At 37.4% G+C, this 115,343-nt stretch carries 118 protein-coding genes, 1 other RNA gene and 1 pseudogene (2 of these 120 only partly in view); 70 read left to right on the top strand and 50 right to left on the bottom strand.

The genetic code is table 11. The features are described 5' to 3' along the window. The 4 genes in view from EHQ24_RS12275 to purF are tightly spaced (at most 16 nt apart) and all read right to left on the bottom strand, a layout consistent with a single transcriptional unit that may run on beyond the window. A protein-coding gene (locus EHQ24_RS12275) for an SBBP repeat-containing protein (RefSeq protein WP_244310410.1) crosses the window boundary here: on the bottom strand, positions 1-319 show its 5' end (the start). 1,097 nt of this gene lie to the left of the window's left edge; 319 of the gene's 1,416 nt are visible here — the first part of the coding sequence; its start codon is at positions 317-319; the stop codon falls past the left edge of the window. Positions 320-335: 16 nt separating this feature from the next. Next, complete coding sequence (gene queC / locus EHQ24_RS12270) at positions 336-1,091, bottom strand: 7-cyano-7-deazaguanine synthase QueC (RefSeq protein WP_135601886.1); 756 nt, start codon at positions 1,089-1,091, stop codon at positions 336-338. 3 nt (positions 1,092-1,094) lie between these two features. Continuing rightward, positions 1,095-1,466, bottom strand: coding sequence for a 6-carboxytetrahydropterin synthase QueD (gene queD, locus EHQ24_RS12265; RefSeq protein WP_135601885.1), 372 nt, complete (start codon positions 1,464-1,466; stop codon positions 1,095-1,097). Further along, a complete protein-coding gene (gene purF, locus EHQ24_RS12260; protein ID WP_135601884.1) occupies positions 1,466-2,893 on the bottom strand; it encodes an amidophosphoribosyltransferase in 1,428 nt (475 codons plus the stop codon). The genes queD and purF overlap by 1 nt, the downstream gene beginning before the upstream one ends. Positions 2,894-2,934: 41 nt before the next feature. Here purF and EHQ24_RS12255 point away from each other — a divergent pair, with 41 nt between their 5' ends. The 7 genes from EHQ24_RS12255 (at position 2,935) to EHQ24_RS12225 (ending at position 9,587) form a co-directional block, all read left to right on the top strand. Next, a complete protein-coding gene (locus tag EHQ24_RS12255; RefSeq protein ID WP_135601883.1) occupies positions 2,935-4,155 on the top strand; it encodes a ribonuclease D in 1,221 nt (406 codons plus the stop codon). Next, the gene (locus EHQ24_RS12250; RefSeq protein WP_135601882.1) at positions 4,155-4,775 is read left to right on the top strand and encodes an NUDIX hydrolase; all 621 of its coding nucleotides are present in this window, start codon (positions 4,155-4,157) and stop codon (positions 4,773-4,775) included. Before EHQ24_RS12255 ends, EHQ24_RS12250 begins: the two co-directional genes overlap by 1 nt. 83 nt (positions 4,776-4,858) lie before the next feature. Beyond that, a complete protein-coding gene (locus tag EHQ24_RS12245) occupies positions 4,859-5,896 on the top strand; it encodes a vWA domain-containing protein (protein WP_244310455.1) in 1,038 nt (345 codons plus the stop codon). A gap of 23 nt (positions 5,897-5,919) precedes the next feature. Beyond that, entirely contained in the window at positions 5,920-6,450 is a 531-nt protein-coding gene (locus EHQ24_RS12240; RefSeq protein WP_135601880.1) for a tetratricopeptide repeat protein, read from the top strand. A gap of 78 nt (positions 6,451-6,528) precedes the next feature. Next, on the top strand, positions 6,529-7,740 hold the full coding sequence (locus EHQ24_RS12235) for a Crp/Fnr family transcriptional regulator (RefSeq protein ID WP_135601879.1): 1,212 nt from the start codon (positions 6,529-6,531) through the stop codon (positions 7,738-7,740). Between the two features lie 47 nt (positions 7,741-7,787). Beyond that, positions 7,788-8,093, top strand: a complete 306-nt coding sequence (locus EHQ24_RS12230) for an STAS domain-containing protein (RefSeq protein WP_135601878.1) — start codon at positions 7,788-7,790, stop codon at positions 8,091-8,093. Between the two features lie 153 nt (positions 8,094-8,246). Continuing rightward, positions 8,247-9,587: an adenylate/guanylate cyclase domain-containing protein gene (locus EHQ24_RS12225; RefSeq protein WP_135601877.1), complete on the top strand. Its 1,341-nt coding sequence runs from the start codon at positions 8,247-8,249 to the stop codon at positions 9,585-9,587. 42 nt (positions 9,588-9,629) lie between these two features. Here EHQ24_RS12225 and gmd read toward each other — a convergent pair whose 3' ends face one another. Further along, positions 9,630-10,646, bottom strand: a complete 1,017-nt coding sequence (gene gmd, locus EHQ24_RS12220; RefSeq protein ID WP_135601876.1) for a GDP-mannose 4,6-dehydratase — start codon at positions 10,644-10,646, stop codon at positions 9,630-9,632. Positions 10,647-10,793: 147 nt separating this feature from the next. Between gmd and EHQ24_RS12215 the strand changes: the two genes are divergently transcribed. Continuing rightward, positions 10,794-12,122, top strand: coding sequence for a porin (locus EHQ24_RS12215; RefSeq protein ID WP_135601875.1), 1,329 nt, complete (start codon positions 10,794-10,796; stop codon positions 12,120-12,122). Position 12,123: 1 nt separating this feature from the next. Beyond that, positions 12,124-12,651 (top strand): hypothetical protein, encoded by a 528-nt coding sequence (locus EHQ24_RS12210; protein ID WP_135601874.1) that lies wholly within the window; start codon positions 12,124-12,126, stop codon positions 12,649-12,651. Here the strand turns inward: EHQ24_RS12210 and EHQ24_RS12205 are convergent. Continuing rightward, positions 12,648-13,934, bottom strand: a complete 1,287-nt coding sequence (locus EHQ24_RS12205) for a DUF1501 domain-containing protein (protein ID WP_135601873.1) — start codon at positions 13,932-13,934, stop codon at positions 12,648-12,650. The genes EHQ24_RS12210 and EHQ24_RS12205 overlap by 4 nt on opposite strands. Positions 13,935-13,943: 9 nt before the next feature. Beyond that, complete coding sequence (locus EHQ24_RS12200) at positions 13,944-15,782, bottom strand: DUF1553 domain-containing protein (protein ID WP_135601872.1); 1,839 nt, start codon at positions 15,780-15,782, stop codon at positions 13,944-13,946. Between the two features lie 85 nt (positions 15,783-15,867). Here EHQ24_RS12200 and EHQ24_RS12195 point away from each other — a divergent pair, with 85 nt between their 5' ends. The 5 genes from EHQ24_RS12195 (at position 15,868) to EHQ24_RS12175 (ending at position 19,330) form a co-directional block, all read left to right on the top strand. Then, positions 15,868-16,929 (top strand): zinc ribbon domain-containing protein, encoded by a 1,062-nt coding sequence (locus EHQ24_RS12195; protein ID WP_135601871.1) that lies wholly within the window; start codon positions 15,868-15,870, stop codon positions 16,927-16,929. A gap of 1 nt (position 16,930) precedes the next feature. Next, positions 16,931-17,458: an LIMLP_15305 family protein gene (locus tag EHQ24_RS12190; protein WP_135601870.1), complete on the top strand. Its 528-nt coding sequence runs from the start codon at positions 16,931-16,933 to the stop codon at positions 17,456-17,458. 19 nt (positions 17,459-17,477) lie between these two features. Further along, positions 17,478-18,473, top strand: a complete 996-nt coding sequence (locus EHQ24_RS12185) for an SPFH domain-containing protein (protein ID WP_135601869.1) — start codon at positions 17,478-17,480, stop codon at positions 18,471-18,473. 193 nt (positions 18,474-18,666) lie between these two features. Continuing rightward, positions 18,667-18,885, top strand: coding sequence for a hypothetical protein (locus EHQ24_RS12180; protein WP_004787168.1), 219 nt, complete (start codon positions 18,667-18,669; stop codon positions 18,883-18,885). Continuing rightward, positions 18,875-19,330, top strand: a complete 456-nt coding sequence (locus EHQ24_RS12175; protein WP_135601868.1) for a PIN domain-containing protein — start codon at positions 18,875-18,877, stop codon at positions 19,328-19,330. The genes EHQ24_RS12180 and EHQ24_RS12175 overlap by 11 nt, the downstream gene beginning before the upstream one ends. Positions 19,331-19,347: 17 nt before the next feature. On the opposite strand, the gene EHQ24_RS12170 is transcribed toward EHQ24_RS12175, so the two are convergent. Beyond that, the gene (locus EHQ24_RS12170) at positions 19,348-21,099 is read right to left on the bottom strand and encodes a patatin-like phospholipase family protein (RefSeq protein ID WP_135601867.1); all 1,752 of its coding nucleotides are present in this window, start codon (positions 21,097-21,099) and stop codon (positions 19,348-19,350) included. Between the two features lie 15 nt (positions 21,100-21,114). After that, positions 21,115-22,431, bottom strand: coding sequence for an MATE family efflux transporter (locus tag EHQ24_RS12165; protein WP_244310409.1), 1,317 nt, complete (start codon positions 22,429-22,431; stop codon positions 21,115-21,117). Positions 22,432-22,487: 56 nt separating this feature from the next. On the opposite strand from EHQ24_RS12165, the gene EHQ24_RS12160 reads away from it, so the two are divergent. From EHQ24_RS12160 to EHQ24_RS12120, 9 genes are all read left to right on the top strand, one after another. Next, a complete protein-coding gene (locus EHQ24_RS12160; RefSeq protein ID WP_135601865.1) occupies positions 22,488-23,798 on the top strand; it encodes an amidohydrolase family protein in 1,311 nt (436 codons plus the stop codon). Positions 23,799-23,828: 30 nt separating this feature from the next. Then, positions 23,829-24,515, top strand: coding sequence for a hypothetical protein (locus EHQ24_RS12155; RefSeq protein ID WP_135601864.1), 687 nt, complete (start codon positions 23,829-23,831; stop codon positions 24,513-24,515). Further along, positions 24,512-26,329, top strand: coding sequence for a TrkH family potassium uptake protein (locus EHQ24_RS12150; protein WP_135601863.1), 1,818 nt, complete (start codon positions 24,512-24,514; stop codon positions 26,327-26,329). Before EHQ24_RS12155 ends, EHQ24_RS12150 begins: the two co-directional genes overlap by 4 nt. An 8-nt stretch (positions 26,330-26,337) precedes the next feature. After that, positions 26,338-27,033, top strand: coding sequence for a potassium channel family protein (locus EHQ24_RS12145; RefSeq protein ID WP_135601862.1), 696 nt, complete (start codon positions 26,338-26,340; stop codon positions 27,031-27,033). Between the two features lie 3 nt (positions 27,034-27,036). Then, entirely contained in the window at positions 27,037-27,813 is a 777-nt protein-coding gene (locus tag EHQ24_RS12140) for a cobalamin-binding protein (RefSeq protein WP_135601861.1), read from the top strand. 85 nt (positions 27,814-27,898) lie between these two features. Beyond that, the gene (locus EHQ24_RS12135; protein WP_135601860.1) at positions 27,899-28,738 is read left to right on the top strand and encodes a MotA/TolQ/ExbB proton channel family protein; all 840 of its coding nucleotides are present in this window, start codon (positions 27,899-27,901) and stop codon (positions 28,736-28,738) included. Between the two features lie 20 nt (positions 28,739-28,758). Further along, complete coding sequence (locus EHQ24_RS12130; protein WP_100743556.1) at positions 28,759-29,178, top strand: ExbD/TolR family protein; 420 nt, start codon at positions 28,759-28,761, stop codon at positions 29,176-29,178. A 1-nt stretch (position 29,179) separates the two neighbouring features. Further along, positions 29,180-29,602, top strand: a complete 423-nt coding sequence (locus EHQ24_RS12125; protein ID WP_135601859.1) for an ExbD/TolR family protein — start codon at positions 29,180-29,182, stop codon at positions 29,600-29,602. A gap of 1 nt (position 29,603) precedes the next feature. Then, positions 29,604-30,200: an energy transducer TonB gene (locus EHQ24_RS12120; protein WP_135601858.1), complete on the top strand. Its 597-nt coding sequence runs from the start codon at positions 29,604-29,606 to the stop codon at positions 30,198-30,200. A gap of 132 nt (positions 30,201-30,332) precedes the next feature. Here EHQ24_RS12120 and EHQ24_RS12115 read toward each other — a convergent pair whose 3' ends face one another. The 4 genes from EHQ24_RS12115 to EHQ24_RS12100 form a co-directional block, all read right to left on the bottom strand. After that, positions 30,333-30,743, bottom strand: a complete 411-nt coding sequence (locus tag EHQ24_RS12115) for a type II toxin-antitoxin system death-on-curing family toxin (protein WP_135601857.1) — start codon at positions 30,741-30,743, stop codon at positions 30,333-30,335. Then, positions 30,740-30,979, bottom strand: coding sequence for an AbrB/MazE/SpoVT family DNA-binding domain-containing protein (locus tag EHQ24_RS12110; RefSeq protein ID WP_100719865.1), 240 nt, complete (start codon positions 30,977-30,979; stop codon positions 30,740-30,742). Before EHQ24_RS12110 ends, EHQ24_RS12115 begins: the two co-directional genes overlap by 4 nt. Before the next feature lie 125 nt (positions 30,980-31,104). Continuing rightward, positions 31,105-31,941: an LBF_0142 family lipoprotein gene (locus EHQ24_RS12105; protein ID WP_135601856.1), complete on the bottom strand. Its 837-nt coding sequence runs from the start codon at positions 31,939-31,941 to the stop codon at positions 31,105-31,107. 175 nt (positions 31,942-32,116) lie between these two features. Then, the gene (locus EHQ24_RS12100) at positions 32,117-32,488 is read right to left on the bottom strand and encodes a phasin-related domain-containing protein (RefSeq protein ID WP_135587735.1); all 372 of its coding nucleotides are present in this window, start codon (positions 32,486-32,488) and stop codon (positions 32,117-32,119) included. Between the two features lie 244 nt (positions 32,489-32,732). On the opposite strand from EHQ24_RS12100, the gene EHQ24_RS12095 reads away from it, so the two are divergent. Both EHQ24_RS12095 and EHQ24_RS12090 read left to right on the top strand, forming a co-directional pair. Then, a complete protein-coding gene (locus EHQ24_RS12095; RefSeq protein WP_135601855.1) occupies positions 32,733-33,632 on the top strand; it encodes an AraC family transcriptional regulator in 900 nt (299 codons plus the stop codon). Positions 33,633-33,707: 75 nt separating this feature from the next. Next, positions 33,708-34,157 carry a DoxX family protein gene (locus EHQ24_RS12090; protein ID WP_135601854.1) on the top strand — a complete coding sequence of 150 codons (450 nt, stop codon included), beginning with the start codon at positions 33,708-33,710 and terminating at the stop codon, positions 34,155-34,157. Between the two features lie 127 nt (positions 34,158-34,284). On the opposite strand, the gene EHQ24_RS12085 is transcribed toward EHQ24_RS12090, so the two are convergent. Next, entirely contained in the window at positions 34,285-35,577 is a 1,293-nt protein-coding gene (locus EHQ24_RS12085; RefSeq protein WP_135601853.1) for a malic enzyme-like NAD(P)-binding protein, read from the bottom strand. A gap of 135 nt (positions 35,578-35,712) precedes the next feature. On the opposite strand from EHQ24_RS12085, the gene EHQ24_RS12080 reads away from it, so the two are divergent. The 6 genes from EHQ24_RS12080 (at position 35,713) to EHQ24_RS12055 (ending at position 42,663) form a co-directional block, all read left to right on the top strand. Further along, complete coding sequence (locus EHQ24_RS12080; protein WP_135601852.1) at positions 35,713-36,429, top strand: MIP/aquaporin family protein; 717 nt, start codon at positions 35,713-35,715, stop codon at positions 36,427-36,429. Positions 36,430-36,601: 172 nt separating this feature from the next. Further along, positions 36,602-37,852, top strand: coding sequence for an SIR2 family protein (locus EHQ24_RS12075; protein ID WP_135601851.1), 1,251 nt, complete (start codon positions 36,602-36,604; stop codon positions 37,850-37,852). Further along, the gene (locus tag EHQ24_RS12070; RefSeq protein WP_135601850.1) at positions 37,845-39,917 is read left to right on the top strand and encodes an ATP-binding protein; all 2,073 of its coding nucleotides are present in this window, start codon (positions 37,845-37,847) and stop codon (positions 39,915-39,917) included. Before EHQ24_RS12075 ends, EHQ24_RS12070 begins: the two co-directional genes overlap by 8 nt. 641 nt (positions 39,918-40,558) lie before the next feature. Beyond that, the gene (locus tag EHQ24_RS12065) at positions 40,559-41,152 is read left to right on the top strand and encodes a hypothetical protein (RefSeq protein WP_135601849.1); all 594 of its coding nucleotides are present in this window, start codon (positions 40,559-40,561) and stop codon (positions 41,150-41,152) included. A gap of 22 nt (positions 41,153-41,174) precedes the next feature. Further along, on the top strand, positions 41,175-41,645 hold the full coding sequence (locus EHQ24_RS12060; protein ID WP_135601848.1) for a hypothetical protein: 471 nt from the start codon (positions 41,175-41,177) through the stop codon (positions 41,643-41,645). A 151-nt stretch (positions 41,646-41,796) separates the two neighbouring features. Then, entirely contained in the window at positions 41,797-42,663 is an 867-nt protein-coding gene (locus tag EHQ24_RS12055; RefSeq protein ID WP_135601847.1) for a DUF2167 domain-containing protein, read from the top strand. A gap of 83 nt (positions 42,664-42,746) precedes the next feature. Here EHQ24_RS12055 and EHQ24_RS12050 read toward each other — a convergent pair whose 3' ends face one another. The 7 genes from EHQ24_RS12050 to EHQ24_RS12020 form a co-directional block, all read right to left on the bottom strand. Continuing rightward, positions 42,747-43,469, bottom strand: a complete 723-nt coding sequence (locus EHQ24_RS12050; RefSeq protein WP_135601846.1) for a glycoside hydrolase family 25 protein — start codon at positions 43,467-43,469, stop codon at positions 42,747-42,749. A gap of 143 nt (positions 43,470-43,612) precedes the next feature. After that, entirely contained in the window at positions 43,613-44,137 is a 525-nt protein-coding gene (locus EHQ24_RS12045) for a hypothetical protein (protein ID WP_135601845.1), read from the bottom strand. Positions 44,138-44,310: 173 nt separating this feature from the next. Beyond that, positions 44,311-45,258 (bottom strand): hypothetical protein, encoded by a 948-nt coding sequence (locus tag EHQ24_RS12040; protein WP_135601844.1) that lies wholly within the window; start codon positions 45,256-45,258, stop codon positions 44,311-44,313. A gap of 294 nt (positions 45,259-45,552) precedes the next feature. Beyond that, positions 45,553-45,993 carry an LA_2478/LA_2722/LA_4182 family protein gene (locus EHQ24_RS12035; protein WP_167483074.1) on the bottom strand — a complete coding sequence of 147 codons (441 nt, stop codon included), beginning with the start codon at positions 45,991-45,993 and terminating at the stop codon, positions 45,553-45,555. 22 nt (positions 45,994-46,015) lie between these two features. Next, entirely contained in the window at positions 46,016-46,753 is a 738-nt protein-coding gene (locus tag EHQ24_RS12030; RefSeq protein WP_135601843.1) for a flagellar motor protein MotB, read from the bottom strand. Then, positions 46,750-47,403, bottom strand: a complete 654-nt coding sequence (locus EHQ24_RS12025) for an FFLEELY motif protein (protein ID WP_135601842.1) — start codon at positions 47,401-47,403, stop codon at positions 46,750-46,752. Before EHQ24_RS12025 ends, EHQ24_RS12030 begins: the two co-directional genes overlap by 4 nt. Positions 47,404-47,409: 6 nt before the next feature. After that, the gene (locus EHQ24_RS12020; RefSeq protein ID WP_135601841.1) at positions 47,410-48,552 is read right to left on the bottom strand and encodes an LIC13341 family surface-exposed protein; all 1,143 of its coding nucleotides are present in this window, start codon (positions 48,550-48,552) and stop codon (positions 47,410-47,412) included. Positions 48,553-48,649: 97 nt separating this feature from the next. On the opposite strand from EHQ24_RS12020, the gene ssrA reads away from it, so the two are divergent. Both ssrA and EHQ24_RS12010 read left to right on the top strand, forming a co-directional pair. Further along, positions 48,650-49,001: a transfer-messenger RNA gene (gene ssrA / locus EHQ24_RS12015) on the top strand. A gap of 366 nt (positions 49,002-49,367) precedes the next feature. Beyond that, a complete protein-coding gene (locus tag EHQ24_RS12010) occupies positions 49,368-49,751 on the top strand; it encodes an MliC family protein (protein WP_135601840.1) in 384 nt (127 codons plus the stop codon). 15 nt (positions 49,752-49,766) lie between these two features. Here EHQ24_RS12010 and EHQ24_RS12005 read toward each other — a convergent pair whose 3' ends face one another. From EHQ24_RS12005 to EHQ24_RS11995, 3 genes are all read right to left on the bottom strand, one after another. Then, positions 49,767-50,132 carry a hypothetical protein gene (locus EHQ24_RS12005; protein WP_135601839.1) on the bottom strand — a complete coding sequence of 122 codons (366 nt, stop codon included), beginning with the start codon at positions 50,130-50,132 and terminating at the stop codon, positions 49,767-49,769. A 101-nt stretch (positions 50,133-50,233) separates the two neighbouring features. Beyond that, positions 50,234-50,866 carry an NrsF family protein gene (locus EHQ24_RS12000; protein WP_135601838.1) on the bottom strand — a complete coding sequence of 211 codons (633 nt, stop codon included), beginning with the start codon at positions 50,864-50,866 and terminating at the stop codon, positions 50,234-50,236. Next, positions 50,863-51,420: a sigma-70 family RNA polymerase sigma factor gene (locus tag EHQ24_RS11995; RefSeq protein WP_244310408.1), complete on the bottom strand. Its 558-nt coding sequence runs from the start codon at positions 51,418-51,420 to the stop codon at positions 50,863-50,865. Before EHQ24_RS11995 ends, EHQ24_RS12000 begins: the two co-directional genes overlap by 4 nt. A gap of 128 nt (positions 51,421-51,548) precedes the next feature. On the opposite strand from EHQ24_RS11995, the gene bufA2 reads away from it, so the two are divergent. The 4 genes from bufA2 (at position 51,549) to EHQ24_RS11975 (ending at position 54,984) form a co-directional block, all read left to right on the top strand. Next, positions 51,549-51,803, top strand: a complete 255-nt coding sequence (gene bufA2, locus EHQ24_RS11990) for a BufA2 family periplasmic bufferin-type metallophore (RefSeq protein WP_135601837.1) — start codon at positions 51,549-51,551, stop codon at positions 51,801-51,803. Positions 51,804-51,808: 5 nt separating this feature from the next. Further along, positions 51,809-52,669: an MNIO family bufferin maturase gene (bufB, locus tag EHQ24_RS11985; protein WP_135601836.1), complete on the top strand. Its 861-nt coding sequence runs from the start codon at positions 51,809-51,811 to the stop codon at positions 52,667-52,669. Continuing rightward, the gene (locus EHQ24_RS11980; RefSeq protein ID WP_135601835.1) at positions 52,635-53,402 is read left to right on the top strand and encodes an HvfC/BufC family peptide modification chaperone; all 768 of its coding nucleotides are present in this window, start codon (positions 52,635-52,637) and stop codon (positions 53,400-53,402) included. Before bufB ends, EHQ24_RS11980 begins: the two co-directional genes overlap by 35 nt. Positions 53,403-53,814: 412 nt before the next feature. Further along, complete coding sequence (locus EHQ24_RS11975) at positions 53,815-54,984, top strand: hypothetical protein (RefSeq protein WP_244310407.1); 1,170 nt, start codon at positions 53,815-53,817, stop codon at positions 54,982-54,984. Between the two features lie 43 nt (positions 54,985-55,027). Here EHQ24_RS11975 and EHQ24_RS11970 read toward each other — a convergent pair. Continuing rightward, positions 55,028-55,509: pseudogene (locus tag EHQ24_RS11970) on the bottom strand (helix-turn-helix domain-containing protein); the annotation flags it as partial. Positions 55,510-55,755: 246 nt separating this feature from the next. Here EHQ24_RS11970 and EHQ24_RS11965 point away from each other — a divergent pair. Next, a complete protein-coding gene (locus EHQ24_RS11965; protein WP_135601834.1) occupies positions 55,756-59,160 on the top strand; it encodes a fibronectin type III domain-containing protein in 3,405 nt (1,134 codons plus the stop codon). 212 nt (positions 59,161-59,372) lie between these two features. On the opposite strand, the gene EHQ24_RS11960 is transcribed toward EHQ24_RS11965, so the two are convergent. Both EHQ24_RS11960 and EHQ24_RS11955 read right to left on the bottom strand, forming a co-directional pair. Then, positions 59,373-60,791, bottom strand: coding sequence for an OmpP1/FadL family transporter (locus EHQ24_RS11960; protein ID WP_135601833.1), 1,419 nt, complete (start codon positions 60,789-60,791; stop codon positions 59,373-59,375). Positions 60,792-61,007: 216 nt separating this feature from the next. Continuing rightward, positions 61,008-61,892: an AraC family transcriptional regulator gene (locus tag EHQ24_RS11955; protein WP_135601832.1), complete on the bottom strand. Its 885-nt coding sequence runs from the start codon at positions 61,890-61,892 to the stop codon at positions 61,008-61,010. A 188-nt stretch (positions 61,893-62,080) separates the two neighbouring features. Between EHQ24_RS11955 and EHQ24_RS11950 the strand changes: the two genes are divergently transcribed. After that, the gene (locus EHQ24_RS11950; RefSeq protein ID WP_135601831.1) at positions 62,081-62,836 is read left to right on the top strand and encodes an SDR family NAD(P)-dependent oxidoreductase; all 756 of its coding nucleotides are present in this window, start codon (positions 62,081-62,083) and stop codon (positions 62,834-62,836) included. A gap of 86 nt (positions 62,837-62,922) precedes the next feature. On the opposite strand, the gene EHQ24_RS11945 is transcribed toward EHQ24_RS11950, so the two are convergent. The 3 genes from EHQ24_RS11945 to EHQ24_RS11935 form a co-directional block, all read right to left on the bottom strand. Continuing rightward, on the bottom strand, positions 62,923-63,594 hold the full coding sequence (locus EHQ24_RS11945; protein ID WP_135601830.1) for a DUF1554 domain-containing protein: 672 nt from the start codon (positions 63,592-63,594) through the stop codon (positions 62,923-62,925). Positions 63,595-63,923: 329 nt separating this feature from the next. Further along, positions 63,924-65,402 (bottom strand): ParA family protein, encoded by a 1,479-nt coding sequence (locus EHQ24_RS11940; protein WP_135601829.1) that lies wholly within the window; start codon positions 65,400-65,402, stop codon positions 63,924-63,926. 29 nt (positions 65,403-65,431) lie between these two features. Next, positions 65,432-65,812 carry a hypothetical protein gene (locus EHQ24_RS11935; protein ID WP_244310406.1) on the bottom strand — a complete coding sequence of 127 codons (381 nt, stop codon included), beginning with the start codon at positions 65,810-65,812 and terminating at the stop codon, positions 65,432-65,434. A gap of 67 nt (positions 65,813-65,879) precedes the next feature. On the opposite strand from EHQ24_RS11935, the gene EHQ24_RS11930 reads away from it, so the two are divergent. Next, the gene (locus EHQ24_RS11930; RefSeq protein WP_244310405.1) at positions 65,880-66,200 is read left to right on the top strand and encodes a hypothetical protein; all 321 of its coding nucleotides are present in this window, start codon (positions 65,880-65,882) and stop codon (positions 66,198-66,200) included. A gap of 165 nt (positions 66,201-66,365) precedes the next feature. Here EHQ24_RS11930 and EHQ24_RS11925 read toward each other — a convergent pair whose 3' ends face one another. Beyond that, positions 66,366-66,845 carry a GyrI-like domain-containing protein gene (locus EHQ24_RS11925; RefSeq protein ID WP_135601828.1) on the bottom strand — a complete coding sequence of 160 codons (480 nt, stop codon included), beginning with the start codon at positions 66,843-66,845 and terminating at the stop codon, positions 66,366-66,368. Positions 66,846-66,926: 81 nt separating this feature from the next. Here EHQ24_RS11925 and EHQ24_RS11920 point away from each other — a divergent pair, with 81 nt between their 5' ends. Together EHQ24_RS11920 and EHQ24_RS11915 are read left to right on the top strand one after the other, a co-directional pair. Beyond that, a complete protein-coding gene (locus tag EHQ24_RS11920) occupies positions 66,927-67,205 on the top strand; it encodes a YiaA/YiaB family inner membrane protein (RefSeq protein ID WP_244310404.1) in 279 nt (92 codons plus the stop codon). Positions 67,206-67,252: 47 nt separating this feature from the next. Next, the gene (locus EHQ24_RS11915; RefSeq protein ID WP_135601827.1) at positions 67,253-67,753 is read left to right on the top strand and encodes a DUF1579 domain-containing protein; all 501 of its coding nucleotides are present in this window, start codon (positions 67,253-67,255) and stop codon (positions 67,751-67,753) included. Between the two features lie 82 nt (positions 67,754-67,835). On the opposite strand, the gene EHQ24_RS11910 is transcribed toward EHQ24_RS11915, so the two are convergent. The 3 genes from EHQ24_RS11910 to EHQ24_RS11900 all read right to left on the bottom strand — a co-directional run bounded on the left by EHQ24_RS11910 (position 67,836) and on the right by EHQ24_RS11900 (position 70,613). Beyond that, positions 67,836-68,216, bottom strand: coding sequence for an ASCH domain-containing protein (locus tag EHQ24_RS11910; protein ID WP_135601826.1), 381 nt, complete (start codon positions 68,214-68,216; stop codon positions 67,836-67,838). Next, on the bottom strand, positions 68,194-69,678 hold the full coding sequence (locus EHQ24_RS11905) for a PIN domain-containing protein (RefSeq protein ID WP_135601825.1): 1,485 nt from the start codon (positions 69,676-69,678) through the stop codon (positions 68,194-68,196). The genes EHQ24_RS11910 and EHQ24_RS11905 overlap by 23 nt, the downstream gene beginning before the upstream one ends. 356 nt (positions 69,679-70,034) lie before the next feature. After that, positions 70,035-70,613, bottom strand: a complete 579-nt coding sequence (locus EHQ24_RS11900) for an LURP-one-related family protein (RefSeq protein ID WP_135601824.1) — start codon at positions 70,611-70,613, stop codon at positions 70,035-70,037. A gap of 125 nt (positions 70,614-70,738) precedes the next feature. On the opposite strand from EHQ24_RS11900, the gene EHQ24_RS11895 reads away from it, so the two are divergent. Then, on the top strand, positions 70,739-71,335 hold the full coding sequence (locus EHQ24_RS11895; protein ID WP_135601823.1) for a TetR/AcrR family transcriptional regulator: 597 nt from the start codon (positions 70,739-70,741) through the stop codon (positions 71,333-71,335). A gap of 43 nt (positions 71,336-71,378) precedes the next feature. Next, a complete protein-coding gene (locus EHQ24_RS11890) occupies positions 71,379-72,239 on the top strand; it encodes an alpha/beta hydrolase (protein WP_135601822.1) in 861 nt (286 codons plus the stop codon). Here the strand turns inward: EHQ24_RS11890 and EHQ24_RS11885 are convergent. Continuing rightward, a complete protein-coding gene (locus EHQ24_RS11885) occupies positions 72,236-73,819 on the bottom strand; it encodes a methyl-accepting chemotaxis protein (protein ID WP_244310403.1) in 1,584 nt (527 codons plus the stop codon). The genes EHQ24_RS11890 and EHQ24_RS11885 overlap by 4 nt on opposite strands. A gap of 302 nt (positions 73,820-74,121) precedes the next feature. Beyond that, a complete protein-coding gene (locus EHQ24_RS11880; RefSeq protein WP_135601821.1) occupies positions 74,122-74,928 on the bottom strand; it encodes a hypothetical protein in 807 nt (268 codons plus the stop codon). Positions 74,929-75,021: 93 nt separating this feature from the next. Here EHQ24_RS11880 and EHQ24_RS11875 point away from each other — a divergent pair, with 93 nt between their 5' ends. From EHQ24_RS11875 to EHQ24_RS11855, 5 genes are all read left to right on the top strand, one after another. Further along, positions 75,022-75,597 carry a hypothetical protein gene (locus tag EHQ24_RS11875; RefSeq protein WP_135601820.1) on the top strand — a complete coding sequence of 192 codons (576 nt, stop codon included), beginning with the start codon at positions 75,022-75,024 and terminating at the stop codon, positions 75,595-75,597. Between the two features lie 74 nt (positions 75,598-75,671). Further along, positions 75,672-76,082 carry a DUF3052 family protein gene (locus tag EHQ24_RS11870; RefSeq protein WP_135601819.1) on the top strand — a complete coding sequence of 137 codons (411 nt, stop codon included), beginning with the start codon at positions 75,672-75,674 and terminating at the stop codon, positions 76,080-76,082. Positions 76,083-76,223: 141 nt separating this feature from the next. Next, positions 76,224-78,215, top strand: coding sequence for a methyl-accepting chemotaxis protein (locus EHQ24_RS11865; RefSeq protein ID WP_135601818.1), 1,992 nt, complete (start codon positions 76,224-76,226; stop codon positions 78,213-78,215). 379 nt (positions 78,216-78,594) lie between these two features. Next, complete coding sequence (locus EHQ24_RS11860; RefSeq protein ID WP_135601817.1) at positions 78,595-80,298, top strand: hypothetical protein; 1,704 nt, start codon at positions 78,595-78,597, stop codon at positions 80,296-80,298. Between the two features lie 31 nt (positions 80,299-80,329). Next, positions 80,330-80,788 (top strand): LA_3150 family lipoprotein, encoded by a 459-nt coding sequence (locus EHQ24_RS11855; RefSeq protein ID WP_244310402.1) that lies wholly within the window; start codon positions 80,330-80,332, stop codon positions 80,786-80,788. 161 nt (positions 80,789-80,949) lie between these two features. Here EHQ24_RS11855 and EHQ24_RS11850 read toward each other — a convergent pair whose 3' ends face one another. From EHQ24_RS11850 to EHQ24_RS11835, 4 genes are all read right to left on the bottom strand, one after another. Next, the gene (locus EHQ24_RS11850) at positions 80,950-81,324 is read right to left on the bottom strand and encodes a PIN domain-containing protein (RefSeq protein WP_135601815.1); all 375 of its coding nucleotides are present in this window, start codon (positions 81,322-81,324) and stop codon (positions 80,950-80,952) included. Further along, positions 81,321-81,536, bottom strand: coding sequence for a hypothetical protein (locus tag EHQ24_RS11845; RefSeq protein ID WP_135601814.1), 216 nt, complete (start codon positions 81,534-81,536; stop codon positions 81,321-81,323). The genes EHQ24_RS11850 and EHQ24_RS11845 overlap by 4 nt, the downstream gene beginning before the upstream one ends. Positions 81,537-82,208: 672 nt before the next feature. Further along, entirely contained in the window at positions 82,209-83,441 is a 1,233-nt protein-coding gene (locus EHQ24_RS11840) for a DUF2804 domain-containing protein (protein ID WP_135601813.1), read from the bottom strand. A 185-nt stretch (positions 83,442-83,626) separates the two neighbouring features. Then, the gene (locus EHQ24_RS11835) at positions 83,627-84,796 is read right to left on the bottom strand and encodes an EAL domain-containing protein (protein ID WP_341867246.1); all 1,170 of its coding nucleotides are present in this window, start codon (positions 84,794-84,796) and stop codon (positions 83,627-83,629) included. A gap of 132 nt (positions 84,797-84,928) precedes the next feature. Between EHQ24_RS11835 and EHQ24_RS11830 the strand changes: the two genes are divergently transcribed. The 3 genes from EHQ24_RS11830 to EHQ24_RS11820 all read left to right on the top strand — a co-directional run bounded on the left by EHQ24_RS11830 (position 84,929) and on the right by EHQ24_RS11820 (position 86,819). Then, complete coding sequence (locus EHQ24_RS11830) at positions 84,929-85,381, top strand: hypothetical protein (protein ID WP_244310401.1); 453 nt, start codon at positions 84,929-84,931, stop codon at positions 85,379-85,381. A gap of 93 nt (positions 85,382-85,474) precedes the next feature. Further along, positions 85,475-86,188, top strand: a complete 714-nt coding sequence (locus tag EHQ24_RS11825) for an RluA family pseudouridine synthase (protein ID WP_135601811.1) — start codon at positions 85,475-85,477, stop codon at positions 86,186-86,188. After that, entirely contained in the window at positions 86,178-86,819 is a 642-nt protein-coding gene (locus EHQ24_RS11820; RefSeq protein ID WP_135601810.1) for an HAD family hydrolase, read from the top strand. Before EHQ24_RS11825 ends, EHQ24_RS11820 begins: the two co-directional genes overlap by 11 nt. Before the next feature lie 6 nt (positions 86,820-86,825). Here the strand turns inward: EHQ24_RS11820 and EHQ24_RS11815 are convergent, their stop codons facing one another. Both EHQ24_RS11815 and EHQ24_RS11810 read right to left on the bottom strand, forming a co-directional pair. Further along, on the bottom strand, positions 86,826-87,755 hold the full coding sequence (locus EHQ24_RS11815) for a response regulator (RefSeq protein ID WP_135601809.1): 930 nt from the start codon (positions 87,753-87,755) through the stop codon (positions 86,826-86,828). Further along, positions 87,752-89,368, bottom strand: coding sequence for a sensor histidine kinase (locus EHQ24_RS11810; protein ID WP_135601808.1), 1,617 nt, complete (start codon positions 89,366-89,368; stop codon positions 87,752-87,754). Before EHQ24_RS11810 ends, EHQ24_RS11815 begins: the two co-directional genes overlap by 4 nt. A 100-nt stretch (positions 89,369-89,468) precedes the next feature. Here EHQ24_RS11810 and EHQ24_RS11805 point away from each other — a divergent pair, with 100 nt between their 5' ends. Both EHQ24_RS11805 and rlmD read left to right on the top strand, forming a co-directional pair. Next, positions 89,469-90,542 carry a quinone-dependent dihydroorotate dehydrogenase gene (locus EHQ24_RS11805; RefSeq protein WP_135601807.1) on the top strand — a complete coding sequence of 358 codons (1,074 nt, stop codon included), beginning with the start codon at positions 89,469-89,471 and terminating at the stop codon, positions 90,540-90,542. Further along, a complete protein-coding gene (rlmD, locus tag EHQ24_RS11800; protein WP_135601806.1) occupies positions 90,539-91,738 on the top strand; it encodes a 23S rRNA (uracil(1939)-C(5))-methyltransferase RlmD in 1,200 nt (399 codons plus the stop codon). The genes EHQ24_RS11805 and rlmD overlap by 4 nt, the downstream gene beginning before the upstream one ends. On the opposite strand, the gene EHQ24_RS11795 is transcribed toward rlmD, so the two are convergent. The 3 genes from EHQ24_RS11795 to EHQ24_RS11785 are packed head-to-tail and all read right to left on the bottom strand — an operon-like array spanning position 91,731 to position 94,945. Beyond that, on the bottom strand, positions 91,731-93,284 hold the full coding sequence (locus EHQ24_RS11795) for an FAD-dependent oxidoreductase (RefSeq protein WP_135601805.1): 1,554 nt from the start codon (positions 93,282-93,284) through the stop codon (positions 91,731-91,733). The two genes, rlmD and EHQ24_RS11795, sit on opposite strands and share 8 nt — an antisense overlap. A gap of 1 nt (position 93,285) precedes the next feature. Further along, complete coding sequence (locus tag EHQ24_RS11790) at positions 93,286-93,813, bottom strand: hypothetical protein (RefSeq protein ID WP_135601804.1); 528 nt, start codon at positions 93,811-93,813, stop codon at positions 93,286-93,288. Next, the gene (locus EHQ24_RS11785) at positions 93,797-94,945 is read right to left on the bottom strand and encodes a nitrilase-related carbon-nitrogen hydrolase (RefSeq protein ID WP_135601803.1); all 1,149 of its coding nucleotides are present in this window, start codon (positions 94,943-94,945) and stop codon (positions 93,797-93,799) included. Before EHQ24_RS11785 ends, EHQ24_RS11790 begins: the two co-directional genes overlap by 17 nt. Positions 94,946-95,026: 81 nt before the next feature. On the opposite strand from EHQ24_RS11785, the gene EHQ24_RS11780 reads away from it, so the two are divergent. Genes EHQ24_RS11780 through EHQ24_RS11755 form a run of 6 tightly spaced genes read left to right on the top strand, consistent with a single transcriptional unit; the run spans position 95,027 to position 101,025 of the window. Further along, positions 95,027-96,235: an argininosuccinate synthase gene (locus EHQ24_RS11780; protein ID WP_135601802.1), complete on the top strand. Its 1,209-nt coding sequence runs from the start codon at positions 95,027-95,029 to the stop codon at positions 96,233-96,235. 1 nt (position 96,236) lies between these two features. Further along, positions 96,237-96,719 carry a pantetheine-phosphate adenylyltransferase gene (coaD, locus tag EHQ24_RS11775; RefSeq protein ID WP_135601801.1) on the top strand — a complete coding sequence of 161 codons (483 nt, stop codon included), beginning with the start codon at positions 96,237-96,239 and terminating at the stop codon, positions 96,717-96,719. Positions 96,720-96,737: 18 nt separating this feature from the next. Further along, positions 96,738-98,846 carry a cation:proton antiporter domain-containing protein gene (locus tag EHQ24_RS11770; RefSeq protein ID WP_135601800.1) on the top strand — a complete coding sequence of 703 codons (2,109 nt, stop codon included), beginning with the start codon at positions 96,738-96,740 and terminating at the stop codon, positions 98,844-98,846. A 42-nt stretch (positions 98,847-98,888) separates the two neighbouring features. After that, entirely contained in the window at positions 98,889-99,302 is a 414-nt protein-coding gene (locus EHQ24_RS11765) for a nucleoside-diphosphate kinase (RefSeq protein WP_012387121.1), read from the top strand. Between the two features lie 51 nt (positions 99,303-99,353). Then, positions 99,354-100,277 carry a polyprenyl synthetase family protein gene (locus EHQ24_RS11760; RefSeq protein ID WP_135601799.1) on the top strand — a complete coding sequence of 308 codons (924 nt, stop codon included), beginning with the start codon at positions 99,354-99,356 and terminating at the stop codon, positions 100,275-100,277. Then, entirely contained in the window at positions 100,258-101,025 is a 768-nt protein-coding gene (locus EHQ24_RS11755; protein WP_135601798.1) for a TlyA family RNA methyltransferase, read from the top strand. Before EHQ24_RS11760 ends, EHQ24_RS11755 begins: the two co-directional genes overlap by 20 nt. Before the next feature lie 10 nt (positions 101,026-101,035). Here the strand turns inward: EHQ24_RS11755 and EHQ24_RS11750 are convergent, their stop codons facing one another. Next, positions 101,036-101,401, bottom strand: a complete 366-nt coding sequence (locus tag EHQ24_RS11750; RefSeq protein WP_135587819.1) for a response regulator — start codon at positions 101,399-101,401, stop codon at positions 101,036-101,038. 49 nt (positions 101,402-101,450) lie between these two features. Between EHQ24_RS11750 and EHQ24_RS11745 the strand changes: the two genes are divergently transcribed. Next, positions 101,451-101,684 (top strand): ferredoxin, encoded by a 234-nt coding sequence (locus EHQ24_RS11745; protein WP_135601797.1) that lies wholly within the window; start codon positions 101,451-101,453, stop codon positions 101,682-101,684. Here the strand turns inward: EHQ24_RS11745 and EHQ24_RS11740 are convergent, their stop codons facing one another. Next, a complete protein-coding gene (locus tag EHQ24_RS11740) occupies positions 101,685-102,494 on the bottom strand; it encodes an alpha/beta fold hydrolase (protein WP_135601796.1) in 810 nt (269 codons plus the stop codon). Positions 102,495-102,555: 61 nt separating this feature from the next. Between EHQ24_RS11740 and EHQ24_RS11735 the strand changes: the two genes are divergently transcribed. The 4 genes from EHQ24_RS11735 to EHQ24_RS11720 are packed head-to-tail and all read left to right on the top strand — an operon-like array spanning position 102,556 to position 107,561. After that, positions 102,556-104,346, top strand: a complete 1,791-nt coding sequence (locus EHQ24_RS11735) for an ATP-binding protein (protein ID WP_135601795.1) — start codon at positions 102,556-102,558, stop codon at positions 104,344-104,346. Beyond that, on the top strand, positions 104,339-105,850 hold the full coding sequence (locus tag EHQ24_RS11730) for a hybrid sensor histidine kinase/response regulator (RefSeq protein WP_135601794.1): 1,512 nt from the start codon (positions 104,339-104,341) through the stop codon (positions 105,848-105,850). The genes EHQ24_RS11735 and EHQ24_RS11730 overlap by 8 nt, the downstream gene beginning before the upstream one ends. 8 nt (positions 105,851-105,858) lie before the next feature. After that, complete coding sequence (locus tag EHQ24_RS11725) at positions 105,859-106,842, top strand: phosphotransferase (RefSeq protein ID WP_135601793.1); 984 nt, start codon at positions 105,859-105,861, stop codon at positions 106,840-106,842. Further along, positions 106,839-107,561: an NTP transferase domain-containing protein gene (locus EHQ24_RS11720; protein WP_135601792.1), complete on the top strand. Its 723-nt coding sequence runs from the start codon at positions 106,839-106,841 to the stop codon at positions 107,559-107,561. Before EHQ24_RS11725 ends, EHQ24_RS11720 begins: the two co-directional genes overlap by 4 nt. Here the strand turns inward: EHQ24_RS11720 and EHQ24_RS11715 are convergent. Beyond that, the gene (locus tag EHQ24_RS11715; protein ID WP_135601791.1) at positions 107,547-108,890 is read right to left on the bottom strand and encodes a glucose-6-phosphate isomerase; all 1,344 of its coding nucleotides are present in this window, start codon (positions 108,888-108,890) and stop codon (positions 107,547-107,549) included. The two genes, EHQ24_RS11720 and EHQ24_RS11715, sit on opposite strands and share 15 nt — an antisense overlap. Before the next feature lie 44 nt (positions 108,891-108,934). On the opposite strand from EHQ24_RS11715, the gene galK reads away from it, so the two are divergent. Next, positions 108,935-110,104: a galactokinase gene (galK, locus tag EHQ24_RS11710; protein WP_135601790.1), complete on the top strand. Its 1,170-nt coding sequence runs from the start codon at positions 108,935-108,937 to the stop codon at positions 110,102-110,104. After that, positions 110,101-110,493 carry an STAS domain-containing protein gene (locus tag EHQ24_RS11705; RefSeq protein WP_135601789.1) on the top strand — a complete coding sequence of 131 codons (393 nt, stop codon included), beginning with the start codon at positions 110,101-110,103 and terminating at the stop codon, positions 110,491-110,493. The genes galK and EHQ24_RS11705 overlap by 4 nt, the downstream gene beginning before the upstream one ends. On the opposite strand, the gene mtnP is transcribed toward EHQ24_RS11705, so the two are convergent. After that, entirely contained in the window at positions 110,490-111,353 is an 864-nt protein-coding gene (gene mtnP / locus EHQ24_RS11700) for an S-methyl-5'-thioadenosine phosphorylase (protein WP_135601788.1), read from the bottom strand. The two genes, EHQ24_RS11705 and mtnP, sit on opposite strands and share 4 nt — an antisense overlap. A gap of 92 nt (positions 111,354-111,445) precedes the next feature. Here mtnP and EHQ24_RS11695 point away from each other — a divergent pair, with 92 nt between their 5' ends. Genes EHQ24_RS11695 through EHQ24_RS11685 form a run of 3 tightly spaced genes read left to right on the top strand, consistent with a single transcriptional unit; the run spans position 111,446 to position 114,964 of the window. Then, on the top strand, positions 111,446-112,879 hold the full coding sequence (locus EHQ24_RS11695; protein ID WP_135601787.1) for a DUF4139 domain-containing protein: 1,434 nt from the start codon (positions 111,446-111,448) through the stop codon (positions 112,877-112,879). Continuing rightward, positions 112,879-114,465, top strand: coding sequence for a phytoene desaturase family protein (locus EHQ24_RS11690; RefSeq protein ID WP_135601786.1), 1,587 nt, complete (start codon positions 112,879-112,881; stop codon positions 114,463-114,465). Before EHQ24_RS11695 ends, EHQ24_RS11690 begins: the two co-directional genes overlap by 1 nt. A gap of 37 nt (positions 114,466-114,502) precedes the next feature. Continuing rightward, positions 114,503-114,964, top strand: a complete 462-nt coding sequence (locus EHQ24_RS11685; protein ID WP_135575933.1) for a MarR family winged helix-turn-helix transcriptional regulator — start codon at positions 114,503-114,505, stop codon at positions 114,962-114,964. Between the two features lies 1 nt (position 114,965). Here the strand turns inward: EHQ24_RS11685 and EHQ24_RS11680 are convergent, their stop codons facing one another. Continuing rightward, a protein-coding gene (locus tag EHQ24_RS11680) for a formylglycine-generating enzyme family protein (RefSeq protein ID WP_135601785.1) crosses the window boundary here: on the bottom strand, positions 114,966-115,343 show its 3' end. 891 nt of this gene lie beyond the right edge of the window; only the last 378 of its 1,269 coding nucleotides appear in the window; the start codon falls outside the window, past its right edge; the stop codon is at positions 114,966-114,968.

Genomic DNA, 115,343 nt, shown 5'->3' with positions numbered 1-115,343 from the left:
ATCCATTAGCCATTTTTGTTTGCCCAGGAAGGGCTCCGGTTACTTTGCCAGCGATATAATTATTACCTTCGAAATCGGTAGCCGATGCAAAGGAATTCGTTGTTATTCCGGAAGTACCACCTAACAGTCTTGTCCATTGTTTGATACCTTGGTTTTGTTGTTTGATCTCAAAACAAGGAACAAGTTGGTTCAAACAAGTCCATATAGCAGTTTCTAAATATGCTTTTGAATTTGAATCTGATGGATTATTGAGATTACTTTGTTTACATTGAAAAGTAAGAAGAAGTATAATTAAAAATAAAAGTATTCGAATTCTCATGGAACCCTTCTAAGTTTTATTGGCTTTGTATGGCCGGATCTAAAATCCCAGCCTCTAAAAATCCTTTCGCCCTTAAAATACATGAATCACACTTACCACAAGGTTTTCCACGCACAGGATCATAACAAGAATGAGTTAGGTGGAGCGGAGCGTCTACCTGGATTCCCAGTTCAATAATTTCTTTTTTGCCCAAATGCAAAAGTGGAGTTTTGATTTGGATGGAATCACCATCGCCGCTCACACCTTTTTTTGTCCCTAAATTTGCCATCTTTTGGAAGGATTCGATAAACTCCGGACGGCAATCCGGGTATCCTGAATAATCCAATGCATTCACTCCAATATAAATAGAATCATAGCCTTGGCCTTCTGCGAGTGACAATGCAAACGATAGAAATAAAATATTACGCCCTGGGACATAAGTATTCGGAATTTCTTTTTCATTACCACTAAACAAGAATTTTGCGTTCTTTCTCACTTTGATTTTTTTTTCGGTGAGAGAACTTCCTAAAAAAAATCCAGGATCCAATTTTTGGATCACATGTTTGATTCCGAGAGTTTTTGCGATTTTTTTACTTTTGATCAGTTCAATTTTATGTTTTTGGGAATAATCGAAAGATAAAGCGAGTATTGGTAATTTTTTGTTTTTGGGATAACCAAATTCTTTGGCTGCAACATAAAGACAAGTCGTTGAATCGAGTCCGCCTGACAGAAGTACAACGGCGCCTTTTTTTTCAGATTTGGATTTAGGAGAGGAATCCTTAACGGAAACCATTTATTATTTCGGCCCTCTGTACACACAAGAGCTAGTGCAAGTTTCGTAGAGAGTGATTTTATCGAGCAGTGGCAATTTTGGTTTGAGTTGGTTCCAAAGCCAAACGGCAATGTTTTCGCTCGTAGGATTTTCTAAACCTGGAACATCATTCAAAACATAATGATCCAAATGTTCGTCTAAGATTGGTTTTACGATAGATTTTAATTCACCGAAATCCATGATCCAACCTGTATGCGGATCAATTTCTCCTTTGAGATACACAGCAAAACGAAAGCTATGGCCATGCATTCTTTTGCATTTATGGCCTTCGGGAACATTTGGTAAAAAATGTGCGGCTTCAAAACCAAAGGTTTTGGAAAGTTCAAGTTCTTCCATTACTCTTCCGTCGCGTATTCCGTAAAGAGTGACTTTTGGTTTCCCGCATGGTCTTGGAATTCCACCGGGTAATTGGATGTGAAACAAGCATCACAAAATCCACCACCCTTATGGCCTTCCACTGCTTTGTGCATTGTATCCAATGTTAAATAAGCAAGGGAATCCACACGTAGATACTTTTGGATTTCATCAATGCTATGAGTGGATGCAATCAATTCTTTGTGAGTAGGAATATCGATTCCGTAGTAACATGGTGAAACCGTTGGTGGTGCGGAAACTCTAAAGTGGATTTCTTTGGCACCAGCGTTACGAATCATTTTGATGATTTTACGGCTTGTCGTTCCCCGCATCACCGAGTCGTCAATGATGACCACGCGTTTTCCGTTCACTACTTCTTTCACTACATTGTATTTGATTTTGGCTCCAAAGTCCCGAATCTTTTGGTCCGGTTCAATGAAGGTTCGACCAATATAATGAGAACGCACTAGACCACTTTGGTAAGGAATCCCCGACTCTTCACTGTAACCAAGGGCCGCAATGTTTGCGGAATCCGGTACAGGGATGATCACGTCGGCTTCGACTGGCATAACACGCGCCAGCTGGCGACCGAGGGATTTTCTTACTTTGTAAACTGATTCTTCAAAAATATAAGAATCAGGTCTTGCGAAGTAGATATATTCAAAAATACAAAGGCTTGGTTTAGCTTTTGGGAATGGATAAAGAGAACGCATTCCGGTATGATCGATGACAACCATCTCTCCCGGTTCCACATCTCTTACATATTCTGTTTCTGTGATATCAAAAGCACAGGTTTCCGAAGCAAATACAATGGCTCCATCCGAACGTTTCCCCATCACCAGTGGTCGGAAACCGTTGGGATCACGCACCGCAATTAAGTATCTCGGAGTTAAAACTAACAGAGAGTAGGCACCGCGAACTTGTGCTAAAGATTCACAGAGTGCTTCTAACAAATCTGTTTTATGGCTTTTCGCCATTAAGTGGACAATGACTTCGGAATCGATGGTGGTTTGGAAGATCGATCCGTCTCTTTCGAGCTTATTTCGAATGTCCCAGGAGTTCACTAGGTTTCCATTATGGGCAAGAGCCACCGGACCTAAGTGGGATTCCACGCGGATGGGCTGAGCATTTCTAAGAAAACTCGCTCCCGTTGTGGAATACCGGTTGTGACCAATGGCCGCATCCCCAATGAGCTCTTTGATCTTCGGTTGAGTGAAGATATTTGCCACGAGACCCATGTTGGCATACCGGTATAAGTGAGATCCATCGGTTGTGACGATCCCACTGGACTCCTGGCCTCGGTGTTGCATTGAGTACAAACCTAGGTAGGTAAAATTAGCAGCTTCCTTGCTATTGTAGATGCCGAAAATGGCACATTCTTCTTTTGGTTTGTCAGATTGGAGAATCATTGTTAGAATGACAATTGCAGTATTTCCAAAATCCCAATTAGATGCAAATCAATTCCAACTATATTCTCGTTGATACAGCAAAAGCTTTGGATTTAGCTCTGATCAATCTCAGACAGTCCAAAATCATGTCAATCGACACCGAGTCCTCCGGTTATTACACGTACTATCCCAAAGTTTGCCTCATCCAGATCAATTCTAATGGCAAAAATTACCTGATTGACCCACTAAAGATCACAAATTTGTCAGCTTTGGGTCCTTTATTCGAAGATGAGAACATTCTCAAAATCTTCCACTCGGCACAAGACGACATCAAAGCCTTAAAAAGAGACTTTGGGTTTAAATTTGTGAACACGGCAGATACAATGATCAGTTCTCGTTTGTTGTCATTAGAACAAAGTTCATTGTCACACGTTGTGGAACATTATCATAAAGTCACACTTTCCAAAGTAGAACAAAAGTCTAATTGGGAAATTCGTCCTCTTCAAAAACAACAACTCAAATATGCAGCACTTGATACTGCTTATTTAGAATCCATTTGGTTGAAAATGGAAGAAGAACTCAAACGTAGATCTCTCTACGATGAGGCAAAATCAGAATTTGAATTCATTGCATCCGAAGAGTATGTAGCCAAAGAAGGAGAAGGATTTTCTCTTGGAAAATTTCCTGACATTCTCAATTTCACTCCACTCGAAAGAAGAAAGATTTTAGAACTACTTCGTTATCGTGACGAAAAAGCAAAACGAATCAACAAAGCAAGTTTCCGCGTTTTTAATAATGATCGTTTGTCACAAGCAGTCAAAGGTCATCCGAACGAAGAAAAATGTGTGGAATGGTTTGGCAAAAAAGACGGAACCGAAATTTTCAAACTTTTGACTGCGGAATACAATGATCCGATTGATACTTCTGAACTTTCTAAACGTCATGGCGAAGACCTAAACGAAGACGAAAATCATAAATTCGAAAACGCTAAAAAATGGCGACTCCGTATTATGCGCGCTAGACGAATGGAACATTCCCTTCTTCCTTCGAACAAACAACTCATTGTTATTTTGCGAGCTGCACCAAAAACATTAGAAGAACTAAAAGCCCTCCATGTGTTTTCAGATTGGAAAGTACAAAACTATGGCCCAAGTTTACTTGCTGCCATCCAAGGACTTCCTTTTGATTCGATGATCAACCGTTTGGTGGCGATTCGTTCCAAGGAAGCATTTGTTGCCAAACGTAGGAAAAAACAAAACCAAAACTCGAAAGACGAAGGTTGATGTTACCTTACCAGTCCTTTGTAGATAAACTTTCAAGGGACTTCGATGAGATTCCAGACACAACAGAAGTCAAATCAGGTGTGATCTTTCCACTTTTTGGATCCAAAGAATTTGCGGAAGGGATCATCCTAACGGAACGAGCCAAACATCTAAAATCACACCCCGGCCAAATTTCTTTTCCGGGTGGAGTCAAAGAAAAAGAAGATTCCAATCTTTTGGTCACGGCCCTTCGGGAATGGGAAGAAGAGATGGGTGTCCAAAGTTCTACTTTAAATGTTCTTGGAAAACTAGAAGGGCTCCATACAAGAACTGGTTTTCATATCACCCCGTTTTTAGCCACTTATGAAGGTGATTTTACCTTCCCACACAACAAAGAAGAAGTCGACCGAGTCCTCCTCGTTCGTTTTTCTGATCTTTGGACAAAACCGTTTTACGCCATCCAAATCCCTGGCCGGGAACATTTTGCTTATTATTTTGATTTAGGGGATGGCCTGCTTTGGGGAGCCACCTGCGAAATGATTTTGCGATTCCTACGGGCGCATTCTTCTTTTGACAGAACTCCCCTTCTCGTGAAACCAAACCTAGTGGTTCCGCCGTTTTTAGATCCCAAATCCCTCTAAGGTCAATTCCCGTTTTCGCCGATGGTGTACAGGTGCGGAAAGAAAATAAAATCCTAGGTTGGCGATTTGGCAAATTTTGTAGAATCGTATATTGTGGTTTGTTTTTATTTTCCTTTCTTCCTCTTTCCATACAATCACAACCTAACAAAAGATATGTGTTCATACTCGATGCCAGTGGTTCCATGTCAGAAAAATGGGATGGAAAAACAAGGATGGCGGTTGCCAAAGAAAAACTTTTACAAGTCCTCGGCGGAATGCCAAAAGATGTGAGTGTGGGCCTTGTGGCTTACGGGAACCGAATCGCAGGTTGTTCTTCCGCAAGATTGTATCACCCCATCCAACGTGGGGCAGCCTCCGTCGTGAGTCAAAAAATTTCATCCATTGTTCCTGCGGGATCCACTCCCATCGCACAGACCTTAAGTGTGGTTGGTGAGTTTCTATTGAATGATGTACAAGAAACGGAAATTATCTTTATCTCTGATGGAGTGGAAAGTTGCGATGGAGATCCGAAAGCCGTTCTTTACCAACTGAAACAATCGGGAAAAAAATTTCGATTGCAGGTGCTAGGAATCGACATTGATCCCAAAGGAGAAGAAGATCTCAAAAGGCTATCCATCCTTGGAGATGGAAACTATTATCCTTTGAAACGTCCGGAAGATTATGATTCATCTTTCAAACGAATCTTTTTCGCACAAGAACCAGAATCGGTAATTCTCTCAAATTCCGAATCAAAACCTTTGCAAACTCAAGATACAACCACAACCTACCAAAACCAAATCAAAATTCTAAACATCCTTCCTTACGAAGATGGATCCGAATCCGGCTATATTCTCAACTACGAATACTCAGGAAAAACCAATACTTCTTATATGGTTCAGTTGAATCTCTATCCTGCAGAAGAAAAATTACGAAGTTTTCCCGTCCCACCCTTGAGAGAAAGAAGGATGGGAGATCTTTCCAAACACCAAATTGAATTGAAGGTGGGACCAGAAGGGAAAGGACGATTTGTGTTTCCACTTCCTAAAGGAAAACGAATGAAAGCCTCAGCTGAACTCTGGGATCTGACAGGAATTCCTAAAATTCTTGCTCTTTCGGAAGAAAAACCCGTTCACGAGAATTAAGATTCCGACCGAAACTGATAGTAATGAGACAGAATTCTATCATCAGGCAGTTGGGAAATAAGGTCTTTTTTACGCTAGGAATCCTTATTTCTGCGGGAATAGTTCCCCTCGCTGCTGACCGTTCGGTAAGCCAAATTTTTGCAGAAGAACGAACGAAACAAGGGGATCTCCTCTTCAAAAAGGCAAAAGAATTTTTGGAAGACCGAAACCACTACCAATCAGTAGAATCCTGTAAAAGTTTTTTAATCCTCTATCCAGGCCATCCGAGAACACGAGAGGTAAGAAAGGCCCTAAGTTCCAATTACCGAATGACTGGTGATATTTTAGCTCTAGCAGAGAATGAGCTTAAAATATATAAAGAATATCCTAATACAGAAGAAGGGCTAGAATCCTACTTAATTTCAGGAAAGGCCTATGTGCGGATGGGCAGAGAAGACAAAGCCTATCAGATTTTTCAGGACATTATCAAAAATACGTATTCCAGCAAAATTGCCCAAGAAGCGGAATTAGAACTGACTCAGATGGAAATTTTAGGAGAGAGTAAAAATAAGTAATTTTTACGAAAATATTGCCCTAGGGATCTCCGATAATAAACTAGGCACGTTGAGCAAAAAGGGTTCAGAGATTTAAGAATGTCGTTTTTTCAAATGGTTACTTTCCCAGCGAACTCCTACATCATTGTAGAGGGGAAAAAGGATGCGAACAATTTCTATATCATCCGTGAGGGGAAGGTACGTGTCACTCGCGAGACAGCTGTAGTCGGTGAAGATCCTAACCAAGTATTAGGACCTGGTGATTTTTTTGGCGTAGTTGCTGCTATGAGCCAACACCCACAAATTGAATCGGCCACATCCCTTACCAATGTATCTTTAATCTCTGTTAGTTATGACCAATTTGGAACTTTAATCCAAAAGTCTACTGCCGTTGCAATGAATATCATTCGTTTCTTCTCCATGAAGTTACGTCAATTTGATACCACAATCACAAGATTGTCTTTTAGAAATGCTGTTGAAGAAGATCCAAACGAACTCTTTAAGATCGGTGAATACTACTTCCAACAACAGAATACGTCCCATGCAACCTTTGCTTACCAAAGTTATTTAAAACACCTTCCCAATGGGCAGTTTGTTCCGCAGGCAAAACTACGTTTGCAGACAATCAACCAGCCATTCCAATCACCTCCCATTGATTACAATAAATTCAATCGAAACTACAAAGATAGTGAGATGATCTTTTGTGAACACGAACCAGGTAAGGAATTGTTCATCTTACAAAGTGGAAAAGTAAAAATTTCCAAAATTGTAAACCAAAACGAAGTGATGCTCGCGGTTCTCCAAGCGGGAGATATCTTCGGCGAGATGGCCATCCTAGACAATAAACCTCGCTCTGCTTCTGCTGTGGCAGCGGGCGATGTCGAACTACTTGCCATCAACAAAGCCAACTTTGAAGGAATGGTGAAAGCCCAACCACAACTCGCCACTCGCCTCATCACTCTTTTGTCTGAACGGATTTGGATTGCCTACAAACAACTTGCGAACCTACTCCTAAAAGACCCACAAGGCCGTATCGTAGATACCCTAATGACTTTGGCTGAAAAAAATCGGATCAAAGTAGCTCCCAAACAAGCATATAATTTTGAAATTGGAACCAAAGACCTTCTCAAGATGGTTGGTCTCACCGATCCAAAAGACGAACTGATCATCTCCGATATCATGAAGAATAATAAATTTATTCGATTAGATATGGGAAAAATTGTTTGTTCTGACATGGCAGAGCTAGAAAAACTCGTCCAATTCTATCATAAAAAGGCTAACATGGAGAATAAGCTCAAGAAACTGAAATAACTTCTTGCCAACTTTGTCTCCTGACTTACGTTAGAGGCAAACAAAATATGAGTGATAAGATACTAGTCGAAGAAAAAGGAAATGCGATCCGTGTTCGTTTTATGGATCAAATTCTGGATGGGAATGCACCAGAACTCCGTGAAATTTTGGCAGAAATTTTAGAAAAGAACGTTCAAGAGATTTATTTAGACTTAGAGAAAGTGGTGATCGTGAGTTCCCTTGGGATTTCTCGTCTCCTCTCTTTCAAAAACAAAGCCGATGAAAAGAAAATGACAGTGAAGATTGTCAACATCCAAGACAAACTAAAAGAAACTTTGAAGAAGTTGATGTTGGATCAGTTTTTCGGCCTGTAACCAATCTAATTTTTTTTAAACACCTACCTAGCCCAATCTGGGAGAAGATTCCGATTGGGTTATTTATTTACCCCTAACATTCTAGATTAAACTAAATTCGAGTCAAAACAATTTGAATTGATTTTCAATTCTATCAATTTTTAATTTCCCGTTATGTCCAAACGCATTCAAAAAATCCTAAACCGGTTACAACTTGCCCATCTAACGAAAGGGCTAAGTGATGAAAGTGCTCGTGCTTTGCGAGTGAATGCCACTTTTCAAACAATTATGTTTTTTATTCCCACGTTATTACTGCCGGTGATTTATTTTACGGAACCTCCCGAAACTCATTTAATCTCTTTTGCTTCTTATTTGATTTTTGTTTTACCATTAGGATATTCTCGTTTTCTTTTATATAAAGGAAATTATGCAATGAGTGCTGTTTTTGCACTACTTGCGAGTAATTTCCATATAACTATACTTAGTTTATCTCAGGCTGATGATCCAGCACCTCTAGGATTTTTACTTTTTGCAGTGATTCCTTTTTTAATGATTCCTAGGCAAAATATTAAACTCAGATGGTTCTTTGTGAGTGTATCTGCATTTTTATTTTTAAGTTCACAATACTACTATCGAGTGATGGGTGGAGAAGGTATTTTTGGTCCACCGAAGTGGGTTGTACCAGCGGATTTTTTAATGCCTCCACTCATATTACTTGTTATCTTTTTTATTCTTTTAATCAATCAGTTTGTAAAAGCAGTCAATCGGGCTGAAGACAAACTCATCTCAGAACACCAAAAGTCCGAAAGTTTATTACTCAATGTTCTACCATTGGAAGTTGCAAGAGAATTAAAACAAAATGGCGTGAGTAAACCAAAACATTATTCATCAGCAACAGTTTGTTTTACTGATTTTGAAGGGTTTACAAAAATTGCAGAGACATTGTCACCAACAGAACTTGTGGAAGAACTCGATCGTTGTTTTTCTTATTTTGATAGCCTTATGGAACGTCATAAACTCGAAAAATTAAAAACCATTGGTGATAGTTATATGTTTGTTGGTGGGATTCCCAAAACCAATCTTACACATGCCATCGATAGTGTTTTAGCAGCACTGGAAATCCAAGCATTTATGAACCAAATGAAGGAAATTAAAACCGCGCAAGGTTTACCCTATTGGCAACTCCGACTAGGAATTCATTCAGGGGAACTGATTGCGGGAGTGATTGGGGATAAAAAATTTGCTTACGATGTTTGGAGTGATACTGTGAATACTGCCAGTCGGTGTGAATCTTCTGGAATGACAGGAAAAATTAATATTTCCTCATCAACTTATGAACTGGTCAAAGATTTTTTCCAATGTGAGTATAGAGGGGAAGTTCCTGCTAAACATAAGGGGAATATAAAAATGTATTTTGTAGAAGGACTCCTTCCCGAATTACAAAGGGAAGGCCATCCGCAAGTTCCCAACCAAGAGTTTGTAAACAGGTACAAAGCTCTCGGAATTACAACTTAAGACAGGATTTACCAATCTTAAGTTGTGTATTTGTGGTGAAGCCTAAAATCCTTGGTCTTTCAAATCAGCTTTCATCATGATTTGAACCAATTCTTTAAACTTAACTTTTGGTTCCCAACCTAACTGACGTTTTGCTTTTTCTGGGTTTCCAATCAGAAGTTCTACTTCCGTCGGTCTGTAGTATTTTGGATCAATTTTTACAAGGACTTGGCCAGATTTTTTATCCTTACCTACTTCCTTGTCATCTTTCCCTTCCCAAACCACTTCAAATCCGGCAATTTTATAAGACTCTTCAATGAACTCACGAACTGTATGTGTTTCGTTTGTCGCAACTACATAGTCATCTGCTTTGTCTTGTTGTAACATCATCCACATCATTTCGACGTAGTCTGGAGCATATCCCCAGTCACGTTTGGAATCAATGTTTCCCATTGTGATGTAAGGAAGTTTTCCTGCTTTGACAGCAGAAACACCAAGAGTGATTTTTCTAGTCACAAAGGTTTCTCCACGTCTTGGAGATTCATGATTGAAAAGAATTCCGTTTGATGCGTGCAAACCGTACGCTTCTCTATAGTTTACAACGGCCCAATATGCATATAGTTTTGCTACGGCATAAGGAGAACGTGGGTAAAATGGTGTTTTTTCTGTTTGTGGAACTTCTTGGACAAGGCCGTAAAGTTCCGATGTGGAGGCTTGGTAAAAACGAGATTTGATTCCTGTTTGTTTGATGGCATCTAAAATTCGCAAGGTCCCAACAGCATCCACTTCGGCAGTATATTCTGGAACCTCAAAAGAAACCTGCACATGGGACTGAGCCGCCAAGTTATAGATCTCTGATGGTTGGATTTTTTCTAAAATTCGGTTTAGGTTAGAGGAATCTGTCATATCTCCATAATGAAGGTGGAGATTTTGGTTTCCGTGCAGGTGTTCAATGCGATTGCGATTGAAAAGGCTTGTTCTGCGAACGATTCCGTGGACTTCGTAACCTTTTTGAAGCAGAAGTTCTGCTAAATAGGAACCGTCTTGGCCTGTGATTCCGGTAATGAGTGCTTTTTTCATAGATCAGAGATCAGTATTTTAAGTTTCTTTGGTAAGAAAAGGAAAAATGAGCCTGGAAAGGTAAATATTCTGAAAAAGTAATCTCGATTTCCTTTTGCCAATTCCTCTATTTTTTCAACTGTGACATTTATTACAAAAATCTCAGTTATGTTACATAAGATTCCTAATCCATTCCGATTGGTATTCCTATTTTGGTGTATCTACTCCCTTCCTCTTGCATTGGTTGCGGAAGAAAAACTAGAACCTAAAATAGAAACAAATACCAACCAGGCAAACCCACCAGCCACCACTCAAACGCCAGTGGTAACGGCTCCAGCGCCACCCACACAAGTCGTGAGCGCGCAAGAAAACAAATCCAATTGGGAAACGGGACTCGGCAAAGGAATCAAAGCAACATCCAATGATGGTAAACACAATATCCAACTGAGATTCAGATCCCAAGTCCAAGGAAACCAAAGTTTCCAACTGGATCCTTCTCAGGACACAACCAACTTTCTTGTCCGTCGCACAAGACTACAACTCAAAGCAGGTTTATTCAACGATACTTGGCTTGTGAATTTACAAATGGGATTTGCTGAACGAGATATGGAAAGCCAAAGGCGGAACACTTTAAGAGATGCGAACATTGTGTACAACCAGTATCGGGATATAAAAGTTGCTTTTGGCCAAATGAAAGTTCCTTTTAGTAGACAACGTTGGAATTCCTCCAGTGCCTTACAAACGGTTGATAGGTCTTCTGTTACCGCTGAATTTAATTTAGATCGTGATGTAGGAACTTATCTTTTTTCGGAAGATCTATTTGGCAGCAAACGAATGTTTGCTTATTATCTAGGTGTTTTTGGTGGGCAAGGGAGAAACCGAGTCGAAAGACAAACTCCCGGTGTTCTGACTGTTGCTAGATTTATTTTTTCTCCCTTTGGTGGGATGTCCAAATCCGGTTCTGATAATGATTGGTTGTCGGAAGGTGACTTTGCCAGATACAAAGAACCCAAATTGTCGATTGGAGTGTCTGGAGCTTATAATAAAAACTCAGACCGTTCTCTCAGTACACATGGAACAGAATTTACATTTGCAAAATTCAATTATAGCCATGCGGCTGGAGATATCTATTTCAAATGGATGGGTTTTTCCTTCCAATACGAATGGTTATGGCGAAGAGCAAACACTGCTTATGTGGAAAGAACAGTAAGCTCCGCACTCTCCAGAGAATATTCTAGAAGTGGACAGGGCCACTTTGTCCAATTGGGATATTTGTTTACGACTAATTATGAACTTAGTTTTCGTTTTGGTGAATTTCGTCCATTGGGAGAAACCGATCCTAGTTTGAAGTATTCTAGGGAAGTGGGAGGAGCGCTCTCTTATTATTTCGCAGAACACAATTTAAAATGGCAAACGGATTACTTTTATTATACAGGAACTCCAACGGCTGCGGAAGGGGATCATGTGGTTCGAACCCAAATACAGGTATTCTATTAAAATGAACCAATTGATAAGAACATATATCACAATATTTTTGTTAATTTCTTTTTTGGGACAATGTAAAGCCCAAAGAGAAGATAAAATTAAAGAAACACAAAACAAGTGTTTGGAGACTATGTATTTGGCAAGTCTCAATGCTGGAAAACCAGGATTCAGCGGAACATTCCAATTTTTAGGTTCTTGTTCTGGAACTTCCAACTATTCACCATCCTGTATCGAACAGTATGCAATTATAAAAGAAGAGATCACATGCCCACTCGGATATACAAAATCTACAGTCAAATGTTCGGTGCAAAACTTGGTGGGAGTTTGTAGATACCAACCAAATGGCGATACAACCAAGGTAACTACTGTAGTTTATGTTAAACCAAATGATACAAGTGAATCAGCCATCGCCAATTGCCAAAGTTATGGGACAGGTTCCCTATTTACAGAAACCTATCTTAACCCTGGAGACAGATCTACTTCTCTCGATTCCATCCTGACCACTGCCTTCGTTTGTATCGATAAGGCCGAAAAAAACTAAAACAGTCCTTCATACACTTTGGCTTTTTTGGTGGTTAACAAAAAGGGACGACCAAAGGAATTGGTCAGTGTGGCATCGGGATCGACTCCTGCCGCTTTGTAAATGGTAGCGACAAGATCTCGAACATGAAGTGCTTCATTTGGTTTTATTGGTTTGGATCCAGTTTCATCGGTTTCTCCCAAAACATAGCCTTTATCAAATGGGCCTCCACCAAGTAAAGTTGACCAAACTTTGGGATGGTGGTCACGACCATCCCTTGATCCCACATCAGGGGTTCTGCCAAATTCACTAGTAAGAACAAATAATGTTTGTTTGATGAGGCCAGTATGGTTTAGATCCTCTAACAAAGCCGCAATTCCCATATCGGTTTCTTTCATAATTTTTGTAATTTGTGCTTTGTTTCCGGTATGTGTGTCCCATCCTCCAAACGAAATATGAATGAATGGAACTTCCTGGGCTGCGAGTCGTTTGGCAAGTAACATGGCCTTGCCTTGCCAAGTGGTTCCGTAACGTGCTTTTGTTTTTTCATCTTCCAAACTGATCCGAAAACTATCTATGTTTTTGGAATTTCGAAATTCTTCCGCTGCTACAAGCATATTCTTCCAATGTTTGGATTCTCTTGTCGGATAGGTTTTTGCAAATTCTTCGTTCATAAAGGAAACCAAATCCTTTCTTCGAAGGATTCGATCATCGGCAAATTTTCCATAAGATGGATTTAAGTGTTGAATGGGTTCATCTACATTTCCTATATGATAACCAGAATAATCGATTCCGAGGAATCCAGCGTTTCCATTTTTCCCACCACGACCGCCAATCGACACATAACTTGGGAAATACGAAGGTTTGACTTTTGATTTTTTTGCATAAGCAATCACGGCCCCGAAATGGGGGATGTCAGGAAATCCCATAGCCTCTGTCATTCGGTATCCTGTACTCAGTAACATCTGTGCAAAACCGTGATCCCCTTCTTCACTCCAGGTTGATCGAATGATTCCAATCGTATGCAGTTGTTTGGCGGTAAGGGAAAAAGGTTCTAAAACGGAAAGTCCAGAAATACTGGAACTAACTTTTCCAAAAGCACTGTTTGGTTTGGGATCAAGAGTGTCTACATGGCTCATCCCTCCCATCATTTCAATAAAGATGACTGACTTTACCTTGGAAGGAAGAACAATGGACTCCTCTTCTTCATCGGCAAGCAAACTACCGGAAGAATTGGCAGAAAACAAAAAGGGACTCAGTCCCAAACTGAGAATTGATTTTTTTAAAAATTCTTTGCGATCCATTATGATTCCTTAGTTGATATGTTGGAACTCTTGGCTATTGATGAGAGCCCAGAGAATGTCTTGGAGTAAATCTTTGTCAAAAGTAGTATCTGGTTTTGAAAGAAGTGTTTTTATTTTTTCTTTTTCTTTCAAATTTGGTTCGCGACCTAAAAGTCGGAAGTAAAGGTTCGTGATGACTGCATTCATTGATTTTATTTGATCAAATTCAGCTTTCACAAGGGAATCTTTGTTTCCAAAATCCCATACCAGTTTTCCCACCACACGACCATTCATTAGTGTTAACATTTGTTCAATGGTGAGTTCTTCCACATCATCTGAAATATCCACACGGGGGCCAGATCCAAACACTGACAACATCGTGTGATAGGGTGCAGGCCTTTCCACTTCGACGGCGTTTGAAAATTCTTTTAAGTTGTCTTGAGGGAATCGAATAGATCCTGTACCTGCCAAATCATAAGGTTTTTTATCCATCAGGCCTGTGATCCAAGATAAATTCCTTTCGCGGATATTACTGATTTTTTGGGAATCGGAAATTCGAATGAGAGAGTTTAAGAGTTGGTCACTGTCCAATCGTTTGGGAGTAAAATAACGAATGGGATCTTGGTCACTTGGATTGTTTGTCAGCGAACGATTGTAAGCATTGGATGTGACAATGTATAAAATGAGTTCTTTGAGTTTTAAGTTGTTGGTTAAAAAATAAGAATCGAGATGGTTTAAAATTTCTTCTCCTGTAACAACTGTGTCTTCATTCCAATCGTCGAGTGGTGTGAAAAAACTCCAACCCATAAGTTCTGTCCATACTCTGTTGATGATGACTTTGCGGAACCTGTCATTGGATTTGTTTGTCAACCAATCAGCAAAGGCCTTTCTACGATCTTCGCCAGGTTTTAGTTTTGCTTCTTTTCCATCCAAGTACTTGGGCCGAACCAAATCTCCGCCGGGAGCATCATCTGTATGAGGAAAACGAAGTCCGAGTTTCGGTTGGTAATAAAGTGTGGCATACTCTACTTCATGTTTCTTTTGGTAGTCTTTTCGTTGTTCGTCGCTCCATTTGTTCCAATTGTCTCGATTCCAATCATTGTTTTTGTCTTGGAGATTTTTTTGGTCTTCCATAGGAAGATGGACTTCTAATTCTCTCGGAACATAACTAAACGATTTTCCATACCGATCGGCCTCCCAAGTGCCATCCCGAAAGAATTGTTGGCTAAAAAAAGCAGCCAAAGCATAATAATCCCTTCTTGTAAAATCAGAAATATAAGGATGGTCATGGCACCTAGCACAAGCCACTCGTTTTGCATAAAATAACCGACCTACATACTCTGCTGTTTGTAAAGGATCCGCCCCATCCCGAATGTAGAACATGGTAGCCGGTGATTCTTTTACATTGCCAGTAGAGGTTAACATCTCCTGCACCAATTGGTCATATGGTTTATTTTTATGAATCGATTGTGCTACATATTGAAAGAAAGCTCCTGTTGGGATTTTACGTCCCTTGGATTTGTCACGAAGCATGGATGTAAACTTGGTTCCCCAGTATTCGGCAAACTCTGGTTGTTTTAAAAAACTAACAGCAAACGATTCTAAACTTTGGTCGGGAGTTAGGGCATCTAATTCTTTCCATTCGCTCACACTGGGAATCACCCCGCGGAGTTGGAGAGAAAGCCTTCGAAAGGTAATTTTTCTTTCCGCCTTAACCATATTAGGTGAAAGTTTCAAGTATAAACTATCTAATGGATGAACCGCATTCTGTTTTGAACGCGACTGAATGTAACCAAATGAAATAATAACAAGGAGGAAAGACAGAATTAAGAAACGAAAATTGCCAAATGGTTTTAGTACCAATCTCATATTCTAAGGATTCTAGGATGGATTTTGGGAATTGAAAATATTTTTCTTGCAAAAGTCAATTTTTTGCGGATAAACCTTTGTTGCGATGGCAGAAGAAAAAATCTATGAAATGCTTTGGGACTGCGAGTTTTGCGGTTCTAAAAAGTTACTCGGTAAAACACATAGGCATTGTCCGAACTGCGGAGCCACACAAGATCCGGGCCGTAGATACTTTCCAAACGAAGCAGATAAAGTCGCTGTCCAAGATCATATTTATTATGGGGCAGATAAAACCTGTCCTTTCTGCCAAACTGCCAATGGTGCCAAAGCTACGTTTTGCGGGAACTGCGGTGGTTCTCTCGATGGTGCTCAAACTGTCAAACTTCGTTCTGACCAAGATGGGCTCACCGAAGATTCTGTTCAAAAAGCAAAAGAAGATCTAGCATTTGAAAATTCTGAATTCATCAAACCACATCCTAAAACTCCGAAATGGGTGTTATGGTTACTAGGAACCATTGTTTTTGGTGGGATAGGATTTGTTTGTCTTGGTGTGTTATGGACTGAAAAAGTAGAACTACAAATCACTCACCATGAATGGTCTCGCACCATTGCCATTGACCAATTCAAGCCAGTTTCAGAATCCGAATGGTGTGATTCGATGCCTATGGGTGCGTACAGTGTGTCCAGAAGTCGTCAGATTAGAAGTTATGACAGTATTCCTGATGGAGAAGATTGCCGTACAGTTCGTTCGGATCGTGGAGATGGAACTTTTTCAGAAAGTGAAAGTTGTACAACGAAATACAGAAAAGAACCTGTGTATGATGACCATTGCAGTTATCGAATTGATAAATGGGCCTTTGATCGCAACGCTGTGGCCAAAGGATTTGGAACCACACAGGAACCTTATTGGCCCACTCCCCAAATTCGCGAATGTTCCAGTACAAGTATCGGTTGCGAAAGGTTAGGTACAAAAGAAGAAAAGTACTTAGTCCATTTCACTGAGTCCAGTGGTAAAACCAAAGGTGAAAAACATGACTGCGAATTTGACCAAACAAAATGGAAATCACTTCCTGCCAAAGCCATTTACCAATCAGAAAAAAGTGTCATCTTTAACTACATCACATGTGACACCATACAAACATTAGACGGAATCGAAACAGAGGAATAAAATGGATCCAACTTGGTTAAAAACCACATTAGAACGATTTAAGAACGAACAAGATCCCATTCGAAAGTTCTTAAAAGAAACCAAACTATTTGAAGAAGCTCTGGCCAACCAAGAGTTTGAAAAAACGGATCTTTTAGTTCGTAAGGAACTTGGAGCGTTACTCTCTACCTTTAAAGAAAGTTTTCGTAAACTGGAAGAAGGTTTTGTGGCGAAAGCTCAAATCCAAAACATCGGGAAAACAAATCCAGCCACAACTTTACTAGACCGAATCATTATGAAGGTCAGTTCCGCAGGTTATGGAATGAATGGACTTGGCACCGGTGTCAAAGCCACATCGGCAGAAATAGAAAAACTATTAAACCATGACTTTTCTATGTTGGAAAAAGCAGATGTTTTACAAAAAGAAATTTTGGAAACACTACCAACCGCTTTTGCCTCAAATCCAGAAGCAGCCATTGAATCGACTAACAAACTATTGTTAGACTTCGAAACTCAATTTGAATCAAGAAACTCAATCTTTTTAAAATAACAGGATAAGGAAATAAAACATGGCACTAATAGATAGAATTAAATTTGAAGGCAGTCCCAATGAAATCGTTTGGAAATATCCATCTGATGAAATCAGTACCGCAGGCCAACTTGTTGTAGAGGAAAACCAAGAAGCCATTTTTTTTAAAGAAGGCAAAGCTTTGGATACCTTTGGTCCAGGAACTCATACTTTAAAAACGGGAAACATTCCCATCCTCGAAGCTCTCGTCAATCTTCCGTTTGGTGGAAAAACTCCTTTCACTGCAGAAGCATATTATGTAAACAAAGCCATTTTTGCAATGAAATGGGGAACCAACACTCCAATTCCCTTGGAAGATCCCAAATACAAAATTGTATTAAACATCCGTGCCTTCGGTGATTACAAATTCCGAATCAAAGATTCGAGATCCTTTTTACTCAATGTAGTGAAAGGTGGAAACAGAACTACAAACGAATCCGTAGATGAATTTTTAAAACCAAACATTGTGCGAGGAATTGGTGATTTTATTGCAGAAGTGATCTTAAACAACAACACTTCTGTGGTTGAAATTAACAAATTTAGAGATGAAAGTTCCACTGCAGGAAAAGTCAAACTCGCTCCTGAATTTGAAAAGTATGGAATCGATTTAACAGAGTTTAACGTATCTTCGGTGAACTTTGACCAAAACGATCCCAACTACCAACGAATCCAAAAAATCATCACCGACAAATTTGAAATTGATATGCTCGGTGATAAATACCAACAGAAGAAAATGTTCGATATTGGACAAGCGGCCGCAGAAAACGAAGGCCAAGGTGGTGGGGCCATGGGTGCCGGGATGGGCATGGGAATGGGGATGAATATGGGCCAGATGATGGGCAATATGATGAACCAAGGGGGAGGCCAAGGTGGTGGGGCACCGGCAGCGAATGATCCAGCAGCAAGAATTGCCAAACTCAAAGGACTACTGGATCAGGGTCTTATCAACGCAGAGGAATTTGAAGCAAAAAAAAAGGAAATCCTTTCCTCTTTGTAATTCGAATCTCCCAAACCAAACTTGAGCAAACCAAAAAAACACTCCATCTTGAGAAAGTATCTAACTTTCTTTAGGTGGAGATTGGAACTAAATAATTAGAAAATCAGAAAATTAACCAGAAACTGGTTTACTGTAATAAAATAACCAATTTTCAATTTGACAAATTGCACGAAACTCGTGTAAAATAATAAACATGAAAAGTATTACTTTTAGAGCTGATGAAAGGGCAATTGAAAAAGCTCGTCTAAAAGCAAGTAAACAAAAAAGGTCACTCAATGACATTTTTAATGAATGGCTCCGCGCTTATTCTGAATCTGAGCCAAAAGATTTCGATCTAGATGCATATTTGAAAAAATTTGAATATGTAAAAATAAACCGAAAAATAACCCGTGAAGAAGCAAATGAAAGGTAAAGTCTTCATCGATACGAATATATTTATTTCCTTCTTTTCACATAAGGATTTTGAAAAAAAGGAAATCTCTTCAAATATCATAAAAGCTTCTTTTAAATCTGATAGATTTTCTATAAGTTACCAAGTCATCCAAGAATTTAGTAATGTAATGCTTACAAAAGGACAACCACCGATGAAAGGTCAGGATATTTCAAGTTTCATAGAAAAAATCTTAGATCCAATTTGTTCTTTTTTCCCAACAATTGAATTTTACAAAAATGCTCTGAAATTAAGAGAGAAGAATAAATTATCTTATTATGATTCTTTGATTATTTTGGCTGCTTTAGAGCTCAATTGTGATTATTTATTGTCTGAAGACTTTAATGATGGAACAAAATTTAACAAATTAAAAATCATCAATCCATTCAATAAGATGAATACAAAATTACTAAACTCTATTCTATAATTCCCAATTTTCAACGCTTAAGAAAACAATTGTTTGATCTCTGCTAAGTTTGCTTCGGCTTCGGCTTCACCTTTATCAATGATTTCTTGGTAACGGGCAAAATCAAATAACTGAAACTCTTCTAAATGGAAGTGTACGAATAAATCCAATTTGGGCCTTTTCAGCCTTGTGATCTCTCGACCTTCCAAAGTGATAGTTCTTGTCATAATCTGCAAGATTGGTGGGTATTTTAAAGTATCCCAGATATAACGAAAAAATCCTTTTTCTGTTGTATTGCGATCTTCAAAAAGTTTGACCGGAACAATTTCCTGCATTGGAGATACGTTGATGCCCATCACCACATCCGCACCCTTAGAACGAATGAGATTTTCCGGAACGTTATTGATCATTCCACCATCAACTAACAACTTTTCGCCGAGCCTGTAAGGAGGAAAGGCTCCAGGCAAACTCATTGCACTGGTGAGTGCCTCTGTGATTGGGCCTTGGTCAAAAATATGTTCTTTCCCGGTTTGTAAATCCACAGCAGAAGTGGCAAAAGGAAGTGGAAGTTCTTCGATCCTTTGGTCACCAAAAGCTTTCTTTAACATTCGTTTCATTCGTTTCCCTTTAAAAAAGGCAACGACGGGAAGAGTAGGATCAAAGGCACTTTCCAATCCACCAAAGAAATTTTTTATCATTTCTTCAATTTCTTCAGGCGAATTTTTTCTCGCATATAGAGCGGCAATTACGGCTCCCATAGATGCACCCGATACAAAATCAAAATGAATTCCTTCTCTATGTAAAACTTTTAACAATCCAACATGAGCGAGGGCTCTGGCACCACCACCACCTAACGCTAAACCTCTGGTTTTGGAAACCAAATACCTTGCCAATGTATCTTTTTGGTAAAAGTTTTTGAGTGATTGGTCTTGAGGGAGATAACTTTTACGAACTCCACTTTCCATCAGACGGATAGCGCGGCCCTCAAAGTTTCGAATTCGGTTTTTCCAAAAATGAATGATTTCTTCTTTTTCCTTATAAAACTTTTCTGGTTCATCTTCCCAAAAAACGATAAAGTCAGACTGAACTACTAAATAATGTAAATCCATTCGCGAAGTGGCTTCATCAAAATAAATATGAAGTAAGGGTGTTTTGTTTCTAAGATTGGATAGATACTCTGAAATCTGAGTGGGATCCATTCCTTTAAAAGTGGATATGGGAATGGCTGATGATAATTTTTTGGTGACTTCACCATATTCATCAATGAAAGATTTTACTTTTTCGCCAAAATTATATTCAGGTTCCAAAGGGACATGAACACATAACCTGCGTAATCCGACAAAATTATCTTTGTGACTGGGTCTGTTTAAATTCTCTCGCATCCGAGATCCCATCATTTGGATGATGTTTTGTGCAAAAACTTTCTCTTGAGATGCCAATTGTAAAAACAATTTTCCATTCAAAACGTAAACGAGAGAATCAATGACTGCAATGGCAGATGTAGAATGATTGGAACTGGAGATAAGGGAATTTTCGGCCAACACTTGACCTGAACCCACATACACATGACTTTGACCGGCTACATTCTCGAGAAGGATTTCACCATACCTTACAATGTAAATGGATTCCGAAGACTCTCCTTTGTAATAGAGAGCTTCGTGGCTTCGAACTAATTTTTCTTGGACGTTGTTAGCAAGTCGTAACAGAACAGATGGGGGAAGTTTTTTGAACAAATCCACAGACTTTAAAAATTTTTGAATGGCCTGCCTTTCTTGTTCTGTTCGTTTCATTTTCCCCTCGTTCTATTAAATTCGTATGTTCACCCACTCCTTCTTACGAAATTTTCTGACAAAAAGCACTGCCATGAGTAAAATCCAAATAAAAAACGCAGACCAGATTCCAAAATTGCCCCACGCTAGGACTATCCCGAATAAATAGGCCAAAGGCAACATGATGAGAAAGGAAACAATGAGATAAACAAACATCACATAGTACATCATACCCGCACTACGAAGTGCAGAACCAATCACCATATGATAGGCATCTCCCACTTGGATGAGGGCCACAATACAAAGTGCAGGATAAGCAACCTTTGCTACGGCAGGAACATCTGTGAATAAACCAATGAGCCAAGGCCCACCGATGATAAAAAAGAGTCCCATACTTCCCATCACAATCGCAGAGAACGTGGCCGAACGCATGGTTCCTTCATAAGCCAATCGAATTTTTCCCTGACCCATAGATTGGCCAAGAATGGTAGTGGCTGCAATTCCAAATGAAAAACCTGGCATAAAAGACAAACTAAGGCATGTTAATACAACACTAGCCGAAGCTAAGGTGGTTGTGCTAATCATTCCTGCAATTTTATAAAATCCAGAGAAAGCAAAGTTTACAAGTGTTCCTTCGACAGCAGGTGCGAACCCAACCATACAAAGTTCTTTGATTGTCGCGATACTTGGTGCAAAAATCTCATATTGAAAGAATTTGATCACATCTTTACGGAAAAAATAAAATATCACAATGAGTAGAGATGGGATGGAAGACAAACTGGAAGCAATTGCTGCCCCTTTCACTCCCCAAGCTGGGAATCCCCAGTTTCCAAAAATGAGTAACCAATTGAAAAAAATATTGGTAACTGCAGCTAACATAGAAGAGATCATTCCCACTTGTACAATTCCAATTCCGTCAAAGAATCCACGTAAAGCGAATCCCACAAAAAAGAGAACGGTTCCTATAAATCGGTAGGAAAGATACACTCCTGCCACTTCGATCACTTGCGGATCATCTCCGATCCAACCCATAAGCTGAGGAGCGTAAATGAATCCAAAATAGGAAAGTAATGCACCTAAAACAAAGGATAAATAAACGGAATTAACTAGTGTGATTCCGACCCCTCTGTCATTTTTTTCGCCAAATCTGCGTGCTACGATGATTTGCACAGCCATGGATCCACCCATAAGGAAGGCAAAAATGGAAAAATAGACCATTCCGCCAAACCCAACTGCGGCGAGAGGGACTTCTCCCAGTTTACCAACCATAGCAGTGTCTGCTACCATGATGGCTGTATAACTGATCATTCCAAAAAAAACTGGGATTGCTAATCCAAGAATTTTCTGATTCAATCGAGTTGGCTGCAAGATGCGTCTAATTTTGTGAAGCATAGTTTTGTCATTCTTATATGTATTGCGATCTACACAACCACCTTTATGGATGTTTACCCCCCGAAACTTTGTTTCGAATTGGCAAAAATAACCCCGAACCTAGATGGCACTTATATCTAGATTCCTATGAAAAGGCTTATGGTCAAAAAATTAGACCTTCTACCTTTTTTGAAGATTATTCGGACATAAAAGATTTTTCCAAACTCTATCATTTTCGAGAAAAGGCTCCCTTTTTACATTTCCAAGCAAAGTTCAATTTGATCATCGCCTTAGTAAAGTTTGATGAAAAAGAAATTACAGAAGTCACTCATGATGTAGTTCTTTCCAATAGTTTGGAAGATATTAGTTATGCAGAATATCGTTTGATGTTTGGTAAAGAAGAACCTAAAGAAAGTTTTTATAGCAAACTGATGGCCTGTTTGGAAGGATTATCCAAAGGAGAAACTTCCGCCAAAAAAGAAGGCAAAACCATCCAGTCCAAACTAGTGATGTCCTTACATAGAGATATAAACTATGAAAGGCATTATGATTGGATGAAAAATTGGATGGAAAAAGATTCCGTCATTCGTAATGGACTTGTGGGAATTGACTTCTGTCATATCGAAGAAGGACATCCACCAAAAGATAAAAAAACTTTTTTCCAATCGATAATCAAAGACAACAAAGCGGAACCTAACACTGCCCTATCGATTCTTTATCATGTGGGTGAAAGTTTTAGAGATAAAACTCCTTTCTCTGCTGTACGTTGGGTTTTAGAATCAGCCGAGAATGGAGCCCATAGACTGGGTCATGCTTTGGCTCTTGGAATTGACTCTGATTATTTTTTAGGAGATGAAAGAACAGAGCTCGTATCGGAGGCCAAGGATCAAATAGAATGTGAATTGGAATCTTATGAAGAAATCACAAGTTTTGGACCCTTCTATCCCAAAGAAGAACTCGAACTCAAACGAAAGGATTTAAAAACAAAACCAGATTCTGAACTTTTAAAAATTCAGTTTGATGGAACTCAGTCCCAATACTTACATACCTTCCAAAACTATGTTATGTCAAAAATATCACAAACTGAGGCCGTTGTTGAATGTTGCCCTTCTTCCAATTTATACATTGGAATGTTAGAATCACATATTGATCATCCCATCACAAGGTTTTTGCAAAACGATATTAAACTTACCATAGGATCTGATGATCCTGGTCTATTTGGAACCACTATGTCAGAAGAATATGGACACGCCCATACGGCAGGAGTTTCCGAAAAAGATTTGGAGGCCATTCGGGAAAAGTCATTTTCTTACAGATCCACCAAACTTTCTGGACGTGAATTGGATTGACCCTGATACAGATTGGGTAAACTGGAATGTATGCGGATTTTTTCCCAAATTTTTGTGCCGATGATTGTTTTCTCTTTGGCGGTGGGCCCACTTCTTGGGCAAACCAAAGAAGGATTTTATGACACAAATAACTATGACTTAAGAAATCTTCCTAAGTCCGATCCGGAATCCAATGTTTTGCAGGATGTGACGCTTCCCCCGAAGTTTGACACTCCGGTTTTATCCACACCCAAAAGTGCAAAAACCCAATACAGTGGGATTGATTCCATCCCGGGTGCTGGTGCCTTAATGAATTCCAGAACGACATCTAACTCCAGTCAAAATGCAAACAATCCTTATAGTCTGACAGGCGCTCAAAATTCACCAATTAACCCGCTAACAGGCGAAATCAACGAACAAGCACTTCAGAACCAACTTCAAAAAAGTAGAACCAAACAAGAATTAAAGAAGAAACAAAAAGAAGAATTTGATGAAGATGCTGTTTACGAAGAAACAAAATTTCGCCGGGCTTATATCATTTTCTTTTTAACTTTACCATTTGCATTAGGTGTTTCAACAGGAATTGCTTCTGCATTGGCAATTGAAAAAACAATTGCAGGAAGTATCATCATGATTGGCGGAACCACCGGTCTTTCTGGTGCAAATGTTTATGCAGATAGGCAAAGATTAGAAGAACACAGAGAAAAGAAAAAACAACTGGCTGAAGTTTACCCTTGAAGTTCAAAAGGTTCCTTGTTTTTTTACAAAGATTTTACCTTTATTTACAAGTTCAAAGATTCGAAATTCGAAAGCTTTACATAGATCACTTCCGTTGGATTGGAAGAACCATCTATATCCTATTCGGATTTTTATCGGTTACCATTTTGATTTTGGATTTTGGATTTTATTATCCAGAATCATGGAAACCTTACGTTACTTTTTCCATTCGAACACTGGTATCTTTTTTTATCTTTTATGAATCCATCCATTTAATTTTCACAAACAAACGATGGAGAGAATATGTTTCTCTTCATAAAATAGAACTTATCATTTTACTTATGTTAGGATTGGAATTTATTTATGAAAAAGACATAGTTTCCATTTTGAAGTCATATCATATTTCGGGAGATGACACCACAATTATCTTTTTATCAGCCAATCAGATTCTGTTTTTATTTTCTAACTTGGCTCATTTCTTTCGGTTATCTAGAAAAAATGATTCTAAAAAATTAAACCCTTCCATTGTCTTTGTATCTTCTTTTGCTTTTATCATCCTAATCGGAATTTGTTTTTTACACTTTCCAAAGTCAACTAATGGCCCGGTTAAATCCATTGATTTAATTTTCACTACGATTAGTGCAACCTGTGTTACAGGGCTTTCTACTGTAGACATTGGAAGTCAATTCACTTTAACAGGACAACTGATTGTTTTACTCCTCATCCAAGTGGGTGGGCTTGGCCTTATGACCTTAACTAGTTTTTTTTCCATCTTCCTTGCGGGAAAAGTTTCTGTCAGTGATACAATGATGATCAAAGACCTTCTTTCCGAAGAAACAATGGGTCGTGCTAAAGAAATTTTAAAACAAATCACAATCCAAACCCTTGTCATCGAATCCATTGGTGCTGTATTATTATTTTATAGTTTCCCAGAAAACTTTCCGATTGCACTCTCTGAAAAAATTTATTATTCTATTTTTCATTCCATATCTGCATTTTGTAATGCTGGTTTTAGTTTGTTACCAAGTGGGTTAGCCACAGAAGCCTTCAAACATTCAGAAGGATTTTTATCTGTGATTATGTTTTTGATTGTTCTCGGAGGACTTGGTTTTCCTGTTTTATTCCAAATCCGAACAAAACTTTCCAATCCTTTTGATTTTAAATTTAGATGGTCAGTCACATCTAAACTAGTATTTTGGACGACCGGCAGTCTTTTGTTATTCGGTTGGGTTTCCTATTATTTCTTGGAGTTAAACTATACTTTACGAGGGCTCACCACTTCAGAACAAATCTTTCATTCCTTGTTTTATTCGGTAACTACAAGGACAGCTGGATTTAATACATTAGAGTTAAGCCAAATGGGATTCCCTATAACCTTTATTTCATTTTTTTTGATGTGGGTGGGAGCCTCTCCTGTTTCCACGGGGGGAGGAATCAAAACCACAACCTTTGCCATTTCTCTATTAAACATTACCAATGAAATACGTGGAAAAGATAGAATGGAAATAGGCCACCGAACGATTGCAAATTCATCAATTGCAAAAGCAAGCGCAACCATCGTACTTTCCTTATTTGTGATTTTTGTTGCCATCCTTGGTTTGTTAATCACTGAAAATGCAAATTTTATCGATTTATGTTACGAAGTAGTTTCTGCTTTCGGGACAGTAGGACTCACTCGCAGCCTAACTCCCCATTTGACAGATTCTGGTAAAATCATCATTTGTACTGTAATGTTTGTGGGAAGGGTGGGAATTTTGACTCTACTTGTTGCCCTCTCTAAAAAAGTAGATCGTATCTCATATGAATATCCAAAAGAATATGTGGTTGTAGGTTAAAGTTTGGTATGCAAAGAAAAAAAATAGCAGTCATTGGAATTGGAAGTTTTGGAAAGTTATTTGTTCGTTATCTTTTTGAAGATGGACACGAAGTCATCGCTATTGACAAAGATCCAATCATTATCGATTCCATAAAAGACTATGTTACCGTTGCAGTTACCTTAGATGCCACAGATGAACATGCATTACGTTCCCAAGGAATCACCGATGTCGATTATGCTGTCATTGCCCTTGCCGATGATTTTGAAACTTCTATTATCTGTGCAGATAGTTTAAAAAAATGCGGCGTAAAAAATATTTACGCTCGTTACCAAACAGAACTACAAATGAAAGTTTTGGGACTTCTTGGAATCAAAGATTTGTTTAACCCAGAAGAAAAGGCGGCAAGAAGTATGGCCGAAACATTATCTTTTTCGGGAATGCGTTCTAGTTTTTTACTTTCTGATGAATACAGTGTTGTGGAAGTTACTGTTCCGAAACGTTATATCAACCAAACCATCGCTGATGCCGACTTACGTCATAAATACAATATCAACGTCATCACCATCAAACGCCCTACAATCAATAAAGAAACAAAACGAATGTCCGATTCTAAATCGGAAAAAATCTTAGGAATCCCACATGGAAATACAGTTCTCAAAGAAGATGATGTAATTGTATTATTTGGATCCCAAACTGATCTTGCTCGTTTTTTGGAAACATAAACTATGGGCCCAGAAAGAATCATTTGTCTCACTGAAGAACCAACGGAGATGTTATATTTGTTAGGTGAAGAAAAAAGAATTTTAGGAATCTCTGTTTATACAGAACGACCGGCTCGTGCAAAAGAAGAAAAAACCAAAGTTTCAGCCTTTATCAGTGGAAACCTAAAAAAAATCACAGCTCTCGAACCAGATCTCGTCATTGGATTTTCTGATATCCAATCCCAACTTGCCAAAGACCTCATTGAACGAGGGTTAAACGTATTAATTTTTAATCAAAGGTCTATTCCAGAAATTCTATCCAATATGCAAATGTTAGGAAACCTTGTGGGCCAAACAGAAAAAGCCAAAAATCTCATAGAAGAATGGCAAAGTAAAATTCTGTCTTGGAAAAAAGAAAACGAATCCAAAGCCTTCAAACCAAAAGTCTTTTTCCAAGAATGGGATGAACCCATCATCACGGGGATCCAATGGGTGAGCGAAGCCATTACACTGGCAGGTGGTGAGGACTGTTTTTCCCACTTAAAAGATAAAAAGTTAGCAAGAGACCGAATCATCACTGCGGAGGATGTCAAAGAGGCCAATCCAGATGTCTACGTGGGTTCATGGTGTGGGAAGGCAATGGATTGGGATTGGGTGCGAAACAAACCCGAATGGTCATCCACAGGTTTTATCAAATCCAACCGAATTTTTGAAATGGATCCAAGTATTATATTACAGCCTGGTCCTGCTTTGTTTCTAGAAGGAATTCCCAAACTGAAAGAGATCTTCTCCTCCATCTAAATCCCGACTTTGTCATCCACTTGTAATCTATTTGTAACAGGGATATTCTAGATTTGAAACATATCAATTAGATATGGAGACATTCATGAAATTCTCATGTAACCAGACAAAAACGAAAGTCACTTTGTCTTTTGTGATCGCACTCATCACAATCTTTACTCTTGCAGGCAAAATCGAAGCGCAATCAACACCTGCGGCACCTAGCACGGAATCGGCGCAAACAACTGAAACTCAAGCAGAAACTCCGGCTCCTGTTGCAGAAGCTCCTGCCGAAGCACCACAAAAAGAATCTGAAATTGGACTCATAAGTTTGTTTGTTACTGGTGGATGGTCTATGTGGCCCCTCCTACTTTCTTCTATTGTTGCCTTTGGTGTAATTCTAGAAAGAATCTACTTTTTCTTCACTGCAAAACTAGTAAGAAAAGGTTACAACCAAGACTTACAAGATGCGATTGATGCATCTGGAATGAATGGGATTGAAGAATTCTTAAAAGCAAATGACGGACAACGAATCACTGATGTATTAAAAAATGGTATGGAAGTTTCTCAAAACGATCCAGAAATTTTTGCATCTGGTATCGAAAGAGAAGCTGGCGAAGTTATGACACTTCTCGAAAAAGGACTCACAGTTCTTTCCGCAGTTTCCACCATTGCACCACTCGTTGGATTCCTTGGAACAGTTTCAGGTATGATCAACGCATTTGATGCAATTGCAAACGCAGACCAAGTCAACGCGAAAGTAGTTGCTGGTGGTATCAAAGAAGCGCTTATCACTACTGCTGCTGGTCTTATCGTTGCGATTCCTGCAATGACATTCTACCAATACTTACAAGGCCGAGTTGCTTTCTTTACTTCTGAAGTAGAAGAAGCGGCTAACAAAATCTACAAAGAATATTTAAAACTCAAAGCCGGTAAAAGAGCATAAACAACGGAAAGTAACTAACCATGATTAAGTTAAAGAAAAAACAAGAACTAGAGGAGATATCGGCAGCATCCATGTCGGATATTGCCTTTCTACTCTTGGTATTTTTTATGGTAACTGCTGTATTCTTTGTAAAGGAAGGACTTAACATTTCCCTTCCTCGCAAACAATCCGAACCTCAGCCTTTTTTACGTAAAAATGTATATGAAATTTTGGTAACACAAGACAGATACAAAATGCGTAACACAGCATTCGGAACCAAAGAATATTCTAGTTTAAAAGAATTTCGTGATGACCTGAATCAAATGGAAATTCCGGATCTTAAAAACAAACTAGCACTCATTGTTACAACCGGTGATACCAAATATGCAAAGATGTTGGATGCTTTATCCGCAGTTCAACTTCGTGGATTTGAAAAAATCTCAGTGAGAAAGAAGAAATAATATGTTACGAAGAAAGAGAGTCGCACCTTCAGTTCCCGTAAGTTCGATGGCAGACATTGCCTTCTTACTCCTCGTGTTCTTTATGGTAACCTCCGTATTGGATTCGGATCCAGACCTTCCCATCAATCTACCAGATGTTCCTGGTGGAGAACAGTTAAACAAAAAGATTGCGAATCTTTATCTAACTGCTGATGTCAAAAGGACTGTCTATTTTAACTCAATCAAAATGGAACTGAACGAAGCCATGAGTGAAATCCGTGCAAAACTTTCGACTACGCCAGATTTGAAAGTTTTGATCCATGCAGATCAAGATTTAACTTATGAAGAGTTAGATAGTGTTTTCGAAACTCTCCGAGAGATAGGAGCCTTAAAGGTTTCTCTCGTTACCAAGACCACTCAAGGTGGCGGGTTAAAAGGAAAGTAACGTGAACGGAACAGTTGTTACACAGAAAAGATCCAAACGAGAAAGAATCCATCGGTTCATCGATAGATACCGAATCGAAACTGGTCTTGCCATTTCTGCATTTTTCCAAGCAGTCATCATTCTATTTTGGTTCACACCTCATTTTGATACTGATGGTTTAGATGATCTTGTGGAAGAAGTAGCTTTTATCGATAATGTTCAAATCCAAGAACCATCCGTGGATACAAAACCAACAGATGGAGATTTCGATCTTACTGACAAAGAAAAGGAAGAGAAAAAAGAAGACCCTCGGGTTGCCGGAGCATCTGATCCTATCGTCTCTGGAGCAACTTCTCCTATAGACCTTTCACCTAACATGCGACCAGAATATACTTCTGATGCAAAGGCTCTTGGACTTACTGGAACCATGACATTAGAAGTTGTGATAGCAAATACAGGTGAAGTGTTACGAGTCAGATCCGTTGGTAAACAGTTAGGTGGCGGACTCGAAGAAGAAGCCATTAAAGTTTATCGCAAAAAACGTTTTTCTCCTTCCATTTTAGAAGGAAAACCGATCACGGTAAAGGTTCTCGTTCCCATTCGATTTACTTTGAACTAATCATTGGGGCGAATCCACCACCGGATCGGTGGTGGATCGGGCTCTCCGCTGCAATCTGCATTGCACCATAAAACTTTAAACTACCTATTTAGAATTTTTTCTGAAACTTTATGTTGCAAAGCAGGATTTCCGCTATGATCCCTTTCGCGGGGAGTTGGCTTTTGATGATGTTTTGAGCCACTTGGCTAACTCATCTTCTTTTATGGAACCATCTGCTACTTTTAACATAACATTCACAACATCTTCCTCTGATGTATCTATGATAAAACCGTTAGAAGCTAAAAATACATACATCAACAAAAACGAAGTCCTCTTGTTTCCATCCATAAATGGATGATTTTTTGCGACACCGATTCCAAGAGAAGCCGTGAGTTCAAAAATAGTAGACTCAGGTTTGTAATTCCACTGATTCTTTGGTCGATCCAGAGCTGATTCAAGTAAACCGATATCTCGAATTCCCAAAGAACCTCCGTGTTGTTTGATTTGATCTAAATGAATAGCCTCAGCAATTTTTCTATTTAGCCACTTAGGTTCCCGTTTCATTTCGCTAATTCTTTAAGCGCATTTCGGTATTTCTTAGAAGCATCCTGATAAAATTCCATGGCTGATTCGAAATCAGGATCATAGGGAGACAAAAGAATTCCGTTTTCAGTTTCCACAAGAAAGACAGTGTCTCCTTCATGAAAATTATATTTTTCTAAAAGTGCTTTTGGGATCGTAGCCCCCGATGAATTACCAATCGCGCGAATCGTAGTTTTTTTGACTGCAGAACTTTCCATGGTTATAACATAAGTAATAACCATGGAAATTCAATCGAATTTTCTAAGTTTTAAAAATTTGGATAAAATTTTATAACAAATTCTCTCTGCAAAAATTTTCCTTTTTCAGGAGCACTGGTTCACCCCTACTCCGGTAACTCCAATACTTTATCTTCTTCTTCCATTGGTTGTTTTGGAATTTCCATTTTTTCGATTCGGATTTCGTGAACAAAATCAGCATCTTCAAACTTATCTAAAATACTAATTCGTCTGGGGTATTGTTTGTTGTTCCACGGTTCATAATATCCGTATTTGATCACACCTTTGTAAAAACTAAACAGTTCACGGTAAGTAAATTCCATCCATTCTAAGGCTCCACTTGTTTTTTCAAAGTAACCAACGTATTGGTCTGTGTCGGGAGTGGCACCAACTTGAACGGATGTAAAATAAACCACTTCATAGTCTTGGCCTAATTTTTGAACAGCGCCTGCATATTGAATGATTGGATATTCGGTGAGTCGCCAAGGGAGTGTTAGATACAAACGAAGAGATTCCAAATAAACTCGAACTTCATCGTCGCCCGTAAAAACTTTTCCTGTATCTGCTGCAATTTGGTAGGTGTCTTTTTTGACAAGGCCAAGGATGAGACCTTTTTTTTCTCCACCCAGAAACTCTACTTCCATGGCATCTTTTTCAAAATCCAAATACACACGAAGCCTTTGTTCTGGTTCTTTGATGGGTGTAAAAAATCGAACAAACTTGGAATGCCAAACATCTTTCAAAACAAATTGAATTTGTTTGTACTGTTTCCAATCACCCGGAGTGAGTTCTTTCACTGGTGGGTTCGTAATGATTGATAATCCTTTTTTCTTTAGATCAGGATTTAAATCTTCTTTTTGTAAGGTGGGAGGACGTAAGTCGGCTAAAGAACAAGAGATAAAAAATAATGAAACTAAAATGAATGATAAGTAGGAACGAAACATTGATTCCAGGTTGAAGTGAAAAGAATCATCTGTCAATAGGGAAAGTAAATCAGATGGAATGGAAGTGAGTTAAGATTTAGAAGTTTGGTTGTTTTAAATGAGATTTTTAAAAAAAGAATATAGATAAAGAAAAGAGAAAAGGTCGGGATGCCGACCTCCTCTTCTTTAAAGAAACTTATGCTTTTGCAGCACCTGTTTTTTTGATAGATTCCGCAACTTCATTGATTTTTGCTTTTACGGATTCGATTTTTCCTTCAGGCATTTTTGCTTTGATTTCTTCAGCAATTTTGTTGTAGTTGTCTACGATTTTAGAACGAGTTTCGTCGTAGTTTTTTCCAGCAACACTAGAGAATTCTTTAATGTCTGTTAGGATTTTGTCAACGGATTGGCGAATCTTTACAGAATCTTCCGTGTTGTCCAAAGCACCTTTGGATACTAATTCATTATAAGTTGTTTCCAACTGAGTTTTAGCTTTTTCAAGACCTTCTTTTCCTGATTGGAAAAGTCCGATACCTGCGTTAAGAATGTCCATGATTTGTTTTTCCATAATTTAGCTCCTGGTTTTCACCTATTTGTGCAACGCACAACACAGTTATGTGCGTTGCACAAATTAAGACAAGTACTTTTTCTAGGGGAAAATCGATTTTTTTTAGATTTTTTTCGTAGTCCCATTTACGATTCAAATCCAGAGAATTCTCCCCCAAAGGGAAAAATACCGCTATCCGCATCTTTTAGGATTCGAATCCTCTGGATTTTGGTGGGTAGATGGTTACTTTAATTTAACTTCCGAAATGAAAACGCTAAATTCACCACCTAAGAAACAAACCGAAATCAAAAACATTCCCATGGTTCATTTAACTGATGTTCATGGTGAAGATCAAAATTCCAGTTTTTATGTCGGTCGTTTGGAAGAATTGCCCAATGGATTCCAAACCTTTGATAGTTCTCATAGACATTCTTATTATGCATTATTCTATTTTATGGAAGGAGAAGGAACTCATTCCATCGACTTCCACTCCCATACGATTACAGAAAACAGTCTTTTTTTCTTAAGACCTGGCCAAGTGCATTCTTGGATCTTTTCCAAACCAGTAAAAGGTTTTGCTTTAAAAATTTATCCGGACTACCTCTCCGAACATGGGGGCCAAGTCACCAGTTTTCAAAACTATCCTTTTTTCCAATTGGGAAATGAAAATTCTAAACTAACAGTCGAAGGCGCAGAACAATTCAAAAACGATTTTGAAAGATTACTCGGTGAAAAAAATTCAAAATCCAATTCCTCTATGACTTATCTTTTGATTCAGTTGGTTTTGCAACAATCGCTGAAAGAATTTAATACATCCTTTGCAGACAAAATCTCAATCGATTCTAAATTATGGAATTTTTTCCGGTTGTTAGAAAATCATTTTAAATACCAAAAAACAACTTCTTATTATGCAAAACAAATTGGAACTTCCTCAGGAAATTTAAACCAACTCTGCCAAAAACAATATGGGAAATCGGCAAAGGCAATCATCCAAGAGAGATTGGTTTTGGAAATCAAACGACTATTACTTCATTCTGATTTGAATATCAATCAAATTGCTTTGACATTGGGTTTTGTTGATAATTCCTATTTTAGTAAATTTTTTAAAAGCCATACGGATAGTTCACCCGAAACTTTTAGACAACTGAAACGAAAACTACCATAAAAATCCAATTCTCTCCATTTACCAACCTATCGTTTTTCCGTAAGATACAACCAACACTTACAAAAGGAAATGAAAATGTTAGAAAAGTTATTCTACACAGAATCAAGTTGGTTTTTTACCTTACTGCGATTGGTTTTAGGTTTAGTCATCCTTCCACATGGATTACAGAAGTTATGCGGATGGTTCGGAGGGTATGGATTTTCCGCTACTTTGGAATTTTTTAAATCGGAAGGGATTCCTTATGCCATTGGATTTTTAGTCATTGTGGCAGAATCTTTCGGGGCCTTGGGCCTTATCTTTGGATTTTTCACAAGATTGTCCTCGTTTGGGATTGCGATTACCATGATTGGAGCCGCCATTTATGTGAGGAAAAACGGGTTTTTTATGAATTGGTTCAACCAACAAGCGGGCGAAGGATTTGAATACCATATCTTAGCCATAGGAATGGCAGTGATTTTGATGATTGCTGGTGGTGGCCAACTAGCGGTTGATAGCTGGGTTGCAAATAAAATTCAATCCAACTGAATGAAATCATTTGAAAGTTAAAGCGAAAGTGAATTTAGCGAAATCAAATTAAATCCAAAACGAAAAAGATTTGAATCTAAATACAACAGTCCCATACATATGAACGGCTTGTTGGATTTAGATTGGTTTAGATTTCTAAAGCGCTGATTGGCTCTTGTTGTTGGGCCATGATGGATTCCAAAAACTTTACATAAGCCTCGCGGCCTGGATACTCAACCTGGTTCACACCTGTTTTGACAGCGGCTTCTGCCACTGCGGGAGCCACATGGTAAAGAACTCTCGAGTCCAAAGGTTTTGGAATGATATAGTCAGCACCAAATCGAATTTCTTTTTCGTTGTAAGCTTCAGAAACTTCGATAGGAACCGGAAGTTTTGTGAGTTCACTTAAAGCATAAGCAGCAGCCAACTTCATTTCCATGTTCACTACTTTTGCACGAATATCAAGAGCACCGCGAAAGATAAATGGAAACCCGAGTACATTATTGACTTGGTTAGGATAATCACTGCGACCGGTTGCCATGATGAGGTCTGGTCTTGCATGTTTGGCATCGGGATAAGGAATTTCTGGGTCGGGGTTGGCAAGAGCAAACATAATTGGTTTGTCTGCCATCGTTTTTACCATAGCTTCTGTTACCACATTGGCAACAGATACTCCGATGAATACATCGGTTCCTGGAAAAATATCTTCTAGAGTTTCTGCATCGGTGTTACGAACAAAAGGTAACTTGGTTTCATGTAAGTTCGTTCGTTTGTGATTGATCACACCACGTGAATCCAACATATAAATGGATTCATGTTTGACGCCGATATGTGTTAACATCTCAGCAATGGAAATGGCCGCAGCACCTGCTCCATTGATCACAACTTTGATGTTACCAGCTTTTTTACCGGTAAGTTCTAATGAATTGAGTAGTGCCGCTGTAGAGATGATAGCCGTTCCATGTTGGTCATCATGAAACACAGGAATTTTCATACTTTCATCTAAAGTTTTTTCGATATGAAAACATTCTGGGGCACGGATGTCTTCCAAATTGATACCACCAAACGTCGGTTCGAGGGCTTTTACAATCGTAATGAATTTTTCAGGATCTGTTTCATTGATTTCAATATCAAACACATCAATGCCGGCAAATTTTTTGAATAAAACTGCCTTTCCTTCCATGACTGGTTTTCCAGCGGAAGCTCCAATATTACCAAGACCTAAAATAGCAGTTCCATTGGTAATGATCCCGACTAAATTTCCTCGGTTTGTGTATTCATAAACGAGTTCTGGTTTTTTTTCAATTTCGAGGCAAGGGTAAGCGACTCCCGGTGAGTATGCCAAGGACAGGTCGTAACTGTTCTCCGTTGGTTTTGTCGGAACTACTTTGGTTTTTCCTTTCGGAAACCGAGCGTGATACTCAAGTGCGCTTTCTTTCATGGTCTATTTTCCCACGATTTATGATTCAACGGAAAATCCTAGAATAAATTGGAGGGAAGCTCGTCCAAAAATGGTTGCGGCTGGTTCTATGTCCCTTTAGATAAAGTCCTTACGAAAAGCCAAAGGGGGCTTAATTTGGAACTGGTTGGAGAATTTTTTGGAACTGCTGTTCTCATTCTACTGGGTGACGGTGTGGTTGCTGGTGTTTTATTAGAAAAGTCAAAGGCAAAAGACAGCGGATGGATCACCATCACCACAGCTTGGGCCCTTGCGGTCTGTTTCGGTGTTTTGGTTGCAAAGGCCTTGGGAAGCCCCGGGGCCCATTTGAATCCTGCGGTTACCCTCTCTGTTTGCATCCAAACCGGAGATTTTTCGATCTTTCTCCCTTATAGCCTCGCTCAAATCTCGGGCGCTGCCCTCGGAGCCACTCTCGTTTATTTGCACTACCTTCCCCATTGGAAAGAAACCAAAGATTCTGGAACGATTCTAGCGGTATTTTCCACATCACCTGCCATCAAACACACTCTCTCCAATGTGATTAGTGAAGGACTCGGAACTTTTATCCTCATCATAGGAATTCATGCCATCTTTTCTCCGTTCAACGGTGGTGCTACCGGTGTTGTGGGAACTGGATTTGTAGGACTCCTAGTTTGGGCCATTGGTTTTTCGCTAGGTGGAACTACCGGTTATGCGATCAACCCCGCTCGTGACTTAGGCCCAAGGATTGCCCATTGGTTATTACCCATTCCTAATAAAGGGAATTCCAATTGGAAATATGCATGGCTCCCAGTGGTAATCCCGTTAGTGGGTGCGGCGATAGCGGCGGTTGCGATTCGATGGGGGATAGGATAACGATAGTTTGATTGCATTATTTTGAGGGAGAGAGGGGAATGGTGGGGGTGGGTGGGATTATTATTTTATATCCCACAAACTCTCTTGACTGAACAACAAGCAATGGTTAACCGCTTCCAAAACTTTCTCACCTCAGAAGAATTAATACAAGCGGTTTTATGGAGATAATTAAGTGGATTCAATAGATTGGAAAAATGAACATATTCTATTTATCGCAAATGAAATACCCGAAGGATCTGATTCTCCAGATAAAAAACAGTTACGTTCCAAAATTGAGCCATGGCTAACAGCAGTTTTTCAGAGTGAACATTTATCTTTACTATTAGGCACTGGGGTTACTACGGGTATTTGCAGTGAAGCTAAGATCTCTCCACAAGCAATGCAAAGAATAGAATTTACGACAGAAAAAGAAAGAATCAAGAATTATGCTGATACTGAAGCACAGAAAATTGAAAGGGGTCGTGCGAATTTTGAAGATGATCTACGGACAGCGATAGAATTACTAAAGGGTTTGAAAATACTTCAAGACGCTAAAGCTGATACGTTAGAACAAGAGATAAATGATAAGCTAAAAAATTTAATCGAAAATCTACTGAAGAATGAAAAGGCTGTTTTAGAAGCCAAAGAAGGAAATGAGGCGATTTCTTTATTGAAACGATTTTTAATAAGTTTCAGCAGCCGAACTGCAACCAGAGACCGACTCAATATTTTCACAACGAATTACGATCGGTTCATCGAGTACACACTGGATTCTGCGGGGATTCATACTTTAGACCGGTTTGTCGGAAAATTAAATCCTATAATGCGAATGCATAAAATGGAGCTGGATTTCCATTATAATCCGCCAGGGATTCGTGGTGAACCGCGTTATGTGGAGGGAGTCGTAAGGTATACAAAACTTCATGGCTCATTGGATTGGTGTATAAATGATGAGGGAATTCAAAAAAAACCAATACCTTTTGGAACAGAATTAAAAGAGGAAGATAAAAACGATCCATATGAAAGATATATTATTTATCCTAATTCTGCCAAAGGGATTGATACAGCTTATTTTCCATATTCAGAATTATTTAGAGATCTTTCAACCGCAACTTGCCGGCCTAACTCTGTTCTTGTTACCTATGGGTACGGATTTGGTGATTCCCATATAAATTCAATACTGTTGGATATGATAACCATACCTTCTACTCATTTGGTTATTATTTCTTTTGATAAAGCCGATGGTCGAATACAAAACTTTGTCGAGAAATGCAATCTTTCACAAATAACGCTTCTTATCGGTAATCATTTTGGACAAATTCGAACCTTAACTGAAAATTATTTACCAAAATCTGCGATAGATCGGATTTCCGACAGGAAACAGAAGATAGTTGAAAAAAGAGGTTTCGATATTCCTCCTAAAAATGATGATTTGAATGAATAAAGAGTTTGATCATATTCGAAATCAGACAATTGGTACGGTTGAGTTCATTTCTCCTCGTGAGATTAAAGTTTTACTTGAGATTAATGCGCCTCAAAGTACGGCAATAAATACTGGAGTTCCACAGCTTTTTCCAAAAGTAAATGGTTTTGTTTTAATTCCTAACGAATCGGGATCTTTGGTAGGGATTATTTCATGGGTTGGCATCGAACATTCCCCGTACCCCAAACGAAAAGGTTATAAAGACTTTGATCTTATCGATTTACCTTTCCCTCTTAGAAAATTATCTATCAGTCCGTTAGGTGTTTTAAAAGAAGCTAACGGGAATTATGAAATTGAGAGGGGCGTTTATAGCTATCCATCCGTTGGCGATATTGTTGTAGTACCAAATCAAGCACAATTGAGGGCAATCGTACAAAACAAAGATAGCTATGCAAAGGTGAAAATTGGTATTTCTTCAATGGCTGCAAATGCACCTGTTTATATAAATCCTGATCGCGTATTTGGTCGCCATATAGCAGTTTTAGGAAATACGGGTAGCGGAAAATCCTGCTCAGTTGCTGGTCTTATACGATGGTCACTTGAAGCAGCTCAAAAAGAGCTTAAGGAAGGTAAAAAACTAAATTCTCGTTTTATTGTACTTGATCCAAATGGCGAATATACCAATACCTTTGATGGCCTATGTAATGTCCGGAAATTCCAAGTAATTTTAACTAAAAAAACAGGCGAAAATTTAAACGTAAATCAATTAAAAGTTCCTAGTTGGTTGTGGAATAGTTATGAATGGAGTTCTATAGCACAAGCAAGTGGTAAAACTCAAAGACCATTATTACGAAAAACTTTGAGAGAGGTTCGTTATGGTGGTAGACTTGATGAGAATGATAGTTTAATAAAACCAAAGAGGTTTATAACAAGTTTGCTTGTATCTTTAAGGAACTTTGAAAGGTTAGGTATAGATACAATTGCTGGATTTCCAGGGAAGCAAAATCTTGGTGAATTATTACAAGCTTCTATAAACTCCTTGAATATACTTTCTGCCTCTTTAAAAAAGCCGCAAAAAACAAAAATCCAAAGTATTATAACTTCAATAAATACGATCTTAGGTCGAAGACAAAAAAACAATGCTGGGTATTTTCCTGCGTTTGACTTAGCTGATCTAAATGAAATAGTTAATACTATCTTAGATACTCAGACAGTCTTTGGAGAATTAAAAACTTATCAAGGACCTGATGAAGATAGTCCTGTATTTTTTACCAATGAAGATTTTCTGAGTCATGTTGAAAGACTTTCACAAGAAAATAATGTGCAACAATATATGGATTTTTTCATCATGCGAGTTCGAAGCATTATAACTGACTCCAGGATTGCATCAGTTATAGAGACAAAAACGAAAGAAGAACCAACTCTTGAACAATGGCTGAGTGAATACATCGGTAGCGATGACGATAATGGAAGTATAAATATCATTGATTTATCTCTTTTACCGTCAGAAATACTTTTTGTAATTGTATCTGTTTTATCGAGAGTAATTTTCGAAGGTCATCAAAGATATAGAAGAATGACAGGTAATATTCTACCAACGACATTGGTCGTGGAGGAAGCACATAACTTTATAAAACGTTATGAAGGTGACAGCGATGAAATAACAGCAAATAAACTGTGCAGTCAATCCTTTGAAAAGATTGCCAAAGAAGGAAGAAAATTTGGCCTTGGCTTAATGCTATCTTCTCAAAGGCCATCTGAATTATCGCAAACAGTTTTATCTCAATGTAATTCTTTTTTACTTCACAGACTTGTTAACGACAAAGATCAGGAAATGGTAAAAAAACTGGTTCCCGATAATCTTGGAAGTATTCTCAATGAGTTACCTATTCTTCCAACAAAAAAAGCGATCCTTCTAGGATGGGCTGCACCGATTCCGATTATCGTTGAGATGAATACACTGGCAGACAAGGATAGACCGAAATCCAATGATCCTGAATTCTGGGATGTTTGGACTGGATCAAAAGAACAGAAATTAAATTGGAAAGAAATTGCGGATGAATGGCAAAAGGAAGAAAATTCATAAAGAACCGCCTCCATCGGTTCAATGCTACGGCACGTAATATAGGGATTTTCATAAACCATAACAAATATTATGTGGTTTAGCATTTAGCAAAGAGGCCTGATTCATAATACAAAACAATCCAAAATGCTACCTTTCACCGTAAAATTCAAAAGAAAACTATTCATTTCAAAAGATAAAACGGAAGCATTTTTAATGAGAAGCAAACAAGTTCTTATAAATTGCACTGATTGCGATATAGATTTAGTAAAAAATACTCTAATTTTAAATTCGAATTTTGAGCCAAAATGGATCAAAAAATCTTACGTTATCGGATTTCTTAACTCGGCTGAGTTCTATATAAAAGAAGAAACCGAATCCTTATACCTATATATGAATGTCTCCTTTATGCCCCTATTTGGTATTTCATTCATTTTGTTCCCATTTATCTTAACTTCACTATTACCCATTGACAATAATCCATTTGAAACAAAAAATCTATTTTATCTTTGGTGCGCAAAGTTAGGTGTTTTTATTCCCTGGAGTTTGATCGAGTATTATAGTCTAATAAACTATATTTCAAAAATAAAAGTCTAAAAATTTTCTATTCCCATGCAACAAATCCGTTAGGTGACTGTTAATCAAATAAACCGGAATCCTAAAAAATGAAAAACAAACTTTTACTCGTTGCCTTACTCATTCTCCCCTTCCTCGCTATTTTCGCTACAGAATCGGAAACTTCAGATAGTTTTCGCGGAATTGATTTCTCCGTCACGGAAGTTCAGAAAGTAAAGGCGATGTCCATTACCGTTCCCAAAATCGCAAAACGATCCGACTCCCTTCATATGAAGGATAAGTTCCCCATCACTTTCTTTAAAGCTGACTGCATTCAAGAAAAAGAATGTTTTTCGTTACTGATTGCGATATCTGTCATACCAGAATCTTTAAAATCGTATGAAACTTTAGTGGAAGAATCAAGGGCTACTGATTTTGGCAACCCACCGTACGAAGTGAACAAATGGGTGGAACTTCTTACATTTAAAACGGAAAAAACAAAAATTCTAATGGGGCCCGGAGAATTGCTCGGAACGAAGATAAATGCCTTTTATTTTATGAAAGATACCAATGAAACTTATAGAGTTACCATCAACCTTATCTATCATCCAAAATTTCCTGAGGAAGAATGGAAAGACATCTTGATGCATTCGTTTCTGATCCTAAATAGCGTTAACATTGAATCTGTTGTAAACGGAAAATAACTACTATATCAAAAATCAATCTATGAATCAATTTGAAACCATATTCAATCAAGTCATCGGGGAACATAAAAAACTTTTTAGCAAATCGGCAAATGTCACCATTCCATTTGAAGGAAATCAAAAAGCGAAAAAGAACATTCGTCTTTTTGATTGGTTTCAAATGAGCAAAAACAAAAAAATCGATTTCTATGACCGGTTTGGTGATATTGAAGAAGAGAATATTTTGGATAAATACATTATCGACAACGGAGATGATGAAATATTTGTTCCAGAACTACGCGATGGAGTTGTTCCATTTGCTTACATTGTCGATGACGGTGCCACCGGAAACGATTACCAAGTAGAAGGAATTTTGATGATCGACCTTCGTGTCGCAAAACGTCCGGTTCTCATTGCCGAAGTGGATGGTACCATTGATGGACAAACACCATTTAAAATGGTAAAGTTTGAATCCCTAAATATAACAAATGGCAAAATGAAAGTGACGGATTAAACAAACCATACATGGTAAACTAACATCTTCCTATGTGGTGTATAAAAATAAATTGTAATCAAATTACCACCATCTAACAATGACCGTTGTTATTGTATTCCAATTCTTTTTCTGCCAATATCACAAATTCTCAAACTAAGGAGTAAATTTTATGAAAAATCTAAAAACACTACTGATCGGACTTTTGATTTCTTTATCATCATTATCTGCAGAAGATGATGTTCTTAAACAAATTAACAATCTAAAATACCAAACAGGTTCCGTCACCATCGGAGATAAACTTGCTACCGTCAATGTTCCCAAAGGTTTTAAATTCCTGGACGCAAAACAAAGCCAATTTGTTTTACATGATGTATGGGGAAACCCACTAAATGAAGGAATTCTGGGAATGCTTTTTAAAGCAGACCAGTCCCCTATCAGTGACAATTTTACTTACGCGATCACATACGCCTTTTCAGAAGACGGATACGTGAGCGATTCTGATGCCAATGAAATTAATTATGATGATCTTTTAAAATCCATGAAGGAAGATATTTCCGAAGGAAATGAAGATCGCAAAAAAGAAGGTTACCCTACTTTAGAATTAGTTGGATGGGCCAACAAACCTTTTTATGATGCAAATACTAAAAAACTCCACTGGGCCAAAGAAATCAAATTCGAAGGTGACGAAGTGAATACGCTAAATTATAATATTCGTATTCTAGGAAGGAAAGGGATTCTCGAATTGAATGCAATTTCTGATATCCAAAAACTAAACCTTGTCCAAAAAGATATACCAGCCATCATCGCATCCACAGAGTTTAACGATGGAGAAAAATACTCAGATTATTCACCAGGTATTGATAAACTCGCAGCTTATGGAATTGGTGGACTGATCGCAGGAAAGGTTTTGGCCAAAGCGGGATTTTTTGCTTTGTTACTTAAATTTTGGAAAGTCATCGCCATTGGTGCCGTAGCAGCCTTAGGTGTTCTGAAGAAATTATTCACTAAAAAAGCAGATAACAGTTCGGTTGACTAATCACTCTAATCGTGCCAACTAATTCCAATTTATGAAAAGAGTATTACTATTACTCGCTAAAGGCTTCGAATCATTTGAAGCCTTTAGTTTGAATGATTCATTTGTATCAAACTTTCAAGATTACCATTTAAAACATTTAAATCAACGGGGCCACTGATTCCGTCAATTCTCGCAGTACTTTTATATTGCCAAATCATCCAATCAATCGAAGAAAATGTATTGGGATGTACAAAAATATTTCGAATCCATATCGGATGATTGAATAACTGTTCACCAAGGTATTTTTCCATGAATTCATTTGTTAAATAAAGAATGGTTTTAGTTTTATAGTAACTATCAACTCTATCTAAGAAAATAGAAATTTCACTTTGGACATTTTGAATTTTGGGCCTATCTTTACAATTTCCATCGAATTCTAAATCAACAACAGGTGGTAAGGAATCTATTTCTAAAGGAACTGATTGAATAAAGTTTTCAGCTTGTTCAGCACCTGATCTACATAATGTAAAAAAATGGTAGGCACCCACTTTAAAACCCTCTTTCTTAGCTTCCTTCCAATTATATAAAAAGGATTTATCCTTAAAATCTCCTCCTTCTGTCGCTTTTATATAAACAAAGGAAATTTGTTTTTTTGACACTTGGTTCCATTCAATTCTTCCTTGGTGATTGGATACATCAATACCCCTAATTGGATACCTTTCTTCAGAAGGATAAACAAACCAAATGAGTCCTAAATCTAAAGCCTTATATAATGCGGAGACGACAAACAAAACTAAGAAAGTTAAAATCAATATTTTTTTTATCATAACAAGTATTAGTATAGATTAACCGACGTATACAGGCAAGTAGTTTGTAGATACAAATGAATCCTAGAAACCTATGTGTCACAAACCAAACGAGGCAGCAAGGGCCGAAGTGAAACGATTAGCTACTATCATATGGTAATACTTTATTTAATTTTCCAAATAGTGCATTTGCAATCCGATTCGTATGAAAAAGGAAAATTAATATAATTATTACTAAAAGTCATAGACCCATTTTTATCTTCGAACGAAATTCTTGAGATATAACCTGAGATCGGATTTTCGAAATTATGTCCTTCGTATATAAGGACAGCAGTGTATGTATCAATTGTTAGAGTCAATTTATTATTTTCATGATCAAAGATAAAGTCTTCCTCCGAAAGTGGTTTTGCTTTCATTTTCTGACTGTAATTTTGAATGTTTCTTGATGGTATGCTTTTCCATTTTTTTAGAAATGAAATTAGATAGTTCATTGATACATCGTCTGAACCTATTTCTGAATCTTCTTGTATGAAAACTTTTTTAAAATCTTCCTCTTTCATTGGTAATTTTAGATAAAATGAAATGGAAATTTTCTCGTTGGTATAATTTGAAATTGCTATAAATGTAGGAATACTACAAGATAGATTTAATAAACTGAAGGTTAGTATTGTTAAATTTCGAATATTCATTTTTTTGATATTTCTATTCAGTAAATAGTATTGGAAATAAAAATTCAATATGAATTGAAGAGGAAATATTTATGTGACTACGAATGAATGAATTTAATGAATGACCAAATACTATACAATTTTAGACTTTTTTTTGAGAATACTGTCAAATAACGCCGCTTATTTGCAGGCTTTTATTGAGAATATTTCAGCCCAGTTTTAAATTCAATCTTTTCTGAAGATTCTCGCTTATACGATTCTGGCATTAATGTCTCTGGCAAAGGTGCATATAAAATTTTCTTCTTAATGTTTGTTTCAACCACAATATTTTTTTCACTGAAGTCGAATAAATCTAAATAATAGACTTTAAATATATTTTGCTGTATTGAATCTACTTTGAAGATAACACCAAAAGTCTCAATGTATTTTCGTCCGTATCCAAAAGCATTAGAATCATGATCAATCATGAAATAGACCCTTTCTTTCCAATTTTCACTAGCATCACCATTGTTGAACATTTTAGATGAGTAACATATATTTGTATTTTCACTTAAATAGGATACCTTCGTAGAACAAATTTTTTGAAATTCTCTTTTAAAGGATTCAACTTGCTCTATATTAAAAATACTTTCTGGAATTAAATCAAGACGATTAATAAAGCCTACAGAACCGCCCGATTCTACTTTAAGCCAAGTTCCTGATCCGTCATTTATTTGATAAGGCTTTATGTATTTTATCTTTTCTAAATGAATAATACTTTTAATTTTTTTTAAACACTTTCTATTTCTAGGTATATTTTCACAAAGTACTGCACCACTTTTGTTGTGTACTACGAAGCTTTTATCAGAGATGTTTTTGCTGGAATTTACTAGAGTAAAAAATATGTTAGAATTCGAAATATATCCTGATTTATTTTCTAAATAAATTTTTTTCCATTCTTTATTTTCAGAAATATCTTGAATTAAGAAAATTTCACCTTCCTCAATTGTAAAAATATGTTCTTCGTTTATTTTCTTATAAACTTTAATATTTTCTCCTGCAGCTTGTTCTATCTTTAGATTTTCAGATTCTTTTTGGGAATCTTTAAGAAGGTAGCTACAGTTGAGATAAAATAGTAATTGAGCAAAAACAATTATTTTCATTAATTTTTTAAAACTTACGTATAACGACATGTATATTCGAGAACATAGTTAAGTAGCGTTTATCTGCATTACGTATATACGATCTCAGACAACAAATCCAAGGAATGGACGGGATGTTATGCGCAATGCGTATATTTACCACCTGTACCGGAGGCGGCTATACGAATGACGCATATTCGCACATGAAAGTCTATTTGCGAGATATTCGTATGACATTTATCTATAAAATGACAAAGCGAATGACAGTTTTTTGACAGATTCAATCATGTCCTTACCTTCCCAAATCAGATAAATTTAGTTACCATTCTGGATCTTTTGAAAAGCCACACATGTAGGGACAGTTTCGATCTTTCCTTCCTTTAAATCCTTACAGCTAAACTGTAAGATTTGTTTATGACATTCTTTATATGTTGTTTGAATCGCTAACGCATCTGCACCTATCAATTTATAGGCATTACTTTCACGAAATCGTTTTTGGCATTGCGTTTCATCCAGTCTACCTTCAGTAAATTTTTTCAAATTTTCTGGAATGGATTTCCATTCTTTATCAGCACACTCTCTGTACTTGGCACAAATCTCAGATGTTAAACTTAACGATTCATTCTGCCATTCTACATTTATGATCCCTTTATCTTTTTTGCATGATACAGCAGTTACTAAAACAAAGAGTGATAAGAAAATACGAATTCCATTTTTCATATTCAATTTCGAAAATATTATATTAAGTAAGTTCATAAACTCTTTTGGATTTCCTTTGTTATTTGATCGTTTCTGCAGTTTCTTTTTTACGAATTAAAATTTCGATTCGTTCTTCTTTGGCTTTTTTTTCTGGTGTATCTGAGTCTTTTGATTTTTGAAACATGGCATAACCTTGGACAGAGATTTGTTCTTTTGGGATGCCATAATCATTGACTAATTTTTCTGCGAGTAAAGAAGCCCTATGGGAATGGTAATCCCAAGAATTTTGAAATTTCGATTTGTCGATTTGTGATTCGTAAGGAATTTGCACACGAACGACTATATCAATGTCCATTCCTTTGGATAATTCAGCCAATTGTTCAAAAGCAAATTTTAAATCAGGATCGGCTTTTAATATATCATCCGATGCCAAATCAGAACCCGCGAATGTTAATTTAAGTTCTTCAGTTTCAGCAAGACCAAGTTTTAATTTTGCTTTTTCTCGAAGAGTTTTTAATGCGAATCCAATTCGTTCCCATAAACGAAACACTTGTGACTTCGGTTCCATAGTGTCGTCTTCTAAGATTCCCGATCCTCCATCCAAAATCGCACCAACCGAACTTACATTTAAACCAAATCCTCTTTTGATATCTTTTGCTACTTCTGTTAGGCGGTTGGCATCAACTTTGCTAATCGCATACAATATGATAAATAATCCTAATAATAAGGTGATCATATCGGCATAAGTCAACAACCAACGATCATGTGCTTCTATATGTTCTTCTTCTTTGGATACAAATCTGGAACGTCTTCTCATGTTTCCCCTTGGAGGGTTGGGAAAGCCTTATATAAAAAATCCCATTCCTTTTTTTGAACAATTGCATAGAATTCGTTAAATAAATCCTGGTTCACCGGCAAAGTTGCATAGTAACCTTGTTCTACTTTTTTAAACAATGGATACACTCCTAGTAATCTTGCCATCATTGATGCTGGTTTAATGATATAAGCACTTACCGGTTTATGTGCCAATTCATAGAATTTTTTAAGATTAAACAGTACAACTTCTAATTGTTTTTTTCGAATTTCTCTTTTGTCCAACTCACAAAATAATGAAAAGTATTCGTCCTGACTAATTTCTCTTCCAGCTAACCAACCTTTAGAAAGTAGAAGTTCCGCCATTTGGATGTCTAGTTCATCGGTTATTGTATTGAGTTCAATCAATCGTTCGACACTTTCCCTTGTGCCTTCTTTCATCATATTTTTCACTTTGTCATAAGTAGAAAACGCAAGTGTTTCCCATTCTTCTTTGCCATCTAAGTTATAAACAGTTTCAAAAAAGAATTTTGCCATCTCAATGGTTTCATTCTTATGAAAAAAATCAAAATAATAAAGATGAAACCGGTCTACTTGGACTCGAACAATTTCCCTTCTCGCAAGTTTGACTTCTTCAGTCAGTTGGTGTTTCATTTCCTCTTAGTTTACCGGTGTTCCTAAAAGATAAGAAGGAAATCCTTGTTGGTCGCGTTCAAAAGGTACAATCGAAAACTGATTCGGAATCGAAACGATTTCATGATAGAACTTATATGTGGAACGAAATAAAATTTTTGGTGTTACCGATTCTTTCGGAGTGTAATAGAACTTGATTCCATAACGAAAGTTATTTGCCCATCCTTCTTTTGTAACTTCTAACAAAGGATATTCGGCTGGGATTTTTTTGTTTTGGACAACATTAAAAACTATGTCACCTTTTTTATACAAGCGAACTCCTTGGGTTTCTCCTGCCAACCTTAGAGAACCAGCTTCCGGAAATGATAACGATAGGTATGTTAAACTAACATAGTTTCCACGGTTCTTAAGTTGTAATGTTACGAGTGATTCCTTTCCAACCTCAAACTTCGGAGCCACTTCCAAGGATACAAATGCTGGAACTGGTTGCATAGGAAGGTTTGGAATCATCTCCCATCCATTAAAAACAAATTCTTGCGAGTAATTTGGATTTGTTGGAAAAATACGCAAAGATTTGTCTTTTTGATTGTATTCAAAATCTACACGTTTACTTCTTTTTAGTTCTTCATGTTCTTTCAGTTGAAACCCATCCCAAATCTTTTTTCCTTTGCGGTATCCCATCGGAACAGAAAATAAACCTAACGGTGGTTCTTCGGACAAAACTTCAAGAAAAACTGAATTAAAATTATCACCTGGAAGTTCGGCAACAACGATCCTACGAAGGCAATCCCCTGCAAAGGTAACTTTTTCCTTTCCCGGTGCAGATCCAGGAACCCAAGATTTGAGTTTCGCATCGTAAAACATCGCCCCTAAATTCTGTAAAAAGTATTCCAACTTCCAAAGAAAAGTCCAACTAGAACCATCTTTGCGGAAAGCGGCAAGAACCTCGCTATTCCCAGATTGGAACAAAACTAAAGTCTCCATTTCTGGAGTTTCATCCAAATTGATCTGTTTTTGGCCTAATACACGAATTTGTTGTCCCGTTTCGCTACCATAGACTGCTTGTCGAATTTCTGAATCGGAAGGGATTTCCTTTTGCGAGCAAGATACAAAAGTAAGGAATGTGAAAAGTAAAGTGACTGTAATTCGAAATTGGATGGATAAATTCATGGGAATTCTTTCATTCCATCAGACCAAAACTCCAATTCAACCTTTTTTGCTTTTCCTTTCTAAGTCTTGAGTTTTACTCGTCTAAGTAGTAAGAATTGGGGACGACATTGGTTTCGACTGTTGTTGGCTTGGATTCAGTGGCACGTAGGGGTGAGGGACCTCTTAAAAACCTTCAAAACAATAACTGCAAATAACGAATTTGCTCTAGCAGCTTAATTTTAAGCTCTACGGTTTCCATGGCTGTTTCCTTAGGTGGCCAAGAAACCGACACCTCTCTAAGGACCTTTCGGATTTGTTGCCCGCTTCGAACCGGATTGAACTTTAAGTAGGATAGGAATTAGTCCCCCGTTTGTAGGGTAAGTCTTTCCGAAATTTATTTGCAAACTAAACGTGTAGAAGCTGCATTTGAGGATGATAGGACCCGGGTTCGACTCCCGGCGTCTCCAGAATTTCAGTTTAGTAATTAAAAACCATATTCATTTAACAAATAAATTACGACGGGAGTCGAACGACTGCGAGAGTCAGAAACAGTAGCGACCCATAGGGAGCGTGAAGCTGTTTCTGTCGAAGGCAGGATGCCTGAGACCTCGAGCAGGACGGGTCGGAGGTTGCCTGGCCCTCCGTGGCCAGAGCCTCCCGCCCGCACCCATCCATGGGTGCTTTTCGAAGCGAACGCCTTCACGAGTTATTCAGCTAAAGTTGATTGGAATTTCTTTTAGTATTCATTTCCTGATTTCATTTAACAGATAATTTGCGATGAGTGTTGAAAGCAGCACGGCTGAGATGTCGAAAAGTAAACGGAGACTTAAGCCACTTTGAAAACTTCCTATTTCTTAAAATTTATCCCTATTTCTTTTTTTACTCTAGCGGCCGTTATTTGCCTTCTCTCTTCCTCTTGTTCACCCGCTTACGAAGAAATCGAAGTGGTTTACCAAGCGACAGATGGCCAAAGGATCACGGCTGTTTATCACAATCCTACAAATGATGAAAGCGAATTCTCTGTGACTCTAAAATTTCCTAGTGGGCAATCTGTCACCTTAAATCAAGGAGCGGCTGCCTCGGGAGTTCGTTATACAGATGACAAAACCTTGGTTTGGTGGACCAAGGGTGGTGGAGCAATTATGATGAAACCAGATGGAAAAAATGATTGGGAGATTACTGGCACATATACGGAAATTCCAATGCACCATAATCGTTAAATGGATTCATTTGATTCAAATCAGTTGAATCTTAGGCCAAGCACCGAACCATGTATGATAATAAACCATATAGATTCCATACAAGATCCCACATAAGATAAGAAAGATTGCCGTTTTACGGAAGACCAAAAGATTTCCCATTTCCACGGTGATCTTTAAAACGATCTTCGTTAGCCTATCGATAATGGAGAACAAAAAGAAAAAAAGCAAAAGAATCACACCCATGCCGATCAAAGTCACGACGGGTTTTTCATACATACTGGTAAGGCTCAAGACTCGTCCGTTAATGAGAGTTACAACCAAATCAACGGCGAGTATACAAAGTAGGCGAAAATAGAAACTTAGGAAACGGTGAAAGAGAGATTGTTTTGTTGAAGACATGGGATAAAATTTGGGTTTCAAAGCCAAACTTGCAAGTATGATTTTACAAAATCAATTCACAAATCTCAACTTTTTCTTATCTTTACAAAATTAATATTGCGTTAAAAAAATCTATGAACTGAAAAAAACACCGCACTATAAAATGGAATCAAAGTTAGAGTATGCCAAGTGAGAATATGAATGGAACTTTCATTGGGACAAAAAAATGAAATTCCCATTTGGGCCAAAGCAAAAGGCAAGAGGTAAACGGATGATCGAAAAAGAATCGCAGGTTCGCTAAAACCTTTCTTTAGGTAAAAATTTAAAAGAAAAACAGGGAAAAGCGTCATCAAAAGAATTACTTCCACACAACCCGTCCCGTGATTTTTCCACTCATCTGACAAAGAAGTGAACAAACCTTTTTCAGAGTTTGAAACTGAAAAAACCAAAAAAGCCAACCAACTAACTATAATTAAATTGTGAAATACATAATCATATCGGGAATGGTTGCCTGGAATGTTTCGTTTAAATAAAACGAGGCCACAACCAACTATCATAATTGCCAAAGTAATATTTGATTCCCAAAATTGGGGAATATGATATTGTCCTCGAACCATTTTGGTAAAAAACAAAATTACAAATAGACTCAAAAATGAAAAGGAAACCCAAATCAAAAACCGATTGAGCGGATTTTTTAAAACTTTAACTTTCTGATTTTCTTTCGTAAGGATCTCAATTAATTCTACAGTTTTCATAATTTATCTCCTGAACGAATACGAATGATTTTATAAATTCTATGTGCTGCCGTCTTCACTGCTGACTGAGACATGGACATAATTTTTGCAGTTTCAGCAATAGACATTTTCTCTAACTTTAAAAGACGAAAAATCAATCTTTGTTTTTCACTCAATTTGGTCAAAATTTCTTCAAGATATTCCTTTGAATCATCTTGCGAAGGAAAATATTGAATCTCTGGTAAATACTCATTAGATTGGATGATCTCTCTTTTATTTTTTCGTCCTTTTTTTCGAATGTAGTCGATTATCTTATATTTTGCAATCGAAGACAACCAAGGCAAAAAAGATTTACCAGGTAAAAAAGTATGTTTAGAAAGATGAACGGCAATTAAGATTTCTTGAAGAACATCTTCTCTATCTTCTGGGTCAAAAATTTTTGCTGATAGAATTCCTCTTAGAATGATGCATATTTCTTCCAATAATTTCTTATAAGATGTGGAATCTCCCTCTTGGGAAGAACGCATCAAATCGGATAACTCTTCCGATGAGACCCTATTCTTGGAAAGTTTCAACACTCTTCATCCTTCTAAATCTTCTGTTCATAAATCAATTTATTTATAAATACTAAATTTTTTTTTCGCAGATGTAACTTTTTTATTTTTCAAACGAATGAAAATACAAATTAAACGAGGAGTTTATTATGAATTACAAATCCGGAATTCTTTTAGGTGCAGCATTAGCTGGACTTACCTTTACGTCCTGTATGAGCGCCAAAACACAAATGGCAGAAAAAGCAGAAGGTGAATGTCACGGAATCAACGCTTGCAAAGGTCAGGGAGATTGCGGAGGAAAGGGACATACCTGCGCTGGAAAAAATTCCTGTAAAGGTCAAGGTTGGAAAGGATCTTCTGAAAAAGAATGTGCTGAAAAAGGCGGAAAATTCGTAAAATCTTAAGATTCTTGGAAAATCTAACTTCCGTATATGGTGTTGGTCTCAGGCGAGACCATTATCCGTATCTGTTGGAAAAACCAGATACGGACATAGATTGGTTTGAAGTCATCAGTGAAAATTATATGAACACTGAAGGACGACCTATGTCCGTATTGGAAACCATTCGTAAGGACTATCCAATCACCTGCCATGGAGTTGGTATGTCTCTCGGAAGTGCAAAGGGAATTGATCCAAATTACTTAAAAGATTTAAAACGCCTGATAGAAAAAGTAGAACCATTTCTTGTTTCTGATCATTTGTCTTGGAATGAACAAAATGGAATCAGAATGCATGAACTAATCCCTATTCCATATAATGAAGAAAGTTTTGAGATTATCTCAAATAATATTGATTTTGTACAAAATGAACTGCAAAGACAAATCGCAGTAGAAAATATATCAGCATACTTCAACTATACTTCTTCCTCATTGAGTGAAAGTGAGTTTCTAAGTTTACTAACACAAAAAACAGGATGTTTACTTCTCCTAGATATAAATAATATTTATGTAAATGCAAAAAACTTTCAATTCAATCCAATTGATTTCATAAAAAATATTCCCAAAAAAAGTATAGCTCAAATCCATTTAGCCGGTTTTACGGATATGGGAAATTTCCTTTTCGATACACATTCAGAACCAGTACATCAGGAAGTCTGGAATTTATTTGAAACATCCTTAGATTACATTCCAGAGAATGTTCCGATTATGATTGAATGGGACGAGGATGTTCCTGAGTTTCAGAGGTTAGAAGAAGAAATCAACAAAGCGCGAAATATTGTTAAAAGAGGAAATAAAAATGAAGCTAGAAAAACTTCAGAATCTTTACTCTGACAGTATTTTGACAAACAAGGACATTCCTTTTCAAAACCAAATAGTTCCTTGCCAAAATTTAACCGTAGAAGAAGTAATTTTCGTTTACAAAAACGCATATTTATATCGCTTGAAGGAAGTATTAGCCGACAATTTCGAAGCTGTCCACTTTGCGTTAGGCGATCAATTATTTGAATTCGTTTTAGAAAAATTTATAAAAATATCGCATCACAATTCTTATGACTTATCCAACTACGGAGAAACATTTCCCATTTTTTTAATGGAGACTTATCCCGAATTTCCCTATCTAAAGGAATTAGCTGAGTTTGAAATACAGTTTATGGAGTGTTTTCATGAGAAAGAACATCAACATTTTGATTTCGCTAATATCCAAAATCAATCCGAATTAGAAAATTCAATCTTCTTCTTCGGTAAATCAGTAAAACTCATCCAAAATCAATTTTCTATCTATTCCATTTGGAAAAACAGAAAATCAATTAACCCGCCTGACCTTTCCAATGTGGAAAATCCAGAATTTCTTCTATTATACAAACAAAACTCGGATATGTATGTTCTTAATTTAGAACCCGTTGAATATTTTTTTATCAACTTACTAAGTAAAGGCGAGATGGTCGGAGTAACATTAGAAAAAACTGCCTCTCATTTCCCTTTAGATTCAGAGACTGTCGCTGCACTTTTCGGAAAAATTTCTGCAACGGGAATCATAACAAAGATTTCCGTATCTACGGTTTAAATGTCTTTTTATGCCGAATGAATTTTGCTGAGAAACGGATTCAAAGTAACACTTATGCACGTGAATTTGATTGCTGAGATTTTTCACTTGGTTTTTCGCGCAACATCACCTTGTTTCCGGAAATATAAGTATCCTTTCCATAACTGCACATTGTGAAACAAAACAAAAGGAGAAGTAAGTAAAGTCAAACGAACTGAGTCATTTCATCTCTCTTATATAAAATATAAATTCTTTTTCGCAAGCTGTTAGAACATAGCCAATACAAGTTTCCGATTCCCTTTATCTTCATAATACCAAGTATAGGACAAACTAGCTAAAACAGAGTATAATCCCGATTAAATTAATATTTACTTTTATAACCTAACGTCAAAAATGTTATAGATTTATTATTATCGAATATAAATCTTTGCCGATGATGACCTTTTTCTATCGTACAAATTGTCTGATTTGTTTTCTATGTTTCTCACTATCACTCTTTGCAGAAGAACCGGCCAACGCGAAGAAAGTCGAAAATCCCGGATCAAAATTATCCAACGAAGAAACAAAAGGTCGAAGAATTCAGATTCAAAACGATTCAATATATGAACCTCCATCACAAAAACAAACTTCAGAAACAAAAAAAGATTTTTCTCTCAAAAAGGAAAATGGTGCTAAATACTTTACATTTTATCCTGGAGTCCAAGCGAACTTAACTGATTTGACGATTGTGTCTTCGACCGGTAGTCGTGCGGTCATGATGGACGATCAACGAATGGATCAAAATCTTTCCTTCCTTTATGATTTAAAATCGCAGGAATGGCAAATGGGAGAGAGTTGGGGTTTGTTCATTCTCAATCGAAACGTAAACTTTCGTCAATCCAAACAAAAAATAACAGACATTACCGCTACGAATATGTCTTCAAGTGAAGGAGAATCCGGTTCATCCAATCGATCTTCCCCAATCAAACAATATAAAAATCAAGACTTAGGCACAGAAACCTATGGAAGTTATCACATGTTACTTCCTGCAATTTATTATGGCAAAAAAGGAAATGATAAATTTAGAATTGGGTTTGGTTTTGGATATTCAAAAGTCAACATACAAGGCACCGCAGATTTTAATGATGGAAATGGTTATTTTAATAACATAATGATATTCGGCGCGGGAAGAAACCTCGACGAAAAAATTGATAACATAGGTAGATATTCTTTATTAAATAACGGAAACATTGATGGTGATCCCTACCGTGCTTATTTGTTATCCAATTTATCTTATGGAAATAATTTAGAAGCGCTTGGAGCTTATACTTTGATCAAGGGAGATGTAAACCCCAAAACTATCAATCCATTGTTAGCTTTATATTATGCACAAACTACCGGAAATAATTTAAGTCCGCTTGAACTGTATGCTTTGTTAACATTAGGAATCGGAAGAGTCAATTCCTCAACCAACTATGCAAAGAGTTTTTATTTTTTTTGGGAAATTCCCATTGGTTCTATCAATTGGAGATTAGGTTTAGGTGGGCCATTTTATTCACAAAATGGTTATAAAATTTCCTTTTCCACGGTTGAAATGTCTTTTTATATGCCGATCGAATTTTAAATCTTAGTTAACATTCGTTCATTCTAAAAAAAGTGATTTTACCTTACGCCACTTCCATGTCCTTTAATCTCTTTGTGTCACGCGCAGGAGAAGCGCCAAAAAACCGAGTGTATTCTCTGTTGAATTGGGAGGTGCTTTCATAACCGACGTCTAACGCTGCATCGGTGACAGAATAACCACTGTAAGTTAAAAGTTTGCGTGCTTCGAGAAGTCTTAGTTGTTTTTGAAATTGAATGGGACTTAAGCCCGTGATAGACTTAAATTGTCTATGAAAGGTTGTGATTCCCATACAAGCCTTGTTCGCCAAATCTTCTATTTCAAAAGAATGAGTAAAGTGTTGACTAACCCATTGAATGGATTGGTGAATGCTCGATCCTTTTTGATGAGATTGAAACAATTATCGAAGACGCCACCCCTATGGTTTAATCAACACATAGTATAAAATTCTCTTTCAAACACTAGTGTCAACGCTACAATGTGTTCTGGACTTTTCATCAATCAAAGCCTTCGTAACCAACCTTCTAAAATTCCTAAGTGGCAAGATAGTTATACTTAAACAAATATTTAAACGGTAAAACCGTTAAATTCAGAAGGTAACCTTCATCTAAATCACTTTCAAAATAGTGAATATGTCACAATACAAGTAAGGCTTTTTTTCAAAAAATAAGTTATCGCATAACATTTCTTCTTGCTTGTTATCCTATAACTTTAATTATACTGTAAATTGCAAGAGTAATATGGCAATTTTTATATATAAAAGGCAAATAAATTATGTGGAAAATACTAAAACTATTTTTGATTCTTTTCCTGGGGATCGACTGTTCTTTATTAAACGAACAAAATAACGATTCCTCTATCAAAGAGGCTTCTCTTCTTCTCAGCGCAGGACTGAGTGAAAATGTATCGGGTGAAAGCGCAGGCGGTGGAACCGCTACTGCGGAAGGAACCCATATCGTGTCGAAAGATGGAAAATTCTCCATAGATATTCCGAAAGATGCGTTAAGCGAGACTGTCGAGTTTAGTATTACAAAATATTCGGCACCAACAAATGCGCTTCCAGGAAATTATATCCCTACAGCTGATATCTATCAAATCACCCCTTCCTATCGTTTCCAAAAAGAAGTTACCATTGAAATCGTCTCCAATCCGAGCGCCATCCAGGCATATAACTTAGAGAAATCGAAATCAATTGCATTTTCAATAAGTTCCACTAACCCAGAAGAAGGTGTCAATCGATTCCCTTCCTGGAGCGCGCATCCTACTAGAATTGATGGGGATAAGTTAGTGTTTACAACAAAGACGTTCTCCATCTTTGGAATAGGAACTCCCCCTCCAGGAAATCATGCTCCAGTCATTTACGGAGCATATTACTATTTCAAAGCAGGATGTAGCTATTTACCATATCAATTGAGAACGGAAGTGGTCGATCCCGATGGAGATGCCATTTCCGTTTTTTTAATCACAGGGCCAGCTAACGGAGGAGCAAACTCCATCCAAATGACTAGAGAAGGCTCTACTAACTGGTACAATGCAAACATTCCTTACGAAGCGATGTCCCAAACAGGTATCAAAATGCAAGTGATTGCTGTAGATATCCATGGACTCAATTCCACTGTTCCGAATTCCAACGTATTCACTTACCCTGCTGATTCGGGAGATACTGTTTATATCAACAATTATAAAAGAGATGCAGACAATGATGGAATTTTATGTGCCTGGGAAAGAGACAATGGAAGAAGTGATACAAATCCTGGTGATGTGGCTGGAGTCGCAGACACTGACGGAGATGGGATCCCCAACTCTAGTGATCACACTCCAAATGGAGAATCTAATCCAGCAATAGACCACTTAGCAATTTATCCTAGTTTGACGACAATGGATGTAACAGAAAAAGTGAGCTTCGGTGTGTCTGCCAGCTTCGGTGGTTCTTTCCGATACGTAAATGCAAGTTATAATACAACCGGGAATGCTTTGAACGGATCGCCTGTAGGAAGCCTGTCAGGTGGTGTGTTTACAGCAAATCACCCGGGGCTTGCAGGAGTTGTAGCCACTGTAGGAGCAATGAATACGACCGCAACGGTCAGAGTGAACGACTCAGTAGGTCCGAATAACATCACTGATTTGATCGCAATTTCCCTTTCCAGTACACAAATTCGATTGCAATGGACCGCTCCAGGAGATGATGGAATTTATGGAAAAGCCTCAAGCTATCAAATCTATCGTTCCACCACACTCATCAATAATAATGCAAGTTGTAATGGCTCCCTCGTATTCCATGGATTGACTCCAAAAAATGCGGGGCTTCCAGAAAAACTCGATATCAACGGATTAACACCTAACACTACATATTATTTCTGTATCCGCGCTTTTGATGACTCAGGAAATTTGAACACTTGGAACGGCACGGTTTCAGCGGCAACTCAGCCAGTCCCAGACATAGTGCCTCCTGCGAACTTGTTTTTTACGAACCTGTCTGCCACTACGATCTCGCACCATCAAATCAGATTGAATTGGCTAGCTGTAGGTGACGATGGAAATACAGGAAGTGCTTCCGCTTACGAAATCAGAAGAAGCACTTCTCCCATCAACAACGATGCACAATGCGATAGTGCAGTGAATGTAATCAACTCGATATCCGCTGTGCCAGCAGGAACTCCTCTCTCCTTTGTTGTAGGAGGACTCTCCGACAGTACGATCCATTATTTCTGCATTAGAGCCTATGATGAAGTGAACAATAGAAATAATTGGAACGGAATTTTGAGTGCAGCCACAGCTAGGGCCAATGGGGCGCCTATCGTTTCCATGGGAGTGGGTTTAAATCCTATAGTTGATACAGGAACAAGTGGATTCATAGATGCGAGACCATCTACCGATCCTGACGCAAGTATCTGTCTAGCGAATGCTGCCAACTACCAATACATTTGGACTCTTATCAACAAGCCAATTGGTTCTGCAAAAACGACTGCGGACATAACGGACGCCAATACTAAGCTTGCACAATTTATTCCAGATGTACCAGGAATCTACACTTTTCAATTCACCTTTGTCGATGATCCTGGAAGTTGTTTGGATACTGCTAAATTCACAACAGGAACAATCTCCTTTACTGCAAGAAGTCCTATTCACGGGCATGGTTTAGTTCCTTTAAATTTGTCAGGACAAGTTTCCACTTTTGCTGGAGGAGCACCTGGTTATGTGGATGGAATAGGAAACGTCGCAAGGTTTGGAGGAACCCTGAGTCTTGCTACCAATGGAAAAGATCTATTCATAGGAGATACTACTTCAGTGCGAGTTGCAAATATCTTCACACGTGCGGTAACGACTGTTGCAGGAGCCTATGGAATCATTTCTTATGATCCCCCTGTCGATGGACCAGGATCTTCAGCTAGGTTTCAATTCATCACATCGATTTTCTCTGACAGTAACTATATATACCTAACTGATGGTCATAGGATTCGAAAAATGAACATAGGAACCTGGGAAGTTAGTACACTTGCAGGTTCTGGTGTATTAAAATTTAGCTTCGATCCAAATGATACTGGGGGAGGTTATGTAAATGGAATTGGAACTGCCGCTAAATTCAACAATCCTAGCGGAATTGCAAAAATAGGCGGCTATCTTTATGTTGCAGATAATGGGAATGCAGTTGTTAGAAAAATTGCATTGGCAACAGGGGAAGTTACTACACTTGCAGGTTCAGGAAGTAAAACTTTTGCTGATGGAATCGGTTCCAGCGCCAGCTTTGCAAACGTTACGAGGATTGTTAGTGACGGGACTTACTTGTATGTCACGGACTCAAATACAATCAGAAAAATCGATCCTGTTACAACACAAGTGACTACGATCGCAGGAGCATACCTACAATCTGGTCATGTCGACGGAGTGGGAACTGCTGCCAGACTAAAGGCTCCAACCGGGTTAACTACAGATGGCCGGTTCCTCTATTTTATGGATTTTGGAACCACTCTTCGTATTTTGTTATTAGCTACAAACGAAATAGCCACCCCTCTCCAAGTGTCTACCATGGCAGGAAATCAGAATAATTTTTCCATTGTAGATGGAACTGGATCTAACGCGAGGTTCGGCGGAGGTTACAGCTTAACTAATGATGGTAAATCTCTCTTTATTGGAGATTTTCTTTCTGATCAAAACTATTCTATCCGAAAAGTAGACTAATATTTAATCGAAAACCTTCCCCAATTGAAATCCTGTCCATTGATGGGATTGGGGGAAGGTTTTCTGCAGAAAAAATATAGCCACTTTCAAACCAAATCAGTTTCTATAACAAAATATTAATGTCTTTTTATATGCCGATCGAATTTTAAACACATAAAAGCTAAAACAACTATCTTAACTTAGGAAAGCTTTTATGTGTTTGTATCTTTTAATCAATCAAAAGATCTTGTTGCACCTAAGGTGACGTTCACAAAGGAAGATTCCGCATTATAACTATACCCTAACCCATTAAACGATGTAGGGCCAGTACGAATGTAGTGCGATAAATCCCAATCGGTTCCTTTAGCACCAGTGATTTTATTTCTTGGTCCATTATAACTGATCCCAAAATCAAGACTCCATTTATCAAAAAGATAACTGAATCCTGCAGCCACTACATGATGTAACGAAAAGAATCCTCCTGTCGATCCACCCAAACCGTTACTTTTAATGGGAAGAGTATTATAACTATATCCCAACCGATAGATCCAACTTTCACTTACTTTATGCTCTAGTCCAATGAGGGCAGCAAATTGATCTCTAAAATTTAATTGGGCATCACCGGCTTGGACATTGCCAATGGGTGTAGCAAGCCAAGGATCTTCTAACTTCTGAGTGACTTTTCTTAAGTAAGAGCCATAATTTGTATAAACAAAATCCAAACCAACTTTAAGATTGTTTGCACCGAAGGCGAAACCCAAGGAATGTTTTTCAGGCATATTGAAAAAATAAGAGACACCAGTAGTGCGATAATAGGCAGGGTTATTGATACCAACAGTGTAATGACCATTCATTGGCAATGCGGCATGTGCTTGGTAAGAATATGCAACACGTAACCACTCAGTGACTTTATAATTTAATCCAAAAATACCACCTAAGGCAAATGACTTCTTACTACTTTCATAATAAGATCCAGTCCCTGGAACTTCTATGGATCCAGTTAAATCATAATATTTTTGATTCAACCGTTGGTATCCGTACAGCCCTTCAATACTGATACCAACAGATAATTTTCCAAAATCATAAGAGATCCCATTGACTAATTTTGCGATTGCAAATTCGTTGGAATTGGACTCTTTGACTTGAGGATTGTCTCCAATGCCTGCAGGAAGATTTAAACCACCCCAATCATTTAACGTTTGTCCGGTGGGAGTGTTTCGAGTAATTTTGTCGACTCCTCCTTTGGCTCCTCCTGAAACATAAAATGCAATCCCATAATGTAAGTTTTCTGTTACTTGAGTTTTAAAAGCAATGTAAGGAGCTGGTGCATTGATTGCTGATTTTTTATCGTTTGAATAGACATACTGTGGATTCGAATCCAAAAAACGATCTTGGTATCTCGTGTAAATGGTTGAGTTCGTGGCTCCAAATTCTAAAAGTTTTCCTTTTTTCAAGGAAAGATTTGCCGGATTCAAAGCAACATCAATCGCCGAACCACCTAACGCTGTATTGGTTCCTGCCAAACCTTCGTAACGTGCGTTAAAAGCATTCCGGGTGAGACCATCAATCGCTTCGAGACGATTTCCACTAAAGATTCCTAGAATCAAAATGACAGAGTAAAAGGTGTAATTTTTATCTTTATAGAAGTTCATTTCATTTCCTTAGGAGACAAAATGTACGGATCAAATATCTCCCAGGTTCGAATTTGATGACCTTTCCTCGAAGTTAAAGAAATATATTTCCAATATAACGGATATTTGTTCCGTTTTAACGTCATATTCTAAACAAATTGTTCAGTACTCTGTAGGTCAGTCGGATGTTTAGAAATGGAAATCCAGCTCGTAGCAGCTCAAAACAAAAAAGGAACCTTACGCCACTTCCATGTCCTTTAATCTCTTTGTGTCACGCGCAGGAGAGGCGCCAAAAAACCGAGTGTATTCTCTGTTGAATTGAGATGTACTTTCATAACCAACATCTAACGCTGCATCGGTGACAGAATAACCGCTGTAAGTTAAAAGTTTACGTGCTTCGAGAAGCCTTAGTTGTTTTTGAAATTGAATGGGACTTAAGCCCGTGATAGACTTAAATTGTCTATGAAAGGTTGTGATTCCCATACAAGCCTTGTTCGCCAAATCTTCTATTTCAAAAGAATGAGTAAAGTGTTGCCTCACCCATTGGATGGATTGGTGAATGCTCGATCCTTTTTGATGAGATTGAAACAATTGTCGAAGACGCCACCCCTCAGGGCCAATCAACACATGATATAAAATTTCTCTTTCATATACTGGTGCTAAGGCCGCAATGTGTTCAGGTGTTTTCATAAGTCGCAACATTCGTAACCAAACTTCTAAAAATTCCGGAGTGGCAGGGCAGGCAGAAAACTCATCCGTATGATTTTTAACAGCAACTGTGTTGGGTGTATCTTTTAATAAATCAAGTAACACTTTCTGATCCAATTGGAGTGCAACAGATAAATAAGGAGAACCATTGTTTGCTTGTCTAACGTAACCCGTTGCTGGCATTTCTGTTGGAATGACAAAATAAGCAGGACCTTCCAAATGAACCACTTGGGTCCCAATCGAAATCGTTTTACCACCTTGGACAACAAGACCAATTAACGGTTCATAAACAGCAGCTAGTTGGTGTTCTGGAACTTCCCCTTGGATCATTAACACTCGAGGGAGACCGGTTTTTGTCGGTTCCGTGGTCGCACGACTACATAGTTCAGTTATCTCATTCACTAACTTTTGCACAATTTCAAGATATCACAAATGAGCGTTTTAGGCACTTTAAAAAAGCAAAAATAGAATTTTTATAGGAAATTTTTGATCAAAAAAGTAATGATTGGTAGTTTTAGGCAATTATTAGGTAAGATCCGATCTTGTTCTTAAAAGATTTATCGGCTATATTTTCCATACAAGAACGCAATAGGAGAAAATTTATGAAAGTAGCAATCATCACTGGTGGTAGCAATGGTATCGGAAAAGCAACGGCTCTGGAGCTCGGCAAACGGGGGATCAGCGTGATCCTCACTTACAATTCGTACAAAGAACGAGCAGAAGAAGTTGTGAATGAAATCGAAAAAAATAACGGAGTTCGTGCGGTAGCTCTGAAGTTGGATCTCACAAAAAAAGAAACCTTCGATACATTTGTCGAAGACGTAAAAAACAAACTCTCTACAATTTGGAATCGCACCAGTTTTGATTACTTAGTGAATAACGGTGGCATTGGTGGCCCGATGTTATTTACAGAATTAACAGAAGAGTATTTTGAACAAATTCTAAATACCAACTACAAAGGCCCCATCTTCTTATCACAAAAACTGGTAGCTCTTATGGAAGATGGAGGTGCAATCGTCAACACTTCGAGTTCCTCAAGTACAAAAGCATTTGTCGGTTATTCGATTTATGGATCCCTCAAAGCAGCGCTTTCTACTTGGACTCGTTATCTTGCCAATGAACTAGCACCTCGCAAAATTCGTGTGAATGCTGTATCCCCAGGCCCAACACATAGTAATTTTGGCGATGGAGTATTTGATAAATACCCTGAATACATCAAACCTTTGGCCGATCAAACTGCCTTTGGTCGTATTGGTTTACCAGAAGACATCGGCAAGGTGATTGTGAATTTACTCTCTGATGACTTTGGATGGGTCACTGCCCAAGACATTGAAGTCTCAGGTGGACATTTACTTTAAATTGGTTCAAACTAAATTAGCCCTCTTTAGATGAGAGGGTTTTTATTTATTTAAAAACTCAGTGTCGCGTCCAAATATTGTATCTTTTACTGCTCCACACATAGAATAACAGAAGTAGTGTCACAATTTGGAACACCTCCCGATACATACAAATTGTTGCTATTGGGTGCAATTCCACCTTGACTTACATTCGATCCATCGCTCCAGCGATTGCAATGATTACCAGACCGAGTGAGCCAACCACTAGTATTAAGACCTGTAAAAATTGTCGAGACAGAAGGATTCTCTGCATCACCTGTTTGGCTTGTGAAAATTCCTAGACTATTGGTAGTCGCGATGGTCACATTATCAGCTGTTCGCACATACTTAGTATCCGGTTTCAATACCCAATCCACATGTTCGGAAATCCCTCCAGTCAGACAATTTGAAGTTGTACAAGCAATTCGATTCACATCATCTACAAGGAAAGCTTTGTATACCGCACCCACTGGCATTGGTGGTTTTTTGGAATCAGTCATACATTTGGCATCGGCTCCGAGAATGCCTCCCCGATTGCCATTATAGGTTACACTGGTGGAAAAAAATTTACAGGTTGTACAAAAGGGAACTGGCGTCCTGCATGAAGCAGTCTGACCTGTGAGACATAGGATGGTTTGGTTTTCTAAATAAGAATCAGTTCCAAAATCACTTGGATTATTGAATTTTGGTTCTGTGCAATGGATGAAAGCAACAAGTATGAAGAGAAGTCCGAAACGCATCCATACATACTATCCCGGTTAAATTTCCAATCAACTAAGAATTCAATTCATCCGTTTAGAATTAGCCAACTTATGTTTGGAAAGAATTTATTCTATAAAACGATTGATCAATCGAATCAATCCAAGTTTATATCATTCAAACCAAGATCACTGTTCATAAACTAATCCTTACATTTTCTTCACTGGCTAGTGTATCTGCAGAATGACCCCGAGAAAAGTAGCCTTTGGTATAAGATTATAAAAATAGAATGCAATCAACACTGAATTTAATGGATGTTAACAGGTAGAAACAGTATCAATGGTGGACAATGAATTGACCTTAAATCCTTCTAACTTCTCATAAACGGAAATAAATCTGAAACAAGAATCTCTCCCAGTTTCAGAACTTCGTTTTCCACTTTTTTCCTGTCTTTATCTTCTAGAGCAAGAGATGATAACTGATTGATCGAACGATTTAAAGGCAAACGAATGGCGTCAAAGGTACGGCCACTGATACCATCGGCCCTTTCATTTCGAAACAAAGAATTTCTAATAAACGAATCCTTAATTTCTTTTTCCAGATACCTAGCCACTACTTGGTCTAAGTCCTTCTCCTTAACTTCCTTATCATTTTTATCAAAAAAATTAATGATCATATGGGAAAAAATCGGAGATCTCAAATTTAAAAAATTAATTTTCTCTTCTTTAGTTGTTGGATTCAAATGTTTAAACAACTCAGGAAAGTATTGGTTTGTGAACCGAACTAAATTGATCACTGAAGATCCATTATTAAAGTTAATCGGTGGAATGATGACATCGCTTAAAGAAATCGCAAGCATGGAATAATACCACCAGCCTGGCGGACTATCAATGATCACAACATCAAACTTTCGATGTAATGGAGTCGTAGTTCCAGGTTGTGGAATTGTAATGCCCTGTTTCATCAACTTAGAAATCGTTTTGGCAGAGCTATTAATTTTAGTGATACTCCCAGATAGACTCGAGTATTTATTGAGGTTTCCTTTTTTCATGGCTTCATTGGAACTTTCATTTGCCTTAGCCAAAGCTAGTACAAGATTTCCATCACGCATACTCATTGCTTTCTTTTTGTCTTTTTTATCGACTGTTCCTTCCAACCAATCGATCACATCATAAAATTCTCCGGAATCCAAATGAAAGAGCCTTGAAAAATCAGATTGTAATGGATCAAAATCTAGAGCTAACACTGATTTCTTTTTTACTTTTGATAAATAATTTGCGAGTATATAACTGACTGTGGTTTTACCAACACCTCCCTTATTATTATAAGTAGTGAGAATCACCGGTTCGTTTAGTTTTTTTTTGATTGTTTTTACGATCTCATTCGACCAATAAACTACACCTTTTCCACTTTTTAAATTTTTAATATAAATGATCGGGAAAACCATTCCATAATAATTACGAACCACTAAGATCCGTTCCCCATCCGTAAAAATACCAATGGGAATATAACTCTTATTTACATTATCATAAAAAGTTCGTAAATATTCCGTTAGCTGCTCAAAATCAGAAACAATTCCAGTTTCAGGATTGAAATCGGGGAAATCTTTAGAGCCATGATGTTTTACTTCTACAATCACGCTAAATTTTTCATTATCACCTAATGCTAATATATCAGTACGTTTTTTCGAACCTTTTGGCGAATCTTGACGAGTCATTGCATCCTCATCATACCCAAAGAAAGTTTTTAACCAAGGTTTTACAAATTTATCTTCAACAAATGCTTCGTTCTTTTCGGATAGAGAATCTATCACCTGATTCCAATCGATTTTTTCTTCTTTATTCTTCACAAGATACTCCGTACCATTTTAAAACCGATTTAAGAAATATTTTCCTCAAAGATAAGACGCGCCACTTCGGCTTCTTTTTCCCAACGAAGGTTTGTATAAGCTTCATACCAACTTTGTTTGCAATACAACTTCCGAAAAATCCATTCTCCAAAATAGAGAATCCCAAAAACAAACGGGGAAAACAATCTTTGTTGTTTCTGATGAACGAACTCGTGTATGGCGATTCCCTGCCAGTATTTTCTATTTTTATAATCTATACAAGAACAACTTAAAAAACAAAAACAAAGGAAACTTGCTCCTTCCGTATATAAAATCTTGATACGACCAAACTTTCCAGAGGGTAAAAAAATTCTAACCTGTGGCAGGAAGGTAATAAGCCAAAATAATGAAAAAAGAAATATTATGAACATATTCATTTCCTAAAACAAATAAACATTTCACTTTACTAACATAAAGGATATAGAAAAAATCAAAAATATGCCTCTCAGCGATATGCAAATGAAACTGATCCAAGAATCAAAGGCCATACTAGTTCAAAATCTTCACCTTACCAATGAGGATGCCATTGCTGTAATTTCGAAAGCGATAAAAAAAGAACTAACCATCCGAAAAACAACTTTAGAACTTTTGGAAATTTCTACCTTATCCGAGAGAACTTCTTTTGTCCGAGCCGTAGTTAAACATGTTAAGGATCAGGTGATGGAAAATCCAGAATGGAGGTCGAACCAAGTAGAACGATACATCGAAAAATTTTACCAAACTCTTCATAAAATTATGAATCCAGATCCCGAACGATAGGAATTGACCTTCTTTTGACTCTTGGTATAATTTATTTTTTTTCGTGCGTTCCCAATCCTTCACAACACCAAACATTCTTCTAACAAAGGGCCAGGCTACTTTGGGGTGCGCTCACGCTTCCGTCGTCTGAGGCAAACGCCTCAGACGACCAAGCCCGCCGTATCCTTAACGCGGTTTAATCGGTATATAAACAAACTCTTCTGAACTAGGATCATCATTTATATATTTATCACCTAACAATTCAAAATGTGGGCGATTGTCCAAATCATATCCCGATTTAGGAAACCAATCTCGAAAAATCCATTCGAAAAATGGTCCTGATTCCGCTACCGATCCTTTGTAGAGAAATACACTATAAAGGCCCGCAGGAATTTCCAAAACCTCCATACCTTCTGGCAAGTCCATTACCGAAGAAACTTCTACGCCAGCCCATTTGATAAATTTTCGATTTGGATTAAAATTTTGAAAATAATCTAAAGGATACACTGACAAAGAAATTTTTTCCGTTGAAACTCGGTTAGAAATAGAACCAATCTTCGGAACAAAGGATTTCCATAAAATTGGTGTTAAACTTTCTACCAATGACATTTCAATTTTTTTACCAACTAAGTATTTTTTCTCTATCGAGATAATTTTTGAATCCATTACCAATCAATGGACTTATCATTCATTCTTTCAACCAAGATTCTTACTATGAACTCAGTCAAAAGGGAACAAACAAAATTCTTGACCAAATCCGAAAAAAACCATACACAGTTTGAAATGATCACACAACCTCAAAAACCTTCTGCAGCCTTTATTTGTGCTTCTTGGCTCTCCCTCCTCATTGGTATGTTCACTTTCATAGTAGGGATTTGGAACGCAGATATGATGTTAAACGAAAAAGGTTTTTTTGGAATCTCTTTTGTACTCAGTTTGTTTGCGGCCGTTGCTGTTCAAAAAAATGTCCGTGATTTACGTATGGCAGAAGGAAACATCAAACCAGAACTCAAGCCAAAAGAATAAAATAAATGAATCATTCTATTCATTAAACTCAAAGGTAAGGAAACCAAATGTCATCAAACAAATTTGAAGAATCTATAAAGAGTGGAGCTCACAAACAATTACAAAGTTTAGTGGGCCATTGGACTGGCAAAACCAAAACTTGGTTTGAAAAAGATATCCTTGCAGATGAATCCAGTGCAGAAGCCACCATCACCACATTGTTAGACGGTAGATTTATCTCAATCGATTACCACAGCAGTTTGGATGGAAAACCGTTTGTGGGAAAAATGATCCTTGGATTTGATATCCCTTACCAAAGATATACAAGTTCCTGGATTGATAGTTTCCATATGGGAACTCAAATCATGTTATCCAGTGGGGAAGGAAAAGATAAAGGATTTTCAGTTTTAGGTTCCTATGGAAATCCAGAATACGGTGATAAACTTTGGGGTTGGAGAACGGAAATTCAATTCATCAGCGATAAAGAATTTTCCCTAACCGCTTTTAATATTTCGCCGGATGGAGAAGAAGCAAAAGCTACGGAAACATTTTACAAAAGAGCGGGATAAAACATACTTAGGATTTTTAAGAATCAAATTCTCTGTTCGGATAAAATTCTAAGTTTTGATTCAAAAAAAACGAATTTGCTTCTTAAAGATCATTTGCACAATATTGAAATGATTGAGGAGGATAAAAATTTTCCATCACTTGATATGGATCGAGAGGAATCTTAAATTTAACAACTTTATCAATCTTTAACGAAACACCTTTCTCTTTTAAAGAGTAATATTTAAAAAAATCAACTTTATTAATACATCCGACTTTTCCGTATTTCTTCCATAGATTGATAGGAGTATCGGAATCAATATCCTTAAGAGAAAAATATCCGATAATCTTTTGGTCAGGAGCAGAAGAATAAATGTAAATTTTCTTAATTGATTTTTTAAAAATAGATTTTCGAAATTCTACTTTTTTATTTCCCCGAATGATTTCCCAAGCGTATTCAGGTTTAATTGATAAGATAACGTTCATCAAAATACTCTTTTTGTTTTAAAATTTTATAATCATCTTCGGACAATTTAGTTATATTCACTAAATTACTTTTTGCGGATTCCAATTCTTTCAAAGTAGCATAAGGAATTGGTTTTTTCAAGTAATAAAGCAAACGAAATAGTATAATTGTTAATCTACCTTTTTCTTCAAACATTTGATCCAAATTTTTCTGAGAAAAAACTGTTCTTTTTGAAACTAGTCGTATAATTTCATCTAGATTTGATAAAACATGAAAAGACTCAACTATACCAACAGGTAAAATTTCCATCATCGTTTTAGAAACATAAAAGAATAGAATATCACCAGATGATACCTTAATTTTCGAATTACAAATATAAGCTTTTAAAATAGTATTGCCTTCAATTTCACTCTTCGATTCTGTAAAATCATTATCAAACAAACCCGGGTGTCTATGGATTGAATCCTTAAATAGAGTAGTAGCATATATTTCCCTAATAGGAACTACAAACTTACCGAACTTTTCATGATCACAATAGAATGGATGTTCTTCAGCTATGTTCAAACCTCTGTATTCTTTTTTAGAGATAAATTTTAACATAATAAATTCTCCATTCAAACTTTGGTGCTCCTTAAAACCAAAGATTCTCAATAGTTCTATCAATTTTGAATGCTTAGGGAATACTGTTAAATAGAGAATTCTAATGTTTAATTCAATACACAAGGCAAACATCTTACTTAGGAATAGCTCACCTATTTTATATCCAAAAGCATCTTCTGCTACTTTGAAAGTGCAAATCTTTAAAGCATTATCGAAAATTCCAGAAAGCTTATGAGCAACGGGTGTCTCTTTGTTATAGATTAAAATTGCTGAAAGATTGTCCTCCACCATCAGAAAATATGCTTTCCGATCTTCTTGTGCGCAATTTTTAAACCAATCATTAAAATTAGGCGGATAATCTTCTCTTAGAGAATCGAAAAAAGCATTGTCAATTAGATGAATTATTTCTCTAACACTTCCTTCTTTTAAAATTGGATGTGATGGAATGACTACATTATAAAGTTCACTTAGTAACCTTAAGCCGCTTTGAATATTTAGAATTTTGTTAGTTAAGCCTAATTTTGCGCCTTTTTTAAGAATTTCTTTATCTTCTGTAATAAAAAGTTCAACATACCCGGCTGAAATTTGGAATAATTGTCTATTATCGATTGCATCGTTTGCATTTTTTTCCCCAACAAATTCTAAAAAATCTAAATCAGGAATCGCAGGGCTCGGAAGAGGTTGGTATTTTGACAACTTTGATAAGAAAATTTCTTTACGGTTAGCGTCTTTATCTTTCTTAATATCTTCAATTACTGTGGGATGATAAAATATTTTACAATCGTTAGAAATCACTAAGTTGTAAAATGCAGAAAAGTCTTTTTTTAAAACTTTATTATCCTCAAGATGAATCAGTATGTTTGTATCAAATAAAATTCTCATGTAACTTTAGAATCAAAATATTAGCATTAACAGTCTATTAACGAAAGTTAATTTATAAAATTTTCTAGTTTATTAAGAATAAAGCAAATCAAATTCCAATATAAAGATAAATCAACACTTGTACATTTCCGAAAAGTTCACCTTTAATCCACTTATCCATCAGAAAAGTTTTTATAATGTATAGTCTCTACCCAAATTAGTAAAACTGCAAAGTGTATGACCCAAATATTTACTTTAGTGCAAGACCCCTCCGGGGTGCGCTTTCGCTCCCGTCCCCCGCCATTTAACAATAGCAGGTGACTAAGGCTTATATATCCTCTTATTACAGGACAATCAATTATATTACCAAACCAAATCTATTGTTGTCTACCTTCAATGATTTGTAATAAAATAACGATCGCAATCCCCATTCTTCGATCGAGTGTATTGGCACTATCGGAAGAAAAATCTATATTGAACTGAGGAACAAAAGGATTAAAAGTTTGTTTCAAAACTCCCACCTGACTTTTATTTAATGTAATAAAAAAACTTTGAGGAATCAGATTGGTTAAAAACCGACGAAGAATTGCTTTGAACATACTATCTTCATCAATCGAACCAACCACTTGATCCTTTGTGTCTAAAATGTCCCAAGAATCTTTTAAGATAGATTTAAAACCTTTTCTACGGAGTGATCCAATTGCCTCATTCGAAGTAACATCTACCACATCGTAAGTCGCAGAAAAATCAATCACACTTCGTGCTTTTATTTTTAAGAGTTCTTTTGATTTGGATTCATCTGCATAAACCGTAATATCTTCCTTTAATTTAAAGGCTTTCTGTTTTACAAAAAAGAGAAGATTCGTTTTATTCTCATCAAAGATACGAATTTCACCACCAAAGATTTTCAAAAAACTCTTTTTAGCAAAATATTTGTTAAATGTGTACTGTTGCATAGGCCACGATTGTAACTAAACCTCACCAAACTCAAGTCAAAAAATATTTCAAAATTGACGGCCTAAAGACCGTAATCTAAGAAAAAATACTTTACAAAATTAAACGAACGATCGTACTTTTATTTATGGGCAAAGGTGAGGACACAAAGTCAATGATTTTGGACAAAGCAGTCCAAATGGCAAGTGTCCAGGGACTGGAAGGGCTCACCATAGGATCTTTGGCCGATGAGTTGGGAATGTCCAAAAGTGGACTTTTTGCCAAGTTTGCTTCTAAAGAAAACCTCCAAATCGAAGTGCTCCGAGTGGGAAGCGAACTCTTTCGTAGGAATGTCGTCTATCCCGCTCTAAAAACCAAACCAGGTCTAACCAGACTCAAAACAGCGTTTCAAATGTGGTTGTCGTGGGCAAATACGGATAACTTACCTGGAGGGTGTTTATTTTTATCTTCTAGTTCGGAATTTGACGATAGACCCGGCGTTGTTAGGGATCATCTGAAAAAAACACAACTCAGCTGGCAAAAAACGTTAAGACAATTTGTACAAGATGCAAAAGATACTTTAGAGTTAGATGCAAGTACAAATGTAGATAAGATGGTACAAGAAATTTGGGGTCTCATCTTAGGTTTTCATTTTTACAATAGGCTTTTGGAAGACAAAAACTCTGAAAAAAGAACCAAACAAAGTTTTAACGAATTAATCAAAAGACACCAATATGAAATTTAAAAAGATTTTTTAGTAGAGATCATTAAAACAAAGGATTCAAGTTATGGAAACAAATAGCACGATCGTTCGTTCTTTAAATAGAACCTATCCAATCAGCATGGAAGAAAAATGGGCGTTTGCCAAAAGAAAACCAATGTTCTTTGGTTATGTGGCAGCTCAGTACTTTTTATCAACACAGAAACAAAAACCTTCCAGAAAGGAAATGGATGTGTTGGCTTTGGCTGAACAAAAAGAATTCCAAGAGAAGGAACACCGAATCCAATACTTTCATTGGAAAGGAAAAGGAGAAACCATCCTTCTAGTCCATGGTTGGAATGGACATACGGGAAATTTTTCAAGAATCGTTCCATCTTTGATAGAAGAAGGTTTCAACATCATTGGGATCGATTTACCGGGGCATGGATTTTCTACTGGAAGGTATTCGAATATTGTGCTCTCGGCAAAAATGGTACGTAGGCTTGTGAATGAAATCGGTAATCCAGATTATATCATCACACATTCTTTTGGCGGTGCCGTTGCTACCGTAGCACAAGAATTAGGTGTAGATGCAAAGAAATTAATTTATATTGCTCCACCTCTACGTTTGGAAATCTTAAGAAAAAGTTTTAGTGACTACTACCATTTAAATGAAGAGCAACAAGAAGCCATGCGATTGGTCTTGGAAAGAAAGGTCTCACAACCTCTCAGCAGTTTGGATTTAGGCGCTGCTGGTCCGAAAATGAATAACTCTCTTCTTGTGATTCATGACGAGGATGATTTAGAAATTCCATTTTCTATGGGTCTTGCTGTATCAAAGGCATGGAAACAATCCAAACTTATAAAAACAAAAGGTCTCGGTCACAAAATGATTTTGCGAACCGAGAGTGTAAAAGATGAGATCATCAGTTTTTTAAAAAATAACTAAGTCTGACTCATAGATGCTAATTTATTAGATTCATCTTTGATCATTTCAATATGTTCTTCTAGATCCTTGGAGGCACGACTAATTTCGTTCACCTCCATTTCTAGTTGGACAATTCCTTTTGAAGCTTCTTTCTGACCCAGTAACTGCTCTTTGGTGGATTCTGAAATTTGTTTAGATAATTCTCGGATTTGAGCCAGTTCCAGTAAAATTGCTGATAAAGTATTTCTTTGTTCCAAATACAATCGATTCATATCTTGAATTTCAACCAGTGTTTGGTTCAATCGGTCGATTTGGGATTTTGCCAATTCACCTGTTTCTTTAGAAGCATTTCTTGCATTTGCTATGATTTCTTTGGAACTTTTGACAACTGTGGCGATTCGTTTTACGTTATTTTTAGTAAACTCGGCAAGTTTACTGACTTCATTAGCTACAACGGCAAAACCTTTACCAATGTCCCCCGCTCTTGCTGCTTCAATCGATGCATTTAACGCAAGTAAATTTGTTTTCTCTCCAATTTCTGCAACGATATTATTGATTTCATTCACTTGGTCAAAGGAAGATTGAATGGATTCTAAATGAGTTGCTGTTTGGTCAGCAACTTCTGTGACAAACATACTTTCTTTTTTGTTAATTTCTGCAATTTCAACAAGGCGTTCACTTTGTACAAGAATTTGATCCACAGTTTCTTTTAGTATTTCTGTATCAGCGACCATACCTTGGACTTTATTATTTTGTTCTTCAATAGAAGATCCATTGGATTCAAAAGAACTAGATAATTCTGAAATGACCGCAGTGATTTCTTCTAAGGACGCAGCTTGTGATTCTAGTTTGATGGAAGTTTGCGAAACAAAATTACTAAAATTTGAGATGGAACTTTCTAATTTGACGGCAGCATTGGCAGAAATTTTATTTCGTTCTTTGGTTTGATCCAGTAACATTTCTGCTTCATTTGCTTTGAGTTCTGCAAGAGAGCTAATCTTTGTTAGTAGTTGGACAAGTAAACTAACAATATATCCGGCGATCAAAATAAAAATTGGTTTCATTACCTCACCGGCCAAACCAACATACCCCATCTGCCGAGACAATTCAGGATTCACAGAAAGTTTGATACCGGCAATGTTCACAGCACAATACAAAGCAACAGCTGAAGTGATCGCACCAATGAATGAGTTTAACAAAACAAATTTCCGATCACCTAAAAATCCAGAATAGATAGCATTAAAAAAGAAGATAAAATAAACAACAGCGTTTGCTAAGGCAGCCTGTGCTTCTTTTAAACTCAAAGTACAATCCATGATGATGGTTCCGCCAAGAACCAAAGTATCGAGTAAAATTAATGATTTATGGAACCAAGTAGGAGGATTTGTTTTCTTTTCTAAGACATAAGCAACTGCGCAATAGAATCCCATTGTGCAGGTTCCGATCATATGGATCAAAAACATCTTTGGTTGGAATTCGTCCTTGGCTCCGATCATCGCGAGAAGGAATAAAAGAACCAGTCCAAACCTGATTCTGTTGATGATGATTTTCCCTTGTTTCCAAAGATCCGCAATCGTTAACACTGAATACCCTCGATTCATTAAATCGCCAGAATGGCGATTAGGTGCAATATTTTATTAGTCTCCATTCATCTACGGATCAAAACCAGCGGAAATACTCTGGATTTTTTAATTTTTTAGATGAAATTTGAATTTTTCTGAGAGAAACGGACAGTTCGTATTTTAAGTTATTTCGTAACTGCTTATATTTTGGAATCGATCTAGGAGTAAGTTTCTAATGAAAAATCAAAAACATACTTAATTCGATGAGTGATTACTTATGAGACATAGAAACGGAATTTTTCTAAAAAAGTCTTCCTTCTGAGACGAGATCTAAAAATCAACTATGACTTCAGTAGTTCATTCAATCGTTTTTCTGCTTTTTCTTTCCAATATCCTTTTTTCTGAACGTTGATGATATTCAAAAGGAATTTAATTTCAGCAGATTTTTCATTGATTCCACTTTCTGAATCAAACAAATGTGACTGGATATAGTTTGGAAATTTTTTATTCCAAATAGGCGAATCTTTTTCTATTTTTTCAAACTCAGGTTTTATCTTTACCTTATTTGAAAAAAAAGATTTACTCTCTTTATCTTGAATCGCGTTGATCATATATACACCTAAAAAAACAATTTCACCAGGTTTACCTTTGATTTTTAAGGTATCATAACTTATTTGAGGTTCTAGCGATAAGTTTAATAACGTTTTACAGCGATCTCCGCAATATCGACTCCAAGACATCCTACCAATATAATATTCTTTGTTAGAATCTAAAACAAATCCTGCAAAAGTATTTTTGATAAACTTACTATATGTTACGTAAGATAATTCTTCCTCTTCGTGATATAAAATTTCTGAAGGCATAGGAACCGCATCTTTAACTTTGTCTCCTTCCTTTTCAGTTACCATGTTGATTGAAAAATTTGAAGCATCTAATGCTTGAACAGTTACTTCCAATGTAGCAGATGCTTTTGCATCGCTTTTTTCATCATCTAACAGAAGGAATCCAACCAACGTTTGTTCTTTTTCTTCTGCACTATTTGCTGGATCCAACAAACGGGTTTCTAGAGTTTTACAGTTAAAAACAATGAAAGATATTAAAAAGGAGATTATGGAAAGTGAAACCCTGTTAGAGAACTTAATTTTCATTAGTTGCAAATTCGAGAGTAAAATATTTATTAGTCAATCTTTTTTTAAAAAATGATTGCAAAAATCAATAAGTATATTTGAATATAGCTTCCTATGTTAAAACACATATCAATTGTTATTGTATTATCTTTATCATTTGCATCGAACTGTGCCAGTTTTGCAGATACAATGGAAGATTCTAATATTTCCATTCTTAATGAAAAACCAAATGAAAGTGGTAAATTAAACGTATCTATTGATTACCGCATCAAAGGCCAAGAAGGTATTTTTCCACATACAGCCATCAGGGAAGCCAAACTAACAAAGAAAATCTTTGAAGAATCTAATCAGTTCAATCAAGTCAATCTAACGCGATCAACAAATGACTTAAATGTTAAAATTGTAAGAAACAGTCAAGATACGAATACTGGTGGTGCTTTTTTAACAGGACTAACATTTGGAATTTTACCAACTTACAGTAACCTGGATCATACAATCGCAGTAGAAATTAAAAATTCAAAAACCGGAATCTCCAAAACTTATGCAAGATCCTTTAAATCAAAATTTTTTGTCGGTTGGATATTTTTGCCTATTTCTCCCTTCTTTTGGCCCACAAGTGTATCAAACAATATCCAAACTTTTCAGCTTAAATCGGTATTGGCGGAGGCAAAAAAAGAAGGAATCTATTAGACAGGTTCTTTTTTATCAAACAAAACGGATATTGATTCTAAATCGAAAGTTTGATAGTTAAGGAATCTTATTTTATGACGGCCGGATATTCAGGAAGACCTCTTGTGGAAAAGTTAGGGATTAAAGAAAATATGACCCTCCACTTTATCAATCTTCCTTCCAAAAACTTTACCGATAGTTGGGGAACATTTCCCAAACCAATTTATATTCTCGAAAAGCCTAAAGTTGGAATGGATTTGATTCATTTTTTTAGTACTACTTCGAAAGATTACAACTCAAAATTACCAAAACTAATTAAATACCTAAAACCAACAGGTATGATTTGGATTTCTTGGCCAAAGAAGGCATCCAAAATTCCTTCGGATATGAATGAAGATCTCATCCGTAACTTTGCTTTGGAGTTAGGACTTGTTGATGTGAAAGTATGTGCTGTGGATGAAATTTGGTCCGGATTAAAGTTAGTGATTCGAAAAGAAAATCGATAGAAACATTCGTACAAAATGCCCGGAAAATCAAAATGGAGAACTCTATCTAAATTTTCATTAGAACAATTCAAATATGTAGTTTGACAAATCCCATAGATAAATCATGAAATATGATTCTATTTGTTTTACCGGGATTATAAAATGAAATTCAATAGCCTAAAGACTGTCATTGTCGCCCTGAGTGTTGTCGTAATTGTTGTCTTGGCAATAGGTATTTCATCCTTTGCTTACGTCATCGGCAAAACCTATATCGTAGATGCCTATATCGGCGAGATGAAAAATGTTGCCAGACTCTCCGGCAGACAAATCCAAATTTTTTTTGACCAACAATTTCAATTAGCAGAGTTCACTGCATCCAACCCTGAATTTGCCGAACGTTGCATTAAAAAAGATCGTAAGTATCTGGATCCACTCCTAGCAAATCTCAGCCAAAAATTTGGAGTTTATGAAAATGTTTTCCTATCCACCGCAGAAGAAAATCCCATAGTATTTTCCGACTCAACTAGCAAAGCCATTGGGTTTCGTTGGGGAAAAACTGGTTTCGATGAAAATATCAAAGCAGTTCTTCAAGGAAAACCACTTTTAAGTAAGGTGAATCGATCTCCTGTCACTCAGGAACCCGTTGCAGTTTTGACAGTACCTGTATTCCAAGGCAAACAAGTTGTGGCGATCTTTGCCTTTGCCATATCTTTAAATCATCTTACCGATGAAGTTGTGAAGGATGTCAAAATTGGAAAAGAAGGTTTTGTTGCCATTACAGACAGGGAAGGTCAAGTCATTGGACATCCTGACAAAAAGTTAATTCTCAATCTCGATATTAAAAAATTAGATTGGGGAAAGAAATTACTCGAATTAAAGTCCGAAGATCATATGGAGTATTTTTTTGGAAAAGAAAAAATTGCTACAGTGTTTGATTTAGAAGTATATAATATACGTTTAGCGACTATTGCATCGAAAGATGAAATTTTAAGCGTTGTCCACGATATGTTATTAAAAATAGGAATCTTTGTGATTACCATTTTGAGTATTTCTATTTTTGCTCTTTCTCGTTTGATCACAAAAAGGTTAAAACCAATTTCGGGACTCAGAGATCTTTTGAAAAAAATGTCTGCTGGAGATTTGAGCCAATCATTAGCGATCTCACATAATGATGAGATTGGAGAACTGAGCGGTGATACAAATTCTTTTTTAGTCAGTCTACGAAAGATCATATCAGAGATTCAGTTTATCTCTCAAGAACTTGCTTCCAGTGCTGGACAACTTTCTTCTAGTTCTGATAGTTTTTCCGGAGGAGCACAAGCAACCGCCGCTTCCACCGAACAGATGTCAGCCACTGTAGAAGAAATGTCTGCCAGTATGGAAAATATTACTGGTTCCATTGACATCCAACATAGAAACATTTCTCAGTTCCAAATTAAAATCCAAGAATTAGCTAACAGTGTCAAAAAAGTGGCTGATGAAATTGATCATACACTTGTGAGAATGAAGTCCATTTCCAACCAAGCGAAAGAAGGGGAACAGTCTCTTACAGGAATGAATGATATGATTAGTAATATCCTGAAATCATCAGATGAGATGAAAGCCATCATCGCTATCATCAATGAAATTTCAGACCAAACACAACTCTTAGCTCTTAATGCAGCGATTGAAGCAGCTCGTGCTGGGGACGCGGGACGTGGATTTGCAGTTGTTGCTGAAGAGATTTCTAAACTTTCGATTCGAACTGCATCTTCCATCAAATCCATTTCGGAGATGATCAACAAGAACTCTAAGGAACTGGATGGAGGTGCGAAGAGCATCCAATCTTCCACTTCTCTCATCCAAGAGATCATTAGAAACATCAATGGAGTTTCCGAAGCAATGGATTCTCTTTATACCATTATGGGATCCCAATCGGAAATCAACCAATCGGTTTTGGAAAACTCTGGAATCGTCAAAGGGGAATCAGACCAGATCAAAGTGGCTGCCGACGAACAAAGAGGAGCTGTAAGAGAAATTACCGATGTCATCACACAAATCAATGAACATACAATCAACACGGCTGCCGGTGCCGAAGAGATGTCTTCCTCTGCCAAAAATCTTTCCAATACTGCAGACAAATTGAAAGGGATTTGCGACCAGTTCCAATTGTAATTGTTCCGGAAATTTGGTTTCGAAGCGGAAGGGATCGCAGTGGAAATCCTTTCGCCTCGCGAAAGATTGGAACGTAGAGCCCGATCCGCCACCGCTCCTCCGGTGGTGGATCCGCCCAAAATATAAATCAATAAAACTAGATTTTTTGCGAATCAAATCGTGATTCTTTTGTCATAAAACTCAAATCCAATTGTGACAAACCGAGTTTTTGCTAAAAAAATATGCAAAAAGAAGGTGATTCGGGTCTCTGTAATCATTTTGTAACACTTACGTCATCAAGACCCAACAATACTTCAATACGTTTGTAACTAGACTGAAACATTCAATCGGAAGGTAACATCCGTTTGTAATCAATTCAAATCAGTCGTGACCAAACTGAATGAAGACTATAATCAAAGCCCTCTTGGGCATCTTAATCGTTGCGAGAGCGGTTTCTGCAGAACCAGAACCAAGCCAAACAAAAGAACCGATTCCGCAGGTTACAGCTCCGGCAGAAACCAAAGAACATAAAAAGGAATCCAAGGAACCACAAGCGAAAGTATACCGAGAACTCTATGAAGATACAGAGTCCGGACAAATTTTTACCAAACCAGGACCAAACCGAGTGAAGGTGGAATACAATCGTCCTCTCTCAAATGGAAATTCAACCACCCTACCAGATGCCTTTGCTCATAGACCCGATGATACAACTAAAGAGAAACTTACGATTTATGGTCGTTTGCAGTTTCGTGGTGTATCTGGTTCGGAAGATTCTCTCTTCAATAATGGACACCGCGATTTTAACACAGTCGATTGGAACTTTCGTAGGCTAAGGTTTGGGGCACAATATGAAAACGATTGGTGGGGAACCAATATCCAACTTCGTTTGGAAAACATGCTCAATCGAACCGATGTGGTGCAAACTACAAACACTTTGAATTATTTAGATTCGAATGGTAGGCCAGCAACAACTACCTATGTAACCAACACTAAGTTAAAAGATAACCGTGGTTATATTCATGAAGCCTTTGGTTTTGCAAAAATTCCTTATGCAGGATTACGATTTGTCTTTGGACAACTGCCAACACAATTCAGTCGAGAGTATTTACAGTCTTCGGCAAACTTTGTGACTTTAGAACGCAGTATGATCGTAAATGCCATTCCTCAGTTTGATCATGGAGTGATGATCCAAGCAAACCCTTTGAAAGAAATTGATCACAAATGGGAAAGATACTTACAAGTTTCACTGATGATGAGTAACGGAAAAGGTGGTGGTGGAGATTACGGAACCGGAAGGAGACAGGATTTAACTACTGCTAACCGCTATGGTGCTGTCAACACTTCACCAATTTATTATGCTCGTGCCCAAGTGAATGTATTTGGAGGGCTAAAAAGAGAAGTTGATGGGAAGATGGTGAACTGGCAAGAAGGAGAAGAAATTTTCCAACGTGAATTGAAATGGTCAGTGGGTGCTGGATACTTACAAACACAGAACTTAATCACACCAGCGCTTTATGTTCCTGAATACACTCCAGGAACTACCAGTGGAATTCAATTGTTAACCGCACAGGGTGCAAATCCCGACCGTGGAAGTTTAGATTCCAATGGAAATCCAAATTTTTTGGTTCAAAATTCTGTTCCTACTTTGGGTCGACCAAAGATGGGACTCGTAGGTCATACTTACGACAGTACCTTTACTTACAAAGGTTTTTATCTATCCGGCGCCTATACTACATTTGGTGGAGCGGCTTCCAATGATTTATTTGGATATCATGGAACCATCGGTTATAACATTCCTTTTTTGGATAAATACTACATTATGCCTGTGTTCAAGTATGAATACATCCAGGGTGATTTTAATAGAAATGGGAAAGTTGATCCTACAGATTCTTTACGAGTGTATTGGGCAGGTCTTAACTTGTTCGGAGATAAACACCATTTTAAAGCACAACTTTACTACCAAGTCCTTGGCAATCAATTTGATGTGAATCCAAACACAGGAAATGCGATGCCAATTGATGACAGAAGAGTTTACTTACAATTACAAGCCAACTTTTGGACCGGAGTTGTTTCTCCTGAAGCCTACAGTTATCGACCCAACTAAGAGGAAACAAATGAAATTTAAAATGAATATAATGATAAAATTATTAATGGTCTTATTGGTTATTAACCTTTTTGAGAACTGTCAATCGAAGGAACAAAATCGAGACGAGATCTCATCACTTGTAATTAATAACTTACTGAATGGTGTGCCGGATAGAAACAAATCTTTGGTGGTGATGGAAGTGGCCGATCTTGGCGGATCTTATACGGGAACTTGTTATGATACCTTCCAATTGAATGGTGGTAATATTGGATCCACATCTTATTTTAATACACCGCCGGGTGGTGCTGGTGGACTCCTAAATACTAACGTTAAAAAATATGCGGTCTCCACTTCCACTTGTTCCGATTTGGGATTTACCAGTGGAAGTAATTTTGGATCTACTTCGCAAAGACCAAACCCGAACGATACGTTCACATTCAAAATGTACACTTGTGATCCAAACAACAACCCCTGCGCGAAGGCAGCGATCACAGCATCTGGATTTTGATTGGTTATCTAACTAGACCAACCGACGTAGGCTGGCACTGAGTCCCGAACGGGATGTTAAGAACCAGCCACGACACTTGCGGAAGCAAGAGAAGTGCCAGAAGCCTATGTGTCGCAGACCAAACGAGGGCGCAAATTCCGAAGCGCAGCAGTTAGTTGCTGTTATTGATAAATATATTGCAACTCAAGAACCTTTAATATCTTTTTATCAAGAGTCCAAAGTTTTAAATTTCTCATTTTTGTTTCGTAAATTAAGATTGAATCAATAATTCCAATACCATATTTAAAATGTTTTTCATCAAAAGAAAGACTTCCGGCTTTAATGAAGGCACCGTTAGAGAAAACATTATTTAAATTTTCCCAATAATCCAAAACGAACTCATGCTCAGTTTTATTTTTGCAACCTTGTAAAATTTCTCCAAAAACCACTTCATGGGCAATGACTTCGGAAGTTTCGATAAGTCCCGTTAATTTAGAAAAGAAAGGCTCTTTTCCTCTGAAAAATTCAATCCAAATAGAAGTATCTACTAAAATCATTTTAATCTATTGATTTTCCTAACTTTTTCAGCTGAGAAATTGGTAACAAATTCAAGAGGTTTCTTTCTTAATTTTTCATTCAGTTTTTTAACTTTAGCAAGCTTCACCCATTCAGAAAGAGCCTTTTGTAGGGAATCTGTAATATTTTTACCGTCAGTGTATTTTTGAACTTCTTTGATTAAATCATCAGGGAGAATTGCAGTTACTTTCATACGATTTACAATACGATGGAATATCGTATTTGTCAAAAAACTTTTTTGTCATTTATTTAAAGTTTTGCAAACATGTCGTATATCGAACTAGACTAACCGACGTAGGCTGGCCCTGAGTCCCGGACGGGACGTTAGGGATCGGCACGACGCTTGCGTAAGCAAGAGGAGTGACAAAAGCCTATGTGTCGTTGACCGAACGAGGGCGAAAGTCCCGAAGTGAAGCGGTTAGTCTCTGTTATACGCCGTTTTCAATATATTTAAGTGAGAGTTAGTAGAAAGGCATTTATATTTGTGGATTGAAATTATAAAACATTGCTGCTATTACTAATGAGTATTAGGAAATAAGTATTGTGGCTACCGTTTTTAAAGTATTTTCTTGCGAAACATTTTTAAAGCATTATAGTCATTTATTTTTACTAAGGATTTAACCAAGAAAAAAATGTTTAGGTAAATTGAGGCGGACAGAATGAAAATTATAGAAATATATTCTTTAAGATCAAATTTTTTTAATAATGAATAAGGGTGCAGAGGGAAGATCGAAAATGTTTTAAATGTTAAGATGATATATTTTAATAGCATAGTGAATTAAATTTGAAAATGGCGTATAACATCTATCTAGTTGAAATTAAAAAATCAACCAGATAGAGGACGGGATTTGTTAAACGAAATGATTTACCATTTTTGGTACATTTGTTCTGCAAAACCAGAAAGGTCTTTTACTTCAAGTTTTGTGCCATCATCCAATACCACATAACCGTTGTAATGACCAAAAACTTTATTTAAGTAAGCTTCTGTTTTGAGTAGGTCTAAAATTTCTGTAAAACTAAAGTTTTGGTACAATTGTTTTAAAAATCCGACCATTCCCGCTAAGTCAATGTCAGAAGATAATAGATACACTGGAGTGAATTCTAATTCCAAACGACCTTCGTTACTCGTAAATTTCCAAGTTTTTTTATAGTCTAAAATATCATATTTCCAAGTGACTTTATCTAGTTTATGAACCTTTCCTTTGTAAACGATTCCATTTTCTGTGGCATTGGTTGGAATTCCAAATCCATATCCCAAATTCAAACTGAGTAACTCACCTTGGACAAGGCCTGCTCCTGCTGCCCATAACCATTTATTTTTTTCAGGCCATGTCCCTCTTCCCCAATCAAGCACCGCATAACTTTTGTCATTAAACTCGTATTGGGTGTTGTTGTATTGGATGGAACCTTTACAAATTAAACTAGGCATTTTGTATTCATAAAAGAATGTAGATTCGGAAAATGGAGTGATGACGGCAAGTGCCTCTGGTCCTTTTTCTTCTAATTCAAAATTTCCTTTAATAAAATCTGAATTAGAATCTCCGACAATGGAATATTCGATGATTCTTTTTCCTTTTAGTTTGGTAATCCGAATGAACTGATTCCCTTTTTTGAATTCAATAGGATCTGTTGTATTGGTTGGAAAAAAGATTTCTCCCGGTCTCACCAATTCTGTTTTGGAAAATAAAACCTTTCCTGTGGTAAAATCCAAAAGTTCCACACTGCCCATTGCTAAATTTCCAATGTCAGTGACTGTGATGGCACCACCAAACTTCTCATTGTAAAATGTATAATGTTCCCAACGTTTGTATCGTTTCGGATCTACTTTTATTTTTGATTCATCAATTTGAAAGTATGGATACCTTGCCCAACCAGAAACATTTAACTTACCATCGTTTAACAATACTGAGATGGGACTTTTGATTTCTTTTTGAATGGTTGGTTCTTGGCCCGGTTCTGGAATTAAGGCGATGACTTTCCCTTTTTGGTCTTTGGCTTCGTTTGGTCCTAATTTAGAATTAGAACAAGAATAGATTAGAAGAGATGATAAGATGGCCATTCCGATTAAGAACGGTAACGACATTTTTTTGTAACTCATTGGTTTTCCCCGTGAGTGGCAATGAGAACATTCACGAGTGCTTAACGTCAATACTTCTTACAAATCAAAAGAGAATTCTGTATTAGGTAATGGAAATACATTGGGGAAAACTTTATGTTTTAGATCAAAAAAGGTCTGATTTCAAAAGACTTCCAATCTATGTCATAAATGCAACGACATCAAACTCAGTCCAAAACAACATCGATAAAAAATGAATAACCTAGTTCATTGACTTTAGAAAATACGATGACGTTCTTTTTTAATTCTTTATCCCAATAAGGATCGCTCACCTGCCAGTTTTCGGCATCGCGAAACACTTGTTTCACATGTTTATAAAAAAATGGCATGTAAGACCAGTTTTTCTGTAACATTGATAAATTCTCAACAAATCCAAATTCATTGGTTCTTACATAGTAAGGAGAAACTTGGGTTCCTAACCAATCAGTGATATACACACGTTGGATTTTTTGATCCAATTTAAAAAAGGAATGTGGATCAATGATGACTCGATTTTCTAAAACTAAAGTTTTTAAAGAAAGTAAATTCAATTGGAGTTTGATGTTCTTTTCAAATTCAATCTCCATTGCGACTTCTTTCCTTTTTTGTTCATGATACAATTGTAGATGTGGAACCACAGTATCACAAATACTTTGTTTATCATGATTTAGTTCCGAGGGTCTTCCTAAAAAGTATCCTTGTAATAAACTTGCTCCCGAACTAATAGCACGGTACAATTCTTCTTCCGTTTCAATTCCTTCAAATAATAACTGAGAACCAATACTTAAGGAAATCTGTTTTAAGTATTCTAATATGGATTGGAATTCTCTTTTTTCGATCGATTTTTTTAATAAATTCAAATCAATTTTGATGATATCGGGTTTGATAGCACCTAACCGTTCCAAGTTGGAAGATTCAGATCCAACATCATCTAATGCAATTCCAAATCCTTGTTCTCGTAATAGTTCAACACCTGCGGCCAAAACATCGGTCCCGTAACTTCCCGATTTTTCAGTGATCTCAATCACAATACGGTTCAGAGGAATTCCATAACTACTGACTAAATCAGAAATGGGTAAGGAATTCGAACGGCTTTCTTCGTATTCCAAAATCACTTGGTCAGGAGACATGTTCACAAATAACAAATCATTTGTGGATTGGATTTTCGTTAGGGCAAGCCCAAGCAACTGTCTGTCGATGACACTCATCCGAAGTGCGGAAACATGAGGATCACTAAACTCAGGAATCGAAACCAAATTGCCGGACGCGTCCCGACTCCGACCTAGCGATTCGTAAGCAACCACCGTCTGCTCTTCTACGGAAAAGATAGGTTGGAATAAGGGGACATAATGATTCACTAGAGTTGCTTCCAAAGTCGTACGGCTTCCTTGGAAACCAATATCTGTTTTAACGGATATTTATTCAATAAATTAAACTAATTTCTTTTTGAGCTAAACTCTTTGTTCTGCCCGTTCGGAAATAGACAAGTCTTGACCCGTTTTCTATCCTTCCTTAGACTCATGTGGATGCGTCAGTACCTTCTCCTTTTTGGAATTCTAGCCACTACTCTTTGGGCAGCTCCTACACCCGATTTCAAATTTCCAGTGATTGGTCGAGAAGGGAAAAATACCGTCGATCCAAACTCCTCTTGGCAGATCCAAAATCGAATTTCACCGCAAATCGACGGACAAAATATTTTTAACATTTTATACCATACGGATGGGAAGTCAGCCATCATCGGCACTAGTGATTATTATATCTACCGTATCAGTTTGTTAGATGGTAGTTTAATCTGGAAAATCCAAGCTAAGATGTTTTACCAAAAAGAATTTGATGGACCACATCTTTTTTCAGTTCATCCAAAGCAAAGAGAAGTATTGGCACTTTCCTCTGGGAATGAAATTTTAATCCTGCGCCCCAGAGGAAATATCGTACCTTGGTAAATAACAATCGCATCTCAAAATAATACAAATTTTGCTTTCGAATTGGCTGATAAATAAAACAACCTGAAGACCATCAAAATTACTAAAGAAAGAATGAAACAAAAAACAAATACGCGATTTTTACCGAAAGGCCTTAGCATTTTATATGAAGATAGAGACATCCTTGTTGTAGACAAACCGCAAGGTCTCTTAACCATCGCTACCGAATCCGAAAAATCAAAAACTGCTTATGCGGCTCTGATGGATTATGTGAAAAAAGGAAGCGAAAGATCCAAAAATAGAATCTTCATTGTTCACAGGTTAGATAGAGAAACTTCCGGAATTTTGGTATTTGCAAAAACAGAAATTGCAAAACAAACACTCCAAGAATCCTGGGACAAAACTAAAAAAATCTATCTTGCCGTGAGCCATGGGAATTGGAAAGAAAAGTCTGGAATGATCCAATCCTATCTTGTGGAATCAAAAGCACACCGAGTGTATTCCACAGACGAACCTGAACTTGGAAAACTATCGAAAACAAAATACAAAGTTTTAAAAGAAACAAACTTATATTCTTTATTAGAAATTGAACTTTTAACTGGCAGAAAAAATCAAATCCGTGTCCATCTCTCTGATAAAAAACATCCGATTGTGGGTGATACAAAGTATGGAAACGATACAAGATCTTATCCGCGAATGGCCTTACATTCTTTCTCCATTCAATTGACTCATCCGTTTAGTAAAAAAGAACTTACATTTGAAACCAAAATCCCAAACTTTATTTCAGGGCTTGTCAGTGGATATGAAAGGAATTCAAATGAAACATAAAGGATTTATTTTTGATATGGATGGAGTTGTGGTTGATAACCATACTTTTCATTTTAAAGCATGGATGGAGTTTTCAAAAAAATATAATTTTCCATTAAACTCCGAAATTTACCGCGATACCTTCAATGGTAAAACCAATGCCGATCTATTTCGAATGATCTTTGGAAATATTTCAGACCAAAAATGTAAAGAGTATGGTGATGAAAAAGAAAGTTGGTACCAAACTTTATATAAAAAAGAAATGAAACCCCATACAGGGCTTGTAGAATACTTAGATTTTTTAAAAGCCCAAAATGTAAAAATTGCCCTTGGGACTTCCGCCCCTCCCATGAATGTCGATTTTACTTTAGACAATCTATCTTTAAGACATTATTTTGATGTGATTATCGATGGATCAAAAGTGGAAAAAGGCAAACCAGACCCACAAGTGTATGAACTCTGCGCAAAGGAATTAGGACTGGCACCAAAAGATTGTGTGGTTTTCGAAGATTCCCTTGCAGGTTTACAATCAGGTAAAGCGGCAGGATGTTCCATCATCGGAGTGGCCACATCCCATACGGAACAAGAACTAAAGATTTATGTGAATCAAATCATTCATAATTTCGCAGAACCATCAGTGTTTTTATTATAACTTTAATTATTCTTGAAAGTCGGTAAGTAAATTCCCTTGTTTATTGGATAAGTTGATTCGGATCACAGCAGTTCTACCTTCATCGGTATAAGAAAGATCGTCGAAGGACAACTTACGTGCCATAAAAATCCCACGTCCGTGGGTTTTAAAAGCATTCTTTGTCATTGCTTCCACTGATAAATACCTTTGCCAATCAAAACCTTTACCTTGGTCACTCACGCGAATTTCTATATGATGTTCATTTTTATCGAAGGTAACTTTTACAAATTTATCTTTAAACTCAGGAGTATCTAATCTTCTAAAAATTTCTTCCATAAGTTTATCATTATCATGGAGTTCGGATTTTTCTTGGTAAGAAATTCCCAAGTTTCCGTGTTCTATGGCATTGTTTAAAATTTCCATAATTCCAGTTAACACACGTTCGGGATCAGGGCAAGCATTGGCTAGAAGTGGCGCCAACTCATGAGATTCACGAATGGAACGAATGCGAAACTCTCCAGTAATCATATGCCGAAGTGCACCCATCCCTTTGTGTAAGTCTTCTTTCGCACGTTGCAGTTTGATAAAATGTTCTACCGCTGTTTGAACAATCCGAACTAACAAAGTTCGAGAATATGGTTTTGTTAAATAATAAAAAGCACCGGCGTCCAATCCTTCAGTCATATCTGTGACAGAACTCATAGCCGTTTGAAAGATCACAGGAATGTCTTTATACTTTTCAGATCGTTTGATTTTTTTTAAAAGTTCGATTCCATCCATTTTTGGCATAAGTCGATCCAAAATAATGGCATGAAATAATGAAACATCAGAGCTTAGGATTTGAAAGGCCTCTTCTCCATCTTTTGCTTTGACAACATTAAAACCTTTATCAGACAAAGACTCATCAATGATCATCAAGTTGATCATTTCATCGTCTACCGCTAGTAGGTTGATCATCGAAGACCCTCGCGAGAACAAGGAATTAACATAGTAAAAATAGCTCCCTTTGATTCATGGTTCTCGGCATACAACAATCCGTGGTGGTCATTTACGATCTCTCTTGAAATGGACAAACCTAGGCCCGTTCCCTTGGTTCCTGCTTTCACTTGTTTGGACTGGATGAATTTTTCAAAAATTTTATCCAAATCTTCGGGAGGAATTCCCGGCCCAAAGTCACGAATTTGTATTCCGATACCATTTACATACGACTGAGTTTTTCTCGGAATAAATTCTCTTCGAACCATACTAATTTCAATATTAGTGTCATTTGGGATGAATTTTAATGCGTTTGATAGAATATTTCGTATCACCTGCTGGATCCGTTCGTAATCAAACTCGGCTTCCCAACGTTCTTCCTTGTCTACTAAAACAACTGTGATCCCTCTTTTTTCCAAAATTAAGCGCATTTCGTTGATCACAAATTTAGTTGTTTCTTTTAAGCAGTTTTTTTCGAAAAGATATCGCATTTTGCCTGATTCTAATTTGGCAATATCTAACAGGTTTTCTAGCAAACCTAACAGTCGTTTTCCTGAGGAATCAATGATCTGGAAGTATTCTTTAATTTTTTCTGGAGAAACTGTGGCTGATTTTTCTTCCCCAAGTTCGGCGTAACTTAGAATGGCGTGAATTGGTGTTTTTAATTCGTGTGAGATATTTGCGAGAAATAACGACTTCATATAAGAAGCTTCTTCTGCAATATTTTTGGACATTTTTAAGTCCATAGTTTGGCTTTCTACCAAATCCTCTAAATGATTTCTATATTGATAAAGTTCTTCTTCTTGGAGTTTCCTTTGGCTAATGTCACGTAAAATTCCAGTAAACATTTTACCAGATTTCGTTTTAAATTCTCCTACAGACAATTCACAAGGAAAAATTTCACCTGACTTTCGTTGTGCGACAAGTTCCCTTCCCACGCCGATTAGATGTTGAAACTCAGTATCTTTGTATTTTTTCAGAAAGGTATTTTGTTTTCCTTTATATCCATCAGGAATGATCAGCGATATATTTTTTCCTATTACTTCTTCTTGGTCATAACTGAATGTTTTTTCTGCAGTTTTATTAAAAAACTGAATGATCCCTTCATCATTGATAATGACAATAGAATCGGCAGCATTTTGTGCCATGGAAAGAAATCTAGACTCACTTTCGAGAAAAGCACTTTCTAATCTTTTTCTTTCTGTAATGTCCCGGTGATTGGACATGATGTAACCTTCATATAAAACCACAAAACGTACTTCCACATGACGTATGTTTGGTTCTATACCATAAGAATACTCTTTCCAAAACACTTGGCTTTTTTTCTCAGATAAATAAGCAAGGGCTTCTGTTGCAATTTCACGTAAGTAAGGAGGAAGACCCACATCAATATGTTTGCCAAGTAAGGTTTCTGGTTTATCTCCAATGTTCACAAACCTTGAAGATTTATAATCTACAATGATTCCTTCTTTATTGATTTTAAGCCAAAAATCCGGATTGGATCTGAGTAGGTTTTCCAATTCCCGGAGAACAACATCCGCCGGAAAGTCGGAAGGATTTTGCCAAATTCGAGGAAATGAAGAATTAATTGTCATTCAGTAAAGTCCTGATAATGAGTCTCTGAAAGAACGCTATTTTCGGAAAGAAATTGTAAGAAAAGAGCGTGAAAAAAGAATCAACGATAGGGTTCTCCTTTTGTTATACAATCACATCATCAAACCTATTCTCTTTCATTTAGATCCAGAATCTGCACACCATTTGGTGGCAACTTTCCTTTCTCTTTCACAAAAAATCCCTTTTTTCCATAAAACCCTTAGTTCCCTATTCCAATACAAATCCAAACGATTGGAACAAACCATCCAAGGGATCCATTTTCCCAATCCATTAGGACTTGCTGCAGGTTTTGACAAAACCACAGAACTATTTCCTACAATGATTCATATGGGATTTGGATTCATCGAAGTGGGAACCATCACTGCCAAAAAACAACCAGGCAATGACAAACCAAGACTCTTTCGTTATCCAAATCACAAAGCCCTCATCAACCGAATGGGATTCAATAACCCAGGTGCAGATATCGCCGAATCCAATTTAAAGAACCAACGAAAAAATGGAATCCGTGGGATCAATGCTGGTAAATCCAAAGTCACTGAATTAGAAAATGCTGTTGGTGATTATGTTTATACACTAAAGAAGTTGGTTCCTTATGGAGATTACGCTGTCATTAATATCAGCTCTCCCAATACTCCGGGATTACGTTCTCTCCAATCCAAAAAAACTTTAATTGATCTCATTCAAGGAATCCATTCTGCTTTTGATCACAAATTTCCCATTCCTTTGTATTTAAAATTTGCTCCCGACTTATCAGAAGAAGAGTTAGTCGATAATCTAAAAGTATGTTTGGATTATAAAATTAATGGTGTCATACTGACTAACACCACACTAAACAAAGAGGTACTCGGGGAAACCAATCCAGAAGAAGGTGGACTTTCCGGTGCACCACTATTTGAAAGATCCCTTCACTTTGTATCCCTTGCTTACAAAACTCTAAAAGGACAAATTCCTATCATCGGAGTGGGAGGAATCGACTCAGGTGAAAAAGCAAAACGTATGATCGAAGCCGGAGCCAACCTCATCCAAATTTATACAGGTTATATCTACGAAGGACCATTTCTTCCTTACCAAATTTGTTCTTATCTCGACAAAGTGATCAAAGAAAAGAAACTCTCCAATATCTCCGAACTTGTAGGAACCGGAAATCCATTATGACACAAACCAATCCCGGTACAAAAATCTGCACCCACTTCGGAACCTGTGGTGGTTGTAATTATCTAGACATTGATTACACCAAAGAACTTCGTAAAAAAGAACAAAACATCAAAGAACTTTTTAAAACATATCGCCACTTAGAATTTCGTACCATTGTTCCAAGCCCTTCTCCTGAGAAATACCGTCACAAAATCCAACTTCCTTTCGGAAGAAGGATCATTGGAAACAAAACTCTCCTTACTTTGGGTCTCTTTAATAAGGAATCCACATTTGTCCTAGACCAAACCGAATGCGATATCCAAGATCCAGGTCTTACGGAAATTGCACTGGCCGTCAAACAATGGGCTAGGCGAGAAGGACTCCTTCCTTATAACGAAAAATCTAGACGCGGAATGATGAAATACCTTGTGGCAAGAAAATCTTTTTCTACCGGAGAAATCATTTTAGGAATTGTTACAGCGAAAGAAGATATTCCACACGCAAAAGATGCTTCCAAAAGACTCCACACTGCCATTCAAAACCGAATTGGTAAAACGGGAAAGTTTGGTAAAATAGTTGGTATCATCCAAAACATCAATACCAAACACACCACCATGGCACTAGGTCGCGAAGAACATTTGTTATGGGGTAGACCATACATCCACGAACATTTTGGAAAACATAAATTCCGCGTAGGCCTTTCTACTTTTTTACAAGTAAACCCCATCCAAACGCCAAGTTTGTATAATTTGGTTTTGGATGAAATTGAACCAGAATCCCGTGTCATTGATGCGTATTCAGGGATTGGAACCATTTCATTTTGGATTTCAGGAAATTGTAAAGAAGTGATGGGAATCGAAGAAAATCCCAATTCTCATAGAACAGCCTTGGAATCTATTAAGTATAATAAGGTACATAATGTACGGTTTCGCAAAGGTAGAGTGGCCGAAGTATTACCAAGTTTATTTGGAAAAAACTATGACACCTTAGTACTGGATCCGCCGCGCACAGGACTCGGTGTCGAAGTGGCAGAAACCATTTTAGGAATGGGTTTTAAAAAAATAGTCTATGTATCTTGTGATCCAGTGAGCCTAAGAGAGGACACAAACCTTCTCGCAAGACAATACTTTTTAAATTCCGTCCAACCTGTGGATATGTTTCCAAGAACTGACCACGTAGAAACCGTAGCAGTTTTTAGAAATAAAAATCTCACATAACATCCATTACAAACTCTGAGGCTTTTTTACTAAAAGCCATAATGGTAAAACTAGGATCTACACTTACTCCTGTAGGAAAAACAGAAGAGTCTGCCACAAACAGGTTCTCAAATCCATGCACTTGGTGGCGAGAATTCACAACAGAATTTTCAATCGATTTTCCCATCCGGCACCCGCCCGCAGGATGGGGAGCCGCCATTGGAAATTCCGCAGGCCTCCATGCCAGAGAATCAATTTCTTCTTTTTTAGGTAATTTGGAGAATTTGCGAAGTTTCATACCCGCAAGTAATACTTCTTTGGCACCTGCTTCAAAATTTAACTTCATTTGTTTGTATGTGAGATCACTAAAGATTTGTTTGGTGACCTTTCCAAAAGGGTAATTGATTTTTCTCTTTCCAAATAGATCCACTTCGATGGAACCAAGTTCCCCGTCCACGTCATCAATCCATCCAATGGTTCCACCTAAATGTTCCATTTGTTTCATATAAGAATAATGATCTTTTCCAAAACTAGGGACGAGGGCCGCAAGAGTGGCCGGTTGCAATTGGTTTGGCATCAGCATATACCCACCCTCTTTGTACTTTCCATTTTGGTATCTAGCCAAACGAAAGTCCTCCACTCCATATGCTGCAGGAATGTTTCTCCATTGGATGATGGGTTCTTCATATAATGCATGTACCATGGGAGATGGATTGATTGCTAAATACTCACCAAGTGCAGGTAACCTTTTTTTTAAACCATTACGAAGTAAAAAAGTTGAACTTCCAAATCCACCTGCGGAAACACAAACTGCTTTGGATTGGAAAATTACCTTTGTGGCCGTAGGTCGAAGTGTCCTTCTATCAATCACCACAGCTTCGAGTCCGGCAACTTTCTGTCCTTTCATCACTAACTTTTCCGCACGAAGATCAGTATAAACATCTGTACCCAATTGAACGGCTCTTGGGATATGAGTTACAAGTTGGGACTGTTTGGCTCCAAACATACATCCTTGCATACAATGTCCGGACTTCTGACAGTTTTTTCTAGCTTGTGGGACGGAATGACCTTCCCAACCTAATCTTTGTGAGGCACTACGAAACAGTCGGTTCATCGGATTAAAAGATTCTTCACCCGCTGGGGTTACATGAAGGTCAGCTTCCAATTCCGGCCAATAGGAATGTAAATCTTCGGGAAGGTGATTTTCGATTCCGTACTTACGATTCCATAATAACAACCGGTCATCCGGTGTGCGGTAACTATCAGCCCAATAATGAACCGATGCCCCACCCAAATTATTTCCATACACAAGGTTGATCCCACCATCTGCTGTGGTATGAAAATTTCTCTCTGCTGAAACTTTGCCACCCATATTGAGTTCATGGTTATCAAAGGTTCCTGTATGATAGTTTCCGCCCTGTTCGATAAGGGCCACTTTGATTCCTTTTTTGGAAAGTTCATAGGCCATAGTTGACCCACCGCATCCAGAACCAATTACCACTACATCAACAAGGATGGTTTCATTCTTCGCATAACTTTTGTAATCACGATAAATTCCAGATTTCATCTTAAATCTCCTTTCCATTCACCAAATTTTGGTAGCGGATTCTGGATTCGCTCCATTTCTCAGGAGGATTCCCAAAAGGGCCTGGATAAGATATTTGCTCCCAAGTAGATTTGTGACCATAGTAAACCAAACAAACCAAAAGTTTTAAATTTCCAACCACAGCACGAACGATATCCGAATCTGTCTCTGCCAATCGCGTCAAAAGTTCTTCGCGTTTTTCCAGAGAGAGACTTGAAAAAAAACTAAAATATCCATAAAAAATAGGAAGGTATTCCAAAACCATCACTGCCGAATGAAAGTCTTCCTGGATTTCTTCGGAAACAAAATACAACTCTTCGTCCAATCTTCGCATAACATTTGCTTCTTCCAAACTGGGCATTCCCGGTTCAGAGACAGGAAGCACTACCTCTGAAAAAGCAGTCACCGTTTTCGTTTCTGAATCACTAAAATAGAAATAACGGATCTTAGATTTAATACCCGCACAAAAAAGTAATAGAGCCAAAAAGGACTTTCTAGAGATAGAGTACATAGATTCTTCCTTGGTTTTTTTCTTCTTTCACAACATTCGAAACTGGTTTTCCTCCGAGATTTAGGAAAGCATCCCCACTGGCAGCTAAATCCCAAATTTCACCTCGGAAAAATACATTGATACCTGCTTTTACCTTTGGATCTTTCAGGCGACCATTCATCGCATATTTTTTCCAAGCCGTTCGTTCGGAAATAACACCAATGTCTTTGGAATCGACATCTTTTGGATTCGCATAACCGTTGTAACCCTGCCATTTAGTAGTCCAAGCATCCGCAGGTGATACAAACGAAGGAACGGCAAGGAGTTCCGATTCTGATTTTTTAAACTCCTTATATACTTCTGGAAACCAAGAATCGGCACAAACCATCGTATATAGTTTCCCAAGCGTAGTTTGGTAACTTGGATTCTCATCAAGTTTACCTTCGCTTAAAAATTCTTTCTCGTCTACTATGGGAAAAAGTTTCCTTACAATTTTGTCATCCACTCTGCCATCCGGATGAAAATAAAAACTTACGTTTTCCAAAGGCCCATCTGTAGGAGTGATTTTTCCTTCAATGACTTTGGGATGAGGAAGTACAATGGAACCGGCCAGGATGGAAACTCGATACTCACGAGCAAGTCTTGCAAAAACAGATTGGTATCTGTCAGTCATTTGCCAAGCCTTCATACGAAAGAGTGTTTCTTTTAATGTGTCACTTGAATAAGAATTGCTAAAGAGATAATGCCAAAGGAAAGAACCCAGGTTTTGTTTTACCAAAACTTCCATTGCTTCTTGGATTGTTTTCACCTGGAAAATGGATTTGTCTTCGGCCGTCGCAACAAGCCAAGTTCCAATGTATTCGGGTAGGACAATGATGCTCCGATCCACAAATAGTAGTTCGTTTTCTTTTGCCAATTGGAAGTATTCATTCAAAGCCAAATAAAAACTTTCGTCTGTTGCGTAACTGTACTGGTTAAGATAGGGTTCCATCCCTACAAAACTTCCCCGTTTTCCCAATCCTTCTTTTTGAATGTATACCTTTGGACTGGGAATATTTTTGGAGATTTCCTCTTGAGGTACAACTTGCTTTTGGCAATGGATCGTAAAAATGAGAATGCTTATAAAAACAGAAAAAGAAACGGGAAAACGCATCCACCAAATCTACAACACAACTTCGTTTCAGACAATATTTAATTGTGTTCTTAGTTTTTTCTTTTATTTTGACCTTATTCTATGAAAGAGAAATCTGCTCCCAAAAAAATCGTTCTCGCTTACTCCGGTGGACTCGATACTTCCGTCATCCTTGCTTGGTTGAAAGATACCTACGGTTGTGAAGTCATTGCTTTTTGTGCCGATGTGGGTCAAAAAGAAGAACTCACAGGCCTAGAAGAAAAAGGAAAAAATACCGGAGCATCCAAAGTGTACATCCAAGACCTACGTTTGGAATTTGCACGAGACTTTATTTTCCCTGCGATTCGCGGAAATGCAATTTATGAAATGCGTTATTTACTCGGTACCTCTCTGGCTCGACCGCTCATTGCCAAAGCAATGGCAGAAGTGGCAAACAAAGAAGGAGCTGATGCTTTCTCTCACGGTGCTACAGGAAAAGGAAATGACCAAGTTCGATTCGAATTAACCTTCAAAGCACTTTCGCCTAACTTACAAATCATTGCTCCTTGGAGAACATGGGATTTTGGTGGGCGTGCAGACCTAATTGAATACGCAAAGAAAAAAGGAATTCCAGTTCCTGTAACAGCTGCTAAACCATATAGCATGGACAGAAACTTAATGCACCTTTCTTTTGAAGGTGGAATTTTAGAAGATCCATACAACGAACCTAAAGAAGATATGTTTATCTTAACCGTATCTCCTGAAAAAGCGCCAGACAAACCAACCTATTTAGAATTGGATTTTGAAAATGGAGACTGTGTTGCTATCGATGGAAAAAAACTAAACCCACTCGAAGTGATGGAAACCTTAAATGAATTAGGTGGAAAAAACGGAGTGGGCCGAGTGGACATCGTAGAGAACCGACTTGTTGGGATCAAATCTCGAGGCGTTTATGAAACTCCTGGTGGAACTATCCTACATATTGCACACCGCGATTTAGAATCCATCACTCTCGATCGAGACACCCAACACAAAAAAGATGAACTCTCCCAAGAGTTTGCTCGTTACATTTACAATGGCCAATGGTATTCCAACCAAATGAATGCTTTACGTGCTTATATGGACTACACTCAAAAATATGTGAATGGAACCGTACGAATTAAATTGTACAAAGGAAGTTGTACAGTTGTGGGACGTAAATCCAACAAATCTCTTTACAATGCAGGACTATCTACATTTGAAAAAGAAGAATTGTACAACCAATATGATGCCGAAGGATTTATCAACCTTTACGGTCTGCCTATGAAAGAGTGGGCAAGGGTAAACAAATAAGATGAAAAATATCGCCGTATATCCAGGTTCTTTTGATCCGTTCACAAACGGTCATCTCGACATCATACGGCGAGCTCATCCGTTATTCGAAGAGATCATCATTGCTGTGGCAATTAACTCGAAAAAAACCTCCCTTTTTTCTTCTGAAGAACGAGTCGAAATGATTGGAAAGGTTTTTAAGGGTTGGGACAAAATCAAAATCGATACCTTCGAAGGCCTTACTGTAGACTATTGTAAAGAAAAGAATTCAAGAGTCATATTACGAGGTCTTCGTGCGGTGACAGATTTTGACTACGAATATGCGATTTCACTTATGAACAAAAAATTAGCACCTGAAATCGAAACTTATTTTTTGATGGCGGACAATGAATACTCTTTTGTGTCCTCGACAATCGTCAAAGAAGTAGCAAGACATGGAAGAGCTGTATCCAATCAAGTTCCAGACATTGTGGGCGAAGCCCTTACCAAAAAATTCTCCGTTTAAGGAGAAATTGAGGATTCTATGAAAACGCGTTCTTCTTTTTTTTATGGATTCACCATACTACTGTTTGGTTCTCTTGGCTATTATCTTTTGCAAGCAGGGAGTTTACTCGAAGTCACAAAAAATATTCTCCCTATTTCCAATGAACATCTAGATGCGGAAAACTTTTTCAATCGCTTTCATCACCCCTTAGCACTCCTTTTCCTTCAAATCATCATTGTTTGTGGGGCCGCAAGATTTGTTGGGTATGTTTTTTCTAGAAAACTCAAACAACCTTCGGTGATGGGAGAAATTGTTGCAGGTATTTTACTTGGGCCATCACTTCTTGGTTATTACTTCCCAGAAACTATGGGATTTTTGTTTCCACCAGCAAGCCTTCCCACTCTCGGAACACTAAGCCAAATTGGTTTGGTTCTATTTATGTTCATCATCGGGATGGAACTTGATCTATCCGTTTTAAAAAACAAAGCACACTCCGCCATTGTGATTAGCCATGCCAGTATCATTTTCCCCTTTTTCTTAGGGATGATTTTGGCTTATTATTTTTATACAGACTATGCACCGGAGAATGTAGGTTTTTTATCTTTTTCCCTTTTTATGGGAATTGCCATGAGTATCACTGCTTTCCCAGTCCTCGCAAGAATCCTCCAAGAAAGAAATCTTACAAGGACACCTCTTGGCGCGATGGTTCTCACTTGTGCTGCCGCCGATGATATCACCGCTTGGATCTTACTTGCAATCATTGTTACTATCTCTAAAGCCGGAAATCTCAACACGGCCCTTTTCACCGTTGGGTTATCTTTTGCATACATCCTAACAATGATTTATCTAGTGGCTCCCTTTCTCAAACGATTAGGATCCATATATATCTCCAGAGAAAATTTAACAAGAACAGCTGTTGCCCTCATCTTAATGATTTTATTCTTATCTTCTCTTGCAACAGAAGTCATAGGAATTCACGCTTTATTTGGAGCTTTCCTTGCAGGTGTGATTATGCCAGCAGAAGGAAATCTTAAAAAACTCATCGCAGAAAAAATAGAAGATATTGCTGTCATTTTGTTTCTCCCGATTTTCTTTGTGATCACAGGACTTCGAACAGAGATTGGACTCCTCAATGGATCTCACCTTTGGTTGGTGTTTGGTCTTGTCATCATAGTGGCGGTTGTTGGAAAATTTGTGGGAAGTGCGTTTGCCGCCAAAGTTTCCGGATCCAACTGGGAAGATGCCCTTTCTATCGGTGCTCTTATGAACACTCGCGGTCTTATGGAACTTGTGGTTCTCAATATTGGATATGATTTGGGAATTTTAAGTCCCGAGATTTTTGCAGTATTTGTGTTAATGGCACTTGTAACCACTCTTTCGACAGGCCCACTTTTAGATGGGATTCAAAAGTTTTTTTCTAAATCAGAAAAACGAACTGTTTCCGAAAAACCCGTTGATCACAAGTTGCGGGTGTTAGTTGCTTTTGCTCAAGAAAAAATGGGAAAAAGTTTGGTTCGATTTGCTTATTCTCTGACTGGAAACCAGAAGAAAAATTTAGAAATCACTGCCCTCCACATTTCACCTAACGACTCACTTTCCAATGAAGAAATTCGTCGTTACCGTGATGCAAGTTTTGAAGCCATTCGCCAAACGGGTTCTAGTTTGGGAGTAAAAGTCCAAACAGAATATCGGATCACAGACAATGTCACTTATGAAATTGTCAATTTTGCCAAAATCAAACATACAGATATTTTACTGATCGGTGCTGCCAAACCGCTATTTTCTCGCAGTTATACGGGAGGAAAAATCAAAGGAATCCTCAATTACTGTCCGGCAACTGTTGGGGTTTTAATAGACATGGGCCTCGAATCTGTAGAAAAAGTCGCCATCCTCTACAAAGGGGAAAAAGATCCCATCCTTGGTTTTGCTCAAAAACTAACATCCCTCAAAGGAATGAAGTCGAACAAAATCAAGGTGGAAGACCTAGTACAACCCGAAACAGATCTAAATCCCTATCCCATCTCCATAAACAAAATCACTGGGTATTCATTGATTCTCATTGATCTGAATGTTTGGGAAGAAATGGGGTTTGAGAAAATGGATCTTCTCCCAACTTCATTTCTTTTAGTTCGTTTTTTAGGCACCTAAAGATTCGATTGCTTTTTTCGGTTTCTCCATGCTTTTGGAGATATGGAAAGAACTTTTATTATGCTTAAACCCGATGCTGTGAAAAACAAACACATCGGTGACATCCTTCAAAGAATTGAAAAAGAAGGATTTAAAATCCTAGGAATGAAATTCCTAAAACTCAGCCTCGAAGACGCTAAACAATTTTATGCGGTTCACGCAGCTCGTCCATTTTACAATGACCTTTGCACATACATGGCATCTGGTCCGATCGTTGCCTGCGCTCTTGAAAGAGACAACGCCGTAGCTCATTGGAGAGATGTAATTGGTGCCACTGATCCAAAAGAAGCAAAAGCGGGAACCATTCGTGCACTCTTTGCAGAAAGCAAAGAAGCAAATGCAGTTCACGGTTCTGACTCTGTAGCAAACGCACTCCAAGAAATTGCGTTTTTCTTCAAAGGGTATGAACTTAACTAAGTTCGAACCAAACAAGCGATCGGTTCTTTAAAGAGAACCGGTCTTTTTCCCGTGCCCATTCACTTTTCTGATATTTTAAAAAACTCCAAACAACTCTTTGATTCTTTTTTTGAATCTTATACCGAAGAATTGTTCCAACCGCGCACTCGCATAACAGATGCTTGTTTGTATAGTCTCAAAGCTGGTGGGAAAAGAATCCGACCAATTTTTGTATTCAATTCTTTTTTTGATCCCTCCCAAATCCCAACAAAACCAAATTTAAATGAACATCTCTCTGTTTATTTAGCGGCCCTTGCTGTAGAATGCATTCATACCTATTCTCTCATCCATGATGATTTACCAGCAATGGACAATGATGACACAAGACGCGGAATGCCTACTTGCCACATCCAATTTGATGAAGCCACAGCCATCCTTGCGGGTGACACACTAAACTCTTTGAGTTTTTATCTTTTATCTTTATTTGAAAACACAGACTCCGCAGCCATTCGAGACTCCATCCAAATCCTACATAAAGGGGCTGGAATGAATGGGATGATCCTGGGACAAATGGAAGACATCGAAGAAGAAAAAAATTCCAGCGTCACAGATAAGGAATCCAAACTTTCTTCCATCCATACAAAAAAGACCGGAGCTCTCATTGAAGCATCCTTCCTACTAGGAAATCGACTCCGACCCGATTGGAAAGAAAGAGAGTCCATAATTTCCAGTTATGCGAAGGAAATTGGATTATTATTCCAAATTACCGATGATATTTTGGATGTAGAAGGAAACCTCGAAGATCTCGGGAAAACTCCTGGAAAAGATGCCAAAGCTGGCAAATTAACTTATCCTAGCCTTTATGGAATGGAAACTACCAAAAGATTCAGAGATGAATCTGTCACCAAAGCGATTTCCCTTGTTGCCAACATATCGTCCCTAAACAATGAATTCTTTTTAGGATTACCAAAATACATTGCCGAAAGAAAAAATTAGACTGGATGAATACCTCGTTCGCGAGGGTTATGCGATCGATTTAAAATTTGCACAATCGTTAATCCTTTCTGGGTCTGTACTTGTGAATGATGTGGTCATTTCCAAAGTCGGAACGATCATTTCTACAAAAGATACTGTTCGCACCAAAGAAAAAATCAAAACCTATGTTTCCCGGGGTGCATATAAACTTCTTGGGGCTTTTGATTCTTTTCCAACAGCCAATGTCCAAAACAAAACATGTATTGATTTAGGTTCGTCCACAGGAGGATTCTGCCAGGTTCTTTTGGAGAAAGGTGCCTTACGAGTCATCGCTGTGGATGTAGGCTACGGTCAATTGGCACAAAAAATTGCCAACGATCCAAAAGTCACAGTGTTTGACCGAACCCATTTAAAAGACCTTACCCTTCCCCAATTAGAACCTTTAACAGAGGAAACTTGGATCACCATGGATTTGAGTTTTATTTCCCTTGTTCCCGTTTTTGGTTCGCTCGTTTCTCTTTTTCAATCGAGTCCCAAAACCATTTGGCAAGGGATCTCCTTATTCAAACCCCAATTTGAAGTTCATCCATCCAAATTAGATAAAGGTGTTCTAAAAGATTCGCATCATATTGGTTATGTGATAAGGTCAGTTTGGCGTAAGATTAAAAATTTAGATTCAAAACTAAAATTTTTAGGACTAGTGGAGTCTCCCATCCAAGGTGCTGATGGGAACAGGGAATTTTTGATACGATGGGAATGGAAAGGCTAGGAAAAAAGTCTTAGGCGGTAAAACCTGAAACCGCTTCTTTCAATTGGTCGGTGGTGAAAGGTTTCATCAAATAGGCATAAGAAGGATTTTGATTGATTCGGTGTTTTGCGGTCTCATCCAAAAAACCAGTCAGAAACAAAACCGGAACAGAAAACTGCTCTCGTAAAGATTCAGCGGTTTCAATTCCATCCAAAGAACCTTCCAAATTGATATCCATTAGAATTAGATCCGGAACTTTCTCCGAAACAATTTGGAAGGCCTCATCCCCAGAAGGTACAACAGCAATCACATGAAAACCGAAAGATTCGATTTTCTGTTTGATGTTGAGTCCAAGGAAGGGTTCATCCTCTACGATGAGGATGTTCTTTTTCGTCATATATGCTTTATTTTATAAGGGGGGGTCTGTTAAAAAGTAAAAATACTCTATGGCAGATAAAAGTAGCAAACAACCCGAGAATGTACCAGGGAAATACTATGTCGATCAGACCTGTGTTCCCTGTAATGACTGCATAAAAGAAGCCCCAGACATATTACAATATAGTGACGACGAAAGTCATATTTTCTTCAAAAAACAGCCCACCTCCCCGGTCGAGGAAAAACAGGCAAAAGCAGCAATGGCTATGTGCCCTGTAGATGCGATTGGCGATGATGGTGATTAATTAAGTATTATAGAATATTCGGATATTTTCCGCAACTACATCTGGTTTCTCTAGATGGATTGCATGCCTAACTTTGGGAATCCAAACCAATTTGCTTTTTTTAATATAAGATTTCATTTTTTTCATCATAAAGGGTGGTGTGATTTCATCCTCGGCACCCGCCAAAATTAAAGTAGGAATTTGTATTCCCTTCATTTTTGAATCAAAAAAAATCTCATTTTCCCGCCTTAGTGTATTTTCTTGCAGGAATTCGTTAGGTTTTTCATTCCAAATAGTAACAAGTGTATGACGAAATAAATACCCGGGTTCAGGAAATTCTTCTCCATAAAGAAAACGAAGTAACAATACCACTTGTTTTTCTGTTTTAGGAAATAGAATTTTACGCATCCTTTCACGTTCGGGATGTGGAATTCCACCAGGGGCTAGAAGGATCAGTTTTTGGACTCTTTTGTGAGAATCTTTTAAAACTAAATGTTGAGAGGTGAGGCCACCCATGGAATGACCAACAAGACAAATTTCTTCCAACTCCAATTTTTCGAAACACTCGAGAAGTAAATCTGCCCAAACATCGATTTGATATAAGTATTTAATGAGTGGGAGTTTGCTATTCCCATAACCAGGTAAATCAAAAACATAAAGTGGATGACCATCGTTTAACAATTCTTTGACGACTCGACGAAATCCGAAACTTTCGTCAAGTAATCCGTGGAAAAAAACTATGGGCTTTTTTGACCCATTTCCAAATTTCCAATAGAAAATTTTATGTCCGCCCATAGCAACGAAACAGGGTTTTCCCCCCATATTTTTCATTGATTTACGTCTCTGGGACTGATAATTTCGAAATAAGCTTCGGTAAAAAAATTTTATCATAATGTTAAATTCAAAAATTGAAAGGCTATCGCAGCTACTCTCCCATTCCCAGAATGGATTGGTTTTCGTCGATCTTAAATCAAAACAAGTTCTTTATGTAGATGAAAACACAAAGGAACGATTGGAACTTAAGAATCAAAAAACTTTGGAAATCCAAAATCTTTTTTATGACTATGATCTTTTAATTTCTGAAATCCATACACACCCTCAATCAAAAAGTGATTACAAATGGTTCTTAAAAAATGAAAATTTAGAAAAGATTGCCGTTTCTGTTCATTTTTCCTCGTTAACAGAATTTTTTGATTCAAACACAGAAATATATTCCATAACTATCAACTGGAATCATGAGTATGCAGAAGAAAATTCTGAGATCATTGACCATCTTGAAATTCCATTCCTCCAAGCGGACTTAAACGGAAATATCATTTATGCAAATTCACGTTTGATCCATTTTTTTCAACTATCACCTGATAAAATTCATTCTTACAATGCTTTCGATGTACTTTGTTTATCTGAAAATTTTAAAAATGAAATCTTAAAACATAATGTAAAACGGATGATTGAATTCCAACCTCAGCGAGGTAAATTGGTAAGTTTTCAATTACAAAGTTTCATTACGACTAAACAAAATAAACCAAATGAAATCACAATTCTCCTTCTGGATCTTTCAGAGTTACAAAATGCCGAAAGAATTCTTAAATATGGAGAAGATAAATTAAGAACCTTTTTTGCCACCATGAACAATGGTTTTGTGATCATTAACCAAGACGCAAAAATTTTAGAAATTGCTCCTATTTTTAAATTTTTACTATTCCAAGTATTTGCATTCGAAGTTGGGGAAGATATTTTCCATTTTTTTGATGAAAAAATGAAACAGAAATTATTAGAAGTTTTGGATTTAGCAATTGAAAGTCAAAATGTCCAAACTACAGAATTCGAGTATTTACTTCTCGGTGAAGAACGGACTTTTGAAATTCGCTTTATTCCAGTTAGACGATATGATCCCAATGATAAAAAGATAATGTTGGTATTTTCCGATATTACTGAAGCAAAACAGATGGATCGTCAACTGATCGAATCAATGAAATTTGCAAGTATTGGAGAAATTGCCGCTGGCCTTGCGCATGAAATTAACAATCCGCTCCAAAGTGCACTTTTGTATTTGGAGGATTTGATTACCGTAGATGAATCCGATCCTAACGAACGAAGGAATATTTTAAAAAAAATCGAGTCTGCCAATTTACGCATTCGAGATTTAGTAAAAGCTTTACTTGATTTAGGAAGGATGGAGAGTCCTAATCGTGATTTTGTTTCTCCTTATTATATTTTGGTAAGAACAAGCGAACTAGTAGAAGTCAGTTGTCGAAAAAAAAACATTAGTTTTACTAGGCATGCCGGACCAAATTTACCAGGAATTTTTGTTCGTTGGCAAGAAATTGAACAAGTATTAATCAATTGTGTGGTAAACTCAATCAATGCACTTTCAGAAATGGATAAGGTAAGGCAATTTCCAAAAATTGAATTGGGTATCGATTTAATAAAAAACCAAAAAAAAGAGTGGGTTGTCTTTTCAGTAGAGGACAATGGTCCAGGAATCGATGATGATACTTTAGAAAAAGTTTTTTTACCTTTGTTTACAACGAGAAGGAATAAACAAGGAACTGGACTCGGACTTTCGATTTCAAAAAAGATCATCGCTGAACATGGTGGAGAAATCTATATTAAAACAAAGGAAGGAACAGGGACAAAGGTAGAAATTTACCTTCCTGCTCATACGGATGATAATGGATAAAATTTTAATTATAGATGATGAAGAAGACATTCGAATTGCCTTAAAACGAGTTCTCTCGCGCGAAGGATATCAAATCGAACTTTCAGAATCCGCTACAGAAGCAATTCAAAGAATATCCGCAGGAGAAACATTCTCTGTAGTCATTTCAGATATTTTGATGTCGGGAATGTCAGGTATCGATTTTACAAAGTTCATTGCAGAAAAACAAATTAACTTACCAGTAATTTTAGTTACCGGAAACCCAAATTTATCCAGCGCAGAATCTGCCATTCGTTATCATGCTTTTGAATATATTTCTAAACCTGTAGATAAAACACAAATTCTATCGGTTGTTAAACGAGCAATCGAAGTCAAAAATCAAAAAGATTTCGATTTAGAAAAATTAATGTTATCGGAAAAATTAGAAAAGGCACTCCGAACTCAAAACTTAGATTTAAACAGACAAAATGCTGCGATTCTAAATGCAACTTCCGATGCGGTCATTACGATTGATTCTAAGTTAATAGTTGTTTCGGCAAACAAATCCAGTTTTGATATGTTTCGGTTCGGCACACCTTTGGATTTAATTGGCCAATCAGTTAAAATTCTTTTTACTGAAAATAAAATGCAAAAGTATATGAGCCAGGTTTCCAAAGTTCTCAGCGAAGAAGTTAATAAATCTACTCTCCAACTATCTGATGTTACTTTGTTACGTTCTGACAATTCTACTTTTTTAGCAGATATTGCCATTTGTTCTTATAATTTAGATGGTGATCGATATTACACTGGTGTGATTCGTGATGTTACACAAAAAAAACAAATGGTAGAACAACTCATTCATTCTGAACGAAGGGCATTTTTATCAGTTGTTGCTGCAAGTATTGGACATGAAATCAATAATTCTCTCACAGCAATCCAAGGTTTTGTGGAAATGGCTTCTCGAGAAACAGCTGATATCATGTTAAAAGATAGAGCTTTAAAAGTAACACTCAACCAAACAGAAAAATTAAGAGCACTTACTTCCAATTTATTACAACTTGGAAAATCTTTAAAATCTAATAATGAAAAATCAAAAACTTTAAACTTAAACAAAGAAATAACATCGGTACTTCAGGTATTTAAAGAAACTGCAAAATTAAAATACTGCCACATCAAAAGAGAAGAATCAGAGAATGAAATTCCTATTCGTATGAATTCGGATCAATTTGCGTTACTTCTTTCGAACATCTTACTGAATGCTGCTGATGCTACCAATAATATTGGAACCATTGAAATTGTATCTTACTTAGATCAAAAAAATGCTCATCTAATCATTACCGACGATGGGGAAGGAATGTCCCAGGAAACTTTAGATAAAATTTATGAACCTTATTTTACAACAAAGGAACTGGGGAAAGGTACCGGACTCGGAATGTTTGTGGTCAAACAAATCGTAGATAATTTTGAAATTCAGTTAGAAATAGAATCAACTTCTGGTAAAGGATCTAAATTTCATTTTATTTTTCCAAAGGTTTCAGAAAGATAGTGACTTAAGTGTATCCAGGATTAAATGAAACCCAATTAGATTTTATTTTTTCTCGTAATGGAAAAAATTGTAAAATAGTTCCCTTACAAGAAGAAGCCTCGACAAGACGATACTTTCGCCTAACATTTTCTAACAATTCTGAAGAAGTAGTGTGTGTCGATGAAAACGTAAACGAAGATTTTATCACTATTTCCGATTTTCTTAACTCAAACCAAATTCATGTTCCCAAAGTTTTAGATGTAAAAAGAGAATTTGGTCTTACTTTTATGAGTTTCGAAGGTCTAGATGATTTTAGTTCTTACAAACTAAATGATTATAAAAACAAATTTCCAATCCTTATCGATTTAATTCTTAAACTCCAAACTCTTGATCCACCACCGCTAGTGAAAAATCGAAAATTTGATACGGAAAAACTAAGTTTTGAGACCAATCTCACCATAGAAAAGTATGAAAGTTTTAGAAAGTTGTTTCAAATTAAAACACAAATCAGCAATGAAGGAAAAGCATTTATAGAAGAAACTGTTGGTTATTTAGACAAATACCCTATAAATGTTTTCACTCATAGAGATTTTCACTGCCGAAACCTACTAATTTCACCTAATTCAGAATATGCGTTGATTGATTTTCAAGATGCGCGAATGGGTGTCCCCCAATATGATTTGGCTTCTATTTTATACGATGCTTATTACCCTCTACCAAGAGAATTCCGATCTCAAATGTTAAAGTCGTTTCGTGATAGAAACATAGATCAGTCAAAAAAATTTAAAGATACTTTTTATCTCCAAGCTTTACAACGTTCCTTTAAAGCACTTGGAACATATTTCCGAATGGTTACAGATCATGGAAAAGATAAATTCAAACCTTCCATCATATCTTGTTTGAACCAGTTAGAAGAAATCATCCAATTAGGAATGTTTGCAGATTCCTTATATATTTTTGTTCGAAGTTTACGAGAGGAACTGAGTCGTCATAAGGACTTTCGGAATTTATGAACGCATTTGTTTTGGCAGCTGGGTTTGGAAAACGAATGGGATCTCTTACGGAAAATTGCCCAAAACCATTATTAAAAATTCAAAACATAACACTTTTGGATTACAGCTTATACTTATTAAATGAATGGAAAGTTTCCAATGTGTGGATCAACACACATTATTTAGGTGAACAAATTAAATTTCACGTTAAGAACTTTAATCATTTCCCAATAAACGTTTTAGAAGAAAAAAATAAAATTTTGGGAACAGCCGGTGGGATTAGAACCGGACTGCCGGCTGAATCCTTTGACAAACCACTTTTACTAATCAATCCCGATACCTTATTTTTTCCCGAATCCAATTTTTCACCAAAAGAAAGTTTGGTGGAAGGTATAAAAATCCATTTATACTTATTACCAGCACCTGCAGAACAAAACTACACTAAGATTGAAATTAAAGAAAATGGAAGTTTAGAATTTGGGAATGGTTCTTATTATTATATTGGTTTAGCAGTTTTAGATCCCAAATGCCTTATCCATTTAGAAAAAAACAAATACTACGATCTTTCTGATATCTTTAAAGAATCTGCGGCTCGCGGTGAAATCACCGGAGAAGTATTCTCCGGTAAAGTTTTGGATTTAGGGACAAAAGAACTTTGGGATTCCTATAAGCAAAAAGATATTTTTGGAAAGGAACTGACTAAAATAGTAAGTTTTGTGAATGATTCAAAGGTGACTTAGAATTTCTTCTTTTCGTTTTTCATAGCCTTTTTTCCCAAGAAGTGCAAACATATTGTTTTTGTAATCTTCCACACCGGGTTGGTCAAAAGGATTTACACCTAACATATAACCAGAAATTCCACAGGCAAATTCAAAAAAATACAAAAGCCCGCCGATCGTTTCTTCATTTAACACCGGTATTGAAATTTCTAAACAAGGAACACCTCCGTCTTTATGAGCGATGAGAGTTCCGAGCATTGCACTTCCATTGACATCCGAGAGTTTTTTTCCTGCTAAATAATTGAGACCATCACGATCATCTGATTTTTCTGTTAAGTAAACATCTTGTTTGGGAGATTCCACTTTGATGGTTGTTTCCATAATAACACGTTCCCCATCTTGGATGTATTGGCCCATGGAATGTAAATCTGTTGTAAATTGGACAGATGCTGGAAATATTCCTTTCCCAGTTTTTCCTTCACTTTCGCCAAACAGTTGTTTCCACCATTCAGACACAAAAGACAAGGCTGGAGTGTAACTTACTAAAATTTCAATTTTTTTACCGCTAGTATATAAGGCATTTCGGATGGCCGCATAAAAGGCAGCAACATTTCCTTCTGAAGTCGATTTGGATTTTAATTCGGCTTCCATTTGTTTTGCGCCATCTATCAGTTTGTTGATACTGAATCCTGAAGCGGCAATCGGTAATAAACCAACCGCTGTAAATACTGAATACCTTCCGCCCACATCATCGGGAATTACGAAACTTGGAAATCCGTATTCATCAGCAAGTTGTTTGAGGGCTCCCTTCTGTTTATCCGTTGTTGCAAAAACACGGTTTTTGATATTTTCTTTTCCATATTTTCTTTCCAATAAAGAGAGTAACAGACGAAAGGCGATGGCAGGTTCCGTAGTTGTACCTGATTTGGAAATCACATTGACTGAAAACTCTTTGTTTTCCAAAAACGCAAGTAACCGCGAATGATAATCCGCATCTAAATGATGTCCTGCGTAAATGATCTTTACTGATTTTTTATGGGATTCATGACCACCAAATTCAGGTGTTAATGCTTCTATTACAGCACGAGCTCCTAAATAACTTCCACCAATTCCCACAACCACCAAATATTGGGAATGAGTTTGAATGGTTTCTGCAGCCTGTCTCATTTTTTGTAATTCATCAGAACTAGTTTGGCCAGGAAGATCCACCCAACCCAAATACTCATTTCCAAGTCCTGTTTTTTGAATGAGAGTTTGGCGGGCTTTTTCGGCGTTTTCTAATTCTTTCTGAAGTAAAGTTTCAGGAAGAAATGATTTCACAAAACGATCCGATATTTTTAGGTTCGACATAGCACCTGTCCCAAAATAAAGTATGGCATCGAAAGGAAGATGAAGTGGATTCTTTAATAAGTAAAGAAAATTTGAATCGATTTGAATCAATATTTGGAAAAACAACACAACCAATTCGTTTGTTCCAAGCACCTGCTAGAATTAATATAATTGGAGAACATGTAGATTATTTAGGGGGAACCGTACTTCCCGCTGCAATCAATTTCGCAGTGCAAGTGTATCTTCGCCCTAACAATTCATCTATCTACAAATTACATTCAGTCACTTACAATCAAACAGTAGAATTTCAAAAACCTCTCTTACCCAATCCAAATGCTGCCTGGGCAGACTATATCGCTGGTGTGATTGTTGAAATTGAGAAAAAAGGTTTTTTGGTTCCTGGATTTGATTTACTTGTGGATGGGAATATCCCCCAAGGATCAGGCCTTTCATCCTCAGCAGCTTTAGAAGTTGTGACTGGATTTGCCATCAAAGAAACTTTTTCCTTTCCTATTTCCCGTGAAGAAGTCGCGGTCATAGGACAGATGGCCGAAAATCTTTTTGTTGGAACCAAATGTGGAATCATGGATCAATTCATCATTTCTGTTGGCAAAAAGAACGATTGTATTTCTTTAAATACGGATACACTAAATTACTCATACCACCATTTCGATTTAGGGGATTACGAATTTTATTTAGTGAACTCCAATGTAAAACATAGTTTAAAAGACAGTGCTTACAACAAACGAAGGTCGGAATGTGAGTCTGCATTGTTAAAAATACAAACAAAGTATCCAAATTTTACACAACTTTATGAAGTCAATTTATCAGAAGATGATTTAAATGACTGTCACCTAACAACGGAAGAACGAAAAAGAACGAATCATGTCACTTCTGAACGAGAAAGAACCAAAATAGTCGTCGATGGTTTGGAATCAGGGAATTTTTTAGATGTAGGTTCTGCTCTTTTTCAAACTCATTGGTCTTTGTCAAAAGATTTCGAAGTGTCTTGTCCCGAAACAGATTTCATTGTTGATTCTTTACAGAGCCTGGGTGTCACTGGTGCCAGAATGATCGGTGGTGGGTTCGGAGGATGCGTACTCGTACTAGATAAGAAGGATCATTTTTCTGAAATCGATGAAGTTTTAAAAAAAAGTTATCAACAAAAATTTAACCTTGCGTTAGACTTCTACAAGTTTGAAATTTCAGACGGAGTAAAGGAAATCTATATATGATCGAAAACTGGAGTGATTACACAGTTGAAAGTGGAGACTTTAAAATGGAAGTCCTCCTACAGAAATTTGTGCCTCTCGCAGAAACTGCTGTTTACTTTGAATTGTCCGGTGAAATCAACTTATACAATTCACAAGTGATGAAAGAAAATTTGGAATTACTCATCTCCAAAGGAATCTCTCATATTTTTTTAAACTTTGAACAAGTGAGTTATATTGATAGTTCTGGACTTGGTGTTTGTTTAGGAATCCATTCTAGACTGATGAAACAACACGGTTACATTCGCATCATTTCTCCCTCTGAAAAAGTAAGGTATGTTTTAGAATTAACAAAACTAAAAAGCCTGCTCCAAATTTTTCCCACATTGGAACAGGCAGTTCAGGCAAATTAGAAATAAGTAGGAAAAAGGAATTTTAATTTTTCAATTTGTTCTGGATTCCTTTTTTCTGGTGAAGTCACTAAAGAAAACTTTGTACTACCCACAAGACTTGTATCATCCGACTTTCCTAAAAGTTCAATCAGCGCCGAAAGTAACTTCTTAGCTGTTTCCGCATTTTTGCTCAGATTACCCAAAACCATTTCTAAAGTGACATGGGCTTCATCTTCTTTCCAACAATCGTAGTCGGTTGACATACAAACCATTTGGTAAAGAATCTCAGCTTCTCTTGCTAGTTTTGCTTCTGGAAGGACAGTCATGTTGATGATGTCGGCTCCCCAAGATCTATACATATGAGATTCAGCTCTTGTAGAGAATAATGGCCCTTCCATACAAATCAAAGTTTTGTTGGAATGAATTGGTAAGCCGATTTGTTTTGCAGCTTCTTCTACTTTTTTACCAAGTCCAGGTGAAAACGGATCAGCAAAAGGTGCGTGTGCGACCATTCCATTTTCAAAAAATGTGGATGGTCGTGCTTTTGTGCGATCAATGATTTGGGAAGGAATCACAAAATCTCTAGGCGCAATTTCTTGGCGTAAACTTCCCACAGAACTAAATGCAATGATTTCTTCAACGCCTAACTGTTTTAATGCGGCAATGTTGGCTCGGGCCGGAACTTCGCTTGGATTTAATGAATGCCCTTTTCCATGTCTAGGTAAAAATGCAATTTCTTTACCTTTAAAACGACCAATGGTGATCGTGTCCGATGGTTTGCCCCAAGGTGTATCAGGATGGATTTCTTTGATAATTTCCATTCCATCAATTGAATATAGGCCAGTTCCACCAATGACCCCGATTTTCACTACATTTGCCATATGAATCCTCTTAAAGTGCAGTTTTCCCATAACGATTTTGGTTGCATTCGTTTTTTACATTCGAAGACTGTAGAATGCTCATGGGAGAATACATGAAATCCAAAATATTACCCTTAACCACTCTCGCACTCCTGATTTTTACAGCAGGCATTACCTCTGATTCCGCATTTGATATGTCCACCCAGTCTGACCGCAAATCAGTCAGTGTTACCATTTACAATGGAGGCATTGGTCTAGTTCGTGAAACTCGTCTTTTAAATTTATCCAAAGGGATTCGCACTTTACGTTTCGAAGATGTTCCTTCTCAAATCATCCCTCAAACCGTAAGAGTCAAAGGAGAAGATCCTAAAAAACTTACCGTATTTGAACAAAACTACGAATACGATTTAATTTCGCCTGAACGCCTTATGGACAAATACATTGGAAAAGAAGTTACTTTATACAATGAAACCAAAGAAAAAACAAGTTCCGTCAAAGCGACGTTAATCTCAAACAACGGAAACCCTGTGTATAAAATTGGTGATGAAATTTCACTTGGTTACAATGGACGAGTGACAGTTCCTACTATCCCTGAAAATCTTTTTGCAAAACCTACTCTTGTATGGAAATTAAAAAACGATGTGGAAAAGGAACAAACCTTAGAAGTGTCTTACCAAACCCATGGCCTTGGTTGGTCTGCTGACTATATCCTCGTATTGGACAAAGAGGAAAATAACTGTGGTTTGAATTCTTGGGTCACATTAAACAACAACTCTGGTGCTGAGTTTAAAAATGCAACCTTACAACTTGTCGCAGGTAAGGTAAATTTAATTTCCAACCAAACGAACACATATGCAGTACAACCTCGTTCGGTCAAAAATTCAATGCGAAAGGAATATGATGAATCTTCGGCAGCACCTGAATTCAACCAAGAGAATTTATCTGAATACTATTTGTACACTTTAGACCAACCAACTAACATCGGATATAATCAAACTAAACAAGTTCAATTATTTCAATCAGAAGGTATCGAAATCAAAAAGTATTTTGTTTTTGAAAACCTACCGATGTATGAGGGAAATGAAAAGAATTTTAATAACGCAACCATCAAATATATTTTTAAAAATGCGAAGAAAAACAATTTAGGTCGCCCGCTCCCACTAGGAACCATTCGCGTTTTTAAAGCAGATTCTAAAGGACGCCAACAACTTCTGGGAGAAGATACCATCGATCACACTCCTGAAAACGAAGAAGTAAAAATCAAAACAGGACAAGCCTTTGATGTGGTTGCTAATGGCAAACGTCTTTCCAGCGAAGTGTTCAAACTTTCCCGTGGAGATAAATCAACTTACTCTGCAGAAATTCGAAACAGAAAAAAAGAAGAAATCGAAGTTCGGTTTTATGCTAGCCTTTGGGGAGATTGGAACATTACTAAATCCTCACATAAATTCATAAAAGAATCGGCTACAAAAGCTTATACCGATGTTCCTTTAAAAGCTAACGAAACCGTAACTGTAGAATACACTGTAGAAACAAAATACCAATAATGGAAAACAAATATGACGTAATCATTATCGGATCTGGAATTGGTGGCCTCACGGCCGCCTCTGTCCTTTCTCAAGTAGCCAAAAAGAAAGTTCTGGTTTTGGAGCGTCATTTTAAGTTAGGCGGATTTACTCATACTTTCAAACGATTAGGAAAATTTGAATGGGATGTGGGAATCCATTATATCGGGGACTTAGCCGAAGGTTCGATGTTACGAACTCTTTTTGATTCCATTACCAAAAAAGGTGTGAAGTGGAACAAAATGGAAGAACCTTTTGAAGTCTTCGATTACCCAGAATTTAGTTTTCCCGTTTATGGAGAAAAAGAAAAATTTGTTTCGGACTTAAAACTCAAATTTCCTTTAGAATCTGAAGCCATTGATAGATACTTTCGAGATGTGGAAATTTTTACCCAATGGTTTGGAAGGCATTTTACACTCAAAGCTTTGCCCGCCGTATTTGAAAAGGCAGCCAAGTTTTTAAACTTAAACCACATATCCACTCCTTACATTACCACCAAAGAATATATGGAAACACATATTCAGGATGAAAACTTAAGAGCCCTTCTTTGTTCGCAGTGGGGTGATTATGGTCTTCCCCCGGCTACATCTTCCTTTGCCATCCATTCCATGATTGTTACCCATTACTTTAATGGCGGTTATTTTCCTATTGGTGGTTCTTCCAAAATAGTAGATTCGATTGAACCCATCGTAGAAGAAAACGGTGGGAGTTTAAAAATCCTTCACACAGTCAAAGAAATCCTTCTCGAAGGAGACAAGGCAGTTGGTGTGAAAGTAGAAGTCCAAAAAGGAAAAACTTTTTCTGAAGAGAAATTTTATGCTGATGTGATTGTTTCCGATGCCGGAGCCTACACAACGTATAACAAACTATTACCGAAAGAACATTCCTCTGCTTTCCAAAAACCTTTGGAATCTCTTAGCACACAAGGAACCACATCCATCACACTTTATATTGGATTTAAGGAATCTCCGACAAAACTCGGATTCCACGGCGAAAATCATTGGATCTTTCCTGATATAAATCATGACGCCAGTTATGCGAAAAGAAATGATCTGGCAGAAGGAAAACCTCCGATGATGTATTTGTCTTTCCCTTCTTTAAAAAATCCGGAAGCCGAAGACCACACGGCCGAAGCCATTAGTTTTGCTGATTATTCTCTTTTTGCCAAGTGGAAAGATGAACCTTGGAAAAAACGAGGGGAAGACTATACAAAACTCAAAGAAACCATCACCGAAGGAATGTTAGAATTTTTAGAAAAACGATTTCCTGGATTTCGGGACTTAATCGAATTCACTGAACTCTCTACTCCCATCACCACGGAATTTTTTACAGGTCATAAAGAAGGTTCCATTTATGGACTTTCCTGTACACCGGAACGCTTTCAACAAGAATGGTTAGGTGTGAGGACAACGATCAAAAATCTTTACCTAACGGGAGCGGATGCTTGCTCTCCTGGAGTTGCTGGTGCCCTGATGGGGGGAATTGCAGCCTCCTCCGTGGTTTTAGGGTTTACTGGGACACTTCGGCTCATGAAAGAACTTTTCCAAAAGAGCCAAGAAACCGGTTGACAATTGGTTTAAGATTTGATAGTTTGATATTAAATTAATGGGAACAAAATTCAAAGGATCCAAAAAAGAAGTACAGGCGCTGGATGCATTCATTAAGTTGAAACGCGCGGCCGAGTCTCTGTCTTCCCGATTGATTTCTGAGTTCACGAAGTGGAGCATCTCAGAAAGCCAATTCGGGGTACTCGAGACTTTGTACCATTTGGGCCCTCTTTGCCAAAAAGATCTAGGGGATAAAATCCTTAAAAGTACGGGAAACATCACCCTCGTCATCGACAACCTAGAAAAACGAAGTCTTGTAGAACGTGTTCGCGGTGTGGAAGACAGACGATTTATCTCTGTCCACCTAACGACTGAAGGAAAAAAACTCATTGAACAAATTTTCCCTGACCATGTAAAACGAATCACTTCTGAATTTGCAGTATTGTCACCTGAAGAACAAGAAGTCTTAGGTAAGATTTGTAAAAAACTCGGTAAAAAAACAGACGCTCTCTGTAAGTAATTTAATCTCGGTAGTCCATCACCAATCGAAATCCTGCTCGCCTATCTTCGGATAGGTTTGGTATCCCCCCGTAAGATCTAGCACTAGCCGTTGCATTTTTTGCAGAGTCCGAATACGATCCTCCACGAATCACTTTGTAAATTTTCCCAAAAGAAAAGTTTTTAATATGATGACCGGGATACAACTGGTAATCGCTGGAAGTCCATTCCGCCGCATTCCCACACATACCAATCGCCCCATAGGGACTTGCCCCTTCGGTAGATAATTCTAATACCGATTGTGCTTTGCCGATTTTTGATTCCCTTGTATTACAATACAAAGAATCGTATTCATCTCCAAAAGGATATTTGGTGGCGATGATTTGGTAACCCAAAGTTTC

The sequence above is a fragment of the Leptospira noumeaensis genome (assembly GCF_004770765.1).
GTDB classification, from domain to species: Bacteria; Spirochaetota; Leptospiria; order Leptospirales; family Leptospiraceae; genus Leptospira_A; species Leptospira_A noumeaensis.
The sequence above is the reverse complement of the archived record's forward strand: the minus strand, read 5'-3'. Positions and strand labels throughout refer to the sequence as shown.

Coding starts and splice junctions, on each gene's coding strand:
- EHQ24_RS11850 (WP_135601815.1), bottom strand. CDS start 81,324: ATGATTTTAGTAGATACTTCTATTTGGATTGAATTTTTCAGAGGAAAA.
- EHQ24_RS12170 (WP_135601867.1), bottom strand. CDS start 21,099: ATGAAACGAACAGAACAAGAAAGGCAGGCCATTCAAAAATTTTTAAAG.
- EHQ24_RS12095 (WP_135601855.1), top strand. CDS start 32,733: ATGAAAACGCTAAATTCACCACCTAAGAAACAAACCGAAATCAAAAAC.
- EHQ24_RS11980 (WP_135601835.1), top strand. CDS start 52,635: ATGAAGCTAGAAAAACTTCAGAATCTTTACTCTGACAGTATTTTGACA.
- EHQ24_RS12025 (WP_135601842.1), bottom strand. CDS start 47,403: ATGAAACACCAACTGACTGAAGAAGTCAAACTTGCGAGAAGGGAAATT.
- coaD (WP_135601801.1), top strand. CDS start 96,237: ATGAAAAATATCGCCGTATATCCAGGTTCTTTTGATCCGTTCACAAAC.
- EHQ24_RS11900 (WP_135601824.1), bottom strand. CDS start 70,613: ATGCAACAGTACACATTTAACAAATATTTTGCTAAAAAGAGTTTTTTG.
- EHQ24_RS11930 (WP_244310405.1), top strand. CDS start 65,880: ATGCCTCTCAGCGATATGCAAATGAAACTGATCCAAGAATCAAAGGCC.
- EHQ24_RS11715 (WP_135601791.1), bottom strand. CDS start 108,890: ATGTCGAACCTAAAAATATCGGATCGTTTTGTGAAATCATTTCTTCCT.
- EHQ24_RS11815 (WP_135601809.1), bottom strand. CDS start 87,755: ATGATCAACCTACTAGCGGTAGACGATGAAATGATCAACTTGATGATC.
- purF (WP_135601884.1), bottom strand. CDS start 2,893: ATGATTCTCCAATCTGACAAACCAAAAGAAGAATGTGCCATTTTCGGC.
- EHQ24_RS11860 (WP_135601817.1), top strand. CDS start 78,595: ATGAAGACTATAATCAAAGCCCTCTTGGGCATCTTAATCGTTGCGAGA.
- EHQ24_RS11950 (WP_135601831.1), top strand. CDS start 62,081: ATGAAAGTAGCAATCATCACTGGTGGTAGCAATGGTATCGGAAAAGCA.
- EHQ24_RS11855 (WP_244310402.1), top strand. CDS start 80,330: ATGATAAAATTATTAATGGTCTTATTGGTTATTAACCTTTTTGAGAAC.
- EHQ24_RS11770 (WP_135601800.1), top strand. CDS start 96,738: ATGAAAACGCGTTCTTCTTTTTTTTATGGATTCACCATACTACTGTTT.
- queC (WP_135601886.1), bottom strand. CDS start 1,091: ATGGTTTCCGTTAAGGATTCCTCTCCTAAATCCAAATCTGAAAAAAAA.
- EHQ24_RS11905 (WP_135601825.1), bottom strand. CDS start 69,678: ATGAGAATTTTATTTGATACAAACATACTGATTCATCTTGAGGATAAT.
- EHQ24_RS11845 (WP_135601814.1), bottom strand. CDS start 81,536: ATGAAAGTAACTGCAATTCTCCCTGATGATTTAATCAAAGAAGTTCAA.
- rlmD (WP_135601806.1), top strand. CDS start 90,539: ATGACACAAACCAATCCCGGTACAAAAATCTGCACCCACTTCGGAACC.
- EHQ24_RS11685 (WP_135575933.1), top strand. CDS start 114,503: ATGGGAACAAAATTCAAAGGATCCAAAAAAGAAGTACAGGCGCTGGAT.
- EHQ24_RS11730 (WP_135601794.1), top strand. CDS start 104,339: ATGGATAAAATTTTAATTATAGATGATGAAGAAGACATTCGAATTGCC.
- EHQ24_RS12030 (WP_135601843.1), bottom strand. CDS start 46,753: ATGAGAAGACGTTCCAGATTTGTATCCAAAGAAGAAGAACATATAGAA.
- EHQ24_RS12250 (WP_135601882.1), top strand. CDS start 4,155: ATGTTACCTTACCAGTCCTTTGTAGATAAACTTTCAAGGGACTTCGAT.
- EHQ24_RS12130 (WP_100743556.1), top strand. CDS start 28,759: ATGATTAAGTTAAAGAAAAAACAAGAACTAGAGGAGATATCGGCAGCA.
- EHQ24_RS11885 (WP_244310403.1), bottom strand. CDS start 73,819: ATGAATCGAGGGTATTCAGTGTTAACGATTGCGGATCTTTGGAAACAA.
- EHQ24_RS12230 (WP_135601878.1), top strand. CDS start 7,788: ATGAGTGATAAGATACTAGTCGAAGAAAAAGGAAATGCGATCCGTGTT.
- EHQ24_RS12190 (WP_135601870.1), top strand. CDS start 16,931: ATGGATCCAACTTGGTTAAAAACCACATTAGAACGATTTAAGAACGAA.
- EHQ24_RS12060 (WP_135601848.1), top strand. CDS start 41,175: ATGAATCAATTTGAAACCATATTCAATCAAGTCATCGGGGAACATAAA.
- EHQ24_RS11765 (WP_012387121.1), top strand. CDS start 98,889: ATGGAAAGAACTTTTATTATGCTTAAACCCGATGCTGTGAAAAACAAA.
- EHQ24_RS12090 (WP_135601854.1), top strand. CDS start 33,708: ATGTTAGAAAAGTTATTCTACACAGAATCAAGTTGGTTTTTTACCTTA.
- EHQ24_RS12085 (WP_135601853.1), bottom strand. CDS start 35,577: ATGAAAGAAAGCGCACTTGAGTATCACGCTCGGTTTCCGAAAGGAAAA.
- EHQ24_RS11915 (WP_135601827.1), top strand. CDS start 67,253: ATGTCATCAAACAAATTTGAAGAATCTATAAAGAGTGGAGCTCACAAA.
- EHQ24_RS12235 (WP_135601879.1), top strand. CDS start 6,529: ATGTCGTTTTTTCAAATGGTTACTTTCCCAGCGAACTCCTACATCATT.
- EHQ24_RS12145 (WP_135601862.1), top strand. CDS start 26,338: ATGCAAAGAAAAAAAATAGCAGTCATTGGAATTGGAAGTTTTGGAAAG.
- EHQ24_RS11945 (WP_135601830.1), bottom strand. CDS start 63,594: ATGCGTTTCGGACTTCTCTTCATACTTGTTGCTTTCATCCATTGCACA.
- EHQ24_RS11790 (WP_135601804.1), bottom strand. CDS start 93,813: ATGTACTCTATCTCTAGAAAGTCCTTTTTGGCTCTATTACTTTTTTGT.
- EHQ24_RS12000 (WP_135601838.1), bottom strand. CDS start 50,866: ATGAAAACTGTAGAATTAATTGAGATCCTTACGAAAGAAAATCAGAAA.
- EHQ24_RS12105 (WP_135601856.1), bottom strand. CDS start 31,941: ATGTTTCGTTCCTACTTATCATTCATTTTAGTTTCATTATTTTTTATC.
- EHQ24_RS11960 (WP_135601833.1), bottom strand. CDS start 60,791: ATGAACTTCTATAAAGATAAAAATTACACCTTTTACTCTGTCATTTTG.
- EHQ24_RS11695 (WP_135601787.1), top strand. CDS start 111,446: ATGAAATCCAAAATATTACCCTTAACCACTCTCGCACTCCTGATTTTT.
- EHQ24_RS12185 (WP_135601869.1), top strand. CDS start 17,478: ATGGCACTAATAGATAGAATTAAATTTGAAGGCAGTCCCAATGAAATC.
- EHQ24_RS12070 (WP_135601850.1), top strand. CDS start 37,845: ATGAATAAAGAGTTTGATCATATTCGAAATCAGACAATTGGTACGGTT.
- queD (WP_135601885.1), bottom strand. CDS start 1,466: ATGGAAGAACTTGAACTTTCCAAAACCTTTGGTTTTGAAGCCGCACAT.
- EHQ24_RS11705 (WP_135601789.1), top strand. CDS start 110,101: ATGATCGAAAACTGGAGTGATTACACAGTTGAAAGTGGAGACTTTAAA.
- EHQ24_RS11895 (WP_135601823.1), top strand. CDS start 70,739: ATGGGCAAAGGTGAGGACACAAAGTCAATGATTTTGGACAAAGCAGTC.
- gmd (WP_135601876.1), bottom strand. CDS start 10,646: ATGAAAAAAGCACTCATTACCGGAATCACAGGCCAAGACGGTTCCTAT.
- EHQ24_RS11870 (WP_135601819.1), top strand. CDS start 75,672: ATGACGGCCGGATATTCAGGAAGACCTCTTGTGGAAAAGTTAGGGATT.
- EHQ24_RS12240 (WP_135601880.1), top strand. CDS start 5,920: ATGAGACAGAATTCTATCATCAGGCAGTTGGGAAATAAGGTCTTTTTT.
- EHQ24_RS12135 (WP_135601860.1), top strand. CDS start 27,899: ATGAAATTCTCATGTAACCAGACAAAAACGAAAGTCACTTTGTCTTTT.
- EHQ24_RS12155 (WP_135601864.1), top strand. CDS start 23,829: ATGCGGATTTTTTCCCAAATTTTTGTGCCGATGATTGTTTTCTCTTTG.
- EHQ24_RS11780 (WP_135601802.1), top strand. CDS start 95,027: ATGAAAGAGAAATCTGCTCCCAAAAAAATCGTTCTCGCTTACTCCGGT.
- EHQ24_RS11975 (WP_244310407.1), top strand. CDS start 53,815: ATGATGACCTTTTTCTATCGTACAAATTGTCTGATTTGTTTTCTATGT.
- EHQ24_RS12035 (WP_167483074.1), bottom strand. CDS start 45,993: ATGAACTTACTTAATATAATATTTTCGAAATTGAATATGAAAAATGGA.
- EHQ24_RS11745 (WP_135601797.1), top strand. CDS start 101,451: ATGGCAGATAAAAGTAGCAAACAACCCGAGAATGTACCAGGGAAATAC.
- EHQ24_RS12055 (WP_135601847.1), top strand. CDS start 41,797: ATGAAAAATCTAAAAACACTACTGATCGGACTTTTGATTTCTTTATCA.
- EHQ24_RS11820 (WP_135601810.1), top strand. CDS start 86,178: ATGAAACATAAAGGATTTATTTTTGATATGGATGGAGTTGTGGTTGAT.
- EHQ24_RS11925 (WP_135601828.1), bottom strand. CDS start 66,845: ATGGATTCAAAAATTATCTCGATAGAGAAAAAATACTTAGTTGGTAAA.
- EHQ24_RS12175 (WP_135601868.1), top strand. CDS start 18,875: ATGAAAGGTAAAGTCTTCATCGATACGAATATATTTATTTCCTTCTTT.
- EHQ24_RS12125 (WP_135601859.1), top strand. CDS start 29,180: ATGTTACGAAGAAAGAGAGTCGCACCTTCAGTTCCCGTAAGTTCGATG.
- EHQ24_RS12100 (WP_135587735.1), bottom strand. CDS start 32,488: ATGGAAAAACAAATCATGGACATTCTTAACGCAGGTATCGGACTTTTC.
- bufA2 (WP_135601837.1), top strand. CDS start 51,549: ATGAATTACAAATCCGGAATTCTTTTAGGTGCAGCATTAGCTGGACTT.
- EHQ24_RS12255 (WP_135601883.1), top strand. CDS start 2,935: ATGCAAATCAATTCCAACTATATTCTCGTTGATACAGCAAAAGCTTTG.
- EHQ24_RS12115 (WP_135601857.1), bottom strand. CDS start 30,743: ATGAAACGGGAACCTAAGTGGCTAAATAGAAAAATTGCTGAGGCTATT.
- EHQ24_RS11875 (WP_135601820.1), top strand. CDS start 75,022: ATGTTAAAACACATATCAATTGTTATTGTATTATCTTTATCATTTGCA.
- EHQ24_RS12050 (WP_135601846.1), bottom strand. CDS start 43,469: ATGATAAAAAAAATATTGATTTTAACTTTCTTAGTTTTGTTTGTCGTC.
- EHQ24_RS11910 (WP_135601826.1), bottom strand. CDS start 68,216: ATGAACGTTATCTTATCAATTAAACCTGAATACGCTTGGGAAATCATT.
- EHQ24_RS11795 (WP_135601805.1), bottom strand. CDS start 93,284: ATGAAATCTGGAATTTATCGTGATTACAAAAGTTATGCGAAGAATGAA.
- EHQ24_RS12200 (WP_135601872.1), bottom strand. CDS start 15,782: ATGAGATTGGTACTAAAACCATTTGGCAATTTTCGTTTCTTAATTCTG.
- EHQ24_RS11865 (WP_135601818.1), top strand. CDS start 76,224: ATGAAATTCAATAGCCTAAAGACTGTCATTGTCGCCCTGAGTGTTGTC.
- EHQ24_RS11720 (WP_135601792.1), top strand. CDS start 106,839: ATGAACGCATTTGTTTTGGCAGCTGGGTTTGGAAAACGAATGGGATCT.
- EHQ24_RS12065 (WP_135601849.1), top strand. CDS start 40,559: ATGAAAAACAAACTTTTACTCGTTGCCTTACTCATTCTCCCCTTCCTC.
- EHQ24_RS11740 (WP_135601796.1), bottom strand. CDS start 102,494: ATGAAAAATATGGGGGGAAAACCCTGTTTCGTTGCTATGGGCGGACAT.
- EHQ24_RS11750 (WP_135587819.1), bottom strand. CDS start 101,401: ATGACGAAAAAGAACATCCTCATCGTAGAGGATGAACCCTTCCTTGGA.
- EHQ24_RS11810 (WP_135601808.1), bottom strand. CDS start 89,368: ATGACAATTAATTCTTCATTTCCTCGAATTTGGCAAAATCCTTCCGAC.
- EHQ24_RS12205 (WP_135601873.1), bottom strand. CDS start 13,934: ATGGATCGCAAAGAATTTTTAAAAAAATCAATTCTCAGTTTGGGACTG.
- EHQ24_RS11825 (WP_135601811.1), top strand. CDS start 85,475: ATGAAACAAAAAACAAATACGCGATTTTTACCGAAAGGCCTTAGCATT.
- EHQ24_RS12020 (WP_135601841.1), bottom strand. CDS start 48,552: ATGAATTTATCCATCCAATTTCGAATTACAGTCACTTTACTTTTCACA.
- EHQ24_RS12045 (WP_135601845.1), bottom strand. CDS start 44,137: ATGAATATTCGAAATTTAACAATACTAACCTTCAGTTTATTAAATCTA.
- EHQ24_RS12225 (WP_135601877.1), top strand. CDS start 8,247: ATGTCCAAACGCATTCAAAAAATCCTAAACCGGTTACAACTTGCCCAT.
- EHQ24_RS12215 (WP_135601875.1), top strand. CDS start 10,794: ATGTTACATAAGATTCCTAATCCATTCCGATTGGTATTCCTATTTTGG.
- EHQ24_RS12160 (WP_135601865.1), top strand. CDS start 22,488: ATGTATTGCGATCTACACAACCACCTTTATGGATGTTTACCCCCCGAA.
- EHQ24_RS11890 (WP_135601822.1), top strand. CDS start 71,379: ATGGAAACAAATAGCACGATCGTTCGTTCTTTAAATAGAACCTATCCA.
- EHQ24_RS11965 (WP_135601834.1), top strand. CDS start 55,756: ATGTGGAAAATACTAAAACTATTTTTGATTCTTTTCCTGGGGATCGAC.
- EHQ24_RS12040 (WP_135601844.1), bottom strand. CDS start 45,258: ATGAAAATAATTGTTTTTGCTCAATTACTATTTTATCTCAACTGTAGC.
- EHQ24_RS12005 (WP_135601839.1), bottom strand. CDS start 50,132: ATGTCTTCAACAAAACAATCTCTCTTTCACCGTTTCCTAAGTTTCTAT.
- EHQ24_RS12140 (WP_135601861.1), top strand. CDS start 27,037: ATGGGCCCAGAAAGAATCATTTGTCTCACTGAAGAACCAACGGAGATG.
- EHQ24_RS11840 (WP_135601813.1), bottom strand. CDS start 83,441: ATGAGTTACAAAAAAATGTCGTTACCGTTCTTAATCGGAATGGCCATC.
- EHQ24_RS11735 (WP_135601795.1), top strand. CDS start 102,556: ATGTTAAATTCAAAAATTGAAAGGCTATCGCAGCTACTCTCCCATTCC.
- EHQ24_RS11785 (WP_135601803.1), bottom strand. CDS start 94,945: ATGCGTTTTCCCGTTTCTTTTTCTGTTTTTATAAGCATTCTCATTTTT.
- EHQ24_RS12195 (WP_135601871.1), top strand. CDS start 15,868: ATGGCAGAAGAAAAAATCTATGAAATGCTTTGGGACTGCGAGTTTTGC.
- EHQ24_RS11690 (WP_135601786.1), top strand. CDS start 112,879: ATGGAAAACAAATATGACGTAATCATTATCGGATCTGGAATTGGTGGC.
- EHQ24_RS11935 (WP_244310406.1), bottom strand. CDS start 65,812: ATGTTCATAATATTTCTTTTTTCATTATTTTGGCTTATTACCTTCCTG.
- EHQ24_RS12210 (WP_135601874.1), top strand. CDS start 12,124: ATGAACCAATTGATAAGAACATATATCACAATATTTTTGTTAATTTCT.
- EHQ24_RS11880 (WP_135601821.1), bottom strand. CDS start 74,928: ATGAAAATTAAGTTCTCTAACAGGGTTTCACTTTCCATAATCTCCTTT.
- EHQ24_RS12110 (WP_100719865.1), bottom strand. CDS start 30,979: ATGGAAAGTTCTGCAGTCAAAAAAACTACGATTCGCGCGATTGGTAAT.
- EHQ24_RS12180 (WP_004787168.1), top strand. CDS start 18,667: ATGAAAAGTATTACTTTTAGAGCTGATGAAAGGGCAATTGAAAAAGCT.
- mtnP (WP_135601788.1), bottom strand. CDS start 111,353: ATGGCAAATGTAGTGAAAATCGGGGTCATTGGTGGAACTGGCCTATAT.